Origin of the sequence: Winogradskyella damuponensis (assembly GCF_039538385.1) — a bacterium.
Lineage (GTDB): Bacteria > Bacteroidota > Bacteroidia > Flavobacteriales > Flavobacteriaceae > Winogradskyella > Winogradskyella damuponensis.
Genome location: NZ_BAABCB010000015.1, coordinates 57,672 through 173,014, shown reverse-complemented (window position 1 = coordinate 173,014; position 115,343 = coordinate 57,672). Strand labels below are relative to the sequence as shown.

The window sequence follows — 115,343 nt, the reverse complement described above, 5'->3', positions numbered from 1 at the left end:
TCGCCAAAACTTACTCAGGGAAAACAAAACTGGAAAGTATTTTAAATATGCAATCGGAGAAATAATACTTGTAGTAATTGGGATTTTAATTGCGCTTCAAATAAATAATTGGAATGAAAATAGAAACGAAAAGAAATCTTTAAAAATTCTTACAGAAAATCTACACAATGAGTTTGCAACCAATTTAAAAGAGTTAGAAACAGATTTAATTCGCATCAAAAGAAAAATTTCAGCAGGTAACGAATTACTAACTTATTTTGGAAAGGAAAAAATTGATTTTCCCGAATTTAATATTGATAGTCTTTTATTTGAAGCTATTGAGATACCAACCTGGAACCCAAGTACATTTACTTTAAATGAAATTAAAAATTCAGGAAAATTATCTGACATTAAAGACGTAAAACTAAAGGGGTTGTTATATAAGTGGGAAAGGCTTTATGAAGACATACTAGAATGGCAACATGCACTAGAAATATCAAATGAAGGTCCATTAAATATTATTAAGACAAAAGGCTCAATAGTGAACGTTGACTTTTATAAAGACACTACTCGAAATTCTAAATTTGATATTAATAATTTAGATTTATTACAAGAAGTTCAGTTTGAAAATGAAATAGAAAACAATATCTTCAATGCGCGTTCATTAGAAAAAAAATATAGAGAAGCAAAGATTTTATTAACTAAAATTACTGATCTCTCAATAAGTGAAACTATGAAATAACGAAAGCACAAAACCGTTCTACGCAATTTGCCAAGCCAATGAAAATCATATTTAACGACAGCGTAATTGATAATAAAATAGTCGAACCTGACTATGAATCTGAATTTAATTCTGCGAAAGAAAACGGATTTGAAACTGAAGTATTCAGCTTTGAAGAAATAGAAGATGGAAATATAAAAAATGCTCTGAAATACATTAAAACTTGTGAAAAAATAGAATTAGGTATTTATCGTGGATGGATGATGACACCAAAAATTTACGAACAGTTTTACAATGGACTTTTAAAAAAGAATATTCAGTTGATTAACAATCCAAAGGAATACAAACATTGTCATTACTTACCAGAATCTTATGACAAAATAATTGACGAAACGCCAAAATCGAATTGGACTAAAGACATTTCCGAAAACAGTATTTTAGAATTATCAAATGAATTTAGAAATAAGCCAATAATTGTAAAAGATTATGTAAAATCGGAAAAACATAATTGGAATGACGCTTGTTTTATACCAAACGCATCTAAAAAAAACATAGTTCAAGAAATAGTCAACCGATTTATTGAATTACGAGGAGAATATTTGAACGAGGGAATTGTATTCAGAGAGTATATAGAATTAGAATTTCTAACTGAACACTCTAAAAGCAAAATGCCATTAACTAAAGAGTTTAGAATTGTTTTCTTAAATAAAAAAGTGGTTCAAATTTTCAATTATTGGGACGAGGGCAATTATGATTCTGAAAAACCAAATATTGATTTTTTCCAAAAAATTGCTTCGAGAATAGAAAGTAATTTCTTTACAATGGACGTCGCAAAAAAGAAAAATGGAGGTTGGATAATAATGGAATTGGGAGATGGACAAGTTGCTGGACTTCCAGACAATGCAAATAGAAATAATTATTATTACGAATTGAAAAAAAATTGCGTAGAACACCGTGTATAATTCATTACTAGTAATCGCCTACTCACAAAAACCCTTGCAGATTTTTGCTACGCACAGTTCGCTACGCTCGTGTCTATTTGGTTTGTATTTACTAAATTAGAAGCTTAAATACCTTAGTAAATACAATTTTCATTGGAAGTGAGCCTACAATTCTAGCCATTTCTGATGATGAACAATTTATATATAGCAGATTTAGTGGTTCATCAACTATCAGAAGGTTTGAAGTTTAAAACAATAATTAAAAAATTATTAAAAAAATAGTAGAGAATATAAAAGTTAGAAAACTGACTCATAATCACTGGCAAACATATACAGATATTGTAATTAATGCGCCAGTTGAAACCGTATGGAAAGTTTTAACCGATTGGAATAATATTTCAAAATGGAGCAGCACCCTTGTAGGTATTAATGGGAACATTCATCACAAAGGAAAAGTCATTATTTCCTATTTAGTAGATGGAAAAACATTTGACACTCCACATGTTTTTATTTATGAAGAAATGGTGGAATTTGGTTGGTCTGATTCGATGGAAGGTAGTTTTAAAGGATTGACTGACAATCATAGATTCAGAGTAGAGAAAATATCTAATAACCAAACACGTTTTATACAATCTGATGATTTTAATGGATTAGGAAACAAAGACATGTCTGCCAAAAAAGTCGCAAATTTAACGGTCAAATTCTTCCCTACATTTAATCGAGAATTAAAAGATCAAGTTGAAAATAAAAAAACAGCTACAACACCTTATAATTAAGTTTCCTAAACACGCTACAACCAAACCTAGCAAACAGGTAAAACAAACCATATAAATTCTATCTTTACAATAGGTACAAAAAACAGTAAAATGAAATCATATTTAACCGCATTAATCGGACTGGTATTATCGAGTTGCTCAAATGGACAATCAACAATAGCTAAAAATGGAATGGAAATGTCTACTGACGAAATTACTAAAGAGCAATCTGAACTCATTTATAAAAACACTAAATCATTTCCAAAGAACACACAACTTTCTATTGCGCTGATAAAAAATGGCAAAATTGATTTTATTGGAGTCGAAAATAGAAATGACACAATTCAATTAATTGAAAACTACAAGGATGTTTTTGAAATAGGCTCTATAACTAAAGTGTTTACGGCAACTCTACTTTCAAATTTTGTTACAGACCAAAAATTAAAGTTAGAAGATAATATTCAAGATTATTTAGACTTTAAAATTAATACCGATAAAACAATAACCTTTAAGGCACTTGCTAATCATACGTCTGGACTTCCAAGATTACCTTCCAACCTACACCTTTTATTAGTAGACCAAGACAATCCTTATAAAGATTACGATAAAGAGAAACTAACGGATTATTTAACCAGCAAAATTAAATTAAATCAAGATCCAGGAATTAAGTACGAATATTCTAATCTTGGCGCAGGAATTTTAGGGTTTGAGTTAGCAATAATTTCTAATACTTCTTATGAAAACTTACTGCAAGAGAAACTATTTGAAAAATATAAAATGACAAACTCTACAAGTAAAAAGGAAAACATAACATCTAACTTGGTTAAAGGCTTAAAGCCTAACGGAAAAACAACCGCAAATTGGGATTTTGATGCTTTAGCTGGTGGTGGAGCCATTTTTTCAACCGTAGAAGATTTATCTAAATTTGCTTTAGCTCAATTTAATGATAACAATAACGAATTAACTCTTACACAAAAGCCAACATTTAAAGTCAATAAAAATATGAGCATTGGACTAGGCTGGCATATTCTAAAAAGGAAAAATGGTCGTGAACTCATTTGGCATAATGGCGGAACTGGTGGGTATAGCTCTTCAATGGCTTTAGATATAGAAAATAGAAATGGAATAATCATTTTATCTAATGTTTCAGCATATAACAAAGAGATGGGAAATATTGACCAATTATGCTTTGGACTAATAAAAACATTGGATGACAAATAACAACACACCTACCACCATCAATAATACTCTATAAACGCGACTATTCTATACAGGTTAAATTAAACAAAAAAAGACCATCTTTAAAAGACGGTCTTTTTCAATATTATAATCATGTTTTAATTTAAAACATATCTCTTCCTGCAAAATGAAAAGCACTTTCAATAGCTGCATTCTCATCACTATCACTTCCGTGAACAGCATTTTCTCCAATAGAAGCTGCATATAATTTACGGATAGTTCCTTCAGCTGCATCAGCAGGATTAGTAGCACCAATTAAAGTTCTAAAATCTTCAACTGCGTTATCTTTTTCTAAAACAGCAGCAACGATTGGTCCTCGAGTCATATATTCTACTAACTCTCCAAAAAATGGACGTTCGTTGTGTATTGCGTAAAATTCTTCAGCATCTGCTGTAGTCATTTGTGTTAATTTCATTGCTACGATTCTAAATCCTGAAGCTGAAATTTTCTCTAATATTGCGCCAATGTGTCCTTTTTCAACAGCATCAGGCTTTAACATTGTAAATGTTCTGTTAGTTGCCATGTATTTTTTTTTAATGAAGTGCAAAAGTAATGTATTTCTTTAATTAATCAAGTGCTGTTATTATTAAATATATGTTACCATATAACTAAATGTCTGTTTGCTTTTTTTCTAAAAATCAGCCCCAATACAAGTAACTTTTAAGGCGTACATATTATAAAGACATACCAATACAACGTCTAATACTAAAAAGCATTTTCAAAATTAAAAATCATTCAAAAAACCCACTCGTTATAACAAATCATCAAAAATGAAGAGCCTCTACCCTCTATTTTAATAAAACTATACTTTATAAAATTTCGTATCTAGAGCCATTAAAAAACATAATCAAGTTATTAATTTCATATTAAAAGTACACATCAAAATATCTAAAAAATGTATCTTCGCAACTTATGAATAACACACAGATTACCAAAATAAAAGCGCTTTTAAGCACACCTAAAAACATCGTTATTGTTCCTCATAGAAATCCAGATGGTGATGCTATGGGTTCTACTTTGGCATTGTATCATTATTTAAAACTTCATAATCATGATGCCACAGTTATTGCACCTAACGATTATCCCGATTTTTTAAAGTGGTTACCTGGAGATGATACCGTTTTAAAATTTGAATCACAACAAGCAGAAAGCAACCTTCTTATTGATAAGGCTGACATCATTTTTACCTTAGATTTTAATGCTTTTCATAGAGCTGGTCATCAAATGGCTGACGTTTTAGAAAAATCCTCAGCAATTAAAATAATGATAGATCACCACCAGCAACCAGATGATTATGCTACATTTATGTATTCTGATGTAAACATGTCTTCAACTTGTGAAATGGTCTATAATTTCATTGAAATGCTTAGTGATACTGACAAAATAAACGCTACTATTGCAACATGTTTGTATGTTGGGATCATGACAGACACAGGCTCTTTCCGCTTTCCTGCAACCACAAGTAAAACACATGCTGTTATTGGACATTTAATAGATAAAGGTGCCGATAATTCTCAAATACACAATAATATATACGACACTAATAGCTATAGTCGTTTACAATTATTAGGAAGAGCAATGCAAAACCTAAAAGTCATTCCAGAATTACGAACAGCTTACATCACCTTATCTCAGGCCGAGTTAGACGAATTTAACTTTAAAAAGGGAGATACTGAAGGCTTTGTGAATTATGCATTATCCTTAAAAGGAATTATATTTGCGGCCATTTTTATTGAAAACAAACAAGACAATATCATAAAGATATCCTTACGTAGTAAAGGTGATTTTTCAGTAAATGAATTTTCGAGAGCATATTTTAATGGAGGCGGTCATACAAATGCAGCAGGAGGACGCAGTGAAGACGATATGCAAACCACCATAAATAAATTTATTAGTATATTACCACAATATAAACAAGATTTGTCCTAAGCCCATAACGGACAATAAATTAATTAATATGAAAAACCTACTCTTAATATTCATCTTATCTACGCTGTGTTTTAGCTGTAAATCGCCAGAAGCACGAATGCCAGAATCTGTACAATCGGGTTCTTTCTTAAAAGCCTCTGCCGAGCGTAATAAAAAGCTAAACGAGCACGAACGCCAGCAAATTCAAGACATTATAAAAAGTAATCCTAATAAAAATTATATCGCTTCAGAAAGTGGATTTTGGTATTATTACAATACAAAAATTGAGAGTGACACTATACAACCCCAATTTGGTAGTGTTATAAATTTTACATACGATGTCTCTAATATCGAAGGAGATGAAATTTATGCTAAGACCACCAAAACCTATGTTATGGACAAAGAAGAATTGTTCACCGGTTTACGTGAAGGCTTAAAACTTTTGAAGCCATCTGAAACAGCAACTTTTATTTTTCCATCTCAAAAAGCATTTGGCTATTATGGAGATGAATATAAAATAGGAACTAACATTCCTTTAATTTGTGAAGTAACTTTAAACACTATAATTGAAAAAAATGATTAAAAAAGCACTTACCGCATTCGTTGTACTATTAGTATTGGTAAATATATCCTGCCAAGAACGTTATTCTGATTTAGGAGATGGAATTTATGCCGAATTTGTAACATCAAAAGATACGATGGTTGCAAAACTATTTTTTGAAAAAGCACCTGTTACAGTCGCTAACTTTGTAGCTTTAGCAGAAGGAAATCATCCCTTAGTTAAAGAAGAATTTAAAGGAAAGCCTTTTTATGATGGATTAACATTTCACCGAGTAATGAATAATTTCATGATTCAAGGAGGTGATCCAACAGCTTCAGGAACTGGTGATCCTGGTTATAAATTTGAAGATGAACTTGTACAGGAATTGCAACATGATAAACCAGGAATATTATCTATGGCCAATTCTGGTATTAACTCTAATGGAAGTCAATTCTATATCACTGAAAAAGCAACTCCATGGCTAGATGGTTACGATGCTGAAGGAAACTTAAAAGATTGTGCAAACCCAAGAGTATATTGCCATTCTGTTTTTGGTGAATTAGTAAAAGGATTAACAGTATTAGATACTATATCTAATGTAAAAGTAGAACCTCGATCTAGCAAACCACTTGAAGATGTGGTTATTACAAAAGTAAATATCATAAGAATTGGTTCAACCGCAAAAAAATTCGATGCTCCTAAAGTATTTACAGAAGAATTACCAAAAATTAAAGAAAGAGCAGCTATCGCTAAAGCTGAAAAAGAAGCAAAAGCTGAAAAAGAAAGACTAGAAGCAAAAGCAAAAGCTGATTTAGCAAAAACCGAGTTCTTAAAAAAGAACGAAGAACTTAAAGGACGTAAAATTGAGTCTCCAACAGGAATGGCTATGATATTTACTCACGAGAGTAATGGTGTTACACCAAAATCTACAGATCGTGTCAATATCGAATGTGCTGGTTATTTAGAAAACGGAGAGTTGTTCTGGACCACTTGGAAAGATGTCGCTGAAAAAAATGGAAAATATGACGAACGAATTGATAAAGCTGGTCGTTATACTTCTTTTGACATGCCTTACAACGAAACAGCGACCTTAATAGCAGGTTTTAGAGAAGCTATGTTACATATGAAAATAGGTGACAAAGCAAGAGTTTATATTCCTTACTATTTAGGTTATGGAGAAAGAGGAAATCCTCCTGTAATACCTGGAAATGCTAACCTTGTTTTTGACATTGAATTAGCTGGAATTAAAAAATAGTTACTATAACTGAATAATATAAAAAGACCTGTTAAGTTTAGAACTTAACAGGTCTTTTTTTGCTCTAATTTCAATATTGTCTTTACTAAAAAAACAATAAAGTGAAATTTATGATCCTTTATAATTAAGCTTTAGGAATATTTTCTAAAATCTCTAATACAAATTTCCAATACTTTTGAGCAGAAGAAATTTGTGCACGCTCATCTGGAGAATGGGCACCTTTAATATTTGGCCCAAAACTAATCATATCCATGTTTGGATAGTTTGTTCCTAAAATCCCACATTCTAAGCCTGCATGGCAAGCAGCAACATGTGGCTTCTCTCCATTATTTAAACGCTCATAAATTGGCACCATTAGTTTTAAAATATCAGAATCCATATTTGGAGCCCAACCTGGATAATCACCAGAAAACTCAACCTCACAACCTGTAAGTTCAAAAACAGCACGCAAGGTATTTGCTAAGTCTTGTTTTGTACTTTCTACAGAACTACGAGTTAAACAACCAATTTTTATATGCCCCTCTTTTACAATAACTCTAGCGATATTATTAGACGTTTCTACTAAGCCTTCAATATCTGGACTCATACGATATACACCATTCCATGCAGCATATAATGCTCTTGTTAAGCCTTCTTGCACACCTAAATCCATTATTTTCTCTGGAGTCTCAGTTTTAGAAACAACAACTTCTAAATCAGGTTCCATAGTTTTAAATTCAAACTTAAGCTCATCAGCTTTAGCTTTCATTTCTGCTTCAAACGCAGCTTCGTGTACCGCATCAATTGCAACAGTTGCATTACTTTCTCTAGGAATAGCATTACGTAAACTTCCTCCATCAATTTCAGAGATACGAAGTCCATAATCTTCAAAACCATCAAATAACAAACGGTTCATTAGTTTATTAGCATTACCTAAGCCTTCGTGAATTTGCATTCCTGAGTGCCCTCCTTGTAAGCCCTTTACAGTAATTGTATACCCAATTTTAAATTCTGGAGTTTCTTCTTCTTTATACTCGCGTGTTGCAGTAACATCTACTCCACCAGCACAACCCACACCAATTTCATCATCCTCTTCGGTATCTAGATTTAAAAGAATCTCACCTTTAAGTAAACCTCCTTTTAATCCTTTAGCACCTGTCATTCCTGTCTCCTCATCAATAGTAAACAACGCTTCAAGTGCTGGATGTGCAATTGTATCACTTTCTAAAATAGCCATAATTGTTGCTACACCAAGACCATTATCGGCACCAAGAGTTGTACCTTTTGCTTTTACCCAGTCGCCTTCAACATACATTTCAATACCTTGCTCATCAAAATTAAACACCGTATCGTTATTTTTTTGATGTACCATATCTAAATGCGATTGCATCACAATAGGCTTTCGGTCTTCCATACCTTTTGATGCTGGCTTACGGATAATTACATTCCCAACCTCATCTTCTATCGTTTCTAAACCTAAGTTTTGTCCAAAATCCTTCATGAATTGAATCACACGCTCTTCCTTTTTTGAAGGACGTGGTACAGCATTTAAATCTGCAAATTTATTCCATAATTCTTTTGGCTCTAAGGCTCTTATTTCTGAACTCATATTTATATAATTTTAAAAAAGCAAATTTACAAAATAAGGATAACTCTATGTGGTCATTTTAAACTTGTTTCAGAATCTCATTACAGTTCTATTTCTATAGAAGAAAAACCATGAATCAATCCTATCTTTTTCCTATTTTTGGTCTATGCTCAAAAACAAAAAATTAGGTTTAGTTATATTCTTAGGAATTCAAATTGCTTTAATTGCTATACTGAAGCATTATCCCGAATTTGTTGAGCAATTTTACAGCAATGGACTGTACGTGTTCTTATCTAAACTCAGCCGCTATGTTTTTGGCTGGATCCCTTTTTCGGTTGGAGATATATTATACACACTTGTAGGAATTTATATAATACGATGGTTAATTATAAATCGGAAACGCATCATTAAAGACACCTTAAATTGGTTCCTCGATATTGGCGCAACCTTATCAATCGCTTATTTTGCATTTCATATCCTTTGGGCATTCAATTATTACAGACAACCACTGTACAAATCCTTAAATCTTGAGGCAGATTACACCACAGAACAACTGATTTCGTTTACAGAAAAATTAATTCAAAAATCGAATAACCTACACCTTCAATTAGCAAAAAACGATACTTTAAAAGTTGAGTTACCTTATACTAAATCTGAAATTTTAAGTAAGGTAAAAGAGGGTTACAGTACACTTTCAGAAGTCTACCCGCATCTGGATTATCATCCCAAAAGCATCAAAAAATCAATCTATAGCTTACCTTTAACTTATATGGGATTTTCAGGGTATCTAAATCCGTTTACAAATGAAGCTCAAGTGAACGGTTTAATATCTTCCTACAAGTTTCCAACCACAGCTTGTCATGAAGCGGCACATCAACTCGGTTATGCTGCCGAAAATGAAGCGAATTTTATAGGAAGTCTCGCTGCCATTCATAATGACGATATCTATTTTAAATACTCAGGTCACACATTTGCACTCCGGTATTGCTTAGCTGAAATATACAATAGAGAACCAGATCTTTACATCGCTATCCTTCCTACGATAAATAAAGGTATTTTAAAGAACTACCAAGAGGTCCAAGATTTCTGGAAGTCTTACGAAAATCCAATAGAACCTATTTTCGAAAAAACGTTTGATAGTTTCTTAAAAGCAAACAATCAATCTGCTGGTATGAAAAGCTACAGTTATGTCGTTGCTCTATTGGTTAATTATTATGAGGACAAACAATTGTGAATTAGTCCTTAAAACAACAGCCCTAAAGTCCTCTCAAAGGGACAATCCAAACATTCAACATTTTAGTTAAATTTCAGCAATAGGCTTAAACTTTATTAAACGTTAAATGGCCATCTAGCTCATTAATACAACATGAATTCTACTTAGAAAATGTTAAAGTATTCAAATAATGAATACCTATTTAGCTATAATTCCTATCTTTAGAATTCAATCTAACCAACCAAAACCATATGATTAAAGTTCATTTACGGCTGCTCATTTTTATGTGCAGTTTTTCGTTATTTGCACAAGATTACTTTCCGAGCAATTCTGGAGTCATTGCAAACAACTCTAACTACACAGCATTTACAAATGCTACAATTCACGTATCACCAACCGAAATAATAGACAATGCCACGCTCCTCATTAAGGATGGTAAAGTGGTGAGTGTTGGAAAATCAGTAAACATTCCGAAGAATACAACAAAAATTGATCTTTCAGGAAAAACCATTTATCCGTCTTTCATTGATATGTATACCACTTTTGGTGTAGAAAAACCCAAACGTGGAGGCAACGGTCCACAATATGGAGCAAGCCGAAGTGGCTATTATTGGAACGACCATATTATGCCAGAGCAAGACGTTATGGCAAGTTTTAAATATGATGCAAAATCGGCATCAGAGCTACACAAGTTAGGCTTTGGTGTTGTAAATACACATATGCCAGATGGCGTTGTTAGAGGCACAGGTGCTTTAATTGCACTTAATAATAATGCGGATAATGCTATGCGTGTTGTTGATGGTGAAACTACACAACATTTATCATTTCGTAAAAGTGTAAGATCTCGCCAATCGTACCCATCTTCAATTATGGGCAGCATGGCTTTATTGCGTCAAATGTATAATGATGCCAAATGGTATGAAGCAGGCCATATTGATACTAAAGACTTATCACTAGAAGCTTTAAACAAAAACAAAAATTTACTTCAAATTTTTGAAGCTGGCAGTAGAGCTAATTTGATGCGAGCAGATAAAGTTGGAGATGCTTTTAATATTCAATATACCATTGTTGGTGGTGGTGATGAATACGAACGTATTGATGAAATTAAACGCACAAACGCCACCATTATTCTTCCCATAGATTTTCAATTGGCTTACGATGTTAATGATACATTCTTAGCAAGTACATTGTCTTTAAGCGATATGCGTGCTTGGAATCAAGAACCTCATAACCCAAGACTATTGGCTGAAAACGGTATCAAATTCGCGTTAACCACACATGGTTTAAAATCGAATAAAAGCTTTTCTTCTAATTTAATGAAAGCGATTGAAAATGGGCTTTCTAAACAAAAAGCATTAGAAGCTTTAACCACTATTCCGGCGTCATTATTAGGAAAATCAGATGTTTTAGGCACTTTAAAAACGGGAAGCCATGCCAATTTCTTAATTACTGATGGAGACATTTTTGAAAAGAAAACTAAACTTTTTGAAAATTGGGTACAAGGCACACCACATGTTATAGCCAATATGAATACAAAAGACATTGATGGCGATTACAATTTTAAACTCGCTGGAAATGATTATAAACTTACCATTTCTGGAAGCACAAGTAAACCAACAGCTAAACTTGAAAGTGGTGACCAAACTTTAGGCACAAAAATGAACTACTCAGATGACTGGGTAAATCTGACGTTCAAAACTGCTGATAGCACAAAAAAAGCATACGTTAGAATTATAGCTAACGCAGCAAACAACAATACTTTAAACGGTAAGGCTATTTTACCTAATGGTAATAAACTATCCTTTTTTGCAAATAAAGTGGCCAAAGAAGACACCAATAAAAAAGACGACAAAAAGAAAGCTACTGATGCTACAGAGACGCCTTTTATGAGTCCTATCACCTATCCTAATTTAGCTTACGGATTTACTGAGAAACCAAAATCGGAAACTTTATTATTCAAAAATGCAACCGTTTGGACAAACGAAAAAGAAGGTGTTTTAGAACAAACTGATGTCTTAATTAAGGATGGTAAAATTTCAAAAATAGGAAAAGACCTATCGAGTAAAAACGCAAAAGTTATTGATGCTACAGGAAAACATATTACGGCTGGTATTATTGATGAACATTCACACATTGCTGCCGCTTCTATAAATGAAGGAGGTCAAAATTCTTCAGCAGAAGTGACTATTGAAGATGTTGTAAATGATGAAGACATTAATATCTATCGCAATTTGGCAGGTGGAGTGACCTCCATTCAAATTTTACATGGCTCAGCCAATCCTATTGGTGGACGCTCTGCAATTATTAAATTAAAATGGGGAGAAGCTGCTGACGATTTAATCTATGATAATTCTCCCAAGTTTATCAAGTTTGCTTTGGGTGAAAACGTAAAGCAATCGCGAAGCAGAACTAATTCGCGTTTCCCACAATCGCGAATGGGTGTTGAACAGGTATTTGTCGATTATTTTACCAGAGCAAAAGCTTATGACGAATTAAAGAAAAGCGGTAAGCCATACCGACATGATGCCGAAATGGAAACACTTGTTGAAATTCTAAATGGTGAGCGTTTTATTTCTTGTCATTCTTATGTGCAAAGTGAAATTAATATGCTGATGAAAGTTGCCGAGCAATTTGATTTTAGAATTAACACATTTACGCACATCCTTGAAGGTTATAAAGTAGCTGATAAAATGAAAGCACATGGAGTTGGTGGTTCTACATTTAGCGATTGGTGGGCTTACAAATATGAAGTAAATGATGCCATTCCTTATAATGCAGCTATTATGCATAATGCTGGTGTTACCGTCGCCATCAATAGTGATGATGCTGAAATGTCGCGTCGTTTAAATCAAGAAGCAGCAAAATCTGTAAAATATGGTGGCGTTAGTGAAGAAGAGGCTTTAAAATTTGTGACGTTAAATCCTGCAAAGCTTTTACATCTTGATGACCGCGTTGGAAGTTTAAAAGTTGGAAAAGACGCCGATGTGGTCTTATGGAGCGATCATCCGTTATCTATTTATGCTAAAGCTGAAAAAACGATTATTGAAGGAGTAACCTATTTTGATTTAGCTAGAGATCAACAAATGCGTGAAGCTATTAAAAAAGAAAAAAGTGAACTCACAAACTTAATGCTTCAAGAAAAAAACAAAGGCTTAAAAACACAGCCTGTTAAGAAAAAAGAAGAGAAATTAATGCATTGTGACACCATGGATTCACACCACTAAAAACGATTTAAAATGAAAAACTTAAATAAAATAAATAGTCTATTGTTTTTGTTGTGTGTTACTTTAGGATTCGCACAGCAAACACCTGCACCTAAGCAAACCAAAGACTTTGCGATTATTGGTGCCACCGCTCATATTGGTAATGGCACTGTGATAGAAAACAGCATTATTGTGGTTAGTAATGGAAAAATAACAACCATTGGACCCGAAGCTACAACTCCACTCACCAGACAAGCCATGGATATTATTGACGCTAAAGGAAAAGACGTCTATCCCGGTTTTATTGTCGCTAACGGCACCTTAGGTTTAGTAGAAGTTGATGCTGTAAAAGCTTCTGATGACTTGTCTGAAATGGGAACATATAATCCACATATTAGAAGTATTATCGCTTATAATACCGAATCTAAAGTTACTGAGTCTATGCGACCGAATGGCGTATTACTTGGACAAGTTGTTCCAAGAGGAGGCCGTATTTCGGGTACATCTTCTGTAGTACAGTATGATGCTTGGAATTGGGAAGATGCCGCCATAAAAATGGACAATGGAATTCACGTCAATTGGCCAAGTAGTTTTAGTCGTGGGCGTTGGTGGCTAGGTGAAGATCCAGGTTTAAAGCCCAATAAGGATTATACCAAGCAAGTAAAAGAATTATCAGATTACTTTAATGAATCTAAGAGTTATAATAAAGGAAATAAATCCGAATTACATTTACCTTTTGAAGCTTTAGCGGGCTTATTTGATGGCTCTAAACGTTTATACATTAATGCTAATGATGAAAAAGGCATTACTGATGCTGTAAATTTTGCAAAGTCCCATGGAGTTTCTAAAATTACAATTGTTGGTGGTTATCAAGCAGGTAATGTCGCTAGCTTTTTAAAACAAAATGATGTGTCTGTCTTTTTAAGACGAATTCACTCTAGACCAGAATTAGAAGATGATGATTATGACACCTCTTATAAACTTGCAAAAAAGTTAGTAGATGCTGGTGTTTTAGTAGCTTTAGAACCAAGCGGACAAATGGAACGTATGAATTCTCGTAACCTCCCGTTTTATGCTGGCACCACTGTAGCACATGGCTTAACCAAAGCACAAGCCTTGCAGTTAATCACACAAAACCCTGCAAAAATCATGGGTATTGATGATATGTATGGCACTTTAGAAGTTGGTAAAAGCGCAACACTATTTATTAGTGAAGGTGATGCCTTAGATATGCGCACCAATCAATTAACACATGCTTTTATTGATGGTAGAAATTTAAGCTTAGAAACCCACCAAACAGAACTTTGGAAACGGTTTTCAGAGAAACCTAAACAAGAAGATTAACAACTATTAAATTACCTTAGCACGTTTACGTAACATCTAAACACAAAAAAAAGCGAGCCAAATGGCTCGCTTTTTTTGTGTTTAGATATATTGATTATTCAATCACTTTAGCACTTTCAGGTTTTAAAAATATCCCGTTATCTGGTGCATTTTCAGAAAGTACAACATCACTAAACTCAACTGTATTTCGTTTTTCTGTTGGCAAATTATCTTTATAGTTGTACCAGTCTACACTTTTAGGTACTAGAAGTCCATTAACCGTTTGCCAATTATTATATCTTATAAAATGAAAATCTGGACTTCCTTCTGTTCTTCCAAAGGTTACCGTATAAGCTAACCACTCCATTTGACCAGATTCAGCATTGTAAAAAACCTTATATTGATCATTTGAAGATTCTCCAACACCTGCTTCAAAAGTAATTAAGATTCCAGGATAAGTCTCTCCTTCAAAAATTAATGGGTCTGTATCTTCGTATGTTATACCTTCATCACCTAAAACAAATGGCATCGCATAGAAATAAAACATTAGACCTTTATAAAATGTAGCGTTGCCTTTATATACTTTACCTCCCTTTTCATTAATCCAAATCGTTTTTCCATCAAATCCTTGTGTGTAAGTTGGTGTATCAATTAACTCAGCTCTTGTTTTTAAATTCTCTGTGGTTTTTTCTATTCCTGTAGGTTTTGTAATGGAGAAAGAAAGCGTTTGCATTTTGTTCCAGTTATCAATGCCTCCATGTGCATCAAACACTTTAGTTATAGATTCTGGATAGATGCTTGTGGTAATCTCTTCTTGCTTTACCTCTTCTACAATTTTAGTGTCTTGTTTTGGTTCGTTTTTACAAGCTGTAATTAAGACTGCTAAAAGAAATAGGTGTACTAATTTTTTCATGATATGGTTTTAAGTTGTCTTATTGGACGATATTGAGCCTAAGTCATTACAAAAAAGTTCTAGAAATAATTTAAAAATCCGCAGTTACCTCAAGGACAAACCTTAAAACACTGACTGCTTTAACCCCTTAAATTACAAACTGCTTATAGATTTCCTTTTATCTTCAGAATTATATATTGGATTAACATTAAATAATTTAGAACTTTTTCTTTTATGATAATTTTTATTTTTGAACTGTTTACGCATAAATTCAGATTTATCAAAAACCTCATAAACACGTAGGGTATTAGCTTTTGCCACTTCAGATTTCATTTCTAATTCTATTTGATCTATTAATTTATAAATTTCTGATGAAAATTTTAAACCCATTGTTTTATATGACGAAAACTGTGAATTAGTCTCCTGTACCACCCAATACATTTTATTTTCATTAAGTTGAAGTAAGTTAGATGTATCTATTGATGAGGACTCTGAAGCAATTGGATTCTTAGAAACCATTTCTTTTACATTACTATTAATATTAATATTTGTGGTTTTAATACCTTCTGCTTTTAAATCTCTTTTTTCTAAGTACATCACAATCCAGTGTCTGCCTATTCTGGCTTGTACCACATAATTCCCTATAGAGAGATGGCTTAAACCAATTTTTGCATTTAAATTATTAATTTCAAAAGTCTCTAAATACTCGTAGTTTAATATATCAACTTGTTTTATTTTTTTATGGTCTGTAGCAAGGATTAAACTATCACCACTCTTATTCAATTTTTGTACTAAATTGAATTTTTGAGCTGCAGTGTTGGTGTTTTTTTGAAAAGTTATTCCCTGACTATAAGACGAGAGACTGACAAATACTAATATAAGGACTGTGAAATTTTTAATCATCATCAATGTTTATTTCGGTTACTTACAAATTTAGGGCTGCAAACGTTGTACTTTAAGCCCTATCCATTGAAATATTAACCCTAAAAAACGTTGTAGGATGCTGATTAAGCGACATATAAAATACTTAAACAAGTAAAAATAATAACTATGATTGAAATTTAAACCAATAAAAACAATTACCTCTTATAACTAATCCGAACAAAAAAAGCTTCAAGAAACCCCTGAAGCTTTATTTTAATACTGATAATTTAAGTTAGTTCACCACCAATTTCTGAATTACAGATATACTTTGCGTTGTTAAAGTCACAAAATATAAACCACTTTCTAAAGTAGAAATATCCAATGATAGAGACTGCTCTTGAACTTCCATTGCTGGTAAAATCAACTTGCCTTGAAGGTTTAAAACATTAACGGTTACTACTTCAGAAGAAGAATTTGCGAACTGAATGTTAACTTTGCCTTTTGCCGGATTTGGAAATAGTTTAAATTCAATAGCATTAAAGTGTTCAACATTTAAAGCTACTGAACTTTCAAGATAATCTGGAATCATGTTGTTATTCGTATCATCGTCTGTTGGATCGCCGTTGTTATTATAATCTTCATCAATAGTTAATACGCCATCGCCATCATCATCGTTATCTAAATAATTTTCAATAGTATCATTATCGGTATCCACAAATGGATGCATCGTATTTCGTCCTAATACAATATTGATTTCAACACTAGTAGCAACACCATCTCCATCGTCATCATCGTCTAAATAATTTGGAATATCATCACCATCGGTATCATCATCTTCTAGATTACCATTGTCATTGATATCTTCATCGGCATCAATGACACCGTCACTGTCCGTGTCTGTACAAACCACTTCCTCTACGTTAATCATAGTAGAAACTGTTCCACACCCAGAAAAAGCAACAACCGTTACATAATAAAAACCAGGTTCTGATACCGTTAGAGACGATTGCGTTTCACCTGGTAGAAGACCACCATCATTGGCCCATTGAAAACTATAGTCTGTAGCAGATAATTCTGTATCTAAGACCACTGAATCTCCTACACAAAAGCCATAACTACTTTCTAAATTTAACTGTGGCAACGTATTTACATATATATCAAAATTAGTAAGTGCATAGCAGCCGTCTAGATTTTCAACTCTAACATAAATAGTTTGTGGATTACTTACGTTTGTAAAATTAGTTGGATCTGAAATTGGATAAAAATTACTTGAAGCATCAGCTTCATCTATAAAATAAGAGAGTGTAAAAAGCTCTCCTGACGGATTTATTTCACCCTCGATTAGTGTTAGATCAAAAGCGGTAATTCCATCATAATTGTCATCGCATTGTACAATATCATTTGGAGTTCCCATAGCTCCAGAAGGATTTGGTAATACACGTATAGTTAATGGCGTTATACCTACACAACCTGTATTAGTATCTGTAACTGCTGCAAATAATGTCTGCGGATTTGAGGTATTTGTATAAGCTACTGAATTAGATATCATATTCATCTGCACCTGAGCATCTGATTGTGTTTCATAATAGGCTACTGACCAATCTGTATTACCCGCTGTTATTTCTAAATTGTTTGCTGTTAAATCAAATACAGCAATCTCATCGGCATTGTCGTCACATAACATCATGGATGTTGCTACAGTAACAATAGGTATTGGATTTACAACTAAGGCTAATTCAGTAAGCGCATAATTCCCAGTAGAATTAGATTCTAATCGCACATATATGATTTGTAACCAGCTGGTAATATTAACATAAGGATAATTAATCGCATAAACTCCATTGATTGCATCACTCATTGTTTCGTGATACGTTACCGTATAATCTACAGCACTTTGTTGACTTCCTAAAATTTGTGCATCTGCATAAGTTAAATCGAATAAAGCAAAACCATCATTATCATCATCGCAAACCACGTAATCGTTTGGTTGATTCGCCACCTGAGCAAATGAAATTGTGTTGATTGTTAAGAATAGAAATAGGTAAAGTAGTTTTTGTTTCATAATAGGTTAAATTTGTATCTCTCAAATATAGATATAAATAATATAGTAATGAGTAAATCCATCTCTAGCGTTCAGAATCCATTTATAAAACAACTTGTTCTGCTCAAAGAAAAAGCGAGACAACGCAAAAAAACAGGACTGTTTTTAATTGAAGGCAAACGTGAATTATCATTAGCTATAAAGGGTGCCTATAATATTGACACCTTACTATTTTATCCAGAATTATTTTCTGAAAGCGAAGCTCAAGCGATGTCACAATACAATATTGAGATTATTGAAATATCAAAAGAAGTCTTTCAGAAATTAGCACATCGCGATACTACTGAAGGGGTTATTGCTGTTGTGAATTCAAAACATCATACATTAGAAGATTTAAAATTTGAATCTAAAAACCCACTAATTTTAGTGGCCGAAGCCCCTGAAAAACCTGGTAATATTGGTGCCTTGCTTAGAACAGCTGATGCCGCAAATGTTGATGCCGTTATTATTGCAAATCCAAAATCTGATTTATACAATCCTAATATTATTCGTTCTAGTGTTGGCTGCGTATTTACAACTGAAATTGCTATGGCCAGTTCTGATGAAGCTATTGACTTTTTAAAGAAATACAATTTCAATATTTTCTCCGCTATCTTACAAGAATCAGAACCTTATCATTCACAAGATTACACCTTACCAACAGCCATTGTAGTAGGTACAGAAGCGACAGGTTTAACCAAAGAATGGCGCAAAGCTGCAACAAAAAATATAAGTATACCAATGCAAGGTGAAATTGACTCCATGAATGTGTCTGTTGCTGCTGGAATTCTTATTTTTGAAGCCAAACGCCAACGCAATTTTAAATAACCTAATTTGTTTGGTTGAGCGCAGTCGAAACCTATTTTAATAGTATTCTAAAACCTTTCACCTGAACTCTAGGTGACAAAAAAATATATTAATGACAGCACAAACCCTATTCTATATCATCATCGCTATTATTGTCATCAACTTTATAATCGATAAAGTGCTCGATGCTATAAACGCAAAACATTATAACGATCCAATTCCTGAAGTATTAAACGATGTGTATGACGCAGAGGAATATAAAAAATCACAAGCTTACAAAACCGTGAATTATAAATTTGGACTTATAACCTCCTTGTTTTCTTTTGTATTAACCTTAGGCTTCTTACTTTTAGATGGCTTTGAATACGTTGATAATTTCGCCAGACGTTATTCTGATAACCCAATACTAATTGCCTTAATTTTCTTTGGCATTATTATGATTGCTAGCGATATAATTACAACACCATTTGGCTATTACAAAACCTTTGTAATTGAAGAAAAATTCGGCTTCAATAAAACGACTAAAAAAACCTTTATTTTAGATAAATTAAAAGGTTTGCTAATGACCGTACTTCTCGGCGGAGGCATCATTGCACTTATTGTTTGGTTTTATCAAGTTACAGGAAATCAATTCTGGCTATACGCTTGGGGCATTGTAACCGCTTTCACTGTATTTATGAATATGTTTTACTCCAAACTTATTGTACCACTATTCAATAAACAAACTCCTTTAGAAGACGGTGAATTGAGAACCAAAATTTCAGCCTATGCAGCATCTGTTGGTTTTAATCTTGAAAAGATTTTTATCATCGATGGTTCAAAACGAAGTACTAAAGCCAATGCTTATTTTTCGGGATTTGGCAGTGAAAAACGCGTCACCCTTTACGATACTTTGGTCAATGATTTAGACGATGAAGAAATCGTTGCTGTTTTAGCACACGAAGTAGGACATTACAAAAAGAAACACATCATTTTCAATTTAGTGACCTCTATTCTACTTACAGGATTAACACTATTCATTTTATCCATCTTTATATCAAATCCGTTATTATCTAATGCTATTGGAGTTGAAAATCCGAGTTTTCATGTTGGCTTAATTGCTTTTGGACTACTCTACTCGCCTATTTCTGAAGTCACAGGTTTAATAATGAATTATGTTTCAAGAGTTTTTGAATACCAAGCGGATGATTATGCTAAAGCAACATACAAAGCAGAACCTTTAATCACCTCATTAAAGAAATTATCTAAAAATAGCTTGAGTAATTTAACACCTCATAAAGCCTATGTGTTTATGCATTATTCGCATCCTACGCTTTTAGAACGCGTAAATAACTTGAAAAAATAAAAGCGATTTAAATTCTAGCAACTAACAACCTTAACAAATCTTATAAACCTTGAACGCCTCCAATACAGAAGACCATTATACAAGTACAAATACTATTGAAGCTCCAGAATCAGATTACTTGTTTATTCAACCTTCACAAATTAAACATGCTGGACAAGGTTTATTTACGGCAGTTGACATTTATAAAGATGAAATCATTGCGTTGTTTAAAGGGGAAATTATCGATAACAAAGAAGCCGAAAAACGAGCAGCACAGCACCAAGATAGGTATTTTATTAACTTACTAGATGGCACTATTATGGACAGTATGCATACCCATTGCTTTGCCAAATACGCTAATGATGCAGAAGGCTTAACGCAAAGTAATTTTAAAAATAATGCTGCAATTACTTTAGACGATGATAATAATGTCTGCATCAAAGCAATAAAAGACATAAACTATGGTGAAGAAGTATTTTGCAGCTACGGTAAATCGTATTGGAAAAAGCACGGTAAATAACATTTTCTAACACCCAATACTTGTCAAAAAAACGCATCTCACACTTTTAGAACGCATTAAGAATTTAAGGTTGTAAGTTCACATTATTATAACATGACTAACCCACAATTTTTATAACTTTGAACAAAAAGAAACATAATAAAATGACAGATTTAAAAAATAGAAAAGCAATAATTACAGGAGGCGGAAGAGGTTTAGGAAAAGCAACAGCTATCGCTTTTGCTAAAGAAGGTATTGATGTGGCTATTACAGGCAGAAATGAAGCCGTTTTAAAAGAAACCGTTTCAGAATTAAAGACATTTGGAGTTAACGCTATATATGCTGTATTTGATGTGAGTAATTACGAGGAAGTTCAAGCAGGCATTACTTCTTTAATTGAAACATTAGGTGCTATAGACATTTTAGTGAACAATGCAGGTATAGCTGCTTTTGGATCTTTAAACGATATGGAAGTGGATCAATGGAGCCAAATTATACAAACCAATGTAATGGGAATGTATTACGTCACCAAAGAGGTTTTACCACATTTAATAGCTAAAAACGAAGGTGATATTATAAATATCTCTTCTACAGCAGGCTTAACAGGTAATGCTACGACTTCTGCATATTCAGCTTCAAAATTTGCCGTTATTGGAATGTCGCAATCTTTAATGAAAGAGGTACGTAAAAACAATATTAGAGTGTGTACTTTAACACCAAGCACCATAGCTTCTGATATGTCTATAGCATTAGGTATTGCAAGCAAAGATTCTGAAGACAGCGTATTACAGCCCGAAGATTTTGCAGAACTAATTGTATCTGGTTTAAAACTACCTAGACGCGCTATGATGGCTAATGCGTCGTTGTGGTCTACTAATCCGTAAAAGTTTCAAATTGAAATAAGTCATTACAAAACCTGCATTAATTGCGGGTTTTGTTGTTTTTTATTTTGAAGTATTTGTATTATTGAACTCTAAATCATTATAATTAAAACATTTAAACCCTTAAGATTGACTAGAATTAAAACACCAATAACAAATATTATAGTTAAAATACCAATTGTTATTATTTCAATCCTAGTCTTCATTCGTGATTATAATAGTTTAATTGATTATTTTGAATTAACAGGAAATAGCAACTCCATTGTTGACTATTTGAAAATAGTATTTACTACTTCAACATTAAGGACTTCATTTTTAATGCTTATTCCTCTAATTGGTGTCTTCTTAAAAACAAAAATGGGTTGGGTTCTAATGCTTTCCTTTTACTATTTTTTAATAAGCCTTTTTATTTATTTTTTTATTGATGCCGAACTTGAACGAGATGGGTCAATAGTAATTGCTTTTCTTTTCGTAATACTTCCAATGATCTTCATTGGAGTAATGAACAATAAAGACAATACAAAGGTCGTTTATCACATAAAAAGCAATGAATTAATAAAGATGAATTTAGCTTCATTTATCATAATGCTAATTCAAATAGCCATGATTAGTTTTTTTAATCTTACGCAATAATAAATACAGCTCTTGATTTTTCTATTATTACCTGAAAGAATGACACTGTTTTCTTGAAAAATCAAAGTTTATTCGAATTTCATTTAAAAAAACAATTGCCAATTAGAAATCCTTTCACTACTTTAGTTCTATGACTGAGGAAGCTATAGAAAAAGAAAATAAGGCCATTGCAAAAGCTTACAAAGAATTACTAAAAGTAAGCTATCAGACGTTAACAGATGAGGATAAAAAATTAATCCGTCATGCTTTTGATGTCGCTGTAGATGCGCACAAAGATCAACGTCGTAAATCTGGAGAAGCTTATATCTTTCACCCTATTGCTGTTGCTAAAATTGTAGCTCAAGAAATTGGTTTAGACGCCACATCTATTGCTGCAGCTTTACTTCATGATGTGGTTGAGGACAACCCAGAATATACCATTGACGATATGGAACGGCTGTTTGGAGAAACTGTTGCGAGAATTGTTGATGGCCTCACCAAGATCTCATCGTTAAAAAAAGATATGGATGTGTCTTTGCAAGCCGAGAATTTCAGAAAAATGCTTCTGACCTTAAATGACGATGTAAGAGTTATTATTATTAAAATCGCAGACCGTTTGCATAACATGCAAACCATGGATTCTATGCGTTCAGACAAGCAAGTCAAGATTGCATCTGAAACACTATACATATACGCACCTCTAGCGCATAGAATTGGACTTTACAATATTAAAACCGAACTCGAAGATTTAGGATTAAAATACACTGAACCTGAGGTCTATAATGATATTTTAGAAAAAATTAAAGATAGCAAAGAAGAGCAAGATGCATATATCAAAGCATTCTCTAAAGTTATTGAAGACTCTTTAAATACCGAAGGTCTAAACTACGAAATTAAAGGACGGCCAAAATCCATTTTTAGCATTCGTAGAAAAATGGTAAAACAAGGCGTCTCTTTTGAAGAAGTTTACGATAAGTTTGCGGTTCGTATTATTTATAAATCAGATTTAGCTAACGAAAAATTCTTAGCTTGGAAAATATATTCTATTGTAACCGATCATTTTACGCCAAATCCAATTCGACTTAGAGATTGGATTTCGTCACCAAAATCTACAGGTTACGAAGCACTTCATATTACAGTTGTTGGTCCAAAAAGCCGCTGGGTTGAAGTTCAAATTCGTAGTGAGCGCATGAATGAAATTGCCGAAAAAGGCTATGCTGCTCACTATAAATATAAAAATGCAGATGCCAAAGAAGACAATTTAGACTTGTGGATTAACCGTTTACAAGAAGCCTTAGAAAACAATGAAGCTGATGCTGTAGACTTTGTAGAACAATTTAAACTCAACTTATATTCTAAAGAAATTTTTGTCTTTTCACCCAAAGGTGATTTAAAATCGCTTCCAAAAGGGGCAACTCCACTCGATTTTGCATTTAGTATTCACACAGAAGTGGGTATGAAAACTCGCGGTGCCAAAGTGAATGGAAAATTAGTGCCTTTAAGTCATGAACTACAAAGTGGCGATCGTGTTGAGATTATGACTTCAGAAAATGCCAAACCAAACGCCAATTGGCTAGATTATGCTACTACAGCAAGAGCTAGAAGTAAAATTAAATCGGCATTAAACGAAGGCACCAAGCTTATCGCAGAAGAAGGAAAAGAGATTTTAAGACGAAAATTAAAGCAATTAAAAATAACTTTAAATGAAAGTTCCATTAATGAATTGGTTAGTTATTTTAAACTAAATACGTCTTTAGATTTATTTTATCGTGTTGGTATTGGTACTATTGACAACAGCAAATTAAAAGCATTTGCGTCTTCTCGTAGCAATGCCTTTGTTAGTTATTTTAAAAACAAAATATACAAACCATCGGTTCCAAAAGATATTCATAAAGAAGAAATTACTTCTAAATATGACATGTTGGTTTTTGGTAAAGAGGAAGAAAAACTCAACTATACATTAGCAAATTGCTGTAATCCAATTCCTGGCGACAAAGTATTTGGCTTTGTAACCATTAATGAAGGCATAAAAGTGCACAAGAAAAATTGCCCTAATGCTGTAAGCTTACAATCTAACTACGCATACAGAATTTTACAAGCAAAATGGATAGATTCGTCACAGCAAGTATACACCTCACAGATTACATTATCTGGTATTGATGATATGGGACTGGTGAATCATATTACAAAATTAATTTCCGAGAATATGCACGTAAATATGAAAAGCCTAAGCTTTTCTAGTGATGACGGTGTATTCACAGGAAAAATAACAGTGGAAGTCAAAAACCAAACTATGCTAAAAAAGGTAATTGAAAAGCTTAAAAAAATTAATGGCATTGATAAAGTTACTAGAGTATAACTCGTTTTTTTAAACTTTTAAAAAGTTATTAAAAACATGTTCATTTCTTTTCCTTTTAAATCCTAGTTTTTACAATTTATATCATTTAAAATTTGCTTAAATTTGCTCCTTAATTATGAATGCAACTACAGAAGAAAGCAACCAAGAAATTGTAAAACGCGTGTTTACACAATTCCTAGAAGATAAAGGTCACAGAAAAACACCTGAGCGTTACGCTATACTTCAAGAAATTTATGACAGCGAAGATCATTTTGATATAGAGTCTCTTTATATTAAAATGAAAAACAAAAACTACCGTGTAAGTAGAGCCACGCTTTATAATACGATTGAATTATTGTTAGAATGTGCTTTGGTTCGCAAACACCAATTTGGAAAAAGTCAAGCACATTACGAAAAATCCTATTTCGACAAAAATCACGATCATGTTATTCTTACAGACACAGGAGAGGTTATAGAATTCTGTGATCCACGCATTCAATCCATAAAAAAAACCATTGAAGAGGTTTTTGATATTCAGATAACTAATCATTCACTATATTTTTACGGTAATCGTAAAAAAGACGACTAACTCAATTTTAAAATGGCAGTAGATTTACTACTTGGATTACAATGGGGAGATGAAGGCAAAGGAAAAATTGTCGATGTATTTACCTCTAACTACGATATTATTGCACGCTTTCAAGGTGGGCCAAATGCAGGTCATACTTTGGTATTTAACGGCAAAAAACATGTATTGCACACAATTCCATCAGGTATTTTTCACGAGAACAAAGTGAATCTCGTCGGTAATGGTGTTGTTATCGATCCTGTTATTTTCAAGAAAGAACTAGATAAGTTAAAAGAACAAAACGTAGATTATAAAAAATCCCTTTGCATTTCTCGTAAAGCACATATTATTTTACCTACGCATCGTTTATTAGATGCCGCAAGTGAAGCTTCTAAAGGTAAAGCTAAAATAGGGTCTACATTAAAAGGTATTGGTCCAACATACATGGACAAAACTGGTAGAAATGGAATTAGAGTTGGAGATATTGAATTAGCCGATTGGAAAGACAAATACAGAGCTTTAGCAGACAAGCACGAAGCAATGATTGAATTTTACAACGTAGATATTCAATACAACCTAAAAGAATTAGAAGCCGATTTCTTTGAAGCTATCGAAACTTTAAAATCATTACAGTTTATTGACTCTGAAGAATACATTTATCAAGCACAACAATCTGGAAAATCGATATTAGCAGAAGGGGCTCAAGGCTCTTTATTAGATATTGATTTTGGAACGTATCCTTTTGTAACATCGTCTAATACCACTGCGGCAGGTGCTTGTACAGGTTTAGGGGTTGCACCAAACCAAATTGGAGAAGTCTTCGGAATTTTTAAAGCTTATACTACTCGTGTGGGTTCTGGACCATTTCCAACAGAATTATTTGATGAAGATGGCGCAACTATGGCCAAGGTTGGAAACGAATTTGGAGCTACTACAGGTCGCCCAAGACGTTGTGGTTGGTTAGATTTAGTCGCTTTACGTTATGCTTGTCAAGTTAACGGAGTTACACAATTAATAATGATGAAAGGAGATGTGCTTTCTGGTTTTAAAACCCTTAAAGTATGTACTGCTTATAAGTATAAAGGTGAAACCATTACGCATTTACCATATAACATTGAAGAAGAAAACATTACTCCTATTTATACAGAAGTAAAAGGTTGGGCTGCAGATTTAACAGGAATGACTGAAGCTTCACAACTACCTGAAAATTTAAATGGTTATGTTGAATTCTTAGAAAACGAATTAAATATTCCTATTACAATTGTATCTGTGGGTCCTGATCGTAAACAGACTATCATTCGTAAGAAGATATAATTAGACTTAAATAAAATATTGGTTTTTTTGTGAAATTTACGGTAAAGATATAGTGTCTTAACTTTAAACTATTTCTCAGAAAAACCAATATTTTTATCTACTATTAAGCTTGGTAAGCTACACATTTCTGTTAAAAAAAACGTTAACACATACTAAAGCAAATCTAATAAGTGTTATTTTGTAAAAAACATATGCCTTTGAAACGTTTTAAGAATTTATTATTTCTCATTTGCTTTTCCTTTGTATGCATTAGTTTTGCTCAAGAAAAACAACGTATTACCATTAAATACGCTGGTAATGCTTCAACCGCTCCAGAAGTTGAAGATGGCGCCATAGTCTTTCTTAGAGACAAATCACAACAAATCCACTTTATCCATGAAGGAGTAAATATGTGGTGCGACAAAGCTATTTATTATCAAGACCAAGATTTCATTGAAGCTTTTAGTAATGTTGTAATGAAACAAGGAGACTCTATTAATATGGTTGCCAAATATGTAGAGTATAGCGGAAAAACACAATTAGCTTTTGCAAGTGGAGATGTTGTTTTAACCGAACCACAATCAACACTAAAAACAGATACACTTTGGTTTAATAGAACCAGACAACAAGCTTATTACAATACAGGTGGAACGGTTGTAAGAGATTCTTCAGGAACCATTACAAGTCAAATTGGCCGTTACTACATGAATACGAGTAAATATCAATTTGTAAAAGATGTAGTACTTGTAAACCCACAATATACACTCAATACAGAGCGTCTCGATTTTTATACAGAAAACGGACACGCTTACCTTTTTGGACCATCAACTATTGTAGGAGAAACTAGTAAGGTCTATTGCGAACGCGGCTTTTACAACACCAACAACGATACTGGTCATTTTCAGCGTAATGCTAAAATCGATTATGAAAACAGAACCGTAGAAGGAGACAGCTTATATTTTGATAGAAACAAAAATTTTGCTTCAGCCACTAATAATATTACTGTAACAGACACTTTAAATAAAAGTATTGTAAAAGGCCATTATGCTGAAGTCTGGCGCGAAAAAGACTCTATGTATATTACCAAAAGAGCTCTAGCCATAACCGTTCAAGAAAAAGATTCTGTTTATATGCACGCAGACACCTTATTGGTTACAGGTAAAGAAGATCACAGAATCACAAGAGCTTTTTACAATGTGAAATTATACAAAAGCGACTTAGCAGGTAAATCAGACTCTATTCACGTAGATCACAAAACGGGATTGACACAAATGATAAATCTCAGCCGATTTAGCTCTACAGATGCATTTGCAATACAGCGCAAACCAGTACTCTGGAATATAGAAAATCAAATGACAGGAGACACTATTCATTTAATTTCTAACGTTAAAACGGAACAACTCGATTCGTTAAAAGTATTCAACAATGCTTTTTTAGTTAGTAAAGACACTATAAGCAAAGATGGCTTCAACCAAATAAAAGGACAACAACTAATTGGTTTATTTAAAGACAATGAACTATACAATGTTGATGTACTCAAAAATGCAGAAACCATTCGCTATTTACGGAATGACGACAATGAATTAATTGGTATTCAAAAGTCAAAATCTGGTAGTATTAATGTTAAAATTATTGACCAAGCTGTTGAGGAAGTACGCTTTATTAACCAAATTGATGGAGATATTTTTCCTGAGACAGATTTCCCTAAAAGCGCAAGACAATTAAGAGGTTTTGATTGGCGAGGCGAAGAGCGCCCACTCTCAGTTGAAGATTTATTTAAAGACGATCCTCCATTAGATTTGCCAATAATTAAAGGCTTAGAAGATTACGTTCCTGCCGAAGAATTTATTGATGACAACACCACCAAACGTGTTGAAGAAGCCGGAAAAGCAACACCAAAAAAAGACAACAAAGCAGCTCGGAATTTACCTAAAAAAACAACGACGGCTCCTTTAAAAGCAACGTTAAAAAAAGCAAAACCCTTACAATCAAAAAAAGAAAAAGACTAATTGAAAACAGACTTTTTTAAATACCAAGCCCAGACAACACCACATCCATTAGCCATGGAAATAAGCCATGCTAAAGGCTCTTATATTTATGATACCAACGCTAAAGCGTATCTAGATTTTGTTGCAGGTGTTTCTGCTTGTAGCCTAGGACATGCACATCCTAAAGTCATTGACGCTGTAAAAACGCAATTGGACAAATACCTTCATGTCATGGTATATGGTGAGTATATTCAAGCACCTGCTGTTGAATTATCTAAGCTCATCGCTGCACATTTGCCAAAACCATTAGAATCTACCTATTTAGTTAATTCTGGTACAGAAGCTATTGAAGGTAGCCTAAAATTAGCAAGACGTTATACACAGCGTTCAGAAATAATTGCTGCAAAAAATGCCTATCATGGCAATACATTAGGCTCATTAAGCTTAATGGATTACGAAGAACGTAAACACCCTTTTCTACCACTAATTCCAGACATAAAACATATTGAATTTAACTCAGAAAGCGATTTAATTCAAATTACAGAAAACACAGCTGCAGTTATTTTAGAAACCATTCAAGGAGGAGCAGGCTTTATTGAACCTACTAATAATTATTTAGCTAAAGTTCAAGAACGTTGCAATGCCGTTGGAGCTGTATTTATTCTTGACGAAATTCAACCAGGAATTGGCAGAACGGGAAAGCTATTTGGATTTGAAAACTACAACTGTCAACCAGATATTGTTGTTACAGGCAAAGGCTTAGGAGGCGGTTTACCCATTGGAGCTTTTACCGCCTCAACAGAAATGATGATTACTTTAAGCGACAATCCTAAACTTGGACATATCACAACCTTTGGAGGCAATCCTGTAATTGCTGCTGCTGCTTTAGCTACTTTAAAAGAAATAACAGCGTCTAATCTCATTGCTGAAACCTTAAAAAAAGAAGCATTAATAAGAAAACACCTTCAGCATAAACACATCAAAGAAATTAGAGGTCGTGGATTAATGTTAGCCGCTTTAACAGAAAGTGCAGACCTTACAAGTCAGGTTATTTTAGAAGCTCAAAACCAAGGATTAATCCTATTTTGGTTACTTTTTGAACCAAAAGCTATCCGAATTACACCTCCATTAACCATCTCAAATGATGAAATAATTGAAGGCTGTCGTATTATTACATCAATATTAGACAATATCTAAACATATCCTTCAATACTCAAGTTGCTAAATTACAGATTCTTAAGCCACAACAAATAAAGTGGGGTTTTAATGTTAACTACTTTGTTAAAAACATTCGCTCAAAAAGCAATGTATACTAAAGGATAACTGTAATTTTATTTCGGTGAAATATTAATCCATATATGCAGTACAGTCACGAAGACGAAAATTTTCCACTTACTCGATTTGAATCGATGTTAAAGACCAATAATATATTGTTCTTTGATTCGGCCGAATTTGAGAACATTATTCATCATTATCTTGAAAATGGTAAAATTGCTTTGTCTAAACGTGCTATAAAATTAGGTTTAGAACAACACCCTACATCTATTAACCTCAGGTTATTTCAAGTAGAAATATTGGTTATTGAGAATAAGTTTGCAGAAGCCAATGAACTTCTCGATAAACTTCATAGTTTAGAACCCACTAACGAAGAGATTTTCATTCAAAAAGCAAATGTATTATCTAAGCAAGATGAGCATCAAAAAGCAATAAATACATTGCTTATTGCCATTGACATGTCTAACTCACCAGAAGATGATGCAGATTTGTACGCTTTGGTAGGTATGGAATATTTATTCCTAGATCAGTTTGATGATGCTATTATCTATTTTAAAAAATGTCTAGAAAGTGATGTTACAGATTATTCTGCACTTCATAATATAATTTACTGCTACGATTTTTTAAATAAAAATTCTGAAGCAATAGAATACCTGAATGAATTCCTAGATACTAATCCTTATTGTGAAGTTGCCTGGCATCAATTAGGCAGACAATATTTTGCTATTAAAGAATATGCCAAAGCAAGTGCAGCTTTTGATTTTGCAATTATTTCTGATGATACTTTTGTCGGAGCTTATATTGAAAAAGGTAAAGTTTTAGAAAAACTAAAAAAGTACGAAGAAGCGATTGAAAATTATAAAATCACTTTAGCTTTAGACGATCCTACTTCTTTTGCGCTTTTGAGAATTGGCTATTGTTATTCAAAACTTGGACAGAGTGATTTAGCTATTCAATTTTTCAAAAAAACGATTGATGAAGATGCTTTACTAGATAAAGGTTGGATTGCAATTACTAAATTTTACCTTAAACGTCACGATTACCAAAACGCACTTGATTACATAAAAAAAGCCGTTGCAATTGACGGAGACAATGTGTTATATTGGAAATTGTATGCCACAGTAAACAAACATTTAAATTTTCTTGAAGAAGCAGAACAAGGTTACAAACGCGCTTTAGAACTAGGAAATTACGAATTAGATACTTGGTTAAACAGAACAGATATCTTAATTGAACTTGGCGAGTACCAAGCTGCTATTTTCAATTTATTACAAACGACAGAATTCTATCCAGAAAGCCCTGAAGTTGAGTATCGTTTAGCAGGACTCTACTTTATGGTATATCAACCTGAAGAAGGCCGTTTCCATCTAAAAAACGCCACATGTCTTAATATTGACTATAGTTTTATTATTTCAGAATTATTTCCTCAACTCACAGACAGACCTTTAATTAAGGCTATAATTTCAGAAGCTAAAAAGACATCAAACTAAAAAAAATCTTACCTTAGCAGCTCTTATTTTACAAAAGAATGCAAAGACGATTTATAGATTATTTAGCCATCACTTTTAAAGGTATTGCTATGGGAGCTGCAGATGTTGTTCCAGGTGTTTCTGGAGGAACTATTGCTTTTATTTCTGGTATTTACGAAGAACTTATAGAAAGTATAGACAAAGTAAATCTAAATGTTTTTAAAGTTTGGAAACAAGATGGCTTTAAAACCGCTTGGAATTCTATTAACGGTAATTTTTTATTAGCTCTATTTTCAGGAATTGCTATTAGCATTTTATCCTTAGCAAAACTGATAAAATGGCTACTACACAATGAACCTATTTTACTTTGGTCTTTCTTTTTTGGACTTGTTTTAGCAAGTATTCTTTACATCGCTAAACAAATCAATGGTTGGTCGTTAAAATTAGTAATTGCAATTATTATTACTTCTATTTTATCATTTTACATTACACTAGCAGAACCGTTTGCTTCTCCTGACAGTCCATTCTATTTGTTGTTTTGTGGTTTTATTGCCATAATAGCTATGATATTACCTGGTGTTTCTGGTGCTTTTATTTTACTTATTCTTGGAGCTTACCAAACAGCAATAGATACAATTAACAATTTAAGAGATGGTTTACTTAATGGTAACATGGAACTTTTTAAAGATGCTCTTTTTAAATTTGTATTACTTGCCGTTGGTGCTGTCATTGGACTTAAAGTCTTTTCTAAAGCGCTAAACTGGATGTTTAAGCATCATAAAAACCTAACATTAGCCATCTTAACTGGTTTTATGATTGGGTCTTTAAACAAAATATGGCCTTGGAAAGAGGTTTTAAAAACACGCGTAAATTCTGAAGGAGAAGTAGTAACCTTACTAGACAAAAGTATTTTACCGTCTTCCTATAGTGGAGATAATGAGATAGTAATGGCTATTGTATTTATTATTATTGGTTTTGCTGCAATTCTTGTTTTAGAAACTTTAGGAAAACAAAAAGACAACGTGTAATGCAAAGCACAAGAGCCCTTAAAGATCGTATATTCCTGGTCATTAAAGGTTTGGCTATGGGAGCTGCAAACAAAGTTCCTGGTGTTTCTGGAGGAGTGGTTGCTTTTGTCGCCGGTTTTTACGAAGAGTTTATCTACTCACTACAACGTGTTAACAAAACAGCTTTTAGACTATTACTTAACGGAAGATTTAAAAGCTTTTATCGTTATATCAATGGTAAATTTTTAAGCCTATTATTCTTAGGTATGATAGTAAGCTATTTTAGCGTTTCTAAACTATTAGATTACCTCATTGTACATTACGAACTCTATGTTTGGAGTACTTTTTTTGGAATGATTCTAGGTTCCATTTACTACATAAGTAAAGATTTTAAAGAATGGAATAGAACCACTATTTTAGCGCTAACACTCGGCGCTATAGCAGGAATTAGCATTAGCTTCTTAGACCCTGCTAAAGAAAACGACAATCTCTTTTTTGTGTTTTTCTGTGGAATTATAAGCGTTTCCGGCATGACATTACCCGGATTTTCTGGGTCTTTTATTCTTATTTTATTAGGCAATTATGTATTGCTCTTAGTCGATTCTGTAAATGCACTTTACGATACTGTATTTGATATTTTTAGTGGTAATTTTGAATTTATACACAATGCCGTAAGAATACGAATGCTAAAAGTTTTAGCTGTTTTTACTTTGGGGTCTGTTGTTGGTCTAGTAACCTTTTCTCATATCCTAAACTATATTCTAAAACATTATAAAAACATTACTTTAGCAACTATAATGGGGTTTATAATTGGCTCACTTGGTGTGGTTTGGCCTTGGAAAGAAACGATTTACAAAACAAATCTTGAAGGTTCACTTATTTTGGATTCAACTGGAAAACAAATTATTGCCAATTACCAACGCTTTTTACCAGATTTGAATACGCAAACTTACATTGCAATTGCTTATATTGCCTTAGGAATCCTCATAGTTTTAGGATTAGAATGGTATGGACAACGCACAAGACAACTCAAAACTTAAATTCGGACTCGTAGGTAAAGACATCTCCTACTCCTTTTCTAGAAGTTATTTTAAAACCAAATTTGAAACTGAAAATTTACAGCACTCTTATGTAAATTTCGACTTACAATCTATAGATGAACTTTCAGAAGTTATAACAAGCACCTCAAATTTAAAAGGACTTAATGTAACTATTCCTTATAAAGAACAAGTAATACCTTTACTTGATAAACTTAATAAAAAAGCACAAGAAATTGGAGCTGTAAACACCATCAGGTTTACAAAAAACAAAAAACTAATAGGTTATAATACCGATTTTTACGGGTTTAAAAACTCTATACAACCACATTTAAAATCACATCATAAAAAGGCTTTAATTTTAGGCACTGGAGGCGCTTCTAAAGCCATTGCTTATGCGCTTAAAAAGCTAGACATTAAATTAAATTTTGTATCGCGTTCTCATAAAGAAGGGGTTCGTTTTTTATATTCAGATTTGACTAAAAAAATCATTTCAGAACATACTATTATAATTAATTGTACTCCAATTGGCACATTTCCAAATGTAGATAAATGTCCAGATATACCTTACGAAGCTTTATGTGAAAATCACATTTTATACGACCTTATCTACAATCCAGAAGAAACTAAGTTTTTAAACCAAGGACGTTTAAAAGGAGCTACAACTATTAATGGCTTAGAGATGTTACGATTACAGGCCGAAAAATCTTGGGAAATATGGAATAAGCCCTAAACGCTCAATAATATTACTACAATCTGCAAATCCCTTTGTAATTCAGCTACTAGTTAGTATCTTTAACCTCCTATATAAAAAAATTGACACATGTCTGAGAATGATAACCTGCAAGAAGCAGATGGAAAAAAAGAAGTAGTATCTAACGAAACTACTCCAACACAAGAAACAACTTCTAACGTTGAAACTGAAATAACCTCAACTGACGAGGCTCTAGAAATTAAAACAAAAACGGATTCAACCAAAGACAATCACGTTGAAGAAATAGAAGCTTCAAATGCTGAAGATGCCGAAGACGAGTCTAATGCAGAACGTCATGAAGTTGAAGAAAAAGATTATCATGCCATGACTATGGATGAGCTGACAACCGAAATCAGCAGACTCCTAAAAAATCATAAAATTCAGACCATTTCAAAGCACGTTAATGAAATTAAAACTGAATTCAATGCTAAATTCAGTGAACTTTTAGACGAGAAAAAAGAAGAGTTTATTGCAGAAGGTGGTAATGAAATAGATTTCTATTATACCAACGACACCAAAAAACGTTTCAATTCACTTTATAAGGAATACAAACAAAAAATAAATGCCTATTATAAGGAGCGTGAGCAAAACCTCAAGCAAAACTTAGACGATAGACTACAAATTATAGAAGACATAAAAAGCCTGCTTAGTGTTGAAGAAAACATGGGCACAACCTATAAGCACTTTAAAGAATTACAAGAAAAATGGCGTAATGCTGGCCCAATTCCTAGAGACAAATACAATAACGCTTGGAATACTTACCATCATCACGTAGAACGTTTCTATGACTTTCTACACCTCAATAATGATTTGAGAGATATGGACTTTAAACACAACTATGATCAAAAATTAAAAATCATAGAACGTGCTGAAGAATTAGCACAAGACGAAAACACCAATCGTTCATTTAGAGAATTACAAGTCTTACATAAATTATGGAAAGAAGAGCTTGGACCTGTTAGTAAAGAACACAGAGAAGCTATTTGGGAACGTTTCAGTAATGCAACAAAAGCCATACACGATAAGCGCCAAGCTTATTATGCTGACATGGATAAAGCCCACGAAAAAAATCTTGAACGCAAAGAAGAAATTATAGCACTAATAGTAAAAATTGCTGAAGACAAAGGTAATTCTCATAGTGCGTGGCAGAAAAAAATTAAAGATATTGAAGTTTTAAGAGATGCTTTTTTCAAAGCCGGAAAAGTACCACTAAAAGTAAACGAACAAACTTGGGCAAAGTTTAAAGATGCTGTAAGAACTTTTAATCGTGGTAAAAATAACTTCTACAAAGATTTAAAGAAAGATCAATACGATAACCTTAAAAAGAAAAAGGATTTAATTCAAATTGCAGAAGAGCATAAAGACAGTGACGACTTTAAAACGGTAACTCCATTGATGAAGAAAATTCAGAATGAATGGAAAAAAATAGGTCATGTTCCAAGAAAAGATAGCGATAAAATTTGGAAGCAGTTTAAAGGGGCTTGTAACCATTATTTTGACAGAATGCATGCAGAGCGTAAAGCACAAGACCAACACTTATATGATGCTTTCGACAAAAAAGTTAAGCTTCTAGATGCTTTAAAAACCTTAGAGCTTACAGATGATCCTAAAGCCGATATTGACGTTTTAAAAGCTAAAATTTCTGAATGGAAAGAAATTGGTCATGTACCACAAACCAAACGTTACATTGATGGTAAATTCTACAAAGCAATAGATGATGCCTTTGATAAGCTAAAAATGGATAAGTCTAAATTAGACATGATTAAGTTTGAAAGCAAGCTTGAAAATTTAGCTAATCCTGATGATACAAGATTACTTGACAATGAGTATAACTTTATCAAAAAGAGAATTGATGAGATAAAATCTGAAATTAATCAATTGGAAAATAATTTACAGTTTTTCTCTAATGTAAAATCAGATAATCCGTTAGTAAAAGATGTACACAAAAATATTGCTAACCATAAAAAAGAATTAGATACTTGGAAAGCCAAGCTGACTAAAGTTCGGGGGATGTATAATTAAAATCACAATTAACATAAACAGAGTGCTTCAACTTATGACCGTTGATTTTGTCATGAGCCAGAAGCTTTCGCTTTAATGCTAAAAGAAAAAGTAGTGCTATAATTTTTTTATAGCATAGTCCATTAAAAAGAAAAACTAAATATTAACACCAAAAAAATTTATGAGAAAACTATTACCCTTTTTACTATTATGCGTACCCACTGTAGTATTATCACAAGTTGCGTTAAATCAAGTTGATGACTTTGAAGACTACACAATGAGCAATTGGACAAAAAACAGTTCCATACCAAATGAAAACATTTACAACGGAGGACCTTTAGGTGACGAGGATAATTTTTTACGTGTCACTTCTAGTGGCTCTGGTTCAGACCTCGAATTAATGACTAAAAACAATGCACAATGGCAGGGCAATTACTATCAAGGTAATCTTTCAAGTCGCGTAAAATATATATCAATGGATGTTAGAAACTCTGGTTCTAATGTTATTTTTTTGAGACTTTCTTTTCAAACTGATTATGGTCTTATTTATCGTTGTAGTACTACTAATGCTATAGCTGTTTTACCAAACGAAGGATGGAAACGAATTTCCTTTTCTATACTTGAAGAAAACATTACAGCACTGTCTGATACTTTTAATTATGCCGTTACTTTTGGGAGTGGAAGTCAAGGAGTTGAAGAAATGAGAATATTACACAATGCTGTTCCTTCGTGGGAATCAGAACCTATAGATGCCATATTAGATATTGATAATATTATGGCTGAAGATCAAACGTTAAGCACACCAACTTTTGAAATAAAGCCTGAATTAAAATTATTTCCTAACCCAACTAGTAATGCTATTACAATTACCAGTAATGAAAATGTAACAGAAGCTATTACATTTAACATTATAGATGTATTAGGCAGAATTGTTAAAAATGGGCAGTCTAAATTAAATCAGGAAATAAATATCCAAGATCTAAATTCTGGCAATTATATTATTGAGATAAAAAACACTAACGGAAACATCTTTAGAAAAAAGCTTATAAAAAATTAAGCTTCTTTATTTATATTGAGAATCCACATCAATAAATTAAAAAATAGGCTCATTAAAGCCATAACATATCAAAACCCATCTGTCTCTACAGATGGGTTTTGCCCTAACTAAACTAAATTAACCTTAATTATAACCGCTTAAAATAATAATTAAGATCTCCTACTAAGATTATAAAAACGTTTTTTGTTTTTATATAAAGTATTTACGCACAGAAATTAGTTTTGGATGTTTCTATTTTAAATTTTTAGAAAATTTTATGATTTAGATAGTAAAACACAGCATTTTTACTGTTTTACACTGCGTAGACAGAGGCTAAACGTCTCTAATTTGTTACAGGAATTCTTAAATTATCAGGAATTTTATAACAGTTTTGCCTCTTCCCAAAACACATCCATTTCAGAAAGTGTCATGTCTTTTAAAGACTTACCTAAGGCTTTGGCTTTGCTTTCTAGATATTGAAAGCGTTTAATGAATTTTTTATTAGTGCGCTCCAAAGCATTTTCAGGATTTACGTTAAGGAAACGTGCGTAATTTATCATTGAAAACATAACGTCTCCAAACTCACTTTCAATAGCATCCTGGTCGCCTTTTAAAATTTCAACTTTTAGTTCGGCTAGCTCCTCTTCTACTTTTTCAAAGACTTGTTCAGGTGTTTCCCAATCAAATCCTACTCCTGCAACTTTATCTTGTATCCGACTTGCTTTTACCATAGCTGGTAAACTTTTTGGGACACCTTCAAGCACACTTGTTTTGCCTTCTTTAAGCTTTAATTGTTCCCAATTACGTTTTACTTCTTCTTCATCTTTTACAACCACATCACCATATATATGAGGATGACGATCTATAAGCTTATCACAAATACTATGACAAACATCGGCGATATCAAAGTTATTGGTTTCACTCCCTATTTTAGAATAAAACACAATATGAAGTAAAACATCGCCCAATTCTTTTTTAACCTCTTCTAAGTCGTTATCAAGAATAGCATCTCCAAGTTCATAAACTTCTTCTATAGTTAAATGACGTAAAGATTCCATTGTTTGCTTCTTATCCCAAGGACATTGCTCTCGCAACTCGTCCATGATACGTAACAAACGTTCAAAGGCTTTTAATTGAGCTGTTTTATCAGACATGTTTATTCTTCTTCCTCAGAAGTATCGTTGTTGGTTTTAGATTCTTCAAGCGCATCTAAAAGGTCATTCTTTTGAAGTAAATTATACCACTGTACCACTTTTTTTATGTCAGAAGGATACACACGATCTTCATCATAATCTGGCAATACTTCAAAGAAAAATTCTTCTAAAACATCTTTTCCATCTTTATGACTGATAGATGTTGGCTGTCCATTCTCTTTGTCTTTTACTTTTTTAAGCACATCTTTTAAAGGCACTTCTTCGGCTAGCGTATAAATTGCAATTTCACTAAGAATGCTAATATTACTATGTGCACCAACTGTGATTCTTTTTTTGTCTATTAAAGATTCTACAACAGCACCTGTTCTAGTCTGTGTTACGATTTGGTATAAACCTGGTTTTCCAGAAATGGATAAAATTTTGTCTAAGCTCATATATATTGTATTAACGTTTCTTGCTCATTGCAGGAAAACGCATTCTGTAATCAATTTTAATTTTACCTTTTGAAATATTAGTCAATCTCCCTTTTATTAAACGCTTTTTAAATGACGACAATTTATCAGTAAACAAAACACCTTCAATATGATCATATTCATGTTGAATTACTCTTGCAATTAAACCGTCGTACGCTTCAACATGAGTATCAAAATTCTCATCTTGATATTGAATTTTAATCTTAGGTTTTCTAAAAACATCTTCTCTTACATCTGGAATACTTAAACAGCCTTCGTTAAAAGCCCATTCTTCTCCTTCTTCTTCTAAAATCTGAGCATTTATAAATGTTTTTTTAAAACCTTTAAGTTGTTCTTGCTCTTCTTCAGAAAGACTGTCGTCGTCAGCAAAGGGACTCGCATCAACTAAAAACATACGAATAGCTAATCCTATTTGAGGTGCCGCTAAACCAACACCATACGCACCATACATGGTTTCGTACATGTTTTCAATTAGCTCATTTAACTTTGGATAATCTTTATCAATGGTTTTTGCTTTTTTCTTTAAAACAGCATCTCCATAGGCAACGATTGGTAAAATCATAATTCGTTTATTTTCGAGTGCAAAAGTATCAATTTTAAAGAATATAATTTCAAATTTCAAAAACTAAATTCCCATAGACGTTCTCGCTAAGTAGCAAAGACGCAAATTTTCAACACTTTACATTTATTTACTAAATACTAGAAAGGTAACTCTGCAAAATAAGTGTTGCACTAATCTCATCAATTAAGGCTTTATTTTGTCGCTGCTTTTTCTTCAACCCACTATCAATCATCGTTTGAAAAGCCATTTTAGATGTAAAACGCTCATCAACTCGATCTACAGGAATTTCAGGAATGCTTTTACTTAATTTTTCTAAAAACTTCTGAATATAAACTTCACTTTCTGATGCTGTATTATCCATTTGCTTAGGTAAGCCAACTACAAATCTCTCAACTTTTTCAGTAGAAACATAGTGTTTTAAAAATTGTAGTAACTCCTTAGTATCAACTGTGGTTAAACCAGAAGCAATAATTTGCATTTCGTCTGTAACCGCTAAACCTGTTCGTTTTGTACCAAAATCAATGGCTAAAATTCTTCCCATAATTGCAAAGATACAGTAATTAAAAAACGCTTCCTTAAAAAAAGAAGCGTTTCCATAGATAACCAATCTAATCAAACCAATGTTATGATTTTATTCCCTCAAAAAATAAATCACTTTATCAATGTATATATAAGACACTTCATTTTTACTTAAGTCACATATATCTTCCTAAAAAAAAGAAAACCCCTTAAATTACGGGGAAAGGGGTTTTCTATACTAGCTATTAATTAAATTATCAGATAAAAGTTATAAAATAAATTACCCTCCATTTAATATTCTATAAGACACTTGTATTTTGAATAGGTCACATTTATTTAAAAAATATTTTTTGATGGGTGTTTATGGACTTATCTTTGAACTTAATTTTTTCTACAGAAATGAGCATGTATAAGCTTTATTATCATGATAAATAATAAATAGCCAACAGCATGTGACTTTAATAAAACAATAAAATAGATACATATGAAACAACTACAATCTGTAATAGAAAATGCTTGGGACGATCGTTCTCTCTTAACTAACAACGTTACTATTGAAGCGATAAAAAGCGTCGTAGATCTTGTTGATGCGGGCACCTTACGTGTCGCAGAACCAACTGATGGTGGATGGCAGGTAAACGAATGGGTAAAAAAAGCAGTTGTTTTATATTTTCCAATTCAGAAAATGGAAACATTTGAAGTTGGAATTTTTGAATATCATGATAAAATCCCACTAAAACGTGGTTATGCAGAAAAAGGAATTAGAGTTGTACCACATGCCGTAGCTAGACATGGAGCTTACATTTCTTCTGGTACTATTTTAATGCCAAGTTATGTAAATATTGGCGCTTATGTAGATGAAGGTACTATGGTAGATACATGGGCAACGGTTGGTAGTTGTGCACAAATTGGTAAAAACGTTCACCTTTCTGGTGGTGTTGGTATTGGTGGTGTGTTAGAGCCTTTACAAGCTGCTCCTGTTATTATTGAAGATGGTGCGTTTATTGGTTCTCGTTGTATTGTTGTTGAAGGCGTACGTGTAGAAAAAGAAGCTGTTTTAGGTGCTAATGTAGTATTAACAATGAGTACAAAAATTATAGATGTAACTGGTGATGAGCCTATAGAAACTAAAGGTGTTGTTCCTGCGCGCTCTGTAGTTATTCCTGGCAGCTACACCAAAAAATTTGCTGCTGGCGAATACCAAGTTCCTTGTGCTTTAATAATTGGTAAGCGTAAAGAGAGTACAAATAAGAAAACATCTTTAAATGACGCTTTACGTGAGTATAATGTAGCTGTTTAACTGGTTATATGAGCTCTAAAAAAAAATAAACCTATAACAATCCAACTGAGAGCTATTGATTTTCAGTTGGATTTCTTATAACTTGAAGAATGAAAATTTTAGTTATTCAACAAAAAATGATTGGTGATGTTTTGGCTACAAGTATTTTATTTGAAGCTATAAAACATAAACATCCTAAAGCAGAATTACACTATGTGATTAATTCGCACACTTTTCCTGTGGTTAAAAACAATCCTTTTATTGATTATTTTCATTTTTTCACTCCGGAACACGAAAAGAGCAAATTCCAACTTTATAAATTTGCTAAAGATTTAAACAAGCAAAATTTTGATGTCGTTATTGATGTTTACTCTAAATTATCGAGTAAACTCATGACTTTTTTATCTAAAGCAAAAACTAAAATCTCTATTGATAAAGGAAAAAAATCGTTTATCTATACTCACACCTTTAAACATAAAAGCAAAGCACATACAAATGCTGGTCTAGCGATTGAAAATCGTTTACAACTGTTAAAACCTTTAGACATTGATGCTTTAAAAATTGTACGACCAAAAATATATCTCACAGAAGATGAAAAAAATAACGCTAAACAATTTTTAGAATCTAGCGCTATTGATTTGGAACCCCCCCTATTTATGATTGGTGTCTTAGGTAGCGGCCACAACAAAACCTATCCTTTTGAATATATGGCAAAGGTGATTGACCAAATCGTATTAGAACACCCCACTAGTCAGATTTTATTCAATTACATTCCAAAACAGGAAGCAGATGCTAAAGCTATTTTAGAATTATGCTCTCCAGAAACTCAAAAACATATTTATTTTGATGTCTTTGGAAAATCTTTAAGAGATTTTTTGGCTATAACCTCGCATTGTGACGCCTTAATAGGCAATGAAGGCGGAGCCATAAATATGGCAAAAGCACTTTATATTCCAACATTTACCATATTCTCACCTTGGATTAAGAAAGAGGCTTGGAATATGTTTGACGACAATATAAAATACGTTTCTGTTCATCTTAAAGATTATGACAATAAACCATATCTAAATATTGAACACCCTAAAGTATTAAAATCAAAAGCTACAGAATTGTATTTAGATTTTAAGCCCGCTTTTTTTGAAAGTAATTTAAAGGCTTTTTTAAAACGGTTGCACTAATCTTTTTTAATTCCGAATGGTGTCCATTTTAAATTTTCTTTTTTCACTTTAGCTCTAATGGCTAAATTTCGATCTAAAGATTCTTGTGTCTTATAGCCTCTAGCATGATCTAAATGTAAAACGATTGCTTTATAACGTATTTGCTTCGTCTTCATTCCAAAATTCACTAAGCGCTCTCCCAATTCTCTGTCTGGCCCACCATATTGCATACGCTCATCGTAACCATTAATGGCAATTAAATCTGATTTCCAAGCAGAAGAATTACAGTTATTAAAGGTCGCTCCTGTTGGTGTTACCACGTCTAAAAAGCTAGCTAATCCGTCTTTAACCGATAATTTCAGAGTGTTTTTACTCCCTAATTCACCTTTAGATTTTAACCATTTTACATCAAAACAATTGTGAGACGTAATATCATTTTCAGAAATGGTTTCACTTAAATCCATATTAAGCTTACAGTAACCACCAGATAAGAAATACCCTTTTTCAGCAAATTTAGCATGCGTTTCTACAAAATCCTTACGCGGAATACAATCTCCATCAGTGAATAAAATATATTCATTTTTAGCCATAACAATGGCTTCATTCAATATTTTTTGACGTCTATACCCTTTATCTTCATGCCAAGCATGTGTTATATTTACGGGATAATCTGCTTTAAATCTATCGATTAGATCTTTGGTTTCACTGGTAGAACCATCGTCTGCAATAATGATATCAAAATCTTTATAAGTCTGAACGCTATAACCGTAAAGGACTTTCTCTAACCAATCTATTTTATTATAGGTTGCAATAATCACTGTTATTTTAGGTAGTGCCATTGTCTATTCTTTTTTAATACCAAAACTGGTATAGGTTACTTTCTTTTGTTTTGTTTCTTTCCTTATTTGTTCATTCAAAGCTCTTGCTTCTTCATTTTTATAAGGCCTTTCATGATGCAAATGTACACAAATAGTACTGTAACGTACTTGTATAAACTTAACACCATTATTCATCATCCGTTCACCTACTTCTCTATCTTCTCCTCCGTATTGCATACGTTCATCAAAACCATTAACAGCTAAAATGTCAGATTTAAAACAGGAAACATTCATACCATCAAAAGTGGCTTTAGTTGGTGTTATTTTATTTAAAATGTTTGCTTTAGATTTAGACTTAGTTAATTTATTGAATTTAAAACTTTTAGGTTGTCCTTCAGCAATTAACCAATCTTTATCAAAACACTTTTGCGTAGAAATAATAGTCTTAGTTATAGCATTTGAAATAGACGCTACCAATTTAAAATAGCCACCTGAAAGAGCACAGTTAGGTCTGCGTAATCTAAGATGTGTTTCTACAAAATCTTGTCTGGCAATACAATCGCCATCCGTAAAAATAAGGTAGTCTGAGTCTGATGCTACAATCGCTTTATTCAAAATTTTTGTTTTCTGAAAACCATTATCTTCATGCCAAACATGAGTAATTTTTAATTCTGTCTCTGAAGAACATTTATCTATTACAGCTTTTGTTCGCTCATCAGAACCATCATCTGCGATGATAATTTCAAAATTATTTTCCGTTTGAATACTATAACTATACAATACCAGAGCTAACCATTCTGGTTGATTGTAGGTACTAATAATTACAGATGCTTGTGAATTAGATTGCATAGCACAAAAATACTATTTTTACAACTGAGAAATTAATACAATGTTAAAACTATCTGGAGTCATTATTACGTATAACGAAGAACGCAACATTGAGCAATGTTTGCAGTCTTTAGTAGGTGTTGTTGATGAAATTGTGGTGGTAGATTCTTTTTCTACAGATAACACCAAGGCTATTTGCGAACAGTTTAACGTGGTTTTTATTGAACAAAAATTCTTAGGCTATATAGAACAAAAGAATTTTGCTTTATCTCAAGCTAATTATGACTATGTGGTCTCTTTAGATGGAGATGAAGCCTTATCTGAACCCCTTCAAAAATCGATTATAAATCTAAAATCGAACTGGAAATTTGACGGTTATTATGCCAATCGTTTTAATAATTTCTGTGGACAATGGATTAAACATTCGGATTGGTACCCAAATAAAAAACTTAGGATTTTTGATAGAAGAAAAGCGGAATGGCAAGGCATTAATCCGCACGATAATGTGCAACTTTTTGATACCAACGCTAAAACAGGCCACTTAAAAGGTGATATTTTACACAAAACATATCAAACGTATTCCGAGTTTAATCAAAAAACAGAATACTTCTCTACGATTGCAGCTAAAGCTTATATGGATAAAGGAAAAAAAGCTCCTCTTTGGAAAATTATATGCAATCCAACTTGGGCCTTTTTTAAATCTTATGTTCTAAGATTAGGTTTTTTAGATGGGTTTAATGGATTTGTTATTTGTGTACAAACCGCAAATATTACATTTTTAAAGTATTCTAAATTGCGTGAGTTATATAAAAAACCTTAACGTTTTTTCTTTCTCCAGAAATAATACTTTCGTTTAAACGCTTCTTTCTTTTTAAAACTTGATGAAAATTTTTGAGAGAAGAAATACATACGTTCTCTAACTTCATCATGCGGCTTCCCGATTAACTTAGCATATTCATCGCTAATAATATCCAGCATATAATCCTTAGGAGATAAGCGTGCAAAATTTGCTAATCGTTCATCATAACTCAAAGTTTTAAAATCCATTCGATTAAGGTCTACCAAATAAAATTTATAAACTCCATCTTCTTTTTTTATCAATGTGTTACCTGGCGAATGATCTAAAAAATGAATACCATTTTCGTGCAACCTGTAAGTGAATTGTGTAAACTGCCTTAAGATATTATCATAATCATCACATTCTGGCTCATCAATAAGCTTTCGTATTGTAAAATCGTATGTTAATTGCTTACTGATATAATAACTACTACCAAAAGTAAATGCCGACTTATATTCAACAAAAGCTTCTGGTGATGGGGTTAAAACACCTGCTTTAAGCAAACGTGTTGCATATAAGAACGAACGCTCTGCTTTGCTTTTTCTAAAAAATTTATAGACAATTTTATTAACTAAATTAGGGACTTTAAATTCTTTTATATTGTAGCGTTCTCCACCAATAGTCAGTATTTTTATAACATTCCTATAACCATTACCAATCATTTCACCTTGTTGGTCAAAATTTTTAATGGCACTCATTAACTGATCTTTAGTTAGTGCAGAATTATCATGAATTTTTACAGTTACTGACATATAAATAATAGTAATCTTTGACTGCAAAAGTAGGTATTTAATTCTTTGGACAAAAGATTAAAAGCCGCTTCAATTATAGCTGAAAGACTTCCAAATATTTCTGTAAATTTGTGTCATCTAATAATCTCCTATGTTTAAACACTATCTCATCACTCGCTTTAATCTCAAAAATAAAAATTGGGACGTCACAAAGAATAACGAAACATTATTAACTAGAGAGTGGATGACACATAGAATTGGTTTGTTTAGTAATTTCTGTTTACCCTCAGTTGCTAGCCAAACCAATACAGATTTCCAATGGTTGTTATTTTTTGACACGACAACCGATGCCGATTTTAAAACAGAAATTGAAGCGCTTTTAAAACCTTACCCACATTTTAAGGCTTTTTACATTAATGGTATGGACGCTTTTCATTCGTCTATTAAATCATATATAGCAGAAGACAGCAAAGACAGTCCTTATATTATTACATCGCGAATTGATAACGACGATTGTATTCGTAAAGACTATATAGCAACAATTCAACAGCAATTTAAATCGCAAGATTTTATGGCTATTGATATTTTAAAAGGCTACTCATTACAAGTTTCACCAGATATTATGCTAGGAAAGAAAGAGCATATTTTTAATCCTTTTATAAGCCTGATTGAAAAAAACGACACACCAAAAACAGTATGGTTTAGTGACCATAATATGTGGAAAAAAGAATCAAGACGTGTTGAAATAGCCAATCAACGCTTATGGATGTCTATTATTCACGAAAAAAATAAAGTCAACGAGTTTGATGGTTATGACAACGTAAGTTGGGATGCAATAAAAACTGACTTTATTGTTTCTGACGATATCAACGCTAAGGTTTCAAAACACATCATTCCTCATAAAGAATGGCGCTATTTAAGTTTTAAAAATAAACTTTATGTCAACTATGTCTTAATGAGTAAGAAATTAAAAAAAGCCGTAGGACTTTATAAAATTAAGTAAGCTTATAATTCCTATTTTTACCAAAAATCAAACCTCTCTTAAATGCGATTAATACAATTTACAGCTTCAAATGGTTGGCGTGGACACGAACAAAAAATCATTTATTTATATGAAGCTTTTAAAGCGGAAGGCTATGTTGAAGACCAATGGATTGTTTGTCCTATAGATTCAGAATTGTATCGCATTGCAACAGAAAAAGGCATGCAAGTAATTCCGTTTGAATACAAATCGGAATACAGTTTATCTTATGCTAAGGCATTTAAAAAACTCGCCAAAGAGAAGAAAGCATCTGTTATTTTTATTCACAGTAGTAAAGCACATACTTTAGCTGTACTATCGCATTTTATTTATGGTATGAAAGCACCTTTAGTGCTTTGTAGAACACTTATAAAACGTGTAGACACTAACTTTTTTAGAAAGTGGAAATACAACTACAAAGGCATTAAAAAAATTATATGTGTGTCGCAACCTGTAGTTGAATCTTTAAAGTTTGCTGTAAAAGACCATAGCCGATTTACCGTTATAGGAAGTGTGACTGATATTAATAAATTTAAAAAACAAGCTCCTACAGGAATGCTGCATAAAGAATTTAAAATTCCTGAAGATTACAAACTCATAGGAAATATTGCAGAGTTCACAGGTTTTAAAGACCATTATACTTGGGTTGATACGGTTGAAATTTTAGTAAAAGAAAATAAAATTAAAGCCAAATATATCTTAGTTGGAAAAGGTAGTATGGAACAAGATATACGCAATTATGTTAATGAAAAAGGGTTAACAGAACATATTATCTTTACAGGTTTTAGGCGTGATGTCCCAGAACTATTACCTGAGCTTGATTTATTTCTATTTACATCTAATAATGAACCTACAGGTGGTGTGTTATTAGAATCCTATGCCTGCAAAGTGCCTATTGTTGCTGCTGATGCAGGTGGCATATCAGAAGTTATTGTAGATGGCGAAACTGGCCTTTTGGCAAAAGTTGGTAATGCAACCGATTTTGCTAAAAAAGTGACGATATTAATGCATGATAAAGCGCTTCAAGATAAATTTACAACCAATGGATACCAATACCTTTTAGATAATTTTACTAAATCGGTAATTTCTAAAAAGATGTTTGACGAACTATCTAAGCACGAGCTTCGTTAGGCAGTTGTATTAAGTCGCCCATTATTTGATTAAGAGGTTCTGACATAACGCGTTTCATACCACTTTTTGGAAAAAAAGTTAATTCACCAAAATATATTTTCCCTTGAATAGAGTATAAATCTACACGTATAAAAATAAAATCCTTAGCTAGTTTTCTAGCTGTTTCAACCATTTCATCAAAGTTCTCTGGTTTATCTAATGCGCGTCTTAAATAATTTGGTTTTTCAGATGGCAACTCTATTTTATTCCACTCCATGTCATAATAAGACCTCTTTCTTATACCATCCTCTTCTGCTTTAGCATATATATATTTTGGTTCTCCATGAAAACACAAAAATTTATAATCTACAATAGCCGCATCACTAAGCTGATCTAAAAAATGTTCAACTAGAATTCTAGGTTTTATATCTTTATATATAAGCTCTTTATATTTATCGTAATAATTCAATGATAAATATTTATTAAGCTCTCTTTTCGTTTTTTGCCAATCTAAGCTAGCTTTATCCTCTACAATTACGTTATAGCCAGAACCATGTGTTCCTTTCATAACAAATTTATTTGGCAAGCTTTCAAAATCAATATCGTCTACATTATCATAAACACCAATGATATCAACAAGATATTCAGGTCCCAAAACTTTTTTTATGTGAGACCTAACTTCATATTTATCTACATAATCTTTATATGCTTCTGTATATAAATTCAATTTTAACCATTGAATTTTTTCGGAAATCTCTTTTGGATTTTCAATATTGAGATGCTTCTCATTTTTCAAGTAATATGAGCTTTTTAAATACTCCTCAACTTTATTAGGTTTATTCTGCAGATACTTTGTAAGTATTTGATAATATTTTCTTTTAAAAAAATTCATATTAAAATAGCTCGATTTATTGAATCACAAAAATATTAATAGTTATTTACTATATTTTATAAATAATAAAGTATTTTCAAATCAATATCATTTGACATGTGATAAATTAATGAATTTTTAATCATTGGTTCCGAATCGTATCTTTACACTACCATAAAAAACGGTTATGTCGTTTTAATTACTCTTATGAATTACAATCAAGCCAACAAAAACAACATACTAAACCTCATCAATAGAGAAAGTGAGTTATTTAAAACTGATATCGATAAATATCACACGGAATTAAACACTATCATTTCAGCCTCAAAATTTTTAATTCTAGGAGGCGCAGGCACTATTGGTCTAGCAGTGACCAAAGAAATTTTTAAACGCAATCCTAAAAAACTTCATGTTGTAGATATTAGTGAAAACAACTTGGTAGAATTGGTAAGAGATATTAGAAGTTCTTTTGGCTATAGCAATGGAGATTTTAAAACTTTTGCTTTAGATATTGGTTCTATTGAATACGATGCATTTATAGCTTCAGACGGCAATTATGATTATGTTCTAAATCTTTCTGCCTTAAAACATGTAAGAAGCGAAGAAGATCCATTTACATTAATGCGCATGGTTAATGTTAACATCTTAAACACCGAAAAAACAGTTCAACAATGCATTGAAAATAATGTAAAAAAATATTTTTGCGTTTCTACAGATAAAGCCTCAGATCCTGTAAACATGATGGGAGCATCTAAACGCATTATGGAACTTTTTTTAATGGAAAAAAGTAAAAAAATTAATATTTCTACAGCACGTTTTGCAAATGTTGCTTTTTCTGATGGTTCTTTATTACATAGCTTTGAGCAACGCTTTAAACAACAGCAACCCATAGTTGCTCCAAACGATATTGAAAGATACTTTATTACACCAAAAGAGTCTGGAGAACTCTGTTTAATGTCCTGTATATTTGGAGAGAATAATGATATTTTTTTTCCTAAACTGAATACAAACCTACAACTTGTTAGTTTTGCTAATATTGCTGTAAAATATATTAAACACTTAGGTTACGAACCTTATCTATGTAAAGATGAAAATGAAGCTAGACAACTAGCAAAAACCCTACCTCAAACCGGAAAATGGCCTTGCTTATTTACTAAAACAGACACCACTGGCGAAAAAGATTTTGAAGTGTTTTTTACAGAAAATGAAACCTTAGACATAGAGCGTTATAAGGCTATTGGAATTATAAAAAACAAGCCCAACACAAATACTAAAGATCAACACAAATTATTTTCTAATGAAATAAATAACCTAAGAGCAAAAAAATCTTGGACAAAGGCAGATATAACTCAATTATTTCATAAAATATTACCGAACTTTAACCACAAAGAAACTGGGAAATATTTAGATCATAAAATGTAGCTGATGCTTAATAAAATAGATGTTGTAATTATGGCTGGTGGCAAAGGCAAACGTTTAATGCCATTAACAGCAGACACACCAAAGCCTCTTTTAAAAGTAGGTAACAAACCAATAATTGAGTACAATACAGACCTTCTTGCTTCATACGGAATTAAACATATTAATATAACTGTTAATTATTTAAGTGATCAAATTATCGCTTATTTTCAAAAGAATAATCCGCATCAAATTGATTTCAATTTTATAAAAGAACCCAAGTTTTTAGGAACTATTGGAGCATTAAAACTAAACAAAAACTTAAAAAAAGATTACATATTAGTGATGAATGCAGATTTGCTTACTAATGCAAATTTTGAAGCGATTTTTAATGGTTTTCTTTCAAAAAAAGGTGATGCTTTAATAGCAACTATACCTTATAAAGTAAATATTCCACATGGTGTTGTAGAAACCAAAGCGGGTTATGTTACCGACTTAAAAGAAAAACCCTCTTATACTTATTACTCAAATGCTGGTATTTATATGTTTAAAAAAGAATGTTTAAATTTTATTCCTGAAAATATTTTTTTCGATGCCACTGATTTAATTGAGGTTTTACTATCTAAGAATAAAAAAATCATCAATTATCCAATTTTAACATACTGGTTAGACATTGGCAAACCTAAAGATTTTGAAAAAGCACAAGAAGACATAAAACACATAAAATTGTAATATGAATTATCTCGTTGTAATAACAGCTCGTGGCGGAAGCAAAGGCATTCCTAAAAAAAACATTAAACTTTTAAACGGCAAACCTTTAATTCAGTATAGTATTGATATTGCTAAAAAAATTGCAGATAAAAAAGACATTTGTTTTACAACCGACAGCGATGAAATTATTGAGATTGCCCAAAAGCTTGGTTTAGAAATTCCGTTTAAACGCCCAGCAGAATTAGCAACTGACACCGCCAATTCTCAAGATGTTATTTTACATGGTTTAGAAGCCTACGAAAAACTAAATAATAAAACTTACGATGCTATTGTACTATTACAACCAACCTCGCCGTTTAGAACTTTAGAGCAAGTTCAAGACTGTATAAACCGCTATGATAATTCTATAGACATGGTTGTATCTGCAAAGCAAGCATCTGCAAATCCTTATTATAATTTATACGAAGAAAACAATGGCTTTTTAAAGCCTTCAAAAGAAGGAAACTACACCAGACGACAAGATTGCCCTGATGTTTGGGAACTAAATGGAGCCATCTATGTTATTAACTCAACAGCTTTGAGAACACAAAAAATAAAAGCATTTAGTAAAGTTAAAAAATATATCATGTCTGAAGAAACTTCTATTGATATTGACACTCCTTTAGATTGGAAAATCGCAGAATTCTATCTTCAAGATTCCAAATAAATATTACACCTTAAAAAGCTTAGTTTTCATTTTTAAAGGTTAGTGCTGTGTCGTATCTTTGCACAGCAAAAAAAACAGATATTTCTTCAACCTATTTATAGAATTTCTGTTGTTTCAATTAGCTTATGAACCACAAACAAGCGTTAACGCACAATATTTTTAAGTACATTTCAAAATCTGCTAAAGAATTACAGGTAGAAAGTTATGTTATAGGTGGTTTTGTTCGCGATTATCTCCTAGACCGTGGTGATGCTAAAGATATTGATGTCGTAGCTGTTGGAAGTGGTATTGAATTGGCAAAACAAGTAGCAAAAAACCTACCTAACCAACCTAAAGTTCAGGTTTTTAAAACCTACGGAACAGCGATGTTACGCTTTGACGATATTGAAATTGAATTTGTTGGTGCTCGGAAAGAAAGCTATAATGAAGACAGCAGAAATCCAATTGTTGAAAATGGTACTTTAGAAGACGACCAAAATAGACGCGATTTTACGATTAATGCGTTAGCTTTAAGTTTAAATGAAAACAATTTTGGCGAGCTTTTAGATCCGTTTAATGGCCTTGAAGATTTAGATGAAGGTATTATTCGGACCCCCTTAGAACCCAACATTACCTACAGCGACGACCCATTACGTATGATGCGTGCTATTCGTTTTGCAACGCAACTAAATTTTAAAATTGAAGATGCCTCTCTTAAAGCAATTACCGATAATAAAGAGCGTATAAAAATTATTACCAAAGAACGTATTGTTGTTGAACTCAATAAAATTCTAGAAAGTAAAACTCCGTCTATTGGTTTTATTCATTTAGAAAAAACAGGCCTTTTACAATATATTCTTCCTGAACTAACAGCACTTAAAGGTATTGATGAAATTGAAGGCCAACGCCATAAAGATAATTTTTATCACACCTTAGAAGTTGTAGATAATATCGCTAGAACTACAGACAACTTATGGTTGCGTTGGGCTGCGTTATTACACGATATAGGAAAAGCACCAACTAAGAAATTTCACAAAAAAATTGGGTGGACGTTTCATGCGCACGAATTTGTAGGCTCTAAAATGGTTTATAAACTCTTTAAGCGACTAAAAATGCCCTTGAATGATAAAATGAAATTTGTTCAGAAAATGGTATTTATGAGTTCGCGACCAATTGTATTAGCTTCAGATGTAACCGATTCTGCCGTTAGACGTTTGGTGTTTGATGCAGGTGACTATGTTGAAGACTTAATGACACTTTGTGAAGCTGATATCACAACAAAAAATCCTAAAAAGTTTAAAAAATATCACAACAACTTTCAGAAGGTAAGAGATAAAATTATTGAAGTAGAGGAACGCGATCAGGTAAGAAATTTTCAACCACCAGTCTCTGGAGAAGAAATTATGGAAACCTTTAATTTAAAACCGTCTAGAGAAATTGGAATAATTAAAGAAGCAATTAAGGAAGCCATTTTAGAAGGAGAAATTCCTAATGAACATGATGCCGCTTTTGAGTTGATGTTAGAGAAAGGTAAAAAATTAGGACTTGAAGCAGTAAGCAGTAAGCAGTAAGCAGTAAGCAGTAAGCAGTAAGCAGTAAGCAGTAAGCAGTAAGCAGTAAAATAATATTAATTCTTGTATTTATGGCTCATCAAACAAAAGAAAACAAAGCAGTTATATATTGGTTATTGACAGGTTGTGTTTTAATCTTTATCATGGTGATTGTTGGTGGTATCACTAGACTGACACATTCGGGCTTATCTATTTCAAACTACAAATTAATTTCTGGTACTATACCTCCAATGAATGAAGTAGAATGGAATGAAGCCTTTGAACTTTACAAACAATACCCTGAATATCAAAAATTACATAACCACTTTGGTTTAGAAGAATTTAAAGACATTTACTTCTGGGAATGGATTCACAGAGTTATTGGACGTTTTATTGGTTTAGTTTTTATCATTCCTTTTATTTATTTCTTAATTAAAAAACGCCTTTCAACATCCACAATAAAAAAATCCGTAATACTTCTTATTTTAGGAGGTTTTCAAGGTTTTCTAGGCTGGTATATGGTAAAATCTGGTTTAGTAGACGAGCCTAACGTCAGTCATTTTAGATTAGCGGCACACTTAACCACAGCATTTTTAACCTTTGCTTACACCTTTTGGGTGGCTTTAGATCTCATGTTCCCTGACAAGAAAGTCATTGATAAAAAATTTAGAAATTTTATAAGAATTGGTTTAGCTGTTCTTATACTTCAAATTATTTATGGAGCTTTTGTGGCAGGTTTAGATGCCGGATGGATTCATAACCACTGGCCTTTAATGAGTGAAGGTAAATGGATTCACGAAACCGTTTTTATTGAACAAACCCCAACTTACCTCAACTTTTTAGAAGGTAAAAGTGGTGTTCAGTTTGTACACAGAACTCTAGCCTATGTTGTGGTAATATTTATTTTATCTATTTGGTATAAAGCTAATCGTATGCAATTAACTACATGGCAAACAAAAGGTATTAATACGCTTTTAGTAATGGTTGGTGTTCAGTTTTTACTAGGTGTTTTTACATTAATATTAGCCGTTCCTGTATGGCTAGGTGTCTTACATCAAGTAGGTGCATTTATTTTGTTAAGTGCTATGACATTTACCTTACATCGCTTTACGAAATAATTAAAAAATGATTTAACTTTGCAGCATGATTTATAGATTTAGAATTATACTAGATAACGATACCGAAGATGATGTATTCCGCGATATAGAAATCCGCGAAACGGATACCATGGAAGATTTGCATAATGTTATTACACAATCTTTTGGATTTGACGGTATGGAAATGGCTTCATTTTATATGAGTGATGAGCAGTGGAATCAAGGAGAAGAAATTGCGATGATGGATATGAGTGAAGCTGGTAACGAAGTAAAAATGATGAGTACCACCATCATTAAAGATATGATTCATGAAGCATCTACACGCTTAATCTATCTCTACGACTTTATGAATATGTGGACATTTTATGTAGAATTAGGTGAAATTGTTGAAGAAGCAGAAGGAACAGACTACCCAAACTTAATGTATGTTCATGGCCAAATTCCAGATCAAGCACCTGAGAAAACATTTGAAGCCGATGAAGATGAAGATGACCTTTACAATGAGTTTGAAGACGACTTAGATCCTAATGATTACGATAATTTGAATTTTGATGAAAATTGGAATTAAAAAGCTGGTATAATTAAAACCGCTTTAAACTAACATCCTCGTAATTCCGTCTTACAAAATCGAGTGCATTTTTAAGTATTTCCCCCATGTTTTTACTCTTTCTAAAGTTTAAATCCATGGTATAATTATAGATATCTTCTTTAAGCCGTTCTATATGTTTTGGAAGTGAGATTTCATCTGCCTCCATGCAATCTAACAAGGCATTTAAACGCGTATGATAACTTAGCATTCGTTTGGCAACTATAGAACGCTCTTCAACCTTATACTGATCGATTGATTCGTGTTGAATTTTTTGACGCACCAACTCAACCATCTTAAAATTCTCTTTAAAAAACTGAGGTCTATAAATTTTTAGATTACCTTCAAAAGATTGTTGATCAAAATCAATGGCCCTAATTTTAAAAACCACATGGTCAAAATCGTGCGTTGGTACTATCACATAATTATAAGAACGCATATCTCCCAAAAGCCTAATTAAACAACGTTCATTAAACTTTACAAATTCTTTGGCTATTTGTGCTTTCTCTGACGGACTGCAATCTGGCAACATATTTTTTATAAACTCATCACCAGGAATACCTGCAATATGCTCTTCAATTAATGTGTCTTTACATACCAAAAAATTAATTTGATATGGTGATAGCATCTGTTCTAACTCTAGCCCATAAACCCTTGATGCATCTGCTGTTTTAACATAAAAATGAGTAAAATTATCATTGAGAATATTTCTAACTTTAATTCTGAACGGTTTCGAATTTCCAAACGTGCAAAAATCAATCGCATCTACATTCAAATATTTTAAAATCCATGTTCCTCCATCTGAGATTAAACTAGAATAGACTTGTTTTAAACTACTGTCAATTTCTTCGCGCTCAAATTCATTGTAAAATACACGTACCCAAAGCGTATCAACATCATTTTTATCATAAACAACTATTGACCCCTGAAACCGTAATAAATCTGAGTATAAAATAGGTAAATCTATATTTCTTCTATACTTAAACAAATAAGCATCTAGTTTCTCTGAAATAGGATAGGTTGGTTTCTTCTTTGATATTTTTAAATCGTTGCTCATGTGTTAAATTTAAGTGTTTTTAATAAATTTATTGGCACCTATAATGAAGTTATTTTATATAAAACAAAAATAATTGTAACAATTAAAAGTCTTAATCGTCTTACCTTTATAACCAACCAATATCTAATTTGTCACACTAAGCTATTTGAAGTGTCATTTTGATATTTTAAAAATCAATCATTTTGGAGCCAATCCTTACCATCAATAATCTCACAAAAAAATTTGGTCATTTAACAGCTGTGAAAAATTTGAGTTTCACAATTAACAAAGGCAATGTTTATGGCATTTTAGGACCAAATGGAAGTGGTAAATCTACCACATTAGGTATTGTTTTAAATGTCGTAAACAAAACACAAGGCGATTTTCATTGGTTTGATGGCAATACCACTACACACAATGCTTTAAAACAAGTTGGAGCTATTATTGAGCGACCAAACTTTTATCCTTATATGACGGCAGAACAAAACTTAAAGCTCGTTTGTAAAATAAAAGGAGTTGAGCATAGTAAAATAGACGAAAAACTTGAAGTCGTTGGTTTATTAGATAGAAAAAACCATAAGTTTAGAACTTATTCTTTAGGAATGAAACAACGTTTAGCCATTGCTTCTGCCCTACTTAACGATCCTGAAATTTTAATATTAGATGAACCTACTAATGGTTTAGATCCTCAAGGAATTCATCAAATACGTCAAATTATAAAAGAAATTGCAGCTAAAGGCACTACCATTCTTTTAGCTTCGCATCTTTTAGACGAAGTTGAAAAAGTTTGCTCGCATGTGGTTGTTTTACGTAAAGGAGAAAAATTGTATTCTGGTCGTGTAGATGAAATGATTAACAGTCATGGTTTTTTTGAATTAAAAGCCGAAAAACACCAAGAATTAATAGCCATATTAGAATCACACCCCAACATTGGCAACGTAACAGTAGAGGACGAATTGATTACGGCTTTTTTAAACGAACCAATGTCTGCTTCTGATTTTAATAAATTAATGTTTGAAAAAGGTATTTTTCTATCACATCTTGTAAAACGAAAAGAAAGTTTAGAAGAACAGTTTTTACAATTAACAGACCATTAATAAATCAATCAAAAAAAACAGCACCCTTCTTATCTTTTAAGAAGGATGTAAAACCAACCAATATATGTTACGTCTTATACAACTCGAATTACAAAAACTTTGGCTTAATAAAGCGAGTAGAGTTTTAATAATTATCTCATTTATTTTACCATTTACGGTATTAATATTGTCTTCAATAAAAATTAACTTCTTTGGTTTTTTTACTTTAGAATTAGGTGAGTTAGGTATTTTTAATTTCCCAATAATTTGGCATATTACAACCTTCTTTGCGGCACAATTCAAATTTTTCTTTGCTATAGTTGTCGTAAGCATGATTGGTAATGAATACAGTAACAAAACGCTCAAACAAAACCTTATTGATGGGCTGAGTAAAAAGGAATTTATACTATCTAAATTTTATACTATTGTATTTTTCTCATTGTGTGCTACGCTATTAATTGGCTTAGCAACATTCTTAATTGGCTTATATTATTCAAGTTATACAGAAGCTTCCATTATTTTTAGAGAAGTAGAATTTTTACTTGCTTATTTTGTAAAACTTGTTGGGTTCTTTAGTTTGTGTTTATTCTTAGGTATGCTATTAAAACGATCTGCATTTGCATTAGGATTCTTATTCCTACTATTTATTACAGAAAGTATTACTTATGGCTTAATGAAATGGAAACTTAATGAAACCGTTGCAGATGGAATTTACAATTTCATGCCTTTACAATCTATGTGGAATTTAATTAACCAACCTATTCAGAGAATTGTAATGACAAAGTTCCCAGAAAAAGCAGACATTATGTATGATTACGCTGTACATTGGTATGAAATAGCTATCGTACTAGGTTGGACTGCCATTTTTATCTTTTTATCATACCGGTTATTAAAAAAGAGAGATTTATAATACCTTTGATAGCAATTGCTATAACAAACTCAACACTATACTAGGGCTTTTACAGCTCTAGTTGTTATATAGTATTGATTAGTGTGTTAGCAATACACCAAAGTTATTATGAAAAAGACTCTTTTTATTATCTTCTTACTATGTACAAGTACCCAACTTTTTGCACAAAATGAAGCCTCATTTTGGTATTTTGGAAGAAATGCGGGTTTGCATTTTGATGCCTCTAGTAATACTGTTACAGCTGTAAATGACGGAGAAATTAATACTTTAGAAGGCTGTACTTCAATATCTGATACTGATGGCAACTTATTATTCTATTCTGACGGTATAACTGTTTGGAACAGTCAGCATGCTATAATGCAAAATGGTACAGGTTTAAAAGGAGACCCATCTAGTACCTCTTCTGGTTTAATTGTACCCAAACCACAAGACCCTAATATTTATTACATTTTTACGGTAGATGAACCACATCATTTTAACACGTCTAATCCTGCTTTTTCAGGACAAACAGATGGAGATGGTGTAAATGATGGTTTAATGTATACCAAAATAAACATGAATGAAGATGGTGGTTTAGGAGCTGTTGATGCTATTGAGAAAAACGTACCACTTATAACTTATGACCCTACAAATCCATTAGAATCGGAACTTAAATGTTCAGAAAAAATTACAGCCGTAAAAGCAGATGATTGTACCTCTTTTTGGGTAATTACACATTTTGTAGATTCTTTTTATGCCTTTAAGGTTACTGAAAATGGTGTTTCTATTAACGAAAATGGTGTAAATATAGGTCCTGTAATTTCTACATTTGACACTAGTGATGGTGATAATCTTATTGTACCAGCTAGTGGCTATCGCAAAAATGCATTAGGCTATATAAAAGCCTCGCCTGATGGCACTAAATTAGTTGTTGCACATCATGGTTTTGAAGATACGCAAGCGGGAAATGATGCGCCTGGTGGTGTTTATTTATTTGATTTTGATAACGATTCTGGCTTAATCTCTAATCCTTTAGAACTTTACAGTCCTTCTGAAGGCAATAGTCCGTATGGTGTTGAGTTTTCTGCAAATAATAAAAAAGTATATGCCACCATTGGTATAGGAGCTGCCGGTTCTGGATCAAGTGAAATTATGCAATGGGATTTGGATGGCGATAATGACCACATCACCAACTCTAGAGGAACCATTAGTACTCCAAACGCAAATCAATATAGTGCAGCAGCCATTCAACTAGGAATTGATGGAAAAATTTACAGAGCACAATTTGATTTTAATAATCAAAGTAATTCAGGCACATATCTCGGAGTTATTACCAACCCAGAAGCAGATTGGCAAGATGTTATTTACGACGCACAAGGTGTTCTTCTTGATGTCGGCGGACCACCAACGAATAGAAGTCAGATAGGCTTACCTCCTTTTATTCAATCTTTGTTTAATTCTGAAATTGATATTATTCAAAATGGTATTAGCACCTCAGAACTAAAACTTTGTACAGGAGACAACTACACGCTGCAAGCTACCGATATTGTTGGAGCAGATTATGTTTGGTCTTATAATGGCTTAATCATACCTGAAACCTCATCACAATTGTTTGTAGATACTCCTGGATTTTACGAAGTGTATATAGAACCTAATAATGGTGATTGCCCAATAGAAGGAACTGCTGTTGTTGGTATTTTTGATATTCCTGTAGCAAATTCACTTTCAAGAGTAGAGGTTTGTGATGCCACTGATAATGATGGTCTATTTTCTTTCGATTTTACAGATAAGAACTCCGAAGCCCTTTTAACTCAAGACCCCTTACTGTATGAGGTTAGTTATTTTGAAACACTAGCTGATGCCAATTCTGGTGACAATAAAATTGCGTTTCCTTACACCAATATTAGTAATCCACAAAGGATTTTTGTTCGTGTAAATAACATTGAAAACACCAATTGTTACGACATTAACTCCTTTGAGCTTGAAGTCTTTTCAACACCACAAGTCCCCGTATTAAACACTATTGAGATTTGCGATAACCTAGGTGATGAATTAGATGGTATTGCTACAGTAAATTTAGAAGATTTAAAACCAACAATAAGAGGAACACAAGATGAAAATGAAACGAGTATTACGTTTCATACCTCACAAGACGATGCAAATGATAATTTAAACCCTTTACCATTAAGCTATACAAACAGTGATGCTTTTAATGAAACTATCTTTACCCGAATTGAAAATACAGCAAATACAGATTGTTTTACTACAGCTAGTTTTGAATTCGTAGTAAATCCTATTCCTGTTGCAAATAACATTTCTATTTTACAATGTGACGAAGACGGTATTCCTGAAGGCTTTACCACCTTTAATATTAATAATTATTTAGAAGATATTACAGATGACATCTCAAATAATAGCATTGAATTTTATTTATCGTTATTAGATGCCGAAAATCAAGAAAATGAAATAAATGGTGATGCTTTCAATAATTTTTTCAATCCTCAAATCATATATGCAAGAGTAACAAATACAGATTCTGCCTGTTATAATTATAGTGAAATTTCTTTAGAAGTAAGCACCACTTCGTCTAACAACGCAAGCATAGCATTGTGTGATACAGATGGTACTGAAGATGGTTTTATGACCTTTGACTTAACAGAAACCAATGACATCATTTTAGCCAATACACCTAGTGGTTTAGATGTAATTTATTACGAAACCTATGAAGATGCTTTAGTAGAAACAAATCCTATTGGGACTACATTTACCAATACCATTCCGTATAACCAAACAATTTACGGACGTGTAGAAAACGCAAGCGCATGTTATGGCATAAGCGAAATTGAACTCACTGTTTTAGAGTTACCCAATATTGAAACAACATTTGAAACACTATATTGTTTAAACTCATTCCCTGAAACACTTGTATTAAATGGTGGAGTTATAAGTGATTCTCCAAGTAACTATTATTACGAATGGTCTACAGGTGAAAATACTACAGAAATAGAAATTAACACTCCAGGCACCTACAACGTAAGAGTAACAAACACCAACGGTTGCTTTAAAGACCGAACCATTACCGTGTTACCATCTAATATCGCAACAATTTTAAATATTGAAGTCATTGATGCTACACAAAACAATTCAATTTCAGTATTTGTGACAGGTGAAGGAGATTACGAATATGCATTAGATGATATTTATGGTCCTTACCAAGACTCTAACACATTTAGTAATGTTCAACCAGGATTATACACCGTTTACGTACGCGATAAAAACGAATGTGGTATTGTAGAAGATTTAATTTCGGTTATAGGTTTCCCTAAATTTTTCACACCTAATGATGATTATGACAATAATTATTGGCAAGTTCGTGGGATTACGGAAGAGTTTCAAGCCAATTCAACAATCTATATTTTTGATAGATACGGTAAGCTACTAAAAGAACTCGATCCCTTAAGTATTGGTTGGGATGGCAGGTATAACGGTGAAAATATGCCTACTAACGATTACTGGTTTAAAGTAACTTTAGAAGATGGCAGAACCTTTACTAGTCATTTTACTTTGAAACGGTAATTTAATTATTGTATTTTAGTCCTACCAATCTAATACCTTGAAAAGCACATATTATATATTATACTTACTTCTATTAAGTATATCATTTCCATTAGTTGCACAAGATATTTCATTATTTCAGCAATTCAATGGTAGATATGATTATACGGCTATTGGTAATACGCTAAATCCAAGCGAAAATAATACGTCTTCGTTTTGTAGTATTTTAGACACATCTAGTGCAACACTAGCTTTAGACCCTAATTTTACGGTTGTTAAAGCCTACCTTTATTGGGCAGGATCTGGACTTGGAGATACAGAAGTAACTTTAAATGACACAGCAATTATTGCAGACCATACCTATAATGTGTTTTACGATGACACAACTTTTGGTGAACTTAGTTACTTCTCATGCTATGCCGATATCACAGAACAAATTATAACTGAAGGTAATGTAAACTATCAATTTGCTAATGCAGATATTAATACTTCAATTTTATCAAATCCTGGGTATTGCGGAAACAGAACCAATTTTGGAGGTTGGAGCATTTATGTCATATATGAAGACAATACCCTGCCTTTAAATCAAATTAGTTTATTTCAAGGTCTAGAAATTATTAGTAGAAATGTCCCCGAACTAGATATGACATTATCAGATATTAATGTTTTAGATAATGATGGAGCAAGAATAGGTTTTCTAGCGTGGGAAGGAGATAACGCTTTAAATTATGGCGAATCACTTTCTATTAATAATAATTTAATTTCTAATCCTCCATTAAATCTTGCCAACAATGCTTTTAATGGCACTAATACATTTACCAATTCTAACACTTTTTTCAATGGAGATTTAGATGTTTATAGCATAGAAAACAATATTGCTATTGGAGACACTTCTGTTTCTATTAAACTTACTACTGGTGATTATGATACAAATGGTATATTTCAAGCCGACCTCATTATTATCAATAATATCATCACTGTTCTCAATAGTCAGTTACCAGATGCTACAATTACCTTAGATAATTATTTCGTCTATTGTAATGATTTTAATATTGAAGTCAATTATACCGTAAACAACTTTAACTCTACAGACATTTTACCTGCTAATACTCCTATAGCTTTTTATAGTGATGGTCTACTTATTGGTGAAAGCCAAACTATAAATGATATCGCAATAAATGCTAGTGAAAGTAATTCCATTATGCTTAATATTCCTGAAAGCACAAATCCTAATGTAAACATTTTAGCAATCGTAGATGATGACGGTGCATTAAATGGAATTGTTACTGAAACTAATGAAAATAACAATAGTACATTTATTGATATTGAATTGCTGCTCATTCCTGAAATAACAATTCTCCCTAGTCTTTTAGGATGTAATGAGGGTTTTAAAAAATCTACTTATAATTTATATGAGGCACTTGATACTTTAAGTTATACTGAAGAAAATGTAGCTTTTTACCACTCTTTAGAAGATTTAGAAACAGAATCTAACCCTATATTAATACCTAGTAACTATACTAATACGTCAAACCCTCAAACTATTTACATGCGTATGGTAAGTCTGCCCTGTTATGAAATTTTTCAGTTTAATTTAAACACCGAAAACTGTCCACCTTTTATACCTCAAGGCTTTTCACCTAATAACGACATGCATAACGATTGGTTTAATATTCAAGGCTTATACGATATATTTACAGAACACAACTTAAAAATATATAACCGCTACGGAGTTCTTATTTATGAAGGTAATAATAGTAACCCTTGGTTTGGAAAGATAAATAGAGGTCTTAATAATATAGGTAATAAAGTGCCTGTTGGCACCTATTTCTACCTCTTAAACTTGAATGATTCTAACTACCAACCATTTATGGGTTGGGTCTATGTAAACTACTAAAATGTGCCTTTTTTTAATTTGTTAAAGTTTTAGCCCTTTCGTCTTATTTTTTTGCAATAACGAATTACTTCATTTAATTTTATATCCGTTAACAAGTTTCACTGTTAATTCCCTCTTCATTTTATTAATATTTCCCTCGATAATAGTACTTAAATTAAAAGTCTATAAGTTAGATTTTTTAATTAGGTAAAATCATAGTCATAAGAGTTTCGGGTTAAGCTACTTCTAATACATTACGGTTAGAATTTTTTAATTCAATTTGGGAAGAAGGGCCTCTTTAGAGGCCTTTCTTATTTTTAAAAGTAAGTTTATACGTACAAAATGTTAACATTTTATGTATTTCAACGTATTTTATTGCATTTCAACTTTTTTAACTTTACATTTCGCCCATATTAAAGTACGTGTTAGCGTTAGCCCCAAATCTACCCTACACTAAAAATTTAAACTCAACCGAAACTAATGACTTATTTTAACCGCTCCCTCTGCTTATTTATAGGCTTAATTTGTAGTTTTTCATTTGCACAACAAGTTACCGTAAATAATTCAGTTTCACCCCAAGACTTAATACAAAACACACTAATTCAAGGCTGTGTAGAAGTCTCAAATATTTCATCACCCTCAAACGGATCGTCTATTGGCATAGGCAGTTTTGGATATTTTGAACGCGCTGCTTCAAATTTCCCTTTCGAAAACGGAATTGTTTTAACCACAGGTAATGCCAACTCAGCCGGTAATGGACAAAACAATACCATATTAAACGAAGGAGATGCTACCTGGCTCACAGACAGTGACCTTGAAACAGCTTTAGGTATCTCAGGAACAGTAAATGCAACATCTATAGAATTTGAATTTACTTCTATTTCAAATCAAATACAATTTAATTATATCCTCGCTTCTGAAGAATACTTTGGAAACTTTCCATGTGAATATTCTGATGGATTCGCCTTTTTAATTAAAGAAGCTGGAACGAGTGACCCTTATACCAATATTGCTTTAATACCGGGTACAACAATTCCTGTAAATACAAATACAGTTCACGATGAAATTGTAGGCTTTTGTCCTGCTTCAAACGAAGAATATTTTCAAGGTTATAACCTTGGTGACACAAATTATAATGGTAGAACAACTGTACTCTCTGCAACAGCTACTATTCAACCTAATGTGCAATATCAAATCAAATTGGTAATTGCTGATCAAAATGATAAAAATTATGATTCAGCTGTATTTATTGAAGGTAATAGTTTTGATGCTTCTGTAGATTTAGGTGAAGATTTTACAACATGTGCCACTAGTACTGTACTAGATGGAAATATAGATAACATAAACGCAACATATTCTTGGTATTTAGATGATGCTTTAATTCCTTCAGAAAACCAATCGACATTAACAGCGTCACAATCAGGAAATTATAGAGTAGAAATTGAACTTCCTTTAGCAGGAAGCTCTTGTGTTATCGAAGATGAAATTAATATCACTTTAAGTTCTACACAAACATCAGATCCTATTACAGACTATCTCTTATGTGATGATTTAAATGGCGATGGTATTGAAACATTTGACTTATCTAATAAAGATGCAGAAGTATTGGCTTCTGTACCTGCTTCTAGTTATACCATTTCATATCATTACACCAACTCAGATGCTGTTAGTAATAGTAACGCTATAACAAATCCTATTCAAAATACAGGAAACCCACAAGCCATTCATGTAAGAATTGAAGATACTATTAATGGTTGTTTAGCATTTTCTACGTTTAACTTAATCGTTAATAGTTTACCTATAATAACGGACCCATCGCCTTTAGAGGTTTGTGATGATCAAATAGCAGACGGAAGTACTGCAATGGACTTAAATTTTCTTAAAGATAACGAAATTACTCTTGGACAAACTAATCTTGTAGTAACTTATCACAGCTCTGCAAGTGATGCTGCTATTGGTATTAACGCTTACCCAATGCCTTATACCAACACTAACCCAACTGAGCAATTATTTGTTAGTGTTCAAAACCCTGAAACAGGCTGTATTAGAACAACAACATTAGATATAAGTGTTATAGAGAGTCCTATAATTAATATGGAACCTCATCTTATAGATGCCTGTGACGCAGATCATGATGGTTTTGCTAATTTTGATTTAACATCAATTATTCCTGATGTATTAGAAGGCATAACAGGTGTTAATGTAACATTTCATGTTTCTTCAGAAGACGCACTTTCTGGTGCTAACCCTATTGCAAATGATACAAACTATCAAAATATTATTAGTGAAGAACAAATCGTATATATTAGAGTAGAAAATGGAACTTCTGGCTGTGCTTCTGTTACTCCTATTGAACTCCATACTAATTTACTTTTGACTGCCACAAATATTAGAGATGTCACCTTATGTGATATTAGTGATGACGGTACAGAAGAATTTGATTTTGAAAACATTGAAGTAGGTATTGTTAATGATTTAGAAGATGTTGAAGTTGTTTTTTACGAAACTGAATCAGACAGAGATAATCAAATCAATCCTATTGATAAAAGCGTTGTCTATAACTCACAAAGCAACCCACAAACAATATATATAACTTTAGAAAGTCCAACTTGTTTTGAAGTCGCTGATTTTAATTTAATATTATTCCCTATCGTAACTTTTGAATCTGTTGTAAGCCTAATTGTTTGTGACACAGACCAAGACGGATTAACAACAACAGATTTATCAAGTTTAAATGCAGACGTTACCAATGGACAAGAAGGTTTTGGAGTAACTTACTTTTTAACAGAACAAGATGCGATTGATAATACAAATCCATTACCTAACTTATATACAAACTTAACCAATCCGTTTACCTTATTCCCAAGAATTACATTTACTCAAACAGGATGTTACGACTATAACTCTTTTGAGGTTACTGTATTACCAGCACCCGAAAGCGAAAAACCTTTAGATATCATTATTTGTGATGCAGATAGAGATGGTTTTTCTCCTATTAATTTAAATAACAGTATTCCTAACTCAATTTTAGCAACACCTAATAGATCTGTTACTTTTCACAATAGTCTAAGTGATGCACAATTAGATGAAAACCCAATAACTGACTTGTTTAATTATTCAGCACAAACAGAAATTGTTTATATGCGTGTTGAAAACACAAACACGGGTTGTTATTCTATAGAAGAGTTAGATATTATAGTAAACAAATTACCTTTTGTTGGAGATTTATCTAACTATGTTAACGAATATAATTTTTGTGAAGATAACTCAGATGGTATAGGAGAATTTATTTTCCAAAACAAAGATACAGAAGCCTTAAGTGGGCAAACTGGAAAAGAAGTGTCTTATTATCTAAGTCAAGCAGATGCAGATAATAAAACAAATGCCATAGACAAAACAAGTGTTTACGAAAACATTAGTAATCCACAAGAAATCTATGTAAGAATTGATAATATTACAGATGAATCTTGTTATACAACATCTTCTTTTACTATTGAAGTTGGTACCAATCCTGAATACAATGAACCTACAGATATATTTGTATGTGATGACAGTACTGTTGATGGTTCAGTAACATTCGATTTTTCAAGTAAAATTGATGAAGTGTCTGCTGGTATTCCAGATATACAAACTGTAAAATTCTTCACATCGGAAGAAGACGCTATAAATAACATTAATGAAATTCCACTAGTATTTGCAAATACAGTAAATCCGCAACAAATATATGTACAAATAGATAATGGTACTATTTGCCAGTCTATTACATCATTTGTTGTTAATGTAATTAGCACTCCAAATGTTTCAACTACAGATCCTATAATAGAATGTGATGATGATACAGATGGCTCACTTCAATTTGATTTAACAAGTGCAGAAGATAATATTTTAGATATTAGACAGGAAGATCTTCTTATTAACTACTATGAGAATTTTGAAGATGCAGAAGCGAATGCTAACGAAATTAGTAATCCTGAAAGCTATACAAACACCTCTAACCCGCAAACAGTTTACATTAAAGTAACTAATACTATATCTAACTGTTATACAACGCAACCTATAGAGTTAATAGTAAATCAACCTCCACTTATTAATGATTTTGAAGAATACATTATATGTGCTAATGATACCAATAGTGTAGATTTAACAGAGATCAATGAGATTGCTACTGACGTTAATTATAATGTACTATTTAGTTATTTTTCTAATGAAGCAGATGCTATTGCCAATACAAATGCTTTAGACACAAATTATACTTATCAGACAGATTATGACACTTTATTTGTAAGAACAGAATATAGCACTACGCATTGTTCAACCTATTATCAATTTAATTTAAAAGTACAGCCTTTACCAATTGCTAATCAAGCAAGTGATTTAATAGATTGTGATGATGACTTTGATGGTATTTTGGAATTCGATTTATCACAACAAAATGCTAGTATCTTAGGTGGTCAAGATCCTAATTTATTTACAGTAACTTATCATAATACAGAACTTAAAGCCAAAGAAAACAATTTTGCTTTAGACACCAATTATATGGCTTATGATGGTGAAGTAATTTACACACGTGTAGAAAACAATACTACAGGTTGTTATAGTATTGGTCAATTTTCTATCATAGTAAACCCACTTCCTATTATAGATATTAGAGATCAAGTAATTTGTTTAGATAGTGGGCCATTATTAGTTTCTGCAAATACTAATTACCCTACAGATACTTATTTATGGTCAACTGGAGAAACTACACCAGAAATTGAAATCACAAATGTTGGTAGTTATTGGGTAAAAGTAACCTCAGAATTTGGTTGCGAAAACACACGTTATTTTGGTGTTTCTGAATCTGAATCTGCAACTATTGAAACCACTGAAATTATTGATTTTTCAGATCCCAATAATATTACAGTAACTATTAGCGGAATTGGTGATTACCTATACCAATTAGACGATTTAGACCCTCAAGAATCTAATGTTTTTGACAATGTACCTATGGGTTATCATACTGTAACTATTATAGACCTAAATGGTTGTTCTAATGTTACTAAAGAAGTCTTGGTTGTTGATATTCCAAAATTCTTTACACCTAACAATGATGGCACTAATGACACTTGGCATATCGTAGGAATAGAAACTTTACCTGGTACAACTATTAGTGTTTTTGACCGCTATGGTAAACTTATCACCCAATTGAGTTCTAACACGCCTGGTTGGAACGGTAACTATAATGGTGAAAAAATGCCTACAAATGATTATTGGTATGTAGCAGATGTACAGCGTGGCTCTATTGCATTTCAAGTTAAAGGACATTTCACCCTAAAACGATAAATTTTAAAAAAAATAATTTAAACAATTGTCATTCATCCAATTAAACAAGTAACTTACCTTAAAAAATCCCCAATACTGGGGATTTTTAATTACTTTTTCTTCACCTAAATTGCTTTCAATTAAATTTTGCTCATTTTGCTAGGGCATATTTCTCAAAATATTGCAATGAAATTAAAGTATACCCTAACCATCTTTATTTGTTTAATTAGTATTATTCCTTTCTATGCTCAACAAATAACCACAGACGATTCACTACCCTTAGAGCAACTTATTCAACAAAACTTAGGACAAAATTGTGTTGAAATTTCAAATATTTCAACCAATGTAAACGGAGGTTTAAATGGCATCAATAGTTATGGCTATTTTGAACGTAGCAATTCTAGTTTTCCATTTGAAAATGGCATCTTATTAACTACAGGAAATGTAAATTCCGCAGGAAATGTACTTAATACAAACCCCTTAAATGAAGGAGATGAATCTTGGGGAACTGACACTGATTTAGAAAATGCCTTAGGTATAAATGAAACCTTAAATGCGACTTCTGTACAATTTAACTTTGTGTCTGTCGCTAATCAAATTCAGTTCAATTATATTTTAGCGTCCGAAGAGTACCAACAAGAATATCCTTGTTTTTATTCTGATGGATTTGCTTTTTTAATAAAAGAAGCGGGTTCTTCTGATCCATTTACAAATATTGCTGTAATTCCTGGCACCTCAATACCTGTAAATACCAACACCATACATCCTATAATTCCGGGATCTTGTGCTGCCGAAAACGAAACCTTTTTTGAAGGCTACAACGTTGGAGATACAAATTATAACGGTCGTACAGTTGTACTTTCTGCTACTGCTACAATTCTACCAAATGTAGAGTATGAAATAAAACTTATTATAGCAGATCAAGATGATCAAAATTTTGATTCAGCAGTGTTTATTGAAGGGAATAGTTTTAATGCCAATGTAAATTTAGGTCCTGATATTAGCACTTGTGGAGATTCTGTAACTTTAAATGGTGATATTCAAAACTCACAAGCCACATATCAATGGTTTCAAAATAATATTCCTATAACAGGTGAAAACGATCCTATTTTACAAGCGGTTTCTTCAGGAACTTACAAAGTTGAAATTACCATTCAGCTCAATGAAACCTCTTGTGTTATTGAAGATACAGTAGAAATTACACTAGATTCTGAACAGGCTTCAACTCAAATTTCAGATTATATTCTTTGTGATGATAATGGTGATGGTATAGAAAATTTTGATCTCACTACAAAAAACAATGAGGTACTAGCATCTGTACCTCCATCCAACTATGATATAAGCTATCATTATACACTTGAAGATTCTGAAAATGGTGTCACCCCAATTATTGGCACAATACAAAATACAACTTCACCTCAAGCTATTTTTGTCCTCATAGAAGATACAATAAACGGATGTTTGGCTTTTTCTACATTTAATCTTGTTGTCAATGAAAAACCCGAATATGTAGAACCAGATACCATAATAGCCTGTGCAGATCCCACATTAGATGGCTATACGTTTGTGGATTTGAACATTGCAAATGATCAGATTTTAAATGGTGCAAATGATTTATACATTTCTTATCATTACTCCCAACCCGAAGCAGATTTAGGTTATAACCCTATTCTTTCACCTTATGCAAATTTTAACACAAATCAAACTCTATATGTTAGAATTTACAATGCAGAAACAGGTTGTTATTCTACAACATCAATTGCTATAGAATTTCAAGATAGTCCACCGATTAACTTAAACGATCAGTGGATTAACGCTTGTGAGCAAGACGAAGATGGCTTTGAAGATTTTGATTTAACTAGTGTTATCGATAATGTTTTACAAGGAGTTACAGGCTTAGATGTTAGTTACCACACCACGTTTTACGATGCTCACAACAATTTAAACCCAATACCTGATCCTGAAAACTATCAAAATACAACACCTGTTTTTCAATTAATTTATATACGTGTTTTAGATCCTACCACAGGTTGTTATACGGTTACCAATCTTGAATTGCATGCTAATATTATTCAAACAGGGATATCCAATGAAGCCGTTATAGTTTGTGATGACGAATCTAATGATGGTATCGCTGATTTTGACCTAAATGACGTTGAAACAGATCTTGCTGATGGCTATGACGAATTTGAAATCACCTTTTTTGAAACTGAAAATGACAGAGAAAATGCTATAAATGTTTTAAATAAAACCGTCCCTTTTAATGTTACAGATAATGGCACAATAATATATGCAACTGTTGTAGACGGCGAGTGTATAGAATATGTAGATGTTGTACTACAAATTTCTCCAGCAATAGTTTTAACACCTCAAAGTACAGATTATTGTGATGAAGACAATGATGGGTTTACCACTTTAATTATGGAAACTTTTAATAGTGTTGCTGCTCAAGGTGTACCTGCTGTAAATGTAAAATATTATATTACAGAGGAAGACGCTATAAACAATGAAAATATACTTCCTAATTATTATTACAACACATCTAATCCGCAATTATTTCATATAAGAGTTACCAATTCACAAACAGGATGCTATGACATTTCTACCTTAGAAGTCAATGTTGTTAGTGCTCCAACTATCATGTACCCTGAGTCTATAATTGTTTGCGACGACGATAACGATGGTATTTCTACCGTAGATTTAGTTTCTAAAATACCAGAAATCACAAGCACAACGGCTGGTTTTAACATTACATTTTACAATGATTATAGTTTTGCAATTGCAGGAGAAAATGAAATTGCTAATCCTGCCAATTACACAACCTCAACAGAGTACATTTATGCAAGAGTAGAAAATGAAACAACAGGCTGTTATAGTCTTTCAGGATTTTATGTCTACATTAATACGATACCACAATTTATACCAATTACAAATTTCGAAAATTGCGAAGCAGATATTAGTGGTGTTGCTGACTTTTATTTTTATTTAAAAGATGCTGAAATACTAAACGGACAACCCAACAAACAAGTCTTATATTTTGAAACGGAGGCTGATGCTATTGCAGGTATTAATGCTATTGATAAATATTCCGTTTACCAAAATACTACTAGCGCTCAAATTATATATGTTAGAGTAGAAAACTTATCCGATCCAGATTGTTTTGGCACTTCTTCATTTCAGTTAGAAGTGGGATCAATTCCTATTTTTAATCCTGCTGAAACAATTACCCTTTGTGATGATATTAGTAATGATGGTTTTGTAACCGTTGATCTTAATGAAACCATTGCAGAAATGATAGCGAATAGTCCAGAAACTTTAACTATTACATTTCACCCTTCAGAATTTGACGCAAATAACAATCTTAATGCAGTGCCTTTAATTTATACCAATTCTACAAACCCACAACAGCTTTTTGCTAGAGTAGATAATGGCAATTATTGTAAAGGAATTAATGCTTTTGAAATTAATATCATTTCTGCTCCTGTTGTATATCCTTCAACACCTATTGAACGTTGTGACGATAACCATGATGGGATTTTAACTTGGGATATTACAATTGCAGAAGAAGACATATTAGATGTAAGACAAGATAATATAGTCGTTTCTTATTTTGAAACTATTGAAGATTTAGAAGCCGATTTAAATCCTATTTTAGATCCTGAAAACTATACCAATATCACAAATCCGCAAACTGTTTATATAAAAGTAAATAACACTATTAGCAACTGTTTTGTAACTGTTCCTTTAGACTTAATTATTAATTTACCGCCACCAATTAATGACTTTGAAATCGTTGAAATATGTGATAATCCCACGTCTAGTTTTGACTTACTATCAGTAAACCATATGATTGTAGATGATACAACAGATATTGTATTTAGCTATCATAATACAAATGCAGACGCTATTGCGAATATAAACCCAATAGACACTAATTATATATATACGGCAGCATCTCATAATATTGTTGTACGATTAGCTTACAGTACAACCGGTTGTTACATTACTTATCCTTTTGATCTTGTGATTAACCCATTACCTATCGCAAATCAACCTAATGATATTGAAACTTGTGATGACACTTCTAACGACACCTTTGAAGTTTTTAATTTAACTGCACAAAACAGTACAATTCTTCAAGGGCAAAACTCAACTGTATTTATAGTCAGTTACCATAATTCTATAGAAGATGCTGAAAATGGAGAAAACGCATTACCAGAAGATTACAATGCTCAAAACAATGAAACCATTTTTGCTAGAGTCACAAACATAGATACAGGATGTTTTTCTATAACCAATTTTAATGCCATCGTATATCCTGCTCCTTCAAGTGCAACTCCAATAACTATTTGCGACACAAATTATGATGGTATAAACACCTTTAATCTTACAACGGCAGAATCTGATTTATTTCCCACAATACCAAGTAACATTTCAATTTCTTATTTTGAAACACTAGACGATTTAGAAGCAAACACAAATCAAATTTCGTCTCCAACAAATTACACCAACCTCAGCAATCCACAAACCTTATACATTAGAGTTTTTAACAATGCTGCTAATTGCTACACAACAGTTCCATTAGAAATAAACACTAATTTACCACCACCAATCAATGATTTTGAAGTGTTTGAAATTTGCGATAACCCAACAAATAATTTTGACCTCTCTGAAGTAGAATTCGCCATTATAAATCCTGAAACGCAAGCCTTACTTTCATATTTTGAAACTTATAATAATGCAGAAAACAATACGAGTCCATTAGCTACAAACTACACATTCCAAAGCATAAACGACAATATTTTTATTCGTGTAGAAGATCCTATTACAGGTTGTTTTTATGTTTATGACTTTATCCTTCAGGTTAATCCACTTCCTATTGCTAATCAACCCAACGACATTGAAGCTTGTGATGACGACTCTAATGATGGGCTAGCTTCTTTTGATCTGGAATTGCAAACCAATACTGTTTTAGGAACGCAAAACTCTAATGATTTTACAGTAACCTACCACCTTAATACTGAAAATGCAGAAAGTGGTGATAATGCTATAGGACCTTTATATACAGGATTAAATGAACAATTAATTATTGTAAGAATTGAAAATAATGAAACAGGTTGCTTTAGTTTAACTGATTTTACTTTAATTGTAAATCCACATCCTAATATACCAGAACCACTTATAGCCTGCGACAATAATTATGATGCTGTGACAACTTTTGATTTAACACTGGCTGAAACTGATTTATTTTCAACATCAAACCCTGATAATAATATCTCTTATTTTAAAACATTTGACGATTTACAAACTGATAGCAACCCTATTTTAAATCCTGAAAATTATTCTAACATTAGCAATCCACAAACCGTTTTTATAAAAACCTACAATACAACAGCCCTTTGCTACACTTATGTTCCTCTAGAATTAAATGTAAATCTGCCACCAGCAACTAATGCTATCAATGTATTTGACATTTGTGAAAACGACACTAACAGTTTCGACTTAACCACTCTAAATCAAGAGATTTCAAACAACAATTTTAATGTGCTTTTTAGTTATTTCGCTTCTGAAATTGACGCTAATGCTAATGAAAATGAATTAGACACTAATTATAGTTATACAAGTACAAATGATACTATATATGCGCGTGTAGAATTCAGCACCACACATTGTTTTTATGTTTTCCCAATTGAGCTACGTGTAAACCCACTACCTATAGCCAATCAACCACCAAATCTCACTACATGTGACGATGATTTTGATGGACATTTTAATTTCAATTTAAACCAACAAACAGCCATTATTTTAGGCAATCAAAATTCAAATAATTACAGTATTACTTATTATAACAATACTGTAGATGCCGAAGAAGGACTAAATTATATCAACAGCGCATCTTATAATGGGTATAACAACGAAATTATCACAGCTCGCATAGAAAACAATTTAACAGGCTGTTATAGTTTTATTGATTTTTCATTAATTGTAAACCGCAAACCTTATGTCAATATTCCAGATCAGGTTGTTTGTATAGACAACTTACCTTTAACGGTTTCTGCAGAAACGTCTAATACCACTGACACCTATTTATGGTCTACAAACCAAACAAGTCCTGAAATTGAAATCACAGAAATTGGCACCTATTCTGTTACTGTAACTTCAGAATATAACTGTCAAACAACAAGTGTTTTTAATGTTATTGAATCTGAATCAGCAACAATAGAACTTGCTGAAACTGTTGACTTTTCAGACCCAAATAATATTACAATAACCATTACAGGGATTGGTAATTACCTTTATATTTTAGACGACGGCCTCCCTCAAGAGTCTAATGTTTTTGAAAATGTGGCTTTAGGGTATCATACGGTAACCATAATTGATTTAAATGGTTGTGCAGAAGTAACTAAAGAAGTGGTCGTTGTAGATGCTCCTCCATTTTTTACTCCTAATGGTGATGCACAAAATCCAACCTGGCATATTGTTGGTATTGAAACTTTGCCAGGAAGTATTATTTATATCTTTGACCGTTATGGCAAACTCTTAAAACAACTGAGCTCTCATACTCAAGGTTGGGATGGCACATATAATGGTTACAATATGCCTGCCAGTGATTATTGGTTTTTAGCAGAAATAAAACAAGGTAATGTTGCTTTTGAAGTGAAAGGTCATTTTACATTACGTCGTTAAGTTACGACCTTTAACACCTTTTTTTAATCCCAATAAAAGTTAGTTACTTATCTTCGCTGTCCCTTAAATTAAAAATGAAGCAAATAATCCTTTTAATTGCCTTATTGGTATCTTTATTTACGTATTCTCAAAACATTACGATAGATAGCCAAACCTATACGCCTCAACAACTTGTAGAGGATATTTTAATTGATAGTGATTGTATAGATAATGTTACTGTAACTAATGTTGTTGGGGGCGATTTTGGTGGAGCAGATCAAAGCTATGGCTATTTTGATGCCACAGGTTCTACTTTTCCTTTTCAAAGCGGTATAGTTTTAAGTACAGGAAGATTAAATAATGTCCCAGGGCCAAATAATAATTTAAGTGATGATGATGCACCAAATTGGAATGGAGATGCTGACTTAGAAAATGCACTGAATGAATCTGGAACAATAAACGCTACCATTTTAGAATTTGAATTTACGTCTGTGGCTTCACAAATTAGCTTCAGATATATTTTTGCTTCTGAAGAATATCAAGAAAACAATGCTAATACCTGTCAATATTCAGATTTATTTGGGTTTTTAATTCGTCCTGACGATAACCAAACCCCTTATGAAAATATTGCTTTAGTACCAAATACAGACATTCCTGTAAAAGTAACAACGGTTTCTCCGGGAGTTCCTGGTAGCTGTCCTCCTGAAAACGAGACCTTTTTTGGTAGTTTTAACGGAGCTGACTCACCTATAAACTTTAATGGCCAGACTGCGATTTTAACAGCAACTGCAAATGTAGTACCCAATGAAACATATCACGTTAAATTAGTAATTGCAGACGAAAATAACTACAGATATGACTCTGTTGTTTTTTTAGAAGCTAGTAGTTTTGAATTGTCTTCCGATATTGGACCAAACCGACTTATTGCTACTGAAAACGCTCTTTGCGAAGGCGAAACATTAGAATTAAACGCTTATCAAAATGGGCAAAACACTTATGATTGGTATAAAGATAACGTACTAGTACAAGGTGGTTCTCTTATTTGTGGCACATGTGGTACTTATACTGTTACAGAGGCAGGAACTTATACTGTAGAAGTAACGCTAGCTAATGGTTGTATTGCTTATGGAGAAGTAATAATAGAATATGCTTCATTACCTATTGAATCTGATGCTATTTTAATTGAATGTGATTTAAATCAAGATGGTATAACCACTTATAATTTATTTAATGCTTCTAACGATTTAACTAACGGAGACCAAGAGGTTTATGTGGATAGCTTTTTCTTATCAGAAACTGATGCTATTGCAAACATAAATGCAATTGCAAATCCTGAAACATTTGAAAACACCTCCCCTTTCCAAACCGTTTATGCACGAATTGTTAATCGATCTAATTGTTTTAATATCTCAGAGTTAGAATTACAAACGTCAAATAATATTTTAACTATTCCAGATTTACAAGGTTGTGACGGCGATGTTACAGATGGTTTTACAACTTTTGATTTATCTGAAATTGAAGCTTCTATTTTAGATCAAATTCCGGTTGATTCTAATGTAACCTATTACGAAACCGAAGAAGATGCGTTTAATGAAACCAATGCGCTTTCTAATACATTTGAAAATAGTATAGCAAATTCTCAAACTATTTATGTAAAAGTGAGTACTAACAATCAATGTTTTAGTATTTCTACAGTAAATCTTAATATACTTTATACACCTTTATTAGAGGCTGATGAAACACATATTTATTGTATAGATTCTTCAGAACCTTTAACTATATATGGAGGTGTTCTTAATGATTTACCTAATAATTATTATTACGAATGGCAGTTTAATGGTACTGTTACAGATATAAACACCTCATTTTACAACCTTACAGAACCTGGCAATTATACTGTAATTGTTACAGATCCAAACGGTTGCTCTTCTAGTAGAACAATAACCGTATTACCCTCAGAATCCGCAACTATTGAAGGAATTAGTGTTACTGGTGTTGCTCCCAATAATACAGTTACAATTACTGTTTCTGGTACAGGTGATTATGAAATAGCTTTAGATGATCCTAATGGATTTTATCAAGATAACTTTGTCTTTACTAATGTTTCTCAAGGTTTTCACACCGTTTATATTAAAGATAAAAATGGTTGTGATGCTATTGAAGCAACTATTTCAGTCTTAGGGTTCCCTAAATTCTTCACACCAAATGGAGATGATGACAATCCTACTTGGCAAGTTATAGGCACGGATGCACAATTCAATCAAATAACATCAATTCAAATTTTTAATCGCTATGGCAAATTAATTACGCAACAAAATGCAATGACCGCTGGTTGGGATGGAACTCTAAATGGCGAACCACTCCCAAGTGACGATTATTGGTTTATTGCCAATTTTATAGATGGCAAAACTTACACTGGTCATTTTACATTAAAAAGATAATTATATTAACCGAGGCTTAACAATAAAAACGTATTACTAATCTATTTTTACCGCTTAAAATAACGAAATGAATAACCGATTTTTTCTACTTACAATTACCCTATTAATTAACGCGCACCTTTTATATAGTTCTAATAATTCTATTATCGATATAGATTGTCCGGCGCCAATAATAAATACATTTAATCCTTCTAGTGGACCTGTAAATACAGAAATTACACTAAATGGAAGTAATTTTACTACGACAACAACAGTAGACTTTAATGGTGTTAATGCTCCTTTTTCAATACTAAGTGATACTCAAATTTCAGTTTTTGTTCCTTCTGGAATTTCTAATACGTCTGATATAACGCTTACAACTTCTGGAGGATGTAATACAACAACCTCCTCTAATTTTACCTTAATTAATTCTGATTGCACTTCTGCTGATGAGATTTATATCTCAGAGGTTTATGATTCTGACGGAGGAAGTTATGGTGTTATAGAACTCTACAATCCAACCAATACAGCCGTAAGTTTAAATTCTATTTACGAAGTGCAACGTTTTGGAGATATTGGTAATGTTGCTCCAAGTGCTACAATCCCACTAGAAGGTTCTATTGCGCCTCTTAGTACTTATATTATCGAAATGGGTGGTACAGGCAATACGTGTAGTGGCTTAACTGCTGGTACATCTGTAGCTGCTGGTATTAATGAAGATGATGAAATTAAATTACTAAAAAACGGAGCTATCATAGATGTCATGCATACAGATGATGAAGTAGGCTATACTTTTATTAGAAATGCAGATGCATCTGCTCCAAGTACAACATTTAACCTTAACGAATGGTTATTATTAGAGGTTGAAGAGTGCTCAAATTTAGGATCGCACACTGCAGATGCGAGTTCTACTCCAAATATTACACAACCTAATAATCAGGACATTTGCGAAAATGGTACAGCAACTTTTTCTGTAGCTGTAAATACAGGCTCATATACTTACCAATGGCTAGTTCTTAACGCTTCAGGAAACTGGGTAAATGTCAATAATGACAGTAATTATTCTGGTGCAACTACCAACACCCTAACCATTACTAATGCGCCTACTAGTTTTAATGGTCTTCAATATTACTGTTTACTATCATCTGTAAGTTGTAACCTTGTTTCAGATGCGGCTCAACTTGAGGTTTCAAATCCTGAAGTAGATACTTTGCCAAACCAAACTGTATGCTCTAATTATACATTACCTGAGTTAACTAACGGAAATTACTATACAGGACCTAACGGTACAGGAACTCAGCTTAATGCCGGAGATATTATAACCTCTTTCCAAACCATTTATATTTTTAACACATCTGGCACTGCTCCTAATACCTGCCAAAATGAATCTAGCTTCACCGTTTCTATTAGTGGAAACCCATTAGTAAGTGTATTAGCAGACCAAACGGTTTGCTCTGAATATGTGCTACCAAGTATTACTAATGGAAATTATTTTACCGCTGTTAATGGTAATGGTACAGCTTTAAATGAGGGAGATATCATATCGACATCACAAACAATTTATATTTATAATGAAGTTGGAGTTGCTCCTAATATTTGTACTAACGAAAGTAGTTTTGATATTAATGTTACTGGCACGCCAAATGTAGACACCCTTTCTGATGTGTCTATTTGTTCTGAATTTATTTTACCAAACCTTACAGATGGCAGCTATTTTACAGGAACCAATGGCACAGGAACACAACTTAGTGCTGGCGCTATTATTTCAACCTCACAAACCATTTACATTTTTAATGAAATTGGTACAGCTCCAGATACTTGTAATAACGAAAGCAGCTTTAATGTTACAATTTATCCTTCTACAGATTTTACTTTAACGGATTCGAATATTGACATCAATGAAGATTCAATAACGATAACCATGACTGACACAACAATAAATTACGAATACGCCATTGATGGTTCTAGTTTTCAAAGTGAAAATACATTTACAAATATTTCTGAAGGCACTCACACCTTATATGTGCAAGATTCTAATGGTTGTATTATTAAGTCCATCGATTTTAACATTGCTGCATTAGTAGATGAACCAATTATACCAAATGGTTTTTCACCTAATAATGACAACAAGAATGATTGGTTTAACATTCAAGGACTATATGATGTCTACACCAACCATAAGTTGGAAATCTATAACCGATACGGTACTTTAGTTTTTGAAGGCAACAATACTAAAAAATGGTTCGGAACAGCAAACAAAGGCTTAATGCATACAGATAAAGTACTACCTGTAGGCACTTACTTCTACGTATTATATTTAAATGAGCCTAATACAAGTTCTAAACCTTATACAGGTTGGGTGTACCTCAATAAATAAATCAATTATTTTTTCAACGTTTAATTTGAAGTAATGACGCGCATTAATTTATTAATTCACTATACCTACGTCTTAAGTTTATTTTTTATAACGAACGCTTATGCCATAATGGCTAGCGATGCTATAACAGATAATAACTTTTGTCCTGCTCCAATAATTAATACATTTACACCTTCTAGTGGACCGGAAAACACATTGATTACAATTAGTGGTAGTAATTTTAATGCTACTGCTTCGGTTTCTATCGATGGTGTTAACACTACATTCACCATTATAAATGACAATCAAATTACTGCTATTATACCTGCTGGTATAAGCGATACTTCTAGCATTTCAATTGTAAGTAATGGAGGTTGCACTGGGACATCTGCTGCAGATTTTACGTTGATAACTTCAGATTGTGAACCTGCCGATATTTATATTTCAGAAATATTTGATGCCAATAGCGGTGACTATGCAGTTATAGAACTTTATAATCCTACAAACACTCCTGTGGTTTTAGATAATATTTATGTCATAGAACGCTATGGTGATGTAGGAAACCCAACACCTAATAATGTTTTTAATAACATTACCGGAACAATTCCACCACTAGATACATTTATCATTCAAATGGGAAGCGGCAATGATTGTTCTCCTCTAGATGTAGATTTCAATATTCCTACAGGGATTAATGATAATGATGAATTCAAACTCTTTAAAAACGGAAATCTTATTGATATTGTAAACGCACCTGACGAAAGAGGTTATACTATTGTTAGAAACGCAGATGCACCACTACCTCAAACGACATATGATAGTAGTGATTGGTCTATTCAATCTAGTGAAAATTGTTCGGATTTAGGATCACATACAGCAGATCCAATTACAAATAACATACCAAATATTATTGACCCAATAACCCAAACCATTTGTGAGAATGGTTCTGTAACGTTTACGACATCTTTAAATAATAGCATATTCCAATACCAATGGAAAGTTCTTGATACTTCTGGAAATTGGATAAACGTTCCTAATGCTAGTCCATATTCTGACCCACAAAACAGCTGGTTGGATATCACTAATGCTCCTTTAAATTTTAATGGAAATCAATACTATTGCGAAGTCATCTACGACTCTTGTTCTTTAATTACAAATGTAGCTCAATTAATTATTGATAGTCCAGCTGTAGATACGCTTTCAAACCAGATTACATGCTCAGGTTATACCTTACCTGCACTAACTAATGGTAACTATTTTACAGGCACTTATGGCACTGGAACACAACTTAATGTAGGTGATATCATTTCAACAAATCAAACCATTTACATTTATAACGAAATAGGAACAGCACCAAATACGTGCTCTAATGAAAGTAGTTTTGAAGTGACTATTACAGGAGCACCTGATGTAGATACCATTGCTAATCAAGCTGTATGTTCAGATTATACATTACCAACATTAACTGATGGTAATTATTTTACGGGCACTAATGGCACAGGAACACAACTCTATGCTGGTGATACCATCTCAACAACGCAAACCATCTACATCTATAACGAAACAGGAACAGCTCCCGATATTTGTTCAAATGAAAGTAGTTTTGAAGTTACAGTGAGTGGAACTCCTAATGTAGATACGCTTTCTAATCAATCAGAGTGTGGTTCATATACCTTACCAACACTTACTAATGGCAACTACTACACAGGACCAAACGGTACAGGTACACCTCTAAATGCGGGAGATACTATTTCAACCTCACAAACCATCTATATCTATGTTGAAATTGGTACAGCCCCAGACACTTGTAATAACGAAAGTAGTTTTGATGTTACTATTACTGGTGCACCAAATGTAGATACGCTTGCTAACCAAACTATATGTTCTGAATTTATATTACCAGCACTAAACAATGGTAACTATTTTACAGGAACAAATGGTACAGGAACGCAACTCAATGCTGGAGATATTATTACAAATTCACAAACCTTATACATTTATAACGAAATAGGCACAGCGCCAAATACTTGCTCTAACGAAAGTAGTTTTGATATTACTATTAATGATGCTGTAGATTTTACTTTAGATGATTTTAATATTATCATAAATGAAGAAACACTTACTGTAAACATGACAGATGCATCTATAGATTACGAATACGCAATAGATGACAACGATTTTCAAATATCTAATATCTTTAATAACCTTACAACTGGTTTACACCTGTTATATGTTCAAGACCGTAACGGTTGTGTTTTAAAAACACTCTCTTTTGAAATTGAAGTAGATCTTTTCATTCCTATGTTTTTCACTCCTAATAATGATGGTGATTATGATTATTGGACCGTTATTGACAGAAACCGCATTGTAAAAGAAATACTTATTTTTAATAGATACGGTAAACTTATCAAACAATTAATCCCTTCACAATATTCTTGGGATGGCTATTACAATGGAGAACTGCTAGAATCCAATGATTTCTGGTATTTAATTACATTAAAAAATGGTAAAGAGCTTAGAGGGCATTTTGCTTTAAAACATTAAAGCGTATTACAAGTACCTCTGCTATAAAAAAAGTATCCATATTTAATAATCTATAAAACGGACTTCTGAGTTTAAATCTTGAAGTCCGTTTTATTTTAACGCAATTGTAACGCGCTTCACAATTAAATTATAAGCGCTTTATCGTAACTTTGCAGTATGCGATTTAAAATTGAGTCTGAATTTAAACCTACTGGTGATCAGCCACAAGCTATAAAAAAACTAGCAAAAGGGATTACCGATAATGAAAAATACCAAACGCTTTTGGGTGTTACTGGTTCTGGTAAAACCTTTACTGTTGCCAATGTTATCGAAGAAGTACAACGACCAACTTTGGTTTTGGCACATAATAAAACTTTAGCTGCACAACTCTACTCAGAATTCAAACAGTTTTTTCCTGAGAATGCTGTTGAGTATTTTGTATCGTACTATGATTACTACCAACCCGAAGCATACATTCCCGTTTCTGGCGTTTATATAGAGAAAGATTTATCTATCAATGAGGAAATAGAGAAGATGCGTTTAAGTACCACATCTTCCCTACTCTCTGGTCGTCGTGATGTGATTGTGATTGCTTCAGTATCGTGTTTATATGGTATTGGAAATCCTGTAGAATTTCAGAAGAATGTCATCTCTATAGAACGCGATCAAGTTATTTCTCGTACTAAACTATTACACCAACTGGTTCAAAGTTTATATTCTAGAACGGAATCTGAATTCAAAAACGGAAACTTTAGAATAAAAGGTGATACCGTAGATGTATTTCCTGGTTATGCTGATCATGCATTTAGAATTCACTTCTTTGGTGATGAAATTGAAGAAATTGAAGCGTTTGACGCCAGAAGCAACGAAGTTATAGAACGCTACGATCGTCTAAATATCTATCCTGCAAATATGTTTGTAACCTCACCTGATGTACTAAATGCGGCAATAAAAGATATTCAAGATGATTTGGTAAAACAATACGATTACTTTAAAGAAATCGGTAAACATCTTGAAGCCAAACGTCTTAAAGAGCGTACAGAATTTGATCTAGAAATGATTCGAGAATTAGGGTATTGTTCAGGTATTGAGAATTATTCGCGATATTTAGACGGACGTTTACCAGGAACACGCCCGTTCTGTTTACTCGATTATTTTCCAGATGATTTTTTAATGGTGGTTGATGAAAGTCACGTGACCATTTCACAAGTTCATGCCATGTACGGAGGTGACCGAAGCAGAAAAGTCAACTTAGTTGATTATGGTTTCCGATTGCCAGCAGCCATGGACAACAGACCTTTAAAGTTTGAAGAATTTGAAGCACTTCAAAACCAAGTAATCTATGTATCGGCCACTCCAGCCGATTACGAAATGCAAAAAACAGATGGTGTTTATGTAGAGCAAGTCATTCGTCCAACAGGCTTATTAGACCCTATTATTGAAGTGCGCCCAAGCCTAAATCAGATTGATGATTTAATTGAAGAAATTCAAAATCGTGTTGAAAAAGACGAACGGACTTTAGTAACCACGTTGACCAAACGAATGGCGGAAGAATTGACGAAATACCTCACTCGAATTTCGGTACGAACCCGATACATCCATAGTGATGTAGATACTCTGGAGCGTGTTGAAATTATGCAAGATTTACGAAAAGGGGTATTTGATGTTTTGGTTGGTGTTAACTTACTGCGTGAAGGTCTAGATTTACCCGAAGTATCACTTGTAGCCATATTAGATGCTGACAAAGAAGGTTTTTTAAGATCTGCGCGTTCACTAACACAAACTGTTGGTAGAGCCGCAAGAAACCTAAATGGAAAAGCTATAATGTATGCTGATAAAGTTACAAAAAGCATGCAAAAAACTATTGATGAGACTAATTATCGTCGTGAAAAACAAATTGCATACAATACAAAACACAATCTTGTACCTAAAGCTTTAAATAAGAGTTTAGATAGTGCATTAACTAAAAACTCCGTAAGTACTTATCGGACCGAATTAGATGCGCAAATAGCTGCAGAACCAGAAAGCGAATATTTAACAAAAGAAGAACTCGAAAAGAAAATTAGAGAACGACGCAAATTAATGGAACAAGCCGCAAAGGCTTTAGACTTTTTAGAAGCCGCTCGTTTTAGAGATGAAATTACAGCCTATCAGAGTAAGTTAGAGAAGTTAAAGGTGTAAATCAGTGGTCAGTGATTAGTAAAAAGTGTGAAGAGTGAAGAGTGAAACTAAAAAAATTGACGGAAGATTGGAAGATTTTACATAAAGTTCCGAAGGAGAAAACATTCCGAAACTCAATAACTAAATTTCAAGATTAAAAACTGAGACTAAAACTGAAATTATTACACAGAGAAGGCACAAAGATTCACAGAGAGATTGTTCTAAAAATTAAGCATATATTTAAATAGGATAGCTTTTTAAAATTACCATTGAGACTGCAAACTGAATACTAGATACTAAAAACTAGTTATACTGCACTTTAAAAATATCAATCAAGAAATCTGGTGGTACAATTTTATTAGGAAAACTATCCATTAAATCTAGAACGCGGTTAATTGATTCATGACTTAATCCCATTCGTAATCCAAAATTGTGAATTTTAACCAATTGTTTTGGTGCGACTTTGTGATCTAAATTCATTAGAAGTACTAATCTATGAAATTGAACAATCCTTTCGCTATGAGATTTTAAGTTAACATATGTCACAGGATGATTAAAAAGGTATTCAAAATCTTCTTTAGATATATCTAATTGTTTGGCAATACTGAATAAAAAATTATATTCAATAGTCCTTATATTTTCATCTGTTTGAGCGAATGCTATCATTTCAGAAAGTAAGCTCAGTTTTTCAGCACGATTTATCATTATTAAGAGGGGATTATTTAATACTGTAAAGTTACAGAGGTTGTTTATTTTATTGTCGTTGATATAATGTATCTTGTCGAAAAATTAAATGTACTTAGTCGATTTTTTTAAACTTTTGTCAACTCACAAGACAAGCAACAGGATGAAATTACCGTATTTATACCTGCTTATTTTAGCATTTACAACCACTCAACTAACAGCCCAAAGCACTGCCTCTAAACAAGTTAAACGATTTTCAATTGCTGCTCCTCAATTAAATACGTCGAAAACAATTTGGGTGTATTTGCCTTCAGAATATGAAAAATCAGAAAAATCGTATCCTGTGATTTATATGCATGATGCACAAAATTTATTTGATGCTACAACATCTTATGTAGGAGAATGGGAAGTTGATGAATATATGGATACATTAATAGACAACCAAAGTATAATTATTGGCATAGAACATGGCAATGAAGAACGCATAAATGAACTCACACCGTATAAACATGAAAAGTATGGTGGCGGAAAAGGTGACTCCTATTTAAAATTTATAAAAAACACCTTAAAACCTCATATTGATGTTAGCTATAGAACAAAATCAGAAACAGAAAACACTACAATATTTGGGTCGTCTTTAGGTGGCTTAATATCATTCTATGCTGCAATAAAATATCCTGAAACATTTGGAACCGCTGTAGCATTCTCACCTTCATTTTGGATTAATCCTGAAATTTTCGAAATGGTAGCATCAACTGATATCCCAAAAACTTCAAAATTTTATTTTTTAGCTGGTACTGATGAAGGAGAAACTATGATTCCGAAATTAGAAGAAATGCTTAAATTATTAAAATTTAAAGGAGTTAAGGAAACACATATTGAAAATCATATTGTTGAAGGAGGCCAACATAATGAAAAATTATGGGCTACAAATTTTAATAAAGCCTATGATTGGTTAAATAAAAAACCTTAATTTCCTACTATTAAAAATAACAGACTTTATATCACAAACAACATAATTAAAACTCTAAAATGACAAACAACGACATCTTTAAAAAGCTAAGAGTAGCACATAAACTAAGAGATGATGATATTGTAAAAATCTTATCATTAGTTGACTTCAGAATTTCTAAAAGTGAACTTAATGCCATGTTCAGAAATGAAGACCATCCTAAATATATGGAATGTGGAGATCAAATTCTACGAAATTTTTTAAATGGATTAATCATCCATTTAAGAGGTCCAATGCCAAAACCTAAAAAAAAGAAGGAGTAAATTAAAATATCCATAAAATTTAGAAGTAAATTTTTTACTTAAAATTTAAGTTAATAACTTGTACTCAACAGAAGAAATTTATCCATGTTTGAAACAACACCCAAAATTGATCCACAACAGTATTTTTCTATTGAAGATATAAAAGCATTAAATAAAAAGTATAAGCCACTTACTTCTTGTCAACGTATAGCACAACTGTATAAAGATTTTGAGACTACAGATGTTATGGTCACAAGTTCTTTTGCTGCTACATCTGCATTTTTGTTAAAATTAGTGTCTGATACAAACCTAAAGCAAGAAATTTATTTTATTGATACGGGTTACCATTTTGATGATACTTTAAAGTACAAATCCATTTTACAAGCTAAGTACAATCTCAATGTAAAATCTGTATCTGCAATTAAAGAAGAACACGAGTTTACCACCAAAGATGAAACTTGGAAAAAGAATCCTGATTTCTGTTGTTCTATAAATAAGGTACAGCCTTTAGACCGTATTAAACAACATTATAAAATTTGGATGTCTGGCTTAATGGAATGGCAAAGTGATCACAGAGCATCTTTAGATATTTTTGAAATACGTGGTAATATTTTAAAATTCTACCCTTTATTGGATGTTTCAAAAAAAGAAAGAGATGCTTATATTGAAGAACATCAACTCCCTTTTCACCCATTAGTTGCAAAGGGTTATCATTCTATTGGTTGTAAGCATTGTACTGTTCCAGGAAAAGATAGGAGTGGACGATGGAATAACAATCCCAAAACAGAATGTGGGTTACATTTATAACTAACAAAAAAGGTTCTCAAATTTGAGAACCTTTTTAATTTATAATTAACTGTTTAGTATAAAATAATACTATCCTAAAACTTGTTGCACCTTATCAGCTGCTTCTTGGAACTCAGTAGCACTCATTACATCTAATCCAGAATTGTCAATTAATTCTTTTGCGATATCTGCATTTGTTCCTTGTAAACGTACAATGATAGGAACATTAATATTACCCATGTTTTTATAAGCATCAATAACACCTTGAGCAACACGGTCACAACGTACAATTCCACCAAAAATGTTGATTAAGATAGCTTTTACAGCAGGATCTTTTAATATAATTTTAAAAGCTGCTTCTACTCTAGCTGCATCTGCAGTACCACCAACATCTAAAAAGTTAGCTGGCTCACCACCTGCTTGCTTAATTAAATCCATAGTTGCCATTGCTAAACCAGCACCATTAACCATACAACCAACGTTTCCGTCTAAGTCTACATAGTTTAAACCTAAAGCACCTGCTTCAACTTCAATTGGATTCTCTTCGCGTAAGTCACGTAATTCAGCTAAATCTCTATGTCTGTATAATGCGTTATCATCTAAAGTAACTTTAGCATCAACAGCCATTATTTTACTATCACTAGTTTTTAATACTGGGTTGATTTCAAATAAAGACGCATCCGATTTATCGTAAGCAGTATATAAAGCTGTTACAAATTTTGTCATTTCTTTAAAAGCAGTACCTGATAACCCTAAGTTAAAGGCTATACGACGTGCTTGAAAAGGCAATATACCAGTTGAAGGATCAATCTCTTCGTTATGTATTAATTCTGGTGTTTCTTCGGCAACAGTTTCAATGTCCATTCCACCTTCTGTAGAATATACAATCATATTTCTTCCTGTTGCACGATTTAATAAAACAGACATATAATATTCGTCTGGCTCATTTTCACCTGGATAATAAACATCTTCAGCAACTAAAACTTGATGAACACGTTTTCCTTCTGCAGAAGTTTGAGGTGTTACCAAATCCATTCCTATGATTTGTCCTGCAATTTCTTCAACTTCTTTAAGGTTTTTGGCCAATTTAACGCCTCCGCCTTTTCCACGTCCACCTGCATGAACTTGTGCTTTTATAACATGCCAACCTGTTTCAGTTTCAGCTGTTAATTGCTTTGCTGCATCAACAGCTTCTTTAGCACTTTGAGCTACAATTCCTCTTTGGATTCGTACTCCAAAACTGCTTAATAATTCTTTTCCTTGATATTCGTGTAAATTCATTTTTAATCAGAAATTTATTGGTCCAACAAAAATAAGCATACTAATAGTTTCTACCAATTGTTTTTAAAATTGATTTATATAGGTTTCTCATTTTCTAAATTATAGGATTAATCTATTAAACGCTTTATAGCAGAAAAGGCCTTGTCTACCAAATAATCCTCTACTACAATAGTAAACTCATTTGTTGTAGAAACCACTTCATATAATGTGATATTTTCCCATGCCAAGCGCTTAAATATTTGATAATATAAGCCAACTATTTTAGAACTCCCCTTAGGTAAATATATACTAATAGCAGATAATTTTTCTTTTAAACCTATTTGTGTTTCATTTTTAAATGCTTTGAGCATATCTTCTTTTTCAGAAGTTGAAATGATAATATTACTTTCAAACATACCACGCGTAAAGGCATAAAATATTTGATGATTTTCACTTATCTTCTCTAAAATTTGAGAGTGACTATGGATTAATGTTTTTGAATTTTGAAATGTAAAATCACTTAAGTTAGACCGTACCGTAATATCTCCTAATTGACTAAAGGTTTTCTTTAAACTTTTTGAATTTTCAAGATTTAAGGGTTGCTGATAACGACGTAATGCCATCATAATCGCTCCATCTTTTACAGGTTTTCGTAACATTTTAGAAATAGGTGCGTTCAAATCTTTTGCTAAAGCTGAAAAATTAATAATCTCTCGAGATAAGCCTTCTTCTAAAAAAGGACTAGCAACTATAATATCTTGTACACAGGACGCAATAGTTTTCACAGGTTTAAATTTTGATAATAGTGAAACAAATAATTATAAGACGAAGAACGCGTAAAACCACTGTGTTCTCATATTTTAAAAAGCTTCAATTAGGACTTAAAAAATAGTTTCCTTTTAAATATCTGTTTCATTTTGTTAACTATTTAACATTTTGTGTAAAAATAGCTATATTTTTTCATTTTTTATGTTTATAGGATGGATTACATCTATTTTCGCCAGATAATTTTAAGAAAGATAAAGAATGAAAGATAGTACCTTATTACAGATTGCTAAAGACTTTGGGAGTCCGGTTTATGTTTATGACGCTGAAAAAATAGAATCTCAATATAAACGATTAACAAAAGCATTTAGTAAGGTAAAACAGCTAAAGTTGAATTACGCTGTTAAAGCCCTTTCTAACATTTCTGTTTTAAAATTGTTTAATAAGCTAGGATCAGGTATTGATACGGTTTCTATTCAGGAATTACGATTAGGATTAAAAGCTGGTTTTAAACCTGAAGATATCATTTTTACACCTAATGGAGTATCTCTTGAAGAAATTGAAGAAGCCGCAAAATTAGGCGTTCAGATAAATATTGACAACCTCTCTATTTTAGAACAATTTGGAACCAAACATCCAAAAATTCCTGTTTGTATTCGAATAAATCCTCATGTTATGGCTGGAGGAAATACTAATATTTCGGTTGGTCATATAGATAGCAAATTTGGAATTTCTATACATCAGATTCCATTATTATTACGTATTGTAGAAAATACAAAGATGAATATTAACGGTATTCACATGCATACAGGAAGTGATATTCTAGATATTGACGTATTTTTATATGCCAGCGAGATTTTATTTGAAACGGCTAAGAACTTTAAAACGCTTGAGTTTATAGATTTTGGTTCAGGATTTAAAGTGCCTTATAAAAAAGGGGACATAGAAACCAATATTGAAGAATTAGGAGACAAACTATCAAAACGCTTCAATGAATTCTGTAAAGCATACGGTAAAGATTTAACCTTAGCTTTTGAACCTGGTAAATTTTTAGTGAGCGAAGCTGGTGTCTTTTTAGCAAAAGTTAATGTTGTAAAACAAACCACCTCTACAGTTTTTGCTCAAATAGATTCTGGATTTAATCATTTAATAAGACCAATGTTATATGGTTCTCAACACGATATTTTAAACATTTCTAATCCTAAAGGGCGTGAACGTTTTTATTCGGTTGTTGGTTACATATGCGAAACGGACACTTTTGCTAATAACAGGCGGATTTCAGAAATAAACGAAGGAGATATTCTTTGCTTTAAAAATGCAGGAGCTTATTGTTACTCTATGGCCAGCAATTACAATTCGCGTTACAGACCTGCCGAAGTATTGCTATATAAAGGTAAGGCGCAACTCATTAGAAAACGTGAAGTCTTTGAAGACATCTTACATAATCAAATTGAAATTGCCATATAATTTAGTTATCTGAGTTAACATTTTGCGGGATTAAAGTAAGCCTATAAATAGTTTGCAATTACCTTTGAGAAGACTAAAACACTCTTCCAATGACACAAATTGCGCCTAAAATAATTCGTCAAATTTTCATTTTACTATTAATTATACTTTTTGGAAGTCTAATTTTTGGTGAAATGTTACCATACTTGAGCGGTGTTTTAGGCGCAATTACATTTTACATATTGCTTCGAAAACTAATGAAACGATTAGTTAATGAATATAATTGGAATCCTACGCTAGCTGCTTTAACCTTGATGCTTAGTTCCTTCATTATTATAATGGTACCTCTAACGGGTTTTGGTATTATGCTAGGAAACAAAATTTCGGATGTAGCTAGTAATAGTGAAAAAGTTATTGATGCATTTAAAGATCAAGTCGGCCAATTAAAATTTAAAACGGGCTTTGACATTAATTCTCAAATTGATACAGAAGCAATCACCACATGGCTTTCTGAAAGCGCACAAAGCATGGCTGGCAGTACGTTTAACTTACTTGTCGCTTTAGGACTAATGTACTTTATGCTTTATTTTATGCTTACCAATCGTAAGCAATTAAGGCAATCGCTTAAAAACTACATCCCAATGAATAATAAAAATATTTCTGAAATTGGTAGCGAAATCCAAGCCATGGTCAAATCAAATGCCATTGGAATTCCATTAGTGGCCATAGCCCAAGGAATTATAGCGTTGATTGGTTTTTTAATTTTTGGAGTTGAAGATCCGTTATTTTGGTTTGTCATAGTTACCATTGGATCCATGATCCCTTTTATAGGTACTTTTGTGGGCATTATTCCTGTCTTTATATTAACCTTATCTAGTGGCCAATCTGCTCAAGCATGGGGCATCTTAATTTATGGTATTGTTGTTGTCGGTTCTACTGATAATATTATTCGGTTATATGTATTACAAAAGCTCGATGATGTACATCCTTTAGTTACCCTTATAGGTGTTATTGTAGGAGTGCCATTATTTGGATTTATCGGTTTGATTTTTGGCCCCTTACTTATAAGTATTTTTATGGCTTTGGTTAAAATTTATACAGAAGAATATGGTAAAACTGAAGAAAACCAGTCAAAACCCACCTAATTTTTCAGTGCCAATACTTTAAATACAAGTAACTAAAACAACCTCAATAATTTTAATATTTATAAACTCATAGTATTCAAGAGGTTCTCAACTTCACTAAAAAAATAGAATTCCCTTTAAAATCTCATACTTCTAAAGGTTATAACTGCATTTGCGTTATAACGAAATTCAATAAATGATTTAGTCATTTCTTTTAAAAGAGACTTTAACTTATGCTCTTAACACTCTTATTTGTAACTTTAGAACGTCAACCTTTTAATTTAATCCATTACCTCATATGAAGTTAAAGTTTCAAACGAATTTCCAAACCTCATTTTTCGCTCTTTTATTCCTACTATCAAGCCTAACTACATTTGCTCAAGGGACAAGGTTACTACGACAACCAGATATCAGTCAAACCCATATCACATATACTTATGGTGGTGATATTTGGATTTCGGCATTAAATTCAAACGAAGCTAAACGCATCACCTCGACTGCTGCTGTGGAATCTAACCCATACTTTTCACCAGATGGTAATTGGATTGCATTTAGTTCTAACAGAGCTGGCACAAACAATGTTTACGTCGTTTCTAAAAATGGAGGAGAACCAAAACGCTTAACTTGGCATCCTAGTGGTTCTATAGTTAGAGGTTGGACCAACGACGGAAAGCACGTCTTATTTGCAAGTAACAGAGCAACAGCTCCACGTCCATATAATCGCCTTTATACAATTTCAGTTGAAGGTGGCGCTCCAAAATTACTTACCAAACAATGGAGTAATGATGGGTCGTATTCACCAGATGGAACGCAATTAATTTTAGATAAAATGGATCGTTGGGATGAAGAATGGCGCGCCTATAGAGGCGGCCAAAATACGCCACTTATTATTTTAGATTTAAAAACGCAGAACGAAGTTTTACTACCTAATAAAAAAACAACAGACATTCAGCCTTTGTGGTTAGGCGATCACATTTATTTTTTATCAGATCGCGATTTAGTCGCTAATATTTGGTCTTACAATCCGAAGACAAAATCAATTGAGCAAATCACAACCTTTAAAGGTTCTGATATTAAATGGTTAAGTGGTTATGGAGATACTTTGGTTTATGAACGTGATGGTTATTTACATATCATGAACATTTCAACAGGTAAGCACACCCAATTATCAATTACTGTGGTTGGTGATTTTCCTTGGGCTGAAACCAAATGGGAGGATGTTTCTAATAGTACACGTTCTGCATCTTTATCTCCAAATGGTAAACGAGCGATTATGCAATCTCGTGGCGATATCTTTACAATTCCTGTAGAATTCGGTGATTCAAGAAATATTACTAAAAGCTCTGGCATAGCAGATAGACGTCCTATTTGGTCACCAAAAGGAGATAAGATAGCTTGGTTTTCTGATGCCGATAGAAAAAATTATACGTTAATGATTTCAGATCAGAATGGTTTATCAAAACCTGAAGTCATTTCTATTGGAGAATCTAAATTGGGTTGGAACCCAACATGGTCTCCGGATGGAAAGCACATTGCCTTTGTTGATGATGATGTGCGCTTGCGTTTTGTGAATTTAGAGACAAAAAAAATAAAAACCTTTGACATAGGCGGCACCAACCTAGAGCGTGGCAGTATTGAATTAAAATGGTCCCCAGATAGTAAATGGATTGCTTATGAAAAATCGGCTTCAAATAACTTTAGACAGATTTATATCTACTCTATTGAAAACGACACATCAACACCAATTACAGATCCTTTCGCCGATTCTTTTTCACCGGCTTGGGATTTAAACAAAAAACAACTCTACTTTTTAGCGAGTACCGATGTAGCTCTTGGTTCTGGTTGGGCTAACACAAGCTCTATGACAGCAAACCCAGCCTACTCCGCTTATGTCATTAATTTAGATGCTAACGACGATTCCCCTTTTAAACCCAAAAGTGATGAAGAAGACATAAAAAAAGAGGACGACAGCAAAAGTGAAGACAAAGCAAAAAAAGAAGATAAAGAAAAGAAGGACGACGAAAATAAATCCATGATTATAGATTTTGAAGCTATTGGTCGTCGTACGCTAGCGCTTTCAATACCTTCAAGAAATTATGGTTATATCATTGCTGGCCCAAAAGGATCAATGTTTATTTCCGAATACATTCCAAATGACAGAGGTGCAACACTACATAAATTTAATCTTGAAAAACAAGAAAGCAAAGAATTTGCTTCTGGCGTACGTTCAGTTTCTGTAACCACAAACGGTGAACACATGCTTGCTCAAATTAATGGTGATTGGCAAGTTATAAGCACAAGCGGTAGCGATGCAAAAGGAGGCAAACGTCTTAAGGTTAATCTACAAATGAAATTAGATCGTTCTGCCGAATGGGAACAAATGTTTGAAGAGGCTTGGAGATACGAGCGCGATTATTTTTACGATCCCAACATGCATGGGCGTGATTGGAACGTTGTATATAAACGTTACGCTCCATTGGTTCCGTTTATAAAACATCGTACAGATTTATATTATATTTTAGATCAGGTAAATGGTGAGTTATCCGTTGGGCACAGCTTTGTGTTTGGAGGTGATTATCCAGATGTAGAACGTTCTACAACAGGATTACTCGGAGCCGATTTAGCACTAGATAAAGGCCATTGGAAAATTGACCGTATATACACAACAGAAAGTTGGAATCCAGGTTTAACAGGACCATTAGATGCGCCTGGACTAAACATAAAAGAAGGCCAATATATTGTGGGTATTAACGGAAACGAAATAAAGGCTGACGACAATTTTTACAAATATCTTGATGGTACATCAGGAAAACAAACCCTTTTACATATTAATGACAAACCTGAATTTAAAGGCCATTGGACTGAAATTGTAGAACCTATTTCTAACGAAAACTCTTTGAGACAACGGACTTGGGTGGAAGACAATCGTAGGTTAGTCGACAAACTATCAAATGGACGCCTCGGTTATATCTGGGTTCCAAATACAGGAGGTCCAGGGTTTGTATCTTTCAACAGATATTACTTTGCACAGCAAGATAAAGAAGGGGCTGTTATAGATGAGCGTTTTAATGGTGGTGGTTTACTAGATGATTATATGGTAGATTTAATGACGCGAAGCTTAAGAGCCGGCTTAACCAATGAAGTACCCAATGGCAAACCATTAACATTGCCTGCAGGTATATTAGGTCCAAAAGTATTATTGATAAATGAACTTGCTGGTTCTGGTGGAGATTTTTTCCCTTGGGTGTTTAGACAACAAAATGTTGGAAAACTCATAGGTATGACAACTTGGGGAGGCTTGGTAAAATCGTCAACACATTATACTTTAATTGACGGCGGAGGTTTAACAGCACCTGACAATGCGGTATTTGACCCTATAAACAACAAATGGATTGCGGAGAATGAAGGAGTCGCACCAGATATTGAAGTAAGGCAAGATGCAAAAGCATTATCTAATGGAAACGATCCTCAACTCGAAAGAGCCGTTAAGGAATTAATGACACAGTTACGTAGTAAACCTGAAGTTAAAGCACCCCAATTCCCCCTTCCAGCAACAGGTAATTAATATAAAATAATGACAGGATTAGATATTGTATTGGTATTTGCCGTAATCCTTTTTGCAAGATTAGGAATGCGATTAGTCTCTAAATATATTAAAATGAAAAAAGAAGATGAAGGCGAAAAAAAAAGACTAGATTAAAAGTCTCTTTTTCTACATAAAAACACACAATTGCTTTAGATATAATATTAAATGATTATGATTTAGTCCTTAATTTTACCACTAAAATGATTTACTTTAGGACTCATAGGATTACCTGTTGACCGTCTATAAATAGATAATTGGCCACAATGCCAAATTGCGTCTGCAATTGGACCATTGACCTGATTCCAAAATGGAATTTCTCGATCTCCAAAAATGATATTGTATTGCGAGATATCATCACTCTCTCGCAAAATATCTGCTGCTATTTTTAAGTTTTGTAATGTTTTAGATCGTAATTCTGAATAACTTAAATCTTCTTTTGCTCTAGAATTGGATTGTTTTAAAGTAGAATTAACGATGGTTTTAGACAAACTATAGATATGCTCAATAGTTTCTAATGAGGTTCTACCATCATCATTAGCTTTGTATGCTAAATCTTTTTCTGTTAAACCTTCTGAAGCCCAATAAAACCGAAACCCTAAAGCATCTACCATTCTTGCTGCCATTGTACCTGCTGTATATGTTTCAGGATAATCAGGAATTTCGTAGTATGGAAGTTGGTCTTTGTCTTGCGAAAAACTATTAATAGAAACCATTGACATTAGAATTAAGCACAATTTATTCATATCTTATTACTCCTTAATTTTACGATGATTTGTAATTGGATTAACGCCATATTTATCAAACAGATATACTAACGATACCATTGTTGCGGCTCCCAATTCTAATTCGCGTTTATTAACATGTTCAAACGTATCATTTGCAGCATGATGATGATCAAAATAACGCTGCGAATCTGGTCGTAAACCTGCCAATACATTGGTTTCTGACTTTAATGGCCCAACATCTGCTCCACTTCCTCCTAATTCAAAATAATGAATTAAATAAGGTTTAAATAAAGCTTTCCAACCTAATACTTGATTAAAATTGGTTTCATTTGCTGCAAACGAAAAGCCTCTTGGAGTAAAACCACCAGCATCGCTTTCTAAGGCAAAAATATGATTTTCATTTTTTTCTTTAGCCACTTTGGCATATTCCGTAGCACCACGTAAACCGTTTTCTTCATTCATAAATAAAACGACTCTGATAGTTCGTTTTGGAGTAATGCCACTTTTCTTTAAAAGTCTTAATACATCCATAGACTGCACCACTCCAGCACCATCATCGTGTGCTCCATCTCCTAAATCCCAAGAATCTAAATGACCACCAACAATAATATATTCATTTGGAAATTTGCTTCCAGTAATTTCACCAATGACATTATAAGATAACACATCCTCAAATTGCTGACAACTTTGTTTAAAATAGAATTGAATTCCTTTATTCTTCTTTAATGCTTTACTCAGTAAATCTGCATCATTAGTACTTATTGCTGCAGAGGGAATACGCTGATTAACAGGTAAATCTCCATAACTCATACTTCCTGTATGTGGTAAATCGTCTTTACGCAAAGTCATAGATCTTACAATAACACCTACCGCTCCATATTTACCAGCTTCCATTGCACCAGCATAACGCTGATTTACACAACCACCATAAGCATTAAACGTGCTTATTAAATCGGCTTGCATTGGTCTGTTGTAAAACACAATTTTACCCTCTATATTCTCTTTTCCTAAAGCGGCTAATTCTTCAAAATTCTGAACTTCTACAACCTCTGAAGAAATCCCATCTTTTGGAGTCGCAACAGAACCACCTAAAGCACAAATATTAACTTCGTTAACAAAACCAGCAACTTCAAAAAATGCTTTTTCTTTTTCGCCTCTTTCCCATTTTGGAACCATAACCGGCTGTAACCACACCTTATCTAGACCTAATTTTTCAAGTTCTGCTTTTGTGTATTGTACAGCTAACTCAGCATTTTTAGAACCTGATAATCGTCCGCCAATTTCATTAGACAAATGATCTAACCACTCGTAACTCATACCATCTGTTAATGATGCTGTATATAGTGTTCTTAATACAGTTTCATCTTCTTGTGCATAATTGAATGTTAAAAAACAACATAAAATTATTGTAAATAGTTTAGTCTTCATTTTCTAATTGCTGTTTGTAAGAATCTATATTTGCTTTTTGATGTGCCGGTAATTCTGGTTCTTTAATGTCTTTGTATTCTTTTAAAGTATCGTAAAGAATTTTAGCTACAATATATCTTGCCGTTGGTTTGTCGTCTGCAGGAATATTATACCAAGGTGCATGTGATTTAGAAGTTCGGTTTAAGACATCTTCATAGTAAGTTTGATATGCATCCCAGCATAAACGTTCGTCTAAATCATCTGGTGAGAATTTCCAGTTTTTTTCTGGTTTTTCAAGTCGTCTTAGTAATCTGTTTTTTTGTTCGTCTTTAGAAATGTTTAGGAAAAACTTAAAAATTATCGTTCCATTATCTGCAATGTGTTTTTCAAAATTATTGATTTCATTAAAACGCTTATCCCAAAATGCTTCAGTAACATCCTCAACTGTTTTAACGTTTGGCATGTTCTCATACATTAAGTATTCTGGATGTACTCTTGTTACCAATACATTTTCATAATGTGTTCTATTGAAAATGCCAAATTTCCCTCTTGCTGGCAGTGCAATGACATGCCTCCATAGGTAATCGTGTTTTAATTCTAACTCTGTAGGTTTTTTAAAACTGTGAGCCACAATTCCTCTAACATTAAACTCCTTAAAAACCTCACGAATCAAACTATCTTTACCTGCTGTATCCATACCTTGAATACACATTAAAACGGCATATTTACCATGCGCATACATGGTGTTTTGTATGTCTGCTAAGTTTTCGCTTACCGTTCTAAGTTCACGCTCAATCTTCTTTTTCTTTGTTTCTAAATCGAAGGACGTTTGCAAGTCCTTAATATTTATTGGAGACGAAATTTTAAAATCATCAATGCTAATATCTTTCATATTTATACATTTTATTTTGAAGCAAATGCTTTTACATCACTCTCACTAACTTCAGTTCCTCCTAAAATAATTAAACGCTCTACCACATTTCGGAGTTCACGAATATTACCTGTCCAGTCATAATTCTGAAGCAATTTTATCGCTTTTTCAGAAAATGATTTTTTAGATGTGCCTTGCTCTTTAGAAATTTTATCTGTGAAATAATTGATCAGTAAAGGAATATCTTCTCTTCTTTCATTTAAAGCAGGAACTTCAATTAAAATTACAGCTAATCTGTGATATAAATCTTCTCTAAATTTACCGTCTTCGATTTCCTTTTTAAGATTCTTATTGGTTGCAGCTATTACCCTTACATTTACTTTTATATCCTTGTCACTACCAACACGTTGTATACGACTTTCTTGTAAAGCACGTAATACTTTGGCTTGCGCAGACAAACTCATATCACCAATTTCATCTAAAAAAATGGTACCTCCATTAGCTGCTTCAAACTTACCTGCTCTGTCTTTTGCAGCAGATGTAAATGCTCCTTTAACATGACCAAACAGTTCACTTTCTATTAACTCTGAAGGGATTGCAGCACAATTCACTTCTATCATTGGCCCTTTTGAACGGTCGCTTTTTTGGTGTAACCAGTGCGCAACAAGTTCTTTTCCTGTTCCGTTTGGACCTGTAACTAATACTCTTGCATCTGTTGGTGCAACCTTATCAATCATATCTTTTATACGTGCAATGCCGTCACTCTCACCAATCATCTCGTAGTTTTTGCTTACTTTTTTCTTAAGCATCTTATTCTCAACAACGAGTTCTTTTCGATCTAAAGCAATACGAACGGTATTTAATAACCGGTTTAAATCGGGTGGTTTTGAGATATAATCAAAAGCTCCTAAACGCATTGTATTTACTGCCGTATCTAAATCTCCATGTCCAGAAATCATTACCATTGGTATTTCTGGCTTTATTTTTTTAGCTGCTTCTAATACCTCTACACCATCCATTTTTGGCATTTTAATATCGCACAATACTAAATCGTAATCGTTCTTTTTTATTTTTTCAATTCCAACCAAACCATCTTCTGCTTCTTCAACTTGATACGTGCTATTTTCTTCAGAAAGTATTTTTACTAATACGCGGCGAATTGCAGCTTCATCTTCTATAATTAATATTTTTGGCATAACTCTATTTTATTTTATGTTATAACTAATTTTAATACTTCAATAGATTAAAATCACTAACATATTTTATGTTTTAATAATATGAATATCGCGTTGAGGAAACGGAATAGAAACATTGTTCTCTCTAAAAAGACGATCGATTTCAAACCTAATATCGCTTTTAGGAAACTGCGCTTTAAAACTGTCTGCTATTGTAAATGAAACCTTAAAATCTAAAGAACTGTCTCCAAAATTTGTAAAAATGACTGATGGTGCTGGTTCTGAAAGTACACTCTCATTTGTATTTGCTGCCTGCAACAGCAATTTCTTTACCAACTGAACATCACTGCCATAAGCTACACCAACTTCTACACTTTCGCGAGTTGTATTTCCATTTTGTGTCCAATTGTATAAACTGTTTTCTAAATACAAATGATTAGGAATTACAAGCACCTTATTGTCAATGGTTACAGCTCTCGTTGTTCGTAGTTTAATTTCCTCTACTCTACCTACTTTACCATCAATTTCAATTATATCACCTACATGTACTGATTGATCGATTAAAATAAATATACCAGATATAATATCTTGAAACAAGGTTTGCAAGGCTAAACCAATACCTATTAAAAGTGCTGCAGAAGCTGCAAAAACAGCTGTTATATTTACACCTACACTATGTAAGGTTATTAAGAATATTATAATATATACAAGCCATCTAAAATACCCATATACAACACCAAACTTACCTTTATTTTCTTCTGGTATCTTTCTTATCATTATTTTTAAAACTATTCTTAATACAATTGTTGTAATAAAAATAGCTGTAATGATAACGATAACATCAAGAATTGAAATACTAATATCGTTACCGATATTCATGTGTAATCCTAAGAAATTTTTAGTTGCTTCCCAAAAACTACTATTGGTAATCGTATCTTCAATATGTTCTAAATCTTGAACCATTAATTAATATTTCAACCACTTAAATAATTCTTTATAGGTTGGTTTTTTACCATACATTAAAATACCTACACGATAAATTTTAGCTGCAAACCAAACTGCAAGAATAAATGTTCCTATTAGTAACACTAATGATAAGCCTTGTTGCCAAAGCGGTACACCAAACGGAATACGCATTAACATTACCACAGGAGATGTAAATGGAATAAACGAGAATACGGTTGAAACCGTTCCATGAGGGTCTTCAATAACCGTAAATACACCAACATAAACGGCTAAAATTAATGGCATTAATATTGGCAGCATAAATTGCTGAGTATCTGTTTCATTATCTACCGCTGCACCAATTGCTGCGTATAAAGAACTATACAATAAATAACCTCCGATAAAGAAAAACATAAAGGCAACTACAAGGTTTGCTAATGGCAAGTTACTAATCGCAGTAATTAAATTTTCTGCCATGGCTTGCGCTCCTTCGGCTTCCATAGCTTGATTCATTAATTCTTGTTGTGGTGTAGAAGCTTGTGACAAATCTATTCCAAAAATTGAAGACACTACCATCATTAAAACTCCGCCTAAAATAACCCAAATAGCAAACTGCGTAACACCGGCTAGTGACGTCCCAATAATTTTACCCATCATTAATTGAATAGGCTTAACGGAAGAAATAATTACTTCAATAATTCTACTGGTTTTTTCTTCTATTACGCTTCGCATGATCATATTTCCATAAATAATTATGAACATAAATAGCAAATACCCCGCAATACCTCCAAAAGCCAATTTGACCACATTGTCTATTTTAGAGCTTTTCTCACCTTCAAAACTTTCTTGAGCAATATCTACATTGGTTTTAGAAGCTTCTATTTGAGTAAGTGTCACTCCATCTTTTTGCAATTTTATTTCTTGTAAACGCTTTTCAATTTTTCGTTCTAAACCAGACATAATACTCAATGAAGGCGACTCTTCTGAATAGAATTTTACATTATTAGAAACGGCATCCAAAGCATCTACTTTAGCAATATGCAAAAGTCCGTAATCTTCTTTTTCTTTAACTAAAGCTATAGCATCATCTAAATCTAATCCGTTTAATTTGGTGTAAGTTGTATTTTCAGTATTTTGAAAAATATCAGACAAATAACCTGTTTCATCCAATATCGAAATTGTACGTTGCTTATCGTTATTTAATTGTGATAAATAAGCAACAACTGCAATCAGCGCTATCATTATTAAAGGACTTAAAAAGGTCATTATAATGAATGACTTATTCTTAACCTTTGTTAAATATTCACGCTTTATAATGAGTGGTAAATGATTCATTTTTAGTTATTTTTTACAGTTTGAATAAAAATGTCATTAGCTGAAGGTATAACTTCTACAAAATGATGTACTTCTGCTTTTGAGGTTAAAAACGACAATAAATCATTTGGCGATGTGTTTTCTCCTATTTTCACATTCAATTTAATATCGTTATTCAAATTTTTAAACGTTGCAGGAAGCACTTCAAAAGTATTTTGAATTTCTGAAAGTACCCTTTCCTTATTTGGGGACTCTAAGGCTACTTCAAACGTATTTGTTTTGTATTGGCGTTTTATATCATTCAGTTTACCATCTAAAACCTTATTAGACTTATGAATTAAAGCAATATGATCGCATAATTCTTCAACAGATTCCATACGATGGGTTGAAAAAATCACCGTTGCTCCTTCATCTCTAAGCTGTAAGATTTCATCTTTAATAAGATTCGCATTTATAGGGTCAAAACCTGAAAAAGGCTCGTCAAAAATCAATAATTTAGGTTGGTGTAAAACCGTTACTACAAACTGTATTTTCTGTGCTTGTCCTTTACTTAATTCTTGAATTTTTTTATTCCACCAATCTCCAATTTCTAACTTATCGAACCAATATTTTAATCTTGTTTTAGCTTCAGATTTACTTAAACCCTTTAATTGTGCTAAATACAAACATTGCTCACCAACTTTCATAGACTTATATAAGCCTCGTTCTTCTGGTAAATAACCAATATCTCTAATGTGTTCTGGCTTTAATGTTTTTCCATCTAATAGCACAGTGCCTTCGTCTGGCATTGTAATTTGATTTACAATACGAATTAGCGTTGTTTTCCCTGCGCCATTTGGCCCTAGTAAGCCAAAAATACTACCTTTAGGTACCGCAATAGAAACTTTATTTAACGCCTTAAAATCCCCAAAATTTTTTGATACAGAATTTGCGACTAATAAGTCATTCATATTCAATTAGTTTTTTATAAATAGGTTCGTATGTAAATATATTAAATGTTGAAGAGTTATAAAGAATAAAAACCTTACTAATTATTCTTTTTTATAATGCACTAAAACATCGAATATTATAAAAACAAAACCCACCCTTATAACTAAATAAGGATGGGAAAAAATTGCTATGAAAAAGAAAAATTACCGCTAATTAGCATTAGCGATAATTCAAATATACTATTTTTTATTAAATAGATGTGCTTATGAAAACATATCTTTTACCTTTTCGAAAAAAGATTTATCTGAACTTTCAGGTTTAGGCTCAAAATGTTCATCTTCTTTCATACTTTCAAAAAAGTCTTTTTGCTTTTTATTTAAAGTCTTTGGTGTCCAGACATTTACATGAACCAATAAATCTCCTTTACCATACCCATTAATACTAGGTATACCTTTGCCACGTAATCTTAATATCTTACCAGACTGCACGCCAGCTTCAATCTTAATTCTTACTTTTCCGGTTACGGTATCTATTTCTTTTGAGTTACCCAATACGGCATCTGGAAGACTAACATACATATCGTAATGTAAGTTATCACCTTCTCGTTTTAATGTTGGGTGATCTTCTTCTTGTATGGCAACTAACAAATCACCAGCAATACCATTTCCAGGCGCATCGTTACCTTTTCCTGTTACTTTTAGTTGCATACCATCTACAACACCAGCTGGTATTTTAACCGTTACGGTTTCTTCAGACACTTTTAAACCTTGTGCATCTGCATCTGAAGGTTTTTTATCAATACTTTGACCTGCTCCACCACAAGTTGGACAAGCTGCTGCAGTTTGCATTCGGCCTAAAATAGTATTAGTAACTCTTGTAACCTGGCCAGATCCATTACAGGTACTACACGTTTTGTACGTTGTTCCTGGCGCTTGAATTTTACGCTTTACTTTTATCTTCTTTTCAATACCGTTAGCGACTTCTTCTAGAGTTAACGTTACACGAATACGTAAATTACTACCTTTAACTACGCGCTGTCTGCCACCTCCGCCAAAGCCACTGAAACCGCCTCCACCTCCGAAGCCTCCTCCGAAAATATCGCCAAACTGACTAAAGATATCATCCATATTCATTCCGCCGCCACCGAAGCCGCCACCGCCGCCACCGTTGAAGGCTTGATGACCAAATTGGTCATAACGTGCTTTTTTATCAGCGTTACTTAATACTTCATAAGCTTCAGCTGCTTTCTTAAACTTTTCTTCTGCTTCAGTATTATCTGGATTTTTATCTGGATGATATTTTAAAGCCATCTTTCGATATGCTTTTTTTATCTCTGCATCAGAAGCACCTTTGCTTATGCCTAATATATCGTAATAATCTTCTTTCATCGAATGCTTTATTGTTCGTTTCCGTATAAAGGAAAACTCTTTTTTTTAATTTTATTGCCCAATTACCACTTTAGGAAAACGAATGACTTTATCTCCCAACTTATAACCATGTTCTACAACATCAATAATTTTTCCTTTTAAGTCTTCGCTTGGAGCAGAAATTTGGGTAATTGCTTCGTGGTTATCAGCATTAAAGACATCTCCTTGTCTTACTTCTATTTTAGACAAGCCTTTTTGCTCTAATGTACTTACTAACTTATTGTAAATTAATAAGACACCTTTTCTTAATTCTTCGGCTTCTTTATCGTCTTCTATGTGTGTTAAAGCACGTTCAAAATCATCCAAAATAGGCAACATAGACATCATAACGTCTTGACTTGCTGTTTTAAACAATTCTATACGTTCTTTTGTAGTTCGCTTTTTGTAATTTTCAAATTCAGCAAACAAACGCATAAATTTATCCTTCTCAGCAACCAGTTGATCTTGTAATTGTTCTTCTGGAGATTTCATCTCGTTTTCTTGTGTTTCAACATCAGCTTCTGTAGTAGTTGTTGCTTGATCCTCTACTTGTGGATCCTCAACCTTATTGTTTTTATCTCTTTTACTCATTTTGAGTTCTTTTTTAACTTTCAATTAGATAGGCAAAAGTACTGCCATTATTATAAAAATGTCAAAATGTCATTAACATTTTTTTATCATACATTAAACACAGTATTTCATATCTTTGTTTTTAACAACTCTAATAAAAAAAACACTAACATGAAATCTAATTTTTTAAACATTTTTACGCTAATTACTATAATTACATTTACAAGTTGTGGTGATAAAGCAAAAGAAGCAGAAACGAAGAAAGCTGCAGAAGCGGCAGTTGCTGAAGCTATGTCTGTAACATACAATGTTAATACCGATGATTCTACTATTGAATGGAAAGGTTTTAAACCAACTGGCACTCATAATGGCACAATTAACATTAAAGAAGGAATAATAAATGTTAATGACGGAGTTATTGAAAGTGGTAAATTTGCTATTGACATGACTAGTATTACTGTTTTAGATATTCCAGTAGAAAAAGAAGGTAATGCTAAATTAGTAGGACACTTATCAAGTGCTGATTTCTTTGATGTAGAAAAATATCCTGTATCAAAATTTCAGATTACAGGAATTGAAACTAAAGATGGAAAAACTATGCTATCTGGCAATTTAACATTAAAAGACGCTACAAACAATATCAGCATCCCTGTAACAACAACTGTTAATGGTGATAAATTAACGCTAACAAGTGAAACGTTTACAATAGATCGTTCTAAGTGGAATGTTGAATATGGTTCTAAATCATTCTTTGATAATTTAGGCGATAAATTTATTAACGATGACATTGAGTTAAAAGTAACTTTAACTGCAAATAAAGCTTAAAAGATCCCATTGTTATTACAAAAAAAAAGCAGCCATTAAAATGGCTGCTTTTTTTTTATTAAAAGAGAAATAAATTTTTAAATTCTCATAATTTAGGTTTTTAATTAATTTTTTCTGAGAAGTTATCTGTATCGTATAATAACCTACCTGTATTGTTATCAATGTAGACACCGTCTGGATCACCTTTGTCATCTAACATTAAAATAGCCATTTGAAAATCTTCGATACCATTATCGGTCATTCTACCAGATATAGCATAGGCAGACACCACTTCTACAGAGCCAGATATTTGTGAGGTAAGTTTTAAGTAAACCGAAAATTCATTATCAGTTCCAGAAATTAAAGACCCATAACCTTCGTCTGTTTGGCTGCCACCCATGCCATTAAAATCTATTTTTAAACGACTATTATTTTGGTTTGAAAAAATAGAAGTATAATCTGGAAAACTTTTACCTACAAAATCTCCAGATACTGTTGAAGCTTCTAGCTTAACAGGTGCAGACAAATAAGATCCTTCTATATTTGGAGGAGTATCTCCTTGATTAATATTGAAGCCAAGGTCTTCTAATGCGACTACAAGTTCTGGTGTAAAAAAGTCTTTAACAGATTCTATACTACCATCAAAATCACTGGCTTCATCATCATCTTTACTACAAGAGGTTGAAAAAATAACAAAAATAAAAAGAACAGATAAAATTTTTAATTGCTTCATAACATTATAATTTACTGATTAATAGCTCTGTAAACTTACAAAACTCTATAAATTAAAAAAATACCCGCTATTGGGTATTTTTTAATTTATCTTTTATATCTAATGTTATCTATACAACGGAATCTTTAACCCCAAATAAACATCTGTAGTTTTAGAACTATCAGATAAAAGGTTTGTAAAAACAGATCCAGAACCTACTGTTAAAGGTCCTAATCGAATACCACCTCCAAAAGACACATCTCCATATTGTCTAAAACTAAGTGGTGCGTAAAAGCTAAACCATTTTGTTTCTAACCTTGGTGCCATAGTTACCGTATTAAGAACAGAAGTACTTAACTCTGATCCTTTTTTTACCATAGACAAATCTGCTTGCGCACTCACAAACCACTTTTTTGTCAGCCTGTAATCTATAAGTAAATGTAATGCCGTTGGCAAGTTTATTTTTGCTGCTTTGTTGGTTTCTACAGTTGCATAGTTAGAATCTAAAAAGTCTTCTACATCGTCTTCATAATTTGCCGTATTTACCGTAGCATCTAAATCGTAACTATTAACAGTAGAATTATCATAATTTATAGAACCAATATCTGTAACAGATACACCCACTTTTAATTTATAAGGGTCTTTGTAAGTAGGAAGATCATCATTCTCACGCTCCTTATACCATTGGTAAGTAAAGCCAATATCTAAACCAAAACCAGAGGTGAGATTACTAAAATCTATATCATCGTTATCAAAATCTTGGCTTGTACCGTAATTTAAAACACCTTGAGTTGTTAATGTTTCTGTTGATGCCACATAGTTTCCCTGTAAACCAGGACTACTCATAAATACACTACCTGCACCTTGGAGGTATTTTAAGGTCACACCTCCTTTTAAGATATGATTAGGTTTCTCCATAAGTATTCTACCATAGGCTAATCCTATTTCTGCCCATGCATGCACTGTTCCATTTAAGTTTTTAGAATCAAAGTCAAAGTCTTCATCTGAATTAAAATCATCTGCAATGACTTCATAAAGCTCTCCATTTATATTATTAATATTAAAGTTTGCTCTTGCTCTAGTTACGATACCAATACTACTCTTTTTAGTAAGGTTGAACATAAACGATGGCAGGACAATGTCTGCGTTTAAAAAAAAGTTATTAGAATTACTTGAGAATTTTTCACTATCTTCTTCAAAATCAAAACTACCATTAGAATTTATAATATCACTGGCATTTATTCCAAAATAATCGCTACCACCAAAGACACTAGCAGATACTAAGTTTACATCAGCTCTTAAGTTAGAGTCCACAATACTCGATGGATTGTAAATTACACCCTGGATACCAGAATAATTATCAATAGAATGACCAACATAACTTTGGCCAAAGGATAAATTAAGAATTAAGAGAAAAAAAGAAATGTTTAATAGGTTTTTATGTTTCATAATACATTAAGGTTGGTTAATAGCGAAATTAGAATTATAATTGAGTTTGAGTTTTTTTTCTAGATATAAAACCTTTTTTAAAGGTTAAAATTTTAGTTGCTTTAATAATATGCCGATAACAGGATATACTTTTGCTCTGGAATTGACATATAGCAAGCTGGTAATAATCTTAAAACCTATACTTCTTTTCTAAAGCATAACGCATTAACTCTCCTTTACCATGAAGCCCAAGAATTCGAATCATGTTTTTACGATGTGTTTCAACGGTATGCACACCTATAAAAAGTTCGTCTGCAATTTCTCGAGATGTTTTTCCTTGTGCTACTAAACTTAAGATTTCAACTTGTCGTTTCGTTAGAATGCTTTTTGCCTTTTTATTGGCATCATTCTCCACTTCTATTTCAATGTTAGCGTCAAAATAAGTATTGCCTTCATATACTGATCTTACAGCTTTCAGAACCTCTTCTAAAGGTGAGTTTTTTAATAAATACCCAGAAGCTCCTGCTTCTAACATTTGTTTAATGGCATCTTTTTGATCAAACATTGTAAAGCCTAATATTTTTATGTGTGGCCATTCTTTTTTTATCTTTTTTGTTGCCGTAATACCATCCTTTTTTGGCATTCTTATATCTGTAATCACCACATTAGGTTGTTTAAGGCGTACTAAATCTAAAAGCGCTTCACCATCGTTTACAGTGCCTACAATTTCTATATCTTCTTCGTATTCTAAAAGCAATTTGATACCATCTATAAAAGACTGGTGGTCTTCGGCTATAGCTATTGTTATCATAATGGCAGATCTATTATTACTGTTGTTCCTTTACTTATTTCAGACTCAATTGTAAACTTTCCACCCAAAGACTCTACACGCCTATCTATACTGGTGATTCCCATTTTCGATTTTACTTTAGATAGTTGCTTAGGATTAAAGCCAACACCATTATCTTCGACCATGATATTGAGATTATCAGAGTGATTCGTAATATGAATTGTTCCTTGAGTTGCTTTAGCGTGCTTTATAATATTAGTTACCAATTCTTGAATAATTCTAAAAATTGAAATTTCTAACGAATTATCTAAACGCTGATCCAAACCAAAACTCTGAACTTCAAACTCTAACCCGTTTATTCCGGATGCATTTCTTGCTAATTTTTCTACAGCTGGTAGTAAACCATTTTTTGCAATTACACCAGAATTTTTTAGATGTGCCATAGAGCGAATTTCAACATAGGCCGTTTCTAATAATGTGCTTATTTTTTTTGTGAGCTCTTCTGAATCTGCAGTATCTTTTTGATGATTTACTAAATAATCGAACTGTAATTTTGCTGCTGCCAAAGTAGCACCAACACTATCGTGTAAGTCGGCAGCCAAACGTTTGCGCTCTTTTTCCTGACCTTCAATCATAGCATCAATCGTAGATAGCTCTAAATCTTTTAGAATTTTTTCTTTTTCATCAATTTCATCTTGACGTTCTTTCTCTGCCTTATGTTGCTTGCGCTTTATATTTTTGTATATAAAAAACGCTATAACTGAAAGCACTGCTAAGCTTCCGCCCCAAGCTAAAAACAGATTCGCTTTTTCCTTTTGATGCGATATTCCTGTTTTTAATGTATGGTTTATATGAAGAAGGCTATCTTTTGTGCGGTGGTTATCTATTTTTATTTTTGCTAGTGTTCTTATTGTAAGAACATCATCTATATTGGTTTTAAAATCTTTAATTAACTCTAGATATTTTACGGTTAAATCAAAGTTTCGTTTTCCCTTATAGCCTTCTAAAAGAAAATAATAAGCGGAACCAATCATTTCATCATTAAACGTCTTTTGCCCATAGCCTAATAGCTTATCTGCTGTACTTATAAGCTTATCATAATCCTTTTGTTTAAAATATTTAAGACACAACCCTTGGTAGGCATGAGCTAAAATGTTATAATTATTTAATGAATCTCCAATTTTTATGGCATCATTCATATAATTTTCAGACCGTTTATAATCTTGTTTCTGGGTATAAGCATTACTTATATTTATTAAAGCTAAAGCTTCTTCTCGTTTATTTTTAGCGGCTTTAGATAGCTTTAAACTTTCCGTATAATAACTTAGTGCTTTGTCTGATTTGTATCTCCAAATATAGATATTACCTATATTAACTAAAGATTGAGACATTAAAATGGTATCCTTAATCTCTTTACTGAGCTCTAATGATTTTTCATAATATGTTTTGGCTTCATCAAGATTAAACACTTTTTTATAAGAAACACCTAAACCATTAATAGCTTTTGCCTGCCCTCTTTTATTGTTTAATTCCTTATAAATGCTCAAACTCGACTCAAAATTCTTTGACGCTTTAGGAGTGTCTCCAAAAATATGTTCTATTTTACCTAAAAGTATAAGTGCATCTGCTTTGTGTTTTTTTAATTGATGTACTTCTGTAAAATCCATTAAACGCAATGCCATAGCATAAGCACTATCTGTTTTATTTTCGAAATAATTATTGTAAATAAAATCCCTGTAAGCACTAGCTCTTGTAGTATCAGCTAATTGCGTATTCCCCCAAATTGTATATAAAGAATCTTGTTGTTTTTGGCTATTACACATCAATGGCAGTAGTAAGACACATAGTATAATCTTAAAATTTGTATAACAGCACTCTACTTTCATAAAATCTCAGGGATTTATAAATTTTTGATTTAAAAATCATTTTTCATGTCAAAGATGCAAAGTAAAAACACACCAAAACATACCTAATAAGAGGTATATTTTTGAAAATAAGTTATAAAATTTGAATTGTATACTAATCTTAGACAAAAAGACTAAAAAACAGATGATTACATAAAAACATACTTAATTGCTGCAATCATACCAATAAAACCAATAAAAGCAATGAGCACCCAAAAGGTTCCTTTATAGTGTTTCTTATGAAGTTGAAGATCTTTACGATACTGATATGCAATAACGATTACAAATGCAATAAAAAATAATATTCCAAAAATCAATTGACCAGTACTAAACATCTTCTTATTTTTATGCAAAAATAAGGATTAAAACAACAACTATGCAAGACAAAATTAATGCAGTAAAAGCGTTTCATACGGCTTTCAAAATAGGACATCGTGAAACACCTAAAGCCGACTTAGGTCACGAAAAAAATATGTTACGCTACAAATTAATGCGCGAAGAAAATGAAGAATACTTAGAAGCTGCTAGTAATAATGACTTAGTTGAAGTTGCAGATGCTTTAGGTGACATGCTCTACATTTTGTGTGGTACCATTATAGAACACGGTATGCAGCACAAAATAGAAGAAGTCTTTGAAGAGATACAACGCAGTAACATGAGTAAATTAGGCGCAGATGGCGAACCAATTTATCGTGAAGATGGCAAAGTTTTAAAAGGTCCTAACTATTTTAAACCTCACATTAAAGCCATTTTAGAATCATAAAAAAAGCAGCCCACGGGCTGCTTTTCTTTTTACTATTATTATTATTTTATTTTACCTCATGTCTCCAACCATGCTTATCTTCAGATAAATTATGTTGAATATTTAATAAGGTTTGCTTAAATAATTTAGCATAAGAATCTTCTGCATCAACACCCGAAATTTCAAATAATTCATCTTGGTGCTCAAATGCAGATATTGGACTAATTACCGCAGCTGTTCCGGCGCCAAAAACCTCTTTTAAGCTTCCATCTTTTGCTGCATTTTTTATTTCCTCTACTGTAATTTGTCTTACCTCACAAGTAATACCTAAATCTTCTGCAAGTTGAATAATACTTTTACGAGTAATTCCATCCAAAATTCTATCACTTGTTGGTGCTGTAATTAGCTTATCATTTACTCTAAAGAACACATTCATGGTTCCTGCTTCTTCAAGAAACGTATGGGTGTCTGCATCTGTCCAAACCACTTGTTGAAATCCTTTTTGTTGTGCTAAACTTGTCGGATAAAACTGAGCAGCATAATTCCCTGCCGCTTTTGCCGCACCAACTCCACCATTGGCAGAGCGACTATAATGATCTGCAATTAAAACACGTACTGCAGAGTTATAATACGATTTTGCAGGCGAGCAAATAATCATAAACCTATAAGTGCTAGCAGGTGACGCAGAAATCGCTGGCTCTGTAGCAATTACAAATGGACGTAAGTACAATGAGTTACCAACTCCTGGCTTAATCCAATCGCTATCTAATTTCAATAAAGTTTCTAAACCTTCAAAAAAATAGTTTTCAGGAAAAACAGGCATTGCTAATCGAGCAGACGACTTATTAATTCTGTTAAAATTTTGTTTAGGCCTAAATAGAAAAACCTTTCCATCATCATCTTTATAAGCTTTCATACCTTCAAAAACGGCTTGTCCGTAATGAAACACACGTGCCGATGGCTCAAAAGTCATAGCTTGATAAGGCATAATCTTTGGATTTTGCCATTTACCATCTTCATAATCGCAGACAAACATGTGGTCGGTAAATACACGGCCAAATGTTAAATCACTAAAATCTACATTTTCGATTTTAGACGTCTTAGATACTTCAACACTGATTTTATCTGTATAAATAGCCATAATTGAATGCGGTTTTGCAACAAAAATACATAATCGGCACCGTTAAAAAAAGGTAATATTCCTTTAAATTGCTTAAATTCGCAATTCGATAATAATTCAATTCAAAATTCATAAATAATGAAAAAAATCATTTTACTTTTAGCGATTAGCTTAGTAGCATTTTCTTGTAAAAACGAAGCTAAAACTACTGAAAACAAAGTGGAAGAAGCTACACAAGAAATCGCTTATGCATCTTTCGGAAAAGAAATAAACGATGCTGATGCCTTAACTACAGAGCGTATGATGGAACACTATAAAGGCTTAAAAGCAGGAGACACTATTAACGCAAAAATGAGAGGGAAAATTGTAGAAGTTTGCTCTAAGAAAGGTTGTTGGATGACTATAGATGTAAACGGTGAAGATAAAATAATGGTAAAATTTAAAGATTACGGTTTTTTTATGCCATTAAATGCTGAAGGTGAAGTTGTAATGAACGGAAAAGCTTATGTTTCTGAAACATCTGTTGATGAATTGAAACATTACGCAGAAGATGCTGGTAAATCAGAAGAAGAAATTGCTGCGATTACAGACCCTAAATTTGAATATGGTTTTGAAGCTGATGGAGTTCTACTTAAAAAATAAGCACTACGCACTAATATTTCTATCATTTTCAATATTTTATAATTGTAAAAATGAAGAAAAAACACCTATAGAACCTACACAAGAAAAGGTCGTATACGAGATGTACCAACCTTCTGAAATGGCAGGTTTTATGAATGCAATGTACGTATACAACCAACAATTAAAAGCGCAAATTGTTGCAGGAGAAACACCAAATTCAATGCCTTTAGATTTACTAAAATTACATTCTGCAGAAATGACAAATGGTAAATCTAGAACCAAAAATTGGCAGAGTTTTGTAAATGTATTTATAGAATCACAAGAAGCTATTGCAGATACACTTTCAAATACGGATCTAAAAGAGCGTTTTAATACAGCAATTACGAATTGTCTTAATTGCCATAAAACAGAATGTACAGGTCCTATTCCTAAAATTAAAAAACTATTGATTCAATAATTTGAAGAGAAAAATAATTACCACCTCAGATGGTTCTAAAACCATACAAATTGAAGAATGGAACGAACAATACCACTCTATTCATGGTGCTATACAAGAAGCAAACCACGTGTTTTTAAAACATGGTTTGCTTTTTTATTCTGAGAATTATTCGGTATCTAACCCCATTTCCATTCTAGAAATAGGGTTTGGTACAGGACTAAACGCTTTCTTAACTTTAATTGAAGCCGAAAAGCTAAAATTAGCACTTAATTATGTTGGTGTAGAAGCTTATCCTGTTCAATTAGAAGAAATAAATCAACTAAATTATGTTGAGCTAATTTCAAAAAATCAAGATGCTATTTTTGAAAAACTTCATAATACGTCTTGGGAGGAACAACATGAAATCACTTCAAGTTTTCTGCTAAAAAAACAACAAAAATTCTTCAAGGATATAGAAGATAAAAACGAATTTAACCTCATATACTTTGATGCTTTTGGTGCACGCGTTCAACCAAATTTATGGACAGAAGACATTTTTAAAATCATGTTTGATGCACTAAAAGAGAATGGTGTGTTAGTAACCTACTCTGCAAAAGGAAGTGTAAGACGCGCTATGCAAGCTGTTGGTTTTACAGTAGAGCGACTGCCTGGACCTCCTGGAAAACGCGAAATGTTACGAGCTCAAAAAAAAGAGTCTATAACATTCTAAACATCATAGATTAAATATTTAAAACAATATTCTTTAGTTACAGTCATTTCTGGTGAAATAGATTACCATATAGGTAAATCATTTTTACAATGCCCTATTAAACGTTAAATCCAAACTAAACTCCACACCCACACCTTTCCCATTTCGTATCTTTACATAAAAAGGAAAGATGACCGTTTTAATAACAGGAGCGACAGGATTAATTGGGCAGGAAATTGTAAAACAATGTCATGCTAAAGGCATCGCTGTGCATTATTTAACAACTTCAAAATCTAAACTTAGTACCAAAGAAAACTATAAAGGGTTTTACTGGAATCCTAACACCAATAAAATTGATCCTAAATGTTTTGAAAACGTTACTGCAATTATCAATATGGTTGGCGCTTCCATATCTAAACGTTGGACCGATAGCTATAAAAAAGCCATACTTGAAAGCCGAACTAAAACAGCACAACTACTACAAGACACCATAAAAAAATACAATTATAAAATTAACTTAGTAGTGTCTGCTAGTGCTATTGGAATTTACCCAACGAGTTTAACCAAATATTACCAAGAAACAAATACTGAAATATCAGAATCATTTTTAGGTAACGTTGTAGACAAATGGGAAACTGCTGTAGATGGTTTTAAAGCTTTAGGCTGTAAAGTCGCAAAAATTAGAATAGGACTCGTTTTAGCCAAAGATGGTGGTGCCTTACCCGAAATTGTAAAACCCATTAAGTTTGGTGCTGGCGCAGCATTTGGAAGTGGCAAACAGTGGCAAAGTTGGATTCATGTTAAAGACTTAGCCTCACTTTTTGTTTATGCCGTACAAAACAATTTTGAAGGTATTTATAATGGTATAGCTCCAAATCCCGTAACCAATGAAGAGTTAACCAAAGCTGCAGCAAAGGTTTTACATCGGCCATTAATATTACCCAACATTCCAAAATTTGCTATGAAACTCGTTTTAGGAGAGATGCATATTCTTTTGTTTGAAAGCCAACGCGTCAGTTCTCAAAAAGTAGAATCTGAAGGCTTTAACTTTACGTATGTAAACTTAAGACCTGCTTTAGACGATTTATTGGGTTAATAGAAATTACTTATTTGGCTTACGAATAGCAACTTGATTAAGCTATAGTAGCAATCTAAGTCAAACTATGTGACGAATGTAATTTTCGACCTTCTTTGACAATAATTTCAATACACTCTTCAATATCCTTTTTGG

At 32.7% G+C, this 115,343-nt stretch carries 93 protein-coding genes (2 of these 93 cut by a window edge); 60 read left to right on the top strand and 33 right to left on the bottom strand.

Features of this window, described 5'->3' with window-relative positions; translation table 11 throughout:
- The 4 genes from ABD730_RS06540 to ABD730_RS06525 form a co-directional block, all read left to right on the top strand.
- A protein-coding gene (locus ABD730_RS06540) for a DUF6090 family protein (protein ID WP_344713417.1) crosses the window boundary here: on the top strand, positions 1-721 show its 3' portion. Its footprint begins 23 nt before the window's first position; only the last 721 of its 744 coding nucleotides appear in the window; its start codon lies beyond the left edge, outside the window; its stop codon occupies positions 719-721.
- A 38-nt stretch (positions 722-759) separates the two neighbouring features.
- On the top strand, positions 760-1,662 hold the full coding sequence (locus ABD730_RS06535) for an ATP-grasp domain-containing protein (RefSeq protein ID WP_334467172.1): 903 nt from the start codon (positions 760-762) through the stop codon (positions 1,660-1,662).
- A gap of 245 nt (positions 1,663-1,907) precedes the next feature.
- Entirely contained in the window at positions 1,908-2,417 is a 510-nt protein-coding gene (locus ABD730_RS06530; RefSeq protein WP_344713777.1) for an SRPBCC domain-containing protein, read from the top strand.
- A gap of 90 nt (positions 2,418-2,507) precedes the next feature.
- Complete coding sequence (locus tag ABD730_RS06525; RefSeq protein WP_334467170.1) at positions 2,508-3,617, top strand: serine hydrolase domain-containing protein; 1,110 nt, start codon at positions 2,508-2,510, stop codon at positions 3,615-3,617.
- A gap of 121 nt (positions 3,618-3,738) precedes the next feature.
- Here ABD730_RS06525 and ABD730_RS06520 read toward each other — a convergent pair whose 3' ends face one another.
- Positions 3,739-4,158 carry a nucleoside-diphosphate kinase gene (locus ABD730_RS06520; protein ID WP_092444097.1) on the bottom strand — a complete coding sequence of 140 codons (420 nt, stop codon included), beginning with the start codon at positions 4,156-4,158 and terminating at the stop codon, positions 3,739-3,741.
- Positions 4,159-4,547: 389 nt separating this feature from the next.
- Between ABD730_RS06520 and ABD730_RS06515 the strand changes: the two genes are divergently transcribed.
- The 3 genes from ABD730_RS06515 to ABD730_RS06505 are packed head-to-tail and all read left to right on the top strand — an operon-like array spanning position 4,548 to position 7,339.
- Positions 4,548-5,564, top strand: coding sequence for a DHH family phosphoesterase (locus tag ABD730_RS06515; protein WP_334467163.1), 1,017 nt, complete (start codon positions 4,548-4,550; stop codon positions 5,562-5,564).
- A 28-nt stretch (positions 5,565-5,592) separates the two neighbouring features.
- Entirely contained in the window at positions 5,593-6,126 is a 534-nt protein-coding gene (gene gldI, locus ABD730_RS06510) for a gliding motility-associated peptidyl-prolyl isomerase GldI (RefSeq protein WP_334467162.1), read from the top strand.
- Entirely contained in the window at positions 6,119-7,339 is a 1,221-nt protein-coding gene (locus tag ABD730_RS06505; protein ID WP_344713408.1) for a peptidylprolyl isomerase, read from the top strand. The genes gldI and ABD730_RS06505 overlap by 8 nt, the downstream gene beginning before the upstream one ends.
- A gap of 124 nt (positions 7,340-7,463) precedes the next feature.
- On the opposite strand, the gene ABD730_RS06500 is transcribed toward ABD730_RS06505, so the two are convergent.
- Positions 7,464-8,927, bottom strand: coding sequence for an aminoacyl-histidine dipeptidase (locus ABD730_RS06500; protein WP_334467158.1), 1,464 nt, complete (start codon positions 8,925-8,927; stop codon positions 7,464-7,466).
- Positions 8,928-9,072: 145 nt separating this feature from the next.
- On the opposite strand from ABD730_RS06500, the gene ABD730_RS06495 reads away from it, so the two are divergent.
- The 3 genes from ABD730_RS06495 to ABD730_RS06485 all read left to right on the top strand — a co-directional run bounded on the left by ABD730_RS06495 (position 9,073) and on the right by ABD730_RS06485 (position 14,666).
- On the top strand, positions 9,073-10,140 hold the full coding sequence (locus tag ABD730_RS06495) for a DUF3810 domain-containing protein (RefSeq protein ID WP_344713405.1): 1,068 nt from the start codon (positions 9,073-9,075) through the stop codon (positions 10,138-10,140).
- Between the two features lie 230 nt (positions 10,141-10,370).
- Positions 10,371-13,343, top strand: coding sequence for an amidohydrolase family protein (locus ABD730_RS06490; protein WP_344713403.1), 2,973 nt, complete (start codon positions 10,371-10,373; stop codon positions 13,341-13,343).
- Positions 13,344-13,355: 12 nt separating this feature from the next.
- Positions 13,356-14,666, top strand: coding sequence for an amidohydrolase family protein (locus tag ABD730_RS06485; protein WP_344713401.1), 1,311 nt, complete (start codon positions 13,356-13,358; stop codon positions 14,664-14,666).
- A 94-nt stretch (positions 14,667-14,760) separates the two neighbouring features.
- Here ABD730_RS06485 and ABD730_RS06480 read toward each other — a convergent pair whose 3' ends face one another.
- The 3 genes from ABD730_RS06480 to ABD730_RS06470 all read right to left on the bottom strand — a co-directional run bounded on the left by ABD730_RS06480 (position 14,761) and on the right by ABD730_RS06470 (position 18,463).
- Positions 14,761-15,558 (bottom strand): DUF6503 family protein, encoded by a 798-nt coding sequence (locus tag ABD730_RS06480; RefSeq protein WP_344713399.1) that lies wholly within the window; start codon positions 15,556-15,558, stop codon positions 14,761-14,763.
- A 132-nt stretch (positions 15,559-15,690) separates the two neighbouring features.
- The gene (locus ABD730_RS06475) at positions 15,691-16,440 is read right to left on the bottom strand and encodes a hypothetical protein (protein WP_334467146.1); all 750 of its coding nucleotides are present in this window, start codon (positions 16,438-16,440) and stop codon (positions 15,691-15,693) included.
- A 253-nt stretch (positions 16,441-16,693) separates the two neighbouring features.
- Entirely contained in the window at positions 16,694-18,463 is a 1,770-nt protein-coding gene (locus tag ABD730_RS06470) for a T9SS type A sorting domain-containing protein (protein ID WP_344713397.1), read from the bottom strand.
- Between the two features lie 48 nt (positions 18,464-18,511).
- Here ABD730_RS06470 and ABD730_RS06465 point away from each other — a divergent pair, with 48 nt between their 5' ends.
- From ABD730_RS06465 to ABD730_RS06390, 16 genes are all read left to right on the top strand, one after another.
- Positions 18,512-19,309 (top strand): TrmH family RNA methyltransferase, encoded by a 798-nt coding sequence (locus ABD730_RS06465; protein ID WP_344713396.1) that lies wholly within the window; start codon positions 18,512-18,514, stop codon positions 19,307-19,309.
- 91 nt (positions 19,310-19,400) lie between these two features.
- The gene (locus ABD730_RS06460; protein ID WP_344713394.1) at positions 19,401-20,633 is read left to right on the top strand and encodes a M48 family metallopeptidase; all 1,233 of its coding nucleotides are present in this window, start codon (positions 19,401-19,403) and stop codon (positions 20,631-20,633) included.
- 49 nt (positions 20,634-20,682) lie between these two features.
- Positions 20,683-21,132 (top strand): SET domain-containing protein-lysine N-methyltransferase, encoded by a 450-nt coding sequence (locus ABD730_RS06455; protein ID WP_334467140.1) that lies wholly within the window; start codon positions 20,683-20,685, stop codon positions 21,130-21,132.
- Positions 21,133-21,275: 143 nt separating this feature from the next.
- The gene (locus tag ABD730_RS06450; RefSeq protein ID WP_334467138.1) at positions 21,276-21,995 is read left to right on the top strand and encodes a 3-ketoacyl-ACP reductase; all 720 of its coding nucleotides are present in this window, start codon (positions 21,276-21,278) and stop codon (positions 21,993-21,995) included.
- A 126-nt stretch (positions 21,996-22,121) separates the two neighbouring features.
- Entirely contained in the window at positions 22,122-22,625 is a 504-nt protein-coding gene (locus tag ABD730_RS06445) for a hypothetical protein (protein ID WP_334467135.1), read from the top strand.
- Between the two features lie 130 nt (positions 22,626-22,755).
- Positions 22,756-24,963 carry a RelA/SpoT family protein gene (locus ABD730_RS06440; protein ID WP_215925409.1) on the top strand — a complete coding sequence of 736 codons (2,208 nt, stop codon included), beginning with the start codon at positions 22,756-22,758 and terminating at the stop codon, positions 24,961-24,963.
- A 115-nt stretch (positions 24,964-25,078) separates the two neighbouring features.
- Positions 25,079-25,531: a Fur family transcriptional regulator gene (locus ABD730_RS06435; RefSeq protein WP_215925410.1), complete on the top strand. Its 453-nt coding sequence runs from the start codon at positions 25,079-25,081 to the stop codon at positions 25,529-25,531.
- 12 nt (positions 25,532-25,543) lie between these two features.
- Complete coding sequence (locus tag ABD730_RS06430) at positions 25,544-26,824, top strand: adenylosuccinate synthase (RefSeq protein WP_215925411.1); 1,281 nt, start codon at positions 25,544-25,546, stop codon at positions 26,822-26,824.
- A gap of 191 nt (positions 26,825-27,015) precedes the next feature.
- Positions 27,016-28,812 carry an OstA-like protein gene (locus ABD730_RS06425; RefSeq protein ID WP_334467131.1) on the top strand — a complete coding sequence of 599 codons (1,797 nt, stop codon included), beginning with the start codon at positions 27,016-27,018 and terminating at the stop codon, positions 28,810-28,812.
- Positions 28,813-29,988 carry an aspartate aminotransferase family protein gene (locus ABD730_RS06420; protein ID WP_344713389.1) on the top strand — a complete coding sequence of 392 codons (1,176 nt, stop codon included), beginning with the start codon at positions 28,813-28,815 and terminating at the stop codon, positions 29,986-29,988.
- Between the two features lie 161 nt (positions 29,989-30,149).
- A complete protein-coding gene (locus tag ABD730_RS06415; RefSeq protein WP_334467125.1) occupies positions 30,150-31,556 on the top strand; it encodes a tetratricopeptide repeat protein in 1,407 nt (468 codons plus the stop codon).
- A 38-nt stretch (positions 31,557-31,594) separates the two neighbouring features.
- Positions 31,595-32,563: a DUF368 domain-containing protein gene (locus ABD730_RS06410; protein ID WP_215925415.1), complete on the top strand. Its 969-nt coding sequence runs from the start codon at positions 31,595-31,597 to the stop codon at positions 32,561-32,563.
- A complete protein-coding gene (locus tag ABD730_RS06405) occupies positions 32,563-33,582 on the top strand; it encodes a DUF368 domain-containing protein (protein ID WP_334467120.1) in 1,020 nt (339 codons plus the stop codon). Before ABD730_RS06410 ends, ABD730_RS06405 begins: the two co-directional genes overlap by 1 nt.
- The gene (locus tag ABD730_RS06400; RefSeq protein WP_334467118.1) at positions 33,551-34,312 is read left to right on the top strand and encodes a shikimate dehydrogenase family protein; all 762 of its coding nucleotides are present in this window, start codon (positions 33,551-33,553) and stop codon (positions 34,310-34,312) included. The genes ABD730_RS06405 and ABD730_RS06400 overlap by 32 nt, the downstream gene beginning before the upstream one ends.
- 90 nt (positions 34,313-34,402) lie before the next feature.
- Positions 34,403-36,355 carry a DUF349 domain-containing protein gene (locus ABD730_RS06395; protein ID WP_344713385.1) on the top strand — a complete coding sequence of 651 codons (1,953 nt, stop codon included), beginning with the start codon at positions 34,403-34,405 and terminating at the stop codon, positions 36,353-36,355.
- A 160-nt stretch (positions 36,356-36,515) separates the two neighbouring features.
- The gene (locus tag ABD730_RS06390) at positions 36,516-37,391 is read left to right on the top strand and encodes a T9SS type A sorting domain-containing protein (RefSeq protein ID WP_334467114.1); all 876 of its coding nucleotides are present in this window, start codon (positions 36,516-36,518) and stop codon (positions 37,389-37,391) included.
- Positions 37,392-37,750: 359 nt separating this feature from the next.
- On the opposite strand, the gene mazG is transcribed toward ABD730_RS06390, so the two are convergent.
- The 4 genes from mazG to ruvX all read right to left on the bottom strand — a co-directional run bounded on the left by mazG (position 37,751) and on the right by ruvX (position 40,100).
- A complete protein-coding gene (mazG, locus tag ABD730_RS06385; RefSeq protein WP_334467112.1) occupies positions 37,751-38,524 on the bottom strand; it encodes a nucleoside triphosphate pyrophosphohydrolase in 774 nt (257 codons plus the stop codon).
- Between the two features lie 2 nt (positions 38,525-38,526).
- Positions 38,527-38,958 (bottom strand): DUF5606 family protein, encoded by a 432-nt coding sequence (locus ABD730_RS06380; protein WP_215925421.1) that lies wholly within the window; start codon positions 38,956-38,958, stop codon positions 38,527-38,529.
- A 10-nt stretch (positions 38,959-38,968) separates the two neighbouring features.
- Positions 38,969-39,559 (bottom strand): peptide deformylase, encoded by a 591-nt coding sequence (def, locus tag ABD730_RS06375; RefSeq protein WP_334467109.1) that lies wholly within the window; start codon positions 39,557-39,559, stop codon positions 38,969-38,971.
- A gap of 130 nt (positions 39,560-39,689) precedes the next feature.
- A complete protein-coding gene (ruvX, locus tag ABD730_RS06370; RefSeq protein WP_215925423.1) occupies positions 39,690-40,100 on the bottom strand; it encodes a Holliday junction resolvase RuvX in 411 nt (136 codons plus the stop codon).
- 462 nt (positions 40,101-40,562) lie between these two features.
- Here ruvX and ABD730_RS06365 point away from each other — a divergent pair, with 462 nt between their 5' ends.
- Together ABD730_RS06365 and ABD730_RS06360 are read left to right on the top strand one after the other, a co-directional pair.
- Positions 40,563-41,378, top strand: a complete 816-nt coding sequence (locus tag ABD730_RS06365; RefSeq protein ID WP_344713381.1) for a 2,3,4,5-tetrahydropyridine-2,6-dicarboxylate N-succinyltransferase — start codon at positions 40,563-40,565, stop codon at positions 41,376-41,378.
- Positions 41,379-41,467: 89 nt separating this feature from the next.
- A complete protein-coding gene (locus tag ABD730_RS06360) occupies positions 41,468-42,535 on the top strand; it encodes a glycosyltransferase family 9 protein (protein WP_344713379.1) in 1,068 nt (355 codons plus the stop codon).
- Here ABD730_RS06360 and ABD730_RS06355 read toward each other — a convergent pair.
- Entirely contained in the window at positions 42,532-43,353 is an 822-nt protein-coding gene (locus ABD730_RS06355) for a glycosyltransferase family 2 protein (protein ID WP_334467103.1), read from the bottom strand. The two genes, ABD730_RS06360 and ABD730_RS06355, sit on opposite strands and share 4 nt — an antisense overlap.
- Positions 43,354-43,356: 3 nt before the next feature.
- On the bottom strand, positions 43,357-44,181 hold the full coding sequence (locus ABD730_RS06350; protein ID WP_344713376.1) for a glycosyltransferase family 2 protein: 825 nt from the start codon (positions 44,179-44,181) through the stop codon (positions 43,357-43,359).
- Positions 44,182-44,221: 40 nt separating this feature from the next.
- On the opposite strand from ABD730_RS06350, the gene ABD730_RS06345 reads away from it, so the two are divergent.
- Positions 44,222-44,980 carry a glycosyltransferase family 2 protein gene (locus tag ABD730_RS06345; protein ID WP_344713373.1) on the top strand — a complete coding sequence of 253 codons (759 nt, stop codon included), beginning with the start codon at positions 44,222-44,224 and terminating at the stop codon, positions 44,978-44,980.
- Here the strand turns inward: ABD730_RS06345 and ABD730_RS06340 are convergent.
- Positions 44,977-45,750, bottom strand: coding sequence for a lipopolysaccharide kinase InaA family protein (locus ABD730_RS06340; protein ID WP_344713371.1), 774 nt, complete (start codon positions 45,748-45,750; stop codon positions 44,977-44,979). The genes ABD730_RS06345 and ABD730_RS06340 overlap by 4 nt on opposite strands.
- Before the next feature lie 130 nt (positions 45,751-45,880).
- Here ABD730_RS06340 and ABD730_RS06335 point away from each other — a divergent pair, with 130 nt between their 5' ends.
- Positions 45,881-46,732, top strand: a complete 852-nt coding sequence (locus ABD730_RS06335) for a glycosyltransferase (RefSeq protein ID WP_344713369.1) — start codon at positions 45,881-45,883, stop codon at positions 46,730-46,732.
- Between the two features lie 42 nt (positions 46,733-46,774).
- Positions 46,775-47,881, top strand: coding sequence for a glycosyltransferase family 4 protein (locus ABD730_RS06330; protein WP_344713367.1), 1,107 nt, complete (start codon positions 46,775-46,777; stop codon positions 47,879-47,881).
- Here the strand turns inward: ABD730_RS06330 and ABD730_RS06325 are convergent.
- Positions 47,862-48,656 carry an ATP-grasp fold amidoligase family protein gene (locus ABD730_RS06325; protein ID WP_334467094.1) on the bottom strand — a complete coding sequence of 265 codons (795 nt, stop codon included), beginning with the start codon at positions 48,654-48,656 and terminating at the stop codon, positions 47,862-47,864. The genes ABD730_RS06330 and ABD730_RS06325 overlap by 20 nt on opposite strands.
- Before the next feature lie 282 nt (positions 48,657-48,938).
- Between ABD730_RS06325 and ABD730_RS06320 the strand changes: the two genes are divergently transcribed.
- The 6 genes from ABD730_RS06320 to ABD730_RS06295 all read left to right on the top strand — a co-directional run bounded on the left by ABD730_RS06320 (position 48,939) and on the right by ABD730_RS06295 (position 54,740).
- Positions 48,939-50,153 (top strand): UDP-N-acetylglucosamine 4,6-dehydratase, encoded by a 1,215-nt coding sequence (locus tag ABD730_RS06320; protein WP_344713365.1) that lies wholly within the window; start codon positions 48,939-48,941, stop codon positions 50,151-50,153.
- Between the two features lie 3 nt (positions 50,154-50,156).
- A complete protein-coding gene (locus ABD730_RS06315; protein ID WP_344713363.1) occupies positions 50,157-50,861 on the top strand; it encodes a nucleotidyltransferase family protein in 705 nt (234 codons plus the stop codon).
- Between the two features lies 1 nt (position 50,862).
- Positions 50,863-51,546 carry an acylneuraminate cytidylyltransferase family protein gene (locus ABD730_RS06310; protein WP_344713361.1) on the top strand — a complete coding sequence of 228 codons (684 nt, stop codon included), beginning with the start codon at positions 50,863-50,865 and terminating at the stop codon, positions 51,544-51,546.
- Positions 51,547-51,671: 125 nt separating this feature from the next.
- The gene (locus ABD730_RS06305) at positions 51,672-53,096 is read left to right on the top strand and encodes a CCA tRNA nucleotidyltransferase (protein WP_334467084.1); all 1,425 of its coding nucleotides are present in this window, start codon (positions 51,672-51,674) and stop codon (positions 53,094-53,096) included.
- Between the two features lie 71 nt (positions 53,097-53,167).
- Complete coding sequence (locus ABD730_RS06300) at positions 53,168-54,193, top strand: COX15/CtaA family protein (RefSeq protein WP_344713358.1); 1,026 nt, start codon at positions 53,168-53,170, stop codon at positions 54,191-54,193.
- Positions 54,194-54,218: 25 nt separating this feature from the next.
- On the top strand, positions 54,219-54,740 hold the full coding sequence (locus ABD730_RS06295; RefSeq protein WP_334467079.1) for an IS1096 element passenger TnpR family protein: 522 nt from the start codon (positions 54,219-54,221) through the stop codon (positions 54,738-54,740).
- A gap of 13 nt (positions 54,741-54,753) precedes the next feature.
- Here ABD730_RS06295 and ABD730_RS06290 read toward each other — a convergent pair whose 3' ends face one another.
- Entirely contained in the window at positions 54,754-55,815 is a 1,062-nt protein-coding gene (locus ABD730_RS06290; RefSeq protein WP_334467078.1) for a hypothetical protein, read from the bottom strand.
- 182 nt (positions 55,816-55,997) lie between these two features.
- Here ABD730_RS06290 and ABD730_RS06285 point away from each other — a divergent pair, with 182 nt between their 5' ends.
- The 10 genes from ABD730_RS06285 (at position 55,998) to uvrB (ending at position 84,637) form a co-directional block, all read left to right on the top strand.
- Positions 55,998-56,891 carry an ABC transporter ATP-binding protein gene (locus tag ABD730_RS06285; RefSeq protein WP_215925440.1) on the top strand — a complete coding sequence of 298 codons (894 nt, stop codon included), beginning with the start codon at positions 55,998-56,000 and terminating at the stop codon, positions 56,889-56,891.
- 64 nt (positions 56,892-56,955) lie between these two features.
- Positions 56,956-57,780, top strand: a complete 825-nt coding sequence (locus ABD730_RS06280) for an ABC transporter permease subunit (RefSeq protein WP_215925441.1) — start codon at positions 56,956-56,958, stop codon at positions 57,778-57,780.
- Between the two features lie 108 nt (positions 57,781-57,888).
- The gene (locus ABD730_RS06275) at positions 57,889-61,335 is read left to right on the top strand and encodes a T9SS type B sorting domain-containing protein (protein WP_344713354.1); all 3,447 of its coding nucleotides are present in this window, start codon (positions 57,889-57,891) and stop codon (positions 61,333-61,335) included.
- 37 nt (positions 61,336-61,372) lie between these two features.
- Positions 61,373-63,211 carry a T9SS type B sorting domain-containing protein gene (locus ABD730_RS06270; RefSeq protein ID WP_344713352.1) on the top strand — a complete coding sequence of 613 codons (1,839 nt, stop codon included), beginning with the start codon at positions 61,373-61,375 and terminating at the stop codon, positions 63,209-63,211.
- A 459-nt stretch (positions 63,212-63,670) separates the two neighbouring features.
- The gene (locus tag ABD730_RS06265) at positions 63,671-68,512 is read left to right on the top strand and encodes a choice-of-anchor L domain-containing protein (RefSeq protein ID WP_344713350.1); all 4,842 of its coding nucleotides are present in this window, start codon (positions 63,671-63,673) and stop codon (positions 68,510-68,512) included.
- Positions 68,513-68,677: 165 nt separating this feature from the next.
- The gene (locus ABD730_RS06260) at positions 68,678-75,178 is read left to right on the top strand and encodes a choice-of-anchor L domain-containing protein (RefSeq protein WP_344713348.1); all 6,501 of its coding nucleotides are present in this window, start codon (positions 68,678-68,680) and stop codon (positions 75,176-75,178) included.
- 74 nt (positions 75,179-75,252) lie between these two features.
- Positions 75,253-77,598, top strand: a complete 2,346-nt coding sequence (locus tag ABD730_RS06255) for a choice-of-anchor L domain-containing protein (protein ID WP_344713346.1) — start codon at positions 75,253-75,255, stop codon at positions 77,596-77,598.
- A gap of 67 nt (positions 77,599-77,665) precedes the next feature.
- Positions 77,666-79,954 (top strand): T9SS type B sorting domain-containing protein, encoded by a 2,289-nt coding sequence (locus ABD730_RS06250; RefSeq protein ID WP_344713344.1) that lies wholly within the window; start codon positions 77,666-77,668, stop codon positions 79,952-79,954.
- A gap of 33 nt (positions 79,955-79,987) precedes the next feature.
- The gene (locus tag ABD730_RS06245) at positions 79,988-82,477 is read left to right on the top strand and encodes a T9SS type B sorting domain-containing protein (protein ID WP_344713342.1); all 2,490 of its coding nucleotides are present in this window, start codon (positions 79,988-79,990) and stop codon (positions 82,475-82,477) included.
- Positions 82,478-82,633: 156 nt separating this feature from the next.
- On the top strand, positions 82,634-84,637 hold the full coding sequence (gene uvrB, locus ABD730_RS06240; protein WP_344713340.1) for an excinuclease ABC subunit UvrB: 2,004 nt from the start codon (positions 82,634-82,636) through the stop codon (positions 84,635-84,637).
- Positions 84,638-84,919: 282 nt separating this feature from the next.
- On the opposite strand, the gene ABD730_RS06235 is transcribed toward uvrB, so the two are convergent.
- Entirely contained in the window at positions 84,920-85,321 is a 402-nt protein-coding gene (locus ABD730_RS06235) for a TerB family tellurite resistance protein (protein WP_215925449.1), read from the bottom strand.
- Between the two features lie 142 nt (positions 85,322-85,463).
- Between ABD730_RS06235 and ABD730_RS06230 the strand changes: the two genes are divergently transcribed.
- The 3 genes from ABD730_RS06230 (at position 85,464) to ABD730_RS06220 (ending at position 87,361) form a co-directional block, all read left to right on the top strand.
- Positions 85,464-86,273, top strand: coding sequence for an alpha/beta hydrolase (locus tag ABD730_RS06230; RefSeq protein ID WP_334467041.1), 810 nt, complete (start codon positions 85,464-85,466; stop codon positions 86,271-86,273).
- A gap of 59 nt (positions 86,274-86,332) precedes the next feature.
- Positions 86,333-86,575, top strand: coding sequence for a DUF1456 family protein (locus tag ABD730_RS06225; protein ID WP_215925451.1), 243 nt, complete (start codon positions 86,333-86,335; stop codon positions 86,573-86,575).
- An 84-nt stretch (positions 86,576-86,659) separates the two neighbouring features.
- Positions 86,660-87,361 carry a phosphoadenylyl-sulfate reductase gene (locus ABD730_RS06220; RefSeq protein ID WP_334467038.1) on the top strand — a complete coding sequence of 234 codons (702 nt, stop codon included), beginning with the start codon at positions 86,660-86,662 and terminating at the stop codon, positions 87,359-87,361.
- A gap of 69 nt (positions 87,362-87,430) precedes the next feature.
- On the opposite strand, the gene sucC is transcribed toward ABD730_RS06220, so the two are convergent.
- Entirely contained in the window at positions 87,431-88,621 is a 1,191-nt protein-coding gene (gene sucC / locus ABD730_RS06215; RefSeq protein WP_344713336.1) for an ADP-forming succinate--CoA ligase subunit beta, read from the bottom strand.
- A 107-nt stretch (positions 88,622-88,728) separates the two neighbouring features.
- Positions 88,729-89,385 carry a hypothetical protein gene (locus ABD730_RS06210; protein ID WP_334467034.1) on the bottom strand — a complete coding sequence of 219 codons (657 nt, stop codon included), beginning with the start codon at positions 89,383-89,385 and terminating at the stop codon, positions 88,729-88,731.
- Positions 89,386-89,626: 241 nt separating this feature from the next.
- Between ABD730_RS06210 and lysA the strand changes: the two genes are divergently transcribed.
- The 4 genes from lysA to ABD730_RS06190 all read left to right on the top strand — a co-directional run bounded on the left by lysA (position 89,627) and on the right by ABD730_RS06190 (position 95,635).
- Positions 89,627-90,832 carry a diaminopimelate decarboxylase gene (gene lysA / locus ABD730_RS06205; RefSeq protein WP_334467033.1) on the top strand — a complete coding sequence of 402 codons (1,206 nt, stop codon included), beginning with the start codon at positions 89,627-89,629 and terminating at the stop codon, positions 90,830-90,832.
- Between the two features lie 89 nt (positions 90,833-90,921).
- Complete coding sequence (locus ABD730_RS06200; RefSeq protein WP_334467032.1) at positions 90,922-91,956, top strand: AI-2E family transporter; 1,035 nt, start codon at positions 90,922-90,924, stop codon at positions 91,954-91,956.
- Positions 91,957-92,233: 277 nt separating this feature from the next.
- The gene (locus ABD730_RS06195) at positions 92,234-95,500 is read left to right on the top strand and encodes a S41 family peptidase (RefSeq protein ID WP_344713333.1); all 3,267 of its coding nucleotides are present in this window, start codon (positions 92,234-92,236) and stop codon (positions 95,498-95,500) included.
- Between the two features lie 9 nt (positions 95,501-95,509).
- The gene (locus ABD730_RS06190) at positions 95,510-95,635 is read left to right on the top strand and encodes a hypothetical protein (protein ID WP_334467030.1); all 126 of its coding nucleotides are present in this window, start codon (positions 95,510-95,512) and stop codon (positions 95,633-95,635) included.
- Between the two features lie 62 nt (positions 95,636-95,697).
- On the opposite strand, the gene ABD730_RS06185 is transcribed toward ABD730_RS06190, so the two are convergent.
- The 9 genes from ABD730_RS06185 to ABD730_RS06145 form a co-directional block, all read right to left on the bottom strand.
- The gene (locus ABD730_RS06185) at positions 95,698-96,234 is read right to left on the bottom strand and encodes a hypothetical protein (RefSeq protein ID WP_344713330.1); all 537 of its coding nucleotides are present in this window, start codon (positions 96,232-96,234) and stop codon (positions 95,698-95,700) included.
- 36 nt (positions 96,235-96,270) lie between these two features.
- Positions 96,271-97,674, bottom strand: a complete 1,404-nt coding sequence (locus ABD730_RS06180; protein ID WP_344713327.1) for a M20/M25/M40 family metallo-hydrolase — start codon at positions 97,672-97,674, stop codon at positions 96,271-96,273.
- Positions 97,664-98,545: a PPK2 family polyphosphate kinase gene (locus tag ABD730_RS06175; RefSeq protein WP_215925460.1), complete on the bottom strand. Its 882-nt coding sequence runs from the start codon at positions 98,543-98,545 to the stop codon at positions 97,664-97,666. The genes ABD730_RS06180 and ABD730_RS06175 overlap by 11 nt, the downstream gene beginning before the upstream one ends.
- Before the next feature lie 11 nt (positions 98,546-98,556).
- Positions 98,557-99,720, bottom strand: a complete 1,164-nt coding sequence (locus ABD730_RS06170; protein WP_215925461.1) for a sigma-54-dependent transcriptional regulator — start codon at positions 99,718-99,720, stop codon at positions 98,557-98,559.
- A gap of 66 nt (positions 99,721-99,786) precedes the next feature.
- A complete protein-coding gene (locus tag ABD730_RS06165; RefSeq protein WP_344713324.1) occupies positions 99,787-100,662 on the bottom strand; it encodes a mechanosensitive ion channel family protein in 876 nt (291 codons plus the stop codon).
- A 3-nt stretch (positions 100,663-100,665) separates the two neighbouring features.
- A complete protein-coding gene (locus tag ABD730_RS06160; protein ID WP_215925463.1) occupies positions 100,666-101,979 on the bottom strand; it encodes an ABC transporter permease in 1,314 nt (437 codons plus the stop codon).
- Positions 101,980-101,981: 2 nt separating this feature from the next.
- Positions 101,982-102,908 carry an ABC transporter ATP-binding protein gene (locus ABD730_RS06155; protein ID WP_215925464.1) on the bottom strand — a complete coding sequence of 309 codons (927 nt, stop codon included), beginning with the start codon at positions 102,906-102,908 and terminating at the stop codon, positions 101,982-101,984.
- A 243-nt stretch (positions 102,909-103,151) separates the two neighbouring features.
- Positions 103,152-104,276 carry a molecular chaperone DnaJ gene (gene dnaJ, locus ABD730_RS06150; RefSeq protein WP_344713321.1) on the bottom strand — a complete coding sequence of 375 codons (1,125 nt, stop codon included), beginning with the start codon at positions 104,274-104,276 and terminating at the stop codon, positions 103,152-103,154.
- Positions 104,277-104,327: 51 nt separating this feature from the next.
- Positions 104,328-104,885, bottom strand: a complete 558-nt coding sequence (locus tag ABD730_RS06145; protein ID WP_334467007.1) for a nucleotide exchange factor GrpE — start codon at positions 104,883-104,885, stop codon at positions 104,328-104,330.
- A 150-nt stretch (positions 104,886-105,035) separates the two neighbouring features.
- Between ABD730_RS06145 and ABD730_RS06140 the strand changes: the two genes are divergently transcribed.
- Complete coding sequence (locus tag ABD730_RS06140) at positions 105,036-105,689, top strand: YceI family protein (protein WP_344713318.1); 654 nt, start codon at positions 105,036-105,038, stop codon at positions 105,687-105,689.
- Between the two features lie 100 nt (positions 105,690-105,789).
- Here ABD730_RS06140 and ABD730_RS06135 read toward each other — a convergent pair whose 3' ends face one another.
- The 5 genes from ABD730_RS06135 to ABD730_RS06115 form a co-directional block, all read right to left on the bottom strand.
- Positions 105,790-106,401, bottom strand: a complete 612-nt coding sequence (locus ABD730_RS06135; protein ID WP_215925468.1) for a hypothetical protein — start codon at positions 106,399-106,401, stop codon at positions 105,790-105,792.
- A 105-nt stretch (positions 106,402-106,506) separates the two neighbouring features.
- Positions 106,507-107,829: a DUF5723 family protein gene (locus ABD730_RS06130; RefSeq protein WP_344713313.1), complete on the bottom strand. Its 1,323-nt coding sequence runs from the start codon at positions 107,827-107,829 to the stop codon at positions 106,507-106,509.
- 169 nt (positions 107,830-107,998) lie between these two features.
- Complete coding sequence (locus tag ABD730_RS06125) at positions 107,999-108,619, bottom strand: response regulator (RefSeq protein ID WP_215925470.1); 621 nt, start codon at positions 108,617-108,619, stop codon at positions 107,999-108,001.
- On the bottom strand, positions 108,616-110,421 hold the full coding sequence (locus ABD730_RS06120) for a tetratricopeptide repeat-containing sensor histidine kinase (RefSeq protein ID WP_344713311.1): 1,806 nt from the start codon (positions 110,419-110,421) through the stop codon (positions 108,616-108,618). The genes ABD730_RS06125 and ABD730_RS06120 overlap by 4 nt, the downstream gene beginning before the upstream one ends.
- Positions 110,422-110,651: 230 nt before the next feature.
- Complete coding sequence (locus ABD730_RS06115) at positions 110,652-110,837, bottom strand: hypothetical protein (RefSeq protein ID WP_215925472.1); 186 nt, start codon at positions 110,835-110,837, stop codon at positions 110,652-110,654.
- Between the two features lie 41 nt (positions 110,838-110,878).
- Here ABD730_RS06115 and ABD730_RS06110 point away from each other — a divergent pair, with 41 nt between their 5' ends.
- Entirely contained in the window at positions 110,879-111,265 is a 387-nt protein-coding gene (locus ABD730_RS06110; RefSeq protein WP_334466992.1) for a pyrophosphohydrolase domain-containing protein, read from the top strand.
- A 46-nt stretch (positions 111,266-111,311) separates the two neighbouring features.
- Here the strand turns inward: ABD730_RS06110 and ABD730_RS06105 are convergent, their stop codons facing one another.
- Positions 111,312-112,385 carry a branched-chain amino acid aminotransferase gene (locus ABD730_RS06105; protein ID WP_334466989.1) on the bottom strand — a complete coding sequence of 358 codons (1,074 nt, stop codon included), beginning with the start codon at positions 112,383-112,385 and terminating at the stop codon, positions 111,312-111,314.
- Between the two features lie 117 nt (positions 112,386-112,502).
- Between ABD730_RS06105 and ABD730_RS06100 the strand changes: the two genes are divergently transcribed.
- From ABD730_RS06100 to ABD730_RS06085, 4 genes are all read left to right on the top strand, one after another.
- On the top strand, positions 112,503-113,006 hold the full coding sequence (locus ABD730_RS06100) for a DUF4920 domain-containing protein (RefSeq protein WP_215925475.1): 504 nt from the start codon (positions 112,503-112,505) through the stop codon (positions 113,004-113,006).
- The gene (locus ABD730_RS06095; protein WP_334466987.1) at positions 112,984-113,442 is read left to right on the top strand and encodes a hypothetical protein; all 459 of its coding nucleotides are present in this window, start codon (positions 112,984-112,986) and stop codon (positions 113,440-113,442) included. Before ABD730_RS06100 ends, ABD730_RS06095 begins: the two co-directional genes overlap by 23 nt.
- A gap of 1 nt (position 113,443) precedes the next feature.
- On the top strand, positions 113,444-114,133 hold the full coding sequence (gene mnmC2, locus ABD730_RS06090; RefSeq protein WP_344713308.1) for a tRNA (5-methylaminomethyl-2-thiouridine)(34)-methyltransferase MnmC2: 690 nt from the start codon (positions 113,444-113,446) through the stop codon (positions 114,131-114,133).
- A 169-nt stretch (positions 114,134-114,302) separates the two neighbouring features.
- Positions 114,303-115,208 carry a TIGR01777 family oxidoreductase gene (locus ABD730_RS06085; protein ID WP_344713306.1) on the top strand — a complete coding sequence of 302 codons (906 nt, stop codon included), beginning with the start codon at positions 114,303-114,305 and terminating at the stop codon, positions 115,206-115,208.
- Between the two features lie 55 nt (positions 115,209-115,263).
- Here the strand turns inward: ABD730_RS06085 and ABD730_RS06080 are convergent, their stop codons facing one another.
- A protein-coding gene (locus ABD730_RS06080) for a pyridoxal phosphate-dependent decarboxylase family protein (RefSeq protein WP_344713304.1) crosses the window boundary here: on the bottom strand, positions 115,264-115,343 show its 3' portion. It continues 1,408 nt past the right edge of the window; only the last 80 of its 1,488 coding nucleotides appear in the window; its start codon lies beyond the right edge, outside the window; the stop codon is at positions 115,264-115,266.

Coding starts and splice junctions, on each gene's coding strand:
- ABD730_RS06345 (WP_344713373.1), top strand. CDS start 44,222: ATGTTAAAACTATCTGGAGTCATTATTACGTATAACGAAGAACGCAAC.
- ABD730_RS06355 (WP_334467103.1), bottom strand. CDS start 43,353: ATGGCACTACCTAAAATAACAGTGATTATTGCAACCTATAATAAAATA.
- ABD730_RS06360 (WP_344713379.1), top strand. CDS start 41,468: ATGAAAATTTTAGTTATTCAACAAAAAATGATTGGTGATGTTTTGGCT.
- ABD730_RS06100 (WP_215925475.1), top strand. CDS start 112,503: ATGAAAAAAATCATTTTACTTTTAGCGATTAGCTTAGTAGCATTTTCT.
- ABD730_RS06170 (WP_215925461.1), bottom strand. CDS start 99,720: ATGCCAAAAATATTAATTATAGAAGATGAAGCTGCAATTCGCCGCGTA.
- ABD730_RS06400 (WP_334467118.1), top strand. CDS start 33,551: ATGGACAACGCACAAGACAACTCAAAACTTAAATTCGGACTCGTAGGT.
- ABD730_RS06230 (WP_334467041.1), top strand. CDS start 85,464: ATGAAATTACCGTATTTATACCTGCTTATTTTAGCATTTACAACCACT.
- ABD730_RS06330 (WP_344713367.1), top strand. CDS start 46,775: ATGCGATTAATACAATTTACAGCTTCAAATGGTTGGCGTGGACACGAA.
- ABD730_RS06480 (WP_344713399.1), bottom strand. CDS start 15,558: ATGAAAAAATTAGTACACCTATTTCTTTTAGCAGTCTTAATTACAGCT.
- ABD730_RS06160 (WP_215925463.1), bottom strand. CDS start 101,979: ATGAATCATTTACCACTCATTATAAAGCGTGAATATTTAACAAAGGTT.
- ABD730_RS06225 (WP_215925451.1), top strand. CDS start 86,333: ATGACAAACAACGACATCTTTAAAAAGCTAAGAGTAGCACATAAACTA.
- ABD730_RS06495 (WP_344713405.1), top strand. CDS start 9,073: ATGCTCAAAAACAAAAAATTAGGTTTAGTTATATTCTTAGGAATTCAA.
- ABD730_RS06275 (WP_344713354.1), top strand. CDS start 57,889: ATGAAAAAGACTCTTTTTATTATCTTCTTACTATGTACAAGTACCCAA.
- ABD730_RS06140 (WP_344713318.1), top strand. CDS start 105,036: ATGAAATCTAATTTTTTAAACATTTTTACGCTAATTACTATAATTACA.
- ABD730_RS06165 (WP_344713324.1), bottom strand. CDS start 100,662: ATGGTTCAAGATTTAGAACATATTGAAGATACGATTACCAATAGTAGT.
- ABD730_RS06290 (WP_334467078.1), bottom strand. CDS start 55,815: ATGAGCAACGATTTAAAAATATCAAAGAAGAAACCAACCTATCCTATT.
- ABD730_RS06380 (WP_215925421.1), bottom strand. CDS start 38,958: ATGAGCTTAGACAAAATTTTATCCATTTCTGGAAAACCAGGTTTATAC.
- ABD730_RS06435 (WP_215925410.1), top strand. CDS start 25,079: ATGAATGCAACTACAGAAGAAAGCAACCAAGAAATTGTAAAACGCGTG.
- ABD730_RS06310 (WP_344713361.1), top strand. CDS start 50,863: ATGAATTATCTCGTTGTAATAACAGCTCGTGGCGGAAGCAAAGGCATT.
- ABD730_RS06485 (WP_344713401.1), top strand. CDS start 13,356: ATGAAAAACTTAAATAAAATAAATAGTCTATTGTTTTTGTTGTGTGTT.
- ABD730_RS06315 (WP_344713363.1), top strand. CDS start 50,157: ATGCTTAATAAAATAGATGTTGTAATTATGGCTGGTGGCAAAGGCAAA.
- ABD730_RS06390 (WP_334467114.1), top strand. CDS start 36,516: ATGAGAAAACTATTACCCTTTTTACTATTATGCGTACCCACTGTAGTA.
- ABD730_RS06265 (WP_344713350.1), top strand. CDS start 63,671: ATGACTTATTTTAACCGCTCCCTCTGCTTATTTATAGGCTTAATTTGT.
- mazG (WP_334467112.1), bottom strand. CDS start 38,524: ATGTCTGATAAAACAGCTCAATTAAAAGCCTTTGAACGTTTGTTACGT.
- ABD730_RS06365 (WP_344713381.1), top strand. CDS start 40,563: ATGAAACAACTACAATCTGTAATAGAAAATGCTTGGGACGATCGTTCT.
- ABD730_RS06525 (WP_334467170.1), top strand. CDS start 2,508: ATGAAATCATATTTAACCGCATTAATCGGACTGGTATTATCGAGTTGC.
- sucC (WP_344713336.1), bottom strand. CDS start 88,621: ATGAATTTACACGAATATCAAGGAAAAGAATTATTAAGCAGTTTTGGA.
- ABD730_RS06405 (WP_334467120.1), top strand. CDS start 32,563: ATGCAAAGCACAAGAGCCCTTAAAGATCGTATATTCCTGGTCATTAAA.
- ABD730_RS06300 (WP_344713358.1), top strand. CDS start 53,168: ATGGCTCATCAAACAAAAGAAAACAAAGCAGTTATATATTGGTTATTG.
- ABD730_RS06245 (WP_344713342.1), top strand. CDS start 79,988: ATGACGCGCATTAATTTATTAATTCACTATACCTACGTCTTAAGTTTA.
- ABD730_RS06415 (WP_334467125.1), top strand. CDS start 30,150: ATGCAGTACAGTCACGAAGACGAAAATTTTCCACTTACTCGATTTGAA.
- ABD730_RS06395 (WP_344713385.1), top strand. CDS start 34,403: ATGTCTGAGAATGATAACCTGCAAGAAGCAGATGGAAAAAAAGAAGTA.
- ABD730_RS06430 (WP_215925411.1), top strand. CDS start 25,544: ATGGCAGTAGATTTACTACTTGGATTACAATGGGGAGATGAAGGCAAA.
- ABD730_RS06235 (WP_215925449.1), bottom strand. CDS start 85,321: ATGATAAATCGTGCTGAAAAACTGAGCTTACTTTCTGAAATGATAGCA.
- ABD730_RS06520 (WP_092444097.1), bottom strand. CDS start 4,158: ATGGCAACTAACAGAACATTTACAATGTTAAAGCCTGATGCTGTTGAA.
- ABD730_RS06190 (WP_334467030.1), top strand. CDS start 95,510: ATGACAGGATTAGATATTGTATTGGTATTTGCCGTAATCCTTTTTGCA.
- ABD730_RS06130 (WP_344713313.1), bottom strand. CDS start 107,829: ATGAAACATAAAAACCTATTAAACATTTCTTTTTTTCTCTTAATTCTT.
- ABD730_RS06135 (WP_215925468.1), bottom strand. CDS start 106,401: ATGAAGCAATTAAAAATTTTATCTGTTCTTTTTATTTTTGTTATTTTT.
- gldI (WP_334467162.1), top strand. CDS start 5,593: ATGAAAAACCTACTCTTAATATTCATCTTATCTACGCTGTGTTTTAGC.
- ABD730_RS06195 (WP_344713333.1), top strand. CDS start 92,234: ATGAAGTTAAAGTTTCAAACGAATTTCCAAACCTCATTTTTCGCTCTT.
- ABD730_RS06145 (WP_334467007.1), bottom strand. CDS start 104,885: ATGAGTAAAAGAGATAAAAACAATAAGGTTGAGGATCCACAAGTAGAG.
- ABD730_RS06450 (WP_334467138.1), top strand. CDS start 21,276: ATGACAGATTTAAAAAATAGAAAAGCAATAATTACAGGAGGCGGAAGA.
- uvrB (WP_344713340.1), top strand. CDS start 82,634: ATGCGATTTAAAATTGAGTCTGAATTTAAACCTACTGGTGATCAGCCA.
- ABD730_RS06095 (WP_334466987.1), top strand. CDS start 112,984: ATGGAGTTCTACTTAAAAAATAAGCACTACGCACTAATATTTCTATCA.
- ABD730_RS06120 (WP_344713311.1), bottom strand. CDS start 110,421: ATGTGTAATAGCCAAAAACAACAAGATTCTTTATATACAATTTGGGGG.
- ABD730_RS06470 (WP_344713397.1), bottom strand. CDS start 18,463: ATGAAACAAAAACTACTTTACCTATTTCTATTCTTAACAATCAACACA.
- ABD730_RS06500 (WP_334467158.1), bottom strand. CDS start 8,927: ATGAGTTCAGAAATAAGAGCCTTAGAGCCAAAAGAATTATGGAATAAA.
- ABD730_RS06410 (WP_215925415.1), top strand. CDS start 31,595: ATGCAAAGACGATTTATAGATTATTTAGCCATCACTTTTAAAGGTATT.
- ABD730_RS06460 (WP_344713394.1), top strand. CDS start 19,401: ATGACAGCACAAACCCTATTCTATATCATCATCGCTATTATTGTCATC.
- ABD730_RS06335 (WP_344713369.1), top strand. CDS start 45,881: ATGTTTAAACACTATCTCATCACTCGCTTTAATCTCAAAAATAAAAAT.
- ABD730_RS06105 (WP_334466989.1), bottom strand. CDS start 112,385: ATGGCTATTTATACAGATAAAATCAGTGTTGAAGTATCTAAGACGTCT.
- ABD730_RS06305 (WP_334467084.1), top strand. CDS start 51,672: ATGAACCACAAACAAGCGTTAACGCACAATATTTTTAAGTACATTTCA.
- ABD730_RS06155 (WP_215925464.1), bottom strand. CDS start 102,908: ATGAATGACTTATTAGTCGCAAATTCTGTATCAAAAAATTTTGGGGAT.
- ABD730_RS06255 (WP_344713346.1), top strand. CDS start 75,253: ATGAAGCAAATAATCCTTTTAATTGCCTTATTGGTATCTTTATTTACG.
- ABD730_RS06175 (WP_215925460.1), bottom strand. CDS start 98,545: ATGAAAGATATTAGCATTGATGATTTTAAAATTTCGTCTCCAATAAAT.
- ABD730_RS06185 (WP_344713330.1), bottom strand. CDS start 96,234: ATGGTTTCTATTAATAGTTTTTCGCAAGACAAAGACCAACTTCCATAC.
- ABD730_RS06535 (WP_334467172.1), top strand. CDS start 760: ATGAAAATCATATTTAACGACAGCGTAATTGATAATAAAATAGTCGAA.
- ABD730_RS06220 (WP_334467038.1), top strand. CDS start 86,660: ATGTTTGAAACAACACCCAAAATTGATCCACAACAGTATTTTTCTATT.
- ruvX (WP_215925423.1), bottom strand. CDS start 40,100: ATGGGAAGAATTTTAGCCATTGATTTTGGTACAAAACGAACAGGTTTA.
- dnaJ (WP_344713321.1), bottom strand. CDS start 104,276: ATGAAAGAAGATTATTACGATATATTAGGCATAAGCAAAGGTGCTTCT.
- ABD730_RS06200 (WP_334467032.1), top strand. CDS start 90,922: ATGACACAAATTGCGCCTAAAATAATTCGTCAAATTTTCATTTTACTA.
- ABD730_RS06260 (WP_344713348.1), top strand. CDS start 68,678: ATGAAATTAAAGTATACCCTAACCATCTTTATTTGTTTAATTAGTATT.
- ABD730_RS06320 (WP_344713365.1), top strand. CDS start 48,939: ATGAATTACAATCAAGCCAACAAAAACAACATACTAAACCTCATCAAT.
- ABD730_RS06515 (WP_334467163.1), top strand. CDS start 4,548: ATGAATAACACACAGATTACCAAAATAAAAGCGCTTTTAAGCACACCT.
- ABD730_RS06350 (WP_344713376.1), bottom strand. CDS start 44,181: ATGCAATCTAATTCACAAGCATCTGTAATTATTAGTACCTACAATCAA.
- ABD730_RS06505 (WP_344713408.1), top strand. CDS start 6,119: ATGATTAAAAAAGCACTTACCGCATTCGTTGTACTATTAGTATTGGTA.
- ABD730_RS06440 (WP_215925409.1), top strand. CDS start 22,756: ATGACTGAGGAAGCTATAGAAAAAGAAAATAAGGCCATTGCAAAAGCT.
- ABD730_RS06425 (WP_334467131.1), top strand. CDS start 27,016: ATGCCTTTGAAACGTTTTAAGAATTTATTATTTCTCATTTGCTTTTCC.
- ABD730_RS06110 (WP_334466992.1), top strand. CDS start 110,879: ATGCAAGACAAAATTAATGCAGTAAAAGCGTTTCATACGGCTTTCAAA.
- ABD730_RS06465 (WP_344713396.1), top strand. CDS start 18,512: ATGAGTAAATCCATCTCTAGCGTTCAGAATCCATTTATAAAACAACTT.
- ABD730_RS06295 (WP_334467079.1), top strand. CDS start 54,219: ATGATTTATAGATTTAGAATTATACTAGATAACGATACCGAAGATGAT.
- ABD730_RS06085 (WP_344713306.1), top strand. CDS start 114,303: ATGACCGTTTTAATAACAGGAGCGACAGGATTAATTGGGCAGGAAATT.
- ABD730_RS06115 (WP_215925472.1), bottom strand. CDS start 110,837: ATGTTTAGTACTGGTCAATTGATTTTTGGAATATTATTTTTTATTGCA.
- ABD730_RS06340 (WP_344713371.1), bottom strand. CDS start 45,750: ATGTCAGTAACTGTAAAAATTCATGATAATTCTGCACTAACTAAAGAT.
- ABD730_RS06280 (WP_215925441.1), top strand. CDS start 56,956: ATGTTACGTCTTATACAACTCGAATTACAAAAACTTTGGCTTAATAAA.
- def (WP_334467109.1), bottom strand. CDS start 39,559: ATGATTTTACCAATCGTTGCCTATGGAGATGCTGTTTTAAAGAAAAAA.
- lysA (WP_334467033.1), top strand. CDS start 89,627: ATGAAAGATAGTACCTTATTACAGATTGCTAAAGACTTTGGGAGTCCG.
- ABD730_RS06490 (WP_344713403.1), top strand. CDS start 10,371: ATGATTAAAGTTCATTTACGGCTGCTCATTTTTATGTGCAGTTTTTCG.
- ABD730_RS06125 (WP_215925470.1), bottom strand. CDS start 108,619: ATGATAACAATAGCTATAGCCGAAGACCACCAGTCTTTTATAGATGGT.
- ABD730_RS06475 (WP_334467146.1), bottom strand. CDS start 16,440: ATGATTAAAAATTTCACAGTCCTTATATTAGTATTTGTCAGTCTCTCG.
- ABD730_RS06180 (WP_344713327.1), bottom strand. CDS start 97,674: ATGAAGACTAAACTATTTACAATAATTTTATGTTGTTTTTTAACATTC.
- ABD730_RS06250 (WP_344713344.1), top strand. CDS start 77,666: ATGAATAACCGATTTTTTCTACTTACAATTACCCTATTAATTAACGCG.